The sequence below is a fragment of the Chryseobacterium sp. NG-CE01 genome (assembly GCF_055695505.1).
The window spans coordinates 4029247-4144589 of record NZ_CM146369.1; the positions used below are offsets into that span (position 1 = coordinate 4029247).

102 protein-coding genes (1 of these 102 running past the window's edge) are annotated in these 115343 nt (G+C 37.9%); 49 read left to right on the plus strand and 53 right to left on the minus strand.

Going from position 1 to position 115343, the window contains the following annotated elements; all coding sequences use genetic code 11:
* From porT to ACYT6F_RS18415, 3 genes are all read right to left on the minus strand, one after another.
* Window positions 1–682: the 5' portion of a type IX secretion/gliding motility protein PorT/SprT gene (porT, locus tag ACYT6F_RS18405; RefSeq protein WP_169229903.1), read on the minus strand. The gene continues 101 nt to the left of window position 1, outside the view; the window shows 682 of its 783 coding nt (coding positions 1–682); it begins with the start codon at window positions 680–682; its stop codon lies off the left edge, out of view.
* Window positions 683–685: 3 nt separating this feature from the next.
* Window positions 686–1348, minus strand: a complete 663-nt coding sequence (gene ubiE / locus ACYT6F_RS18410; RefSeq protein WP_472601143.1) for a bifunctional demethylmenaquinone methyltransferase/2-methoxy-6-polyprenyl-1,4-benzoquinol methylase UbiE — start codon at window positions 1346–1348, stop codon at window positions 686–688.
* Between the two features lie 72 nt (window positions 1349–1420).
* Window positions 1421–1990: a hypothetical protein gene (locus ACYT6F_RS18415; protein WP_472599064.1), complete on the minus strand. Its 570-nt coding sequence runs from the start codon at window positions 1988–1990 to the stop codon at window positions 1421–1423.
* A 101-nt stretch (window positions 1991–2091) separates the two neighbouring features.
* Here ACYT6F_RS18415 and ACYT6F_RS18420 point away from each other — a divergent pair, with 101 nt between their 5' ends.
* The 3 genes from ACYT6F_RS18420 to ACYT6F_RS18430 all read left to right on the plus strand — a co-directional run bounded on the left by ACYT6F_RS18420 (window position 2092) and on the right by ACYT6F_RS18430 (window position 5291).
* A complete protein-coding gene (locus ACYT6F_RS18420; RefSeq protein ID WP_472599065.1) occupies window positions 2092–3159 on the plus strand; it encodes a 3-oxoacyl-ACP synthase III family protein in 1068 nt (355 codons plus the stop codon).
* A 66-nt stretch (window positions 3160–3225) separates the two neighbouring features.
* A complete protein-coding gene (locus tag ACYT6F_RS18425) occupies window positions 3226–4431 on the plus strand; it encodes a metallophosphoesterase (RefSeq protein WP_472599066.1) in 1206 nt (401 codons plus the stop codon).
* A 29-nt stretch (window positions 4432–4460) separates the two neighbouring features.
* Complete coding sequence (locus tag ACYT6F_RS18430; protein WP_472599067.1) at window positions 4461–5291, plus strand: class I SAM-dependent methyltransferase; 831 nt, start codon at window positions 4461–4463, stop codon at window positions 5289–5291.
* A gap of 3 nt (window positions 5292–5294) precedes the next feature.
* Here the strand turns inward: ACYT6F_RS18430 and ACYT6F_RS18435 are convergent, their stop codons facing one another.
* Window positions 5295–6047: a polysaccharide deacetylase family protein gene (locus ACYT6F_RS18435; protein WP_472599068.1), complete on the minus strand. Its 753-nt coding sequence runs from the start codon at window positions 6045–6047 to the stop codon at window positions 5295–5297.
* Between the two features lie 80 nt (window positions 6048–6127).
* A complete protein-coding gene (locus ACYT6F_RS18440; protein ID WP_472599069.1) occupies window positions 6128–7096 on the minus strand; it encodes an NAD-dependent epimerase/dehydratase family protein in 969 nt (322 codons plus the stop codon).
* 89 nt (window positions 7097–7185) lie between these two features.
* Here ACYT6F_RS18440 and ggt point away from each other — a divergent pair, with 89 nt between their 5' ends.
* Together ggt and ACYT6F_RS18450 are read left to right on the plus strand one after the other, a co-directional pair.
* Window positions 7186–8871: a gamma-glutamyltransferase gene (ggt, locus tag ACYT6F_RS18445; protein WP_472599070.1), complete on the plus strand. Its 1686-nt coding sequence runs from the start codon at window positions 7186–7188 to the stop codon at window positions 8869–8871.
* Window positions 8872–9015: 144 nt separating this feature from the next.
* Window positions 9016–10296, plus strand: a complete 1281-nt coding sequence (locus tag ACYT6F_RS18450; protein ID WP_472599071.1) for a dicarboxylate/amino acid:cation symporter — start codon at window positions 9016–9018, stop codon at window positions 10294–10296.
* Window positions 10297–10483: 187 nt separating this feature from the next.
* Here ACYT6F_RS18450 and ACYT6F_RS18455 read toward each other — a convergent pair whose 3' ends face one another.
* From ACYT6F_RS18455 to gyrB, 6 genes are all read right to left on the minus strand, one after another.
* Window positions 10484–11335: a diacylglycerol/lipid kinase family protein gene (locus ACYT6F_RS18455; RefSeq protein ID WP_472599072.1), complete on the minus strand. Its 852-nt coding sequence runs from the start codon at window positions 11333–11335 to the stop codon at window positions 10484–10486.
* A 44-nt stretch (window positions 11336–11379) separates the two neighbouring features.
* Window positions 11380–12195, minus strand: coding sequence for a DUF3298 domain-containing protein (locus tag ACYT6F_RS18460; RefSeq protein WP_472599073.1), 816 nt, complete (start codon window positions 12193–12195; stop codon window positions 11380–11382).
* 26 nt (window positions 12196–12221) lie between these two features.
* Complete coding sequence (locus tag ACYT6F_RS18465) at window positions 12222–13049, minus strand: RsiV family protein (protein ID WP_472599074.1); 828 nt, start codon at window positions 13047–13049, stop codon at window positions 12222–12224.
* 79 nt (window positions 13050–13128) lie between these two features.
* Window positions 13129–15060: a transglutaminase-like domain-containing protein gene (locus ACYT6F_RS18470; RefSeq protein WP_472599075.1), complete on the minus strand. Its 1932-nt coding sequence runs from the start codon at window positions 15058–15060 to the stop codon at window positions 13129–13131.
* A gap of 1 nt (window position 15061) precedes the next feature.
* Window positions 15062–16954 (minus strand): DUF3857 domain-containing protein, encoded by a 1893-nt coding sequence (locus tag ACYT6F_RS18475; RefSeq protein WP_472599076.1) that lies wholly within the window; start codon window positions 16952–16954, stop codon window positions 15062–15064.
* Between the two features lie 134 nt (window positions 16955–17088).
* Window positions 17089–19023, minus strand: a complete 1935-nt coding sequence (gyrB, locus tag ACYT6F_RS18480; RefSeq protein WP_472599077.1) for a DNA topoisomerase (ATP-hydrolyzing) subunit B — start codon at window positions 19021–19023, stop codon at window positions 17089–17091.
* Between the two features lie 231 nt (window positions 19024–19254).
* On the opposite strand from gyrB, the gene ACYT6F_RS18485 reads away from it, so the two are divergent.
* From ACYT6F_RS18485 to ACYT6F_RS18495, 3 genes are read left to right on the plus strand one after another with little or no spacing between them, the layout of a single operon-like run.
* Entirely contained in the window at window positions 19255–20598 is a 1344-nt protein-coding gene (locus ACYT6F_RS18485; RefSeq protein ID WP_472599078.1) for a cytochrome ubiquinol oxidase subunit I, read from the plus strand.
* On the plus strand, window positions 20595–21599 hold the full coding sequence (locus tag ACYT6F_RS18490) for a cytochrome d ubiquinol oxidase subunit II (RefSeq protein ID WP_472599079.1): 1005 nt from the start codon (window positions 20595–20597) through the stop codon (window positions 21597–21599). The genes ACYT6F_RS18485 and ACYT6F_RS18490 overlap by 4 nt, the downstream gene beginning before the upstream one ends.
* A gap of 18 nt (window positions 21600–21617) precedes the next feature.
* A complete protein-coding gene (locus tag ACYT6F_RS18495; RefSeq protein WP_472599080.1) occupies window positions 21618–22121 on the plus strand; it encodes a ClbS/DfsB family four-helix bundle protein in 504 nt (167 codons plus the stop codon).
* Between the two features lie 53 nt (window positions 22122–22174).
* Here the strand turns inward: ACYT6F_RS18495 and ACYT6F_RS18500 are convergent, their stop codons facing one another.
* The 5 genes from ACYT6F_RS18500 to ACYT6F_RS18520 all read right to left on the minus strand — a co-directional run bounded on the left by ACYT6F_RS18500 (window position 22175) and on the right by ACYT6F_RS18520 (window position 26145).
* Window positions 22175–22993, minus strand: a complete 819-nt coding sequence (locus tag ACYT6F_RS18500; protein ID WP_472599081.1) for an OmpA family protein — start codon at window positions 22991–22993, stop codon at window positions 22175–22177.
* Between the two features lie 114 nt (window positions 22994–23107).
* Window positions 23108–23665 (minus strand): hypothetical protein, encoded by a 558-nt coding sequence (locus ACYT6F_RS18505; RefSeq protein WP_472599082.1) that lies wholly within the window; start codon window positions 23663–23665, stop codon window positions 23108–23110.
* A 9-nt stretch (window positions 23666–23674) separates the two neighbouring features.
* On the minus strand, window positions 23675–25375 hold the full coding sequence (gene lysS / locus ACYT6F_RS18510) for a lysine--tRNA ligase (protein ID WP_263603628.1): 1701 nt from the start codon (window positions 25373–25375) through the stop codon (window positions 23675–23677).
* 162 nt (window positions 25376–25537) lie between these two features.
* Window positions 25538–25915: a c-type cytochrome gene (locus ACYT6F_RS18515; RefSeq protein WP_472599083.1), complete on the minus strand. Its 378-nt coding sequence runs from the start codon at window positions 25913–25915 to the stop codon at window positions 25538–25540.
* Window positions 25915–26145, minus strand: a complete 231-nt coding sequence (locus ACYT6F_RS18520; protein ID WP_169229170.1) for a hypothetical protein — start codon at window positions 26143–26145, stop codon at window positions 25915–25917. Before ACYT6F_RS18520 ends, ACYT6F_RS18515 begins: the two co-directional genes overlap by 1 nt.
* Window positions 26146–26526: 381 nt before the next feature.
* On the opposite strand from ACYT6F_RS18520, the gene ACYT6F_RS18525 reads away from it, so the two are divergent.
* The 10 genes from ACYT6F_RS18525 (at window position 26527) to lipB (ending at window position 34904) form a co-directional block, all read left to right on the plus strand.
* Window positions 26527–27948, plus strand: coding sequence for an anthranilate synthase component I family protein (locus tag ACYT6F_RS18525; protein ID WP_472599084.1), 1422 nt, complete (start codon window positions 26527–26529; stop codon window positions 27946–27948).
* Between the two features lie 90 nt (window positions 27949–28038).
* Window positions 28039–28392, plus strand: coding sequence for a four helix bundle protein (locus tag ACYT6F_RS18530; RefSeq protein ID WP_472599085.1), 354 nt, complete (start codon window positions 28039–28041; stop codon window positions 28390–28392).
* A 1-nt stretch (window position 28393) separates the two neighbouring features.
* Window positions 28394–29005, plus strand: coding sequence for an anthranilate synthase component II (locus ACYT6F_RS18535; protein ID WP_472599086.1), 612 nt, complete (start codon window positions 28394–28396; stop codon window positions 29003–29005).
* A 21-nt stretch (window positions 29006–29026) separates the two neighbouring features.
* On the plus strand, window positions 29027–30013 hold the full coding sequence (gene trpD, locus ACYT6F_RS18540) for an anthranilate phosphoribosyltransferase (RefSeq protein ID WP_472599087.1): 987 nt from the start codon (window positions 29027–29029) through the stop codon (window positions 30011–30013).
* A gap of 6 nt (window positions 30014–30019) precedes the next feature.
* Entirely contained in the window at window positions 30020–30799 is a 780-nt protein-coding gene (trpC, locus tag ACYT6F_RS18545; RefSeq protein WP_472599088.1) for an indole-3-glycerol phosphate synthase TrpC, read from the plus strand.
* 10 nt (window positions 30800–30809) lie between these two features.
* Window positions 30810–31505: a phosphoribosylanthranilate isomerase gene (locus tag ACYT6F_RS18550; RefSeq protein WP_472599089.1), complete on the plus strand. Its 696-nt coding sequence runs from the start codon at window positions 30810–30812 to the stop codon at window positions 31503–31505.
* A gap of 56 nt (window positions 31506–31561) precedes the next feature.
* Complete coding sequence (gene tnpA / locus ACYT6F_RS18555) at window positions 31562–32014, plus strand: IS200/IS605 family transposase (RefSeq protein ID WP_472599090.1); 453 nt, start codon at window positions 31562–31564, stop codon at window positions 32012–32014.
* 51 nt (window positions 32015–32065) lie between these two features.
* A complete protein-coding gene (trpB, locus tag ACYT6F_RS18560; protein WP_472599091.1) occupies window positions 32066–33244 on the plus strand; it encodes a tryptophan synthase subunit beta in 1179 nt (392 codons plus the stop codon).
* Between the two features lie 164 nt (window positions 33245–33408).
* The gene (trpA, locus tag ACYT6F_RS18565) at window positions 33409–34143 is read left to right on the plus strand and encodes a tryptophan synthase subunit alpha (protein ID WP_472599092.1); all 735 of its coding nucleotides are present in this window, start codon (window positions 33409–33411) and stop codon (window positions 34141–34143) included.
* Window positions 34144–34175: 32 nt separating this feature from the next.
* A complete protein-coding gene (lipB, locus tag ACYT6F_RS18570) occupies window positions 34176–34904 on the plus strand; it encodes a lipoyl(octanoyl) transferase LipB (RefSeq protein WP_472599093.1) in 729 nt (242 codons plus the stop codon).
* 191 nt (window positions 34905–35095) lie between these two features.
* Here the strand turns inward: lipB and ACYT6F_RS18575 are convergent, their stop codons facing one another.
* Window positions 35096–35848, minus strand: coding sequence for an SDR family oxidoreductase (locus ACYT6F_RS18575; protein WP_472599094.1), 753 nt, complete (start codon window positions 35846–35848; stop codon window positions 35096–35098).
* 191 nt (window positions 35849–36039) lie between these two features.
* Here ACYT6F_RS18575 and ACYT6F_RS18580 point away from each other — a divergent pair, with 191 nt between their 5' ends.
* The 5 genes from ACYT6F_RS18580 to ACYT6F_RS18600 all read left to right on the plus strand — a co-directional run bounded on the left by ACYT6F_RS18580 (window position 36040) and on the right by ACYT6F_RS18600 (window position 43249).
* Window positions 36040–36672 carry an NAD(P)H-dependent oxidoreductase gene (locus tag ACYT6F_RS18580; protein ID WP_472599095.1) on the plus strand — a complete coding sequence of 211 codons (633 nt, stop codon included), beginning with the start codon at window positions 36040–36042 and terminating at the stop codon, window positions 36670–36672.
* Window positions 36673–36694: 22 nt separating this feature from the next.
* The gene (locus tag ACYT6F_RS18585) at window positions 36695–37129 is read left to right on the plus strand and encodes a MarR family winged helix-turn-helix transcriptional regulator (protein ID WP_472599096.1); all 435 of its coding nucleotides are present in this window, start codon (window positions 36695–36697) and stop codon (window positions 37127–37129) included.
* On the plus strand, window positions 37130–37552 hold the full coding sequence (locus tag ACYT6F_RS18590; protein ID WP_472599097.1) for an organic hydroperoxide resistance protein: 423 nt from the start codon (window positions 37130–37132) through the stop codon (window positions 37550–37552).
* Window positions 37553–37877: 325 nt separating this feature from the next.
* Window positions 37878–42500, plus strand: coding sequence for an FG-GAP-like repeat-containing protein (locus ACYT6F_RS18595; RefSeq protein ID WP_472599098.1), 4623 nt, complete (start codon window positions 37878–37880; stop codon window positions 42498–42500).
* A gap of 113 nt (window positions 42501–42613) precedes the next feature.
* Window positions 42614–43249 carry a hypothetical protein gene (locus ACYT6F_RS18600; RefSeq protein ID WP_472599099.1) on the plus strand — a complete coding sequence of 212 codons (636 nt, stop codon included), beginning with the start codon at window positions 42614–42616 and terminating at the stop codon, window positions 43247–43249.
* An 8-nt stretch (window positions 43250–43257) separates the two neighbouring features.
* On the opposite strand, the gene def is transcribed toward ACYT6F_RS18600, so the two are convergent.
* The 9 genes from def to ACYT6F_RS18645 form a co-directional block, all read right to left on the minus strand.
* Complete coding sequence (gene def / locus ACYT6F_RS18605) at window positions 43258–43887, minus strand: peptide deformylase (protein WP_472599100.1); 630 nt, start codon at window positions 43885–43887, stop codon at window positions 43258–43260.
* Window positions 43888–44160: 273 nt separating this feature from the next.
* Window positions 44161–45033 (minus strand): ChaN family lipoprotein, encoded by an 873-nt coding sequence (locus ACYT6F_RS18610; RefSeq protein WP_472599101.1) that lies wholly within the window; start codon window positions 45031–45033, stop codon window positions 44161–44163.
* 464 nt (window positions 45034–45497) lie between these two features.
* The gene (locus tag ACYT6F_RS18615) at window positions 45498–46526 is read right to left on the minus strand and encodes a hemin-degrading factor (RefSeq protein ID WP_472599102.1); all 1029 of its coding nucleotides are present in this window, start codon (window positions 46524–46526) and stop codon (window positions 45498–45500) included.
* A gap of 4 nt (window positions 46527–46530) precedes the next feature.
* Window positions 46531–47181 carry a class I SAM-dependent methyltransferase gene (locus tag ACYT6F_RS18620; protein ID WP_472599103.1) on the minus strand — a complete coding sequence of 217 codons (651 nt, stop codon included), beginning with the start codon at window positions 47179–47181 and terminating at the stop codon, window positions 46531–46533.
* A 1-nt stretch (window position 47182) separates the two neighbouring features.
* The gene (locus ACYT6F_RS18625; RefSeq protein WP_472599104.1) at window positions 47183–47953 is read right to left on the minus strand and encodes a heme ABC transporter ATP-binding protein; all 771 of its coding nucleotides are present in this window, start codon (window positions 47951–47953) and stop codon (window positions 47183–47185) included.
* Window positions 47950–48993 carry a FecCD family ABC transporter permease gene (locus ACYT6F_RS18630; protein ID WP_472599105.1) on the minus strand — a complete coding sequence of 348 codons (1044 nt, stop codon included), beginning with the start codon at window positions 48991–48993 and terminating at the stop codon, window positions 47950–47952. Before ACYT6F_RS18630 ends, ACYT6F_RS18625 begins: the two co-directional genes overlap by 4 nt.
* Entirely contained in the window at window positions 48977–49852 is an 876-nt protein-coding gene (locus ACYT6F_RS18635; RefSeq protein ID WP_472599106.1) for a heme/hemin ABC transporter substrate-binding protein, read from the minus strand. Before ACYT6F_RS18635 ends, ACYT6F_RS18630 begins: the two co-directional genes overlap by 17 nt.
* Before the next feature lie 123 nt (window positions 49853–49975).
* Window positions 49976–51103, minus strand: coding sequence for an HmuY family protein (locus ACYT6F_RS18640; protein ID WP_472599107.1), 1128 nt, complete (start codon window positions 51101–51103; stop codon window positions 49976–49978).
* 11 nt (window positions 51104–51114) lie between these two features.
* Window positions 51115–53250: a TonB-dependent receptor plug domain-containing protein gene (locus tag ACYT6F_RS18645; protein ID WP_472599108.1), complete on the minus strand. Its 2136-nt coding sequence runs from the start codon at window positions 53248–53250 to the stop codon at window positions 51115–51117.
* Window positions 53251–53346: 96 nt separating this feature from the next.
* Between ACYT6F_RS18645 and ACYT6F_RS18650 the strand changes: the two genes are divergently transcribed.
* Window positions 53347–54165 (plus strand): choice-of-anchor J domain-containing protein, encoded by an 819-nt coding sequence (locus ACYT6F_RS18650; protein WP_472599109.1) that lies wholly within the window; start codon window positions 53347–53349, stop codon window positions 54163–54165.
* Between the two features lie 210 nt (window positions 54166–54375).
* Window positions 54376–55683, plus strand: a complete 1308-nt coding sequence (locus ACYT6F_RS18655) for a T9SS type A sorting domain-containing protein (protein ID WP_472599110.1) — start codon at window positions 54376–54378, stop codon at window positions 55681–55683.
* 142 nt (window positions 55684–55825) lie between these two features.
* On the opposite strand, the gene ACYT6F_RS18660 is transcribed toward ACYT6F_RS18655, so the two are convergent.
* The 6 genes from ACYT6F_RS18660 to ACYT6F_RS18685 all read right to left on the minus strand — a co-directional run bounded on the left by ACYT6F_RS18660 (window position 55826) and on the right by ACYT6F_RS18685 (window position 60638).
* On the minus strand, window positions 55826–56116 hold the full coding sequence (locus tag ACYT6F_RS18660) for a putative quinol monooxygenase (protein WP_169229856.1): 291 nt from the start codon (window positions 56114–56116) through the stop codon (window positions 55826–55828).
* 90 nt (window positions 56117–56206) lie between these two features.
* Entirely contained in the window at window positions 56207–57091 is an 885-nt protein-coding gene (locus tag ACYT6F_RS18665) for a sulfite exporter TauE/SafE family protein (protein ID WP_472599111.1), read from the minus strand.
* A 38-nt stretch (window positions 57092–57129) separates the two neighbouring features.
* On the minus strand, window positions 57130–58371 hold the full coding sequence (locus ACYT6F_RS18670; RefSeq protein WP_472599112.1) for a sulfate adenylyltransferase subunit 1: 1242 nt from the start codon (window positions 58369–58371) through the stop codon (window positions 57130–57132).
* A gap of 150 nt (window positions 58372–58521) precedes the next feature.
* Complete coding sequence (cysD, locus tag ACYT6F_RS18675) at window positions 58522–59430, minus strand: sulfate adenylyltransferase subunit CysD (protein WP_472599113.1); 909 nt, start codon at window positions 59428–59430, stop codon at window positions 58522–58524.
* Window positions 59431–59449: 19 nt separating this feature from the next.
* The gene (locus ACYT6F_RS18680; RefSeq protein ID WP_472599114.1) at window positions 59450–60142 is read right to left on the minus strand and encodes a phosphoadenylyl-sulfate reductase; all 693 of its coding nucleotides are present in this window, start codon (window positions 60140–60142) and stop codon (window positions 59450–59452) included.
* An 88-nt stretch (window positions 60143–60230) separates the two neighbouring features.
* A complete protein-coding gene (locus tag ACYT6F_RS18685) occupies window positions 60231–60638 on the minus strand; it encodes an RrF2 family transcriptional regulator (protein ID WP_169229851.1) in 408 nt (135 codons plus the stop codon).
* Window positions 60639–60821: 183 nt separating this feature from the next.
* Between ACYT6F_RS18685 and ACYT6F_RS18690 the strand changes: the two genes are divergently transcribed.
* From ACYT6F_RS18690 to ACYT6F_RS18710, 5 genes are all read left to right on the plus strand, one after another.
* Complete coding sequence (locus ACYT6F_RS18690; protein WP_472599115.1) at window positions 60822–61229, plus strand: VOC family protein; 408 nt, start codon at window positions 60822–60824, stop codon at window positions 61227–61229.
* A gap of 105 nt (window positions 61230–61334) precedes the next feature.
* Entirely contained in the window at window positions 61335–61763 is a 429-nt protein-coding gene (locus ACYT6F_RS18695; protein WP_472599116.1) for a DUF4268 domain-containing protein, read from the plus strand.
* A gap of 71 nt (window positions 61764–61834) precedes the next feature.
* Complete coding sequence (locus ACYT6F_RS18700) at window positions 61835–62407, plus strand: Crp/Fnr family transcriptional regulator (RefSeq protein ID WP_472599117.1); 573 nt, start codon at window positions 61835–61837, stop codon at window positions 62405–62407.
* A 458-nt stretch (window positions 62408–62865) separates the two neighbouring features.
* Entirely contained in the window at window positions 62866–63603 is a 738-nt protein-coding gene (locus ACYT6F_RS18705; protein ID WP_472599118.1) for an SDR family oxidoreductase, read from the plus strand.
* Between the two features lie 190 nt (window positions 63604–63793).
* Window positions 63794–64633, plus strand: a complete 840-nt coding sequence (locus ACYT6F_RS18710; protein WP_472599119.1) for an SDR family NAD(P)-dependent oxidoreductase — start codon at window positions 63794–63796, stop codon at window positions 64631–64633.
* A 62-nt stretch (window positions 64634–64695) separates the two neighbouring features.
* Here the strand turns inward: ACYT6F_RS18710 and ACYT6F_RS18715 are convergent, their stop codons facing one another.
* Window positions 64696–65907 (minus strand): DUF763 domain-containing protein, encoded by a 1212-nt coding sequence (locus ACYT6F_RS18715; protein ID WP_472599120.1) that lies wholly within the window; start codon window positions 65905–65907, stop codon window positions 64696–64698.
* A gap of 261 nt (window positions 65908–66168) precedes the next feature.
* Complete coding sequence (gene tpx, locus ACYT6F_RS18720) at window positions 66169–66669, minus strand: thiol peroxidase (protein ID WP_472599121.1); 501 nt, start codon at window positions 66667–66669, stop codon at window positions 66169–66171.
* 145 nt (window positions 66670–66814) lie between these two features.
* On the opposite strand from tpx, the gene ACYT6F_RS18725 reads away from it, so the two are divergent.
* The 3 genes from ACYT6F_RS18725 to ACYT6F_RS18735 all read left to right on the plus strand — a co-directional run bounded on the left by ACYT6F_RS18725 (window position 66815) and on the right by ACYT6F_RS18735 (window position 70711).
* Window positions 66815–67267 carry a T9SS type A sorting domain-containing protein gene (locus ACYT6F_RS18725; RefSeq protein WP_472599122.1) on the plus strand — a complete coding sequence of 151 codons (453 nt, stop codon included), beginning with the start codon at window positions 66815–66817 and terminating at the stop codon, window positions 67265–67267.
* A gap of 13 nt (window positions 67268–67280) precedes the next feature.
* Entirely contained in the window at window positions 67281–68396 is a 1116-nt protein-coding gene (locus ACYT6F_RS18730; RefSeq protein WP_472599123.1) for a cadherin repeat domain-containing protein, read from the plus strand.
* A gap of 95 nt (window positions 68397–68491) precedes the next feature.
* Window positions 68492–70711: an NADP-dependent isocitrate dehydrogenase gene (locus tag ACYT6F_RS18735; protein ID WP_472599124.1), complete on the plus strand. Its 2220-nt coding sequence runs from the start codon at window positions 68492–68494 to the stop codon at window positions 70709–70711.
* Window positions 70712–70984: 273 nt separating this feature from the next.
* On the opposite strand, the gene ACYT6F_RS18740 is transcribed toward ACYT6F_RS18735, so the two are convergent.
* The 3 genes from ACYT6F_RS18740 to ACYT6F_RS18750 all read right to left on the minus strand — a co-directional run bounded on the left by ACYT6F_RS18740 (window position 70985) and on the right by ACYT6F_RS18750 (window position 74218).
* Window positions 70985–72175: an MFS transporter gene (locus ACYT6F_RS18740; RefSeq protein ID WP_472599125.1), complete on the minus strand. Its 1191-nt coding sequence runs from the start codon at window positions 72173–72175 to the stop codon at window positions 70985–70987.
* 59 nt (window positions 72176–72234) lie between these two features.
* Window positions 72235–73236, minus strand: a complete 1002-nt coding sequence (locus tag ACYT6F_RS18745) for an aldo/keto reductase (RefSeq protein WP_472599126.1) — start codon at window positions 73234–73236, stop codon at window positions 72235–72237.
* Between the two features lie 88 nt (window positions 73237–73324).
* Window positions 73325–74218 (minus strand): helix-turn-helix domain-containing protein, encoded by an 894-nt coding sequence (locus ACYT6F_RS18750; protein WP_472599127.1) that lies wholly within the window; start codon window positions 74216–74218, stop codon window positions 73325–73327.
* A gap of 269 nt (window positions 74219–74487) precedes the next feature.
* On the opposite strand from ACYT6F_RS18750, the gene ACYT6F_RS18755 reads away from it, so the two are divergent.
* The 7 genes from ACYT6F_RS18755 (at window position 74488) to ACYT6F_RS18785 (ending at window position 81470) form a co-directional block, all read left to right on the plus strand.
* Window positions 74488–75720, plus strand: a complete 1233-nt coding sequence (locus tag ACYT6F_RS18755) for an alpha/beta fold hydrolase (RefSeq protein WP_472599128.1) — start codon at window positions 74488–74490, stop codon at window positions 75718–75720.
* 40 nt (window positions 75721–75760) lie between these two features.
* Entirely contained in the window at window positions 75761–77917 is a 2157-nt protein-coding gene (locus ACYT6F_RS18760) for a lantibiotic dehydratase family protein (protein WP_472599129.1), read from the plus strand.
* A gap of 13 nt (window positions 77918–77930) precedes the next feature.
* Window positions 77931–78824 (plus strand): thiopeptide-type bacteriocin biosynthesis protein, encoded by an 894-nt coding sequence (locus ACYT6F_RS18765; protein WP_472599130.1) that lies wholly within the window; start codon window positions 77931–77933, stop codon window positions 78822–78824.
* Between the two features lie 27 nt (window positions 78825–78851).
* Window positions 78852–79061: a class I lanthipeptide gene (locus ACYT6F_RS18770; protein ID WP_472599131.1), complete on the plus strand. Its 210-nt coding sequence runs from the start codon at window positions 78852–78854 to the stop codon at window positions 79059–79061.
* A gap of 154 nt (window positions 79062–79215) precedes the next feature.
* Window positions 79216–80385 carry a lanthionine synthetase LanC family protein gene (locus tag ACYT6F_RS18775; RefSeq protein ID WP_472599132.1) on the plus strand — a complete coding sequence of 390 codons (1170 nt, stop codon included), beginning with the start codon at window positions 79216–79218 and terminating at the stop codon, window positions 80383–80385.
* A gap of 268 nt (window positions 80386–80653) precedes the next feature.
* Window positions 80654–80884, plus strand: coding sequence for a hypothetical protein (locus tag ACYT6F_RS18780; RefSeq protein WP_472599133.1), 231 nt, complete (start codon window positions 80654–80656; stop codon window positions 80882–80884).
* A 298-nt stretch (window positions 80885–81182) separates the two neighbouring features.
* A complete protein-coding gene (locus ACYT6F_RS18785) occupies window positions 81183–81470 on the plus strand; it encodes a GNAT family N-acetyltransferase (RefSeq protein WP_472599134.1) in 288 nt (95 codons plus the stop codon).
* On the opposite strand, the gene ACYT6F_RS18790 is transcribed toward ACYT6F_RS18785, so the two are convergent.
* On the minus strand, window positions 81471–82571 hold the full coding sequence (locus ACYT6F_RS18790) for an MBL fold metallo-hydrolase (protein WP_472599135.1): 1101 nt from the start codon (window positions 82569–82571) through the stop codon (window positions 81471–81473). It abuts the gene before it with no gap.
* A gap of 133 nt (window positions 82572–82704) precedes the next feature.
* Here ACYT6F_RS18790 and ACYT6F_RS18795 point away from each other — a divergent pair, with 133 nt between their 5' ends.
* Window positions 82705–84240, plus strand: coding sequence for a S41 family peptidase (locus ACYT6F_RS18795; RefSeq protein WP_472599136.1), 1536 nt, complete (start codon window positions 82705–82707; stop codon window positions 84238–84240).
* 12 nt (window positions 84241–84252) lie between these two features.
* Window positions 84253–84816, plus strand: coding sequence for a YdcF family protein (locus ACYT6F_RS18800; protein WP_472599137.1), 564 nt, complete (start codon window positions 84253–84255; stop codon window positions 84814–84816).
* A gap of 31 nt (window positions 84817–84847) precedes the next feature.
* On the opposite strand, the gene ACYT6F_RS18805 is transcribed toward ACYT6F_RS18800, so the two are convergent.
* The gene (locus ACYT6F_RS18805) at window positions 84848–85444 is read right to left on the minus strand and encodes a hypothetical protein (protein WP_472599138.1); all 597 of its coding nucleotides are present in this window, start codon (window positions 85442–85444) and stop codon (window positions 84848–84850) included.
* A gap of 10 nt (window positions 85445–85454) precedes the next feature.
* Window positions 85455–85961 carry an RNA polymerase sigma factor gene (locus ACYT6F_RS18810; RefSeq protein WP_472599139.1) on the minus strand — a complete coding sequence of 169 codons (507 nt, stop codon included), beginning with the start codon at window positions 85959–85961 and terminating at the stop codon, window positions 85455–85457.
* A gap of 264 nt (window positions 85962–86225) precedes the next feature.
* Between ACYT6F_RS18810 and ACYT6F_RS18815 the strand changes: the two genes are divergently transcribed.
* Complete coding sequence (locus ACYT6F_RS18815) at window positions 86226–87056, plus strand: alpha/beta fold hydrolase (RefSeq protein WP_472599140.1); 831 nt, start codon at window positions 86226–86228, stop codon at window positions 87054–87056.
* Between the two features lie 525 nt (window positions 87057–87581).
* Here the strand turns inward: ACYT6F_RS18815 and ACYT6F_RS18820 are convergent.
* The 3 genes from ACYT6F_RS18820 to ACYT6F_RS18830 all read right to left on the minus strand — a co-directional run bounded on the left by ACYT6F_RS18820 (window position 87582) and on the right by ACYT6F_RS18830 (window position 92713).
* Entirely contained in the window at window positions 87582–89210 is a 1629-nt protein-coding gene (locus ACYT6F_RS18820) for an NADP-dependent glyceraldehyde-3-phosphate dehydrogenase (RefSeq protein WP_472599141.1), read from the minus strand.
* Between the two features lie 2078 nt (window positions 89211–91288).
* Window positions 91289–91882 carry a TonB-dependent receptor plug domain-containing protein gene (locus ACYT6F_RS18825; protein ID WP_472599142.1) on the minus strand — a complete coding sequence of 198 codons (594 nt, stop codon included), beginning with the start codon at window positions 91880–91882 and terminating at the stop codon, window positions 91289–91291.
* Between the two features lie 120 nt (window positions 91883–92002).
* Window positions 92003–92713 carry a DUF6261 family protein gene (locus tag ACYT6F_RS18830; RefSeq protein ID WP_472599143.1) on the minus strand — a complete coding sequence of 237 codons (711 nt, stop codon included), beginning with the start codon at window positions 92711–92713 and terminating at the stop codon, window positions 92003–92005.
* 106 nt (window positions 92714–92819) lie between these two features.
* Here ACYT6F_RS18830 and ACYT6F_RS18835 point away from each other — a divergent pair, with 106 nt between their 5' ends.
* The 5 genes from ACYT6F_RS18835 to ACYT6F_RS18855 all read left to right on the plus strand — a co-directional run bounded on the left by ACYT6F_RS18835 (window position 92820) and on the right by ACYT6F_RS18855 (window position 96300).
* The gene (locus ACYT6F_RS18835) at window positions 92820–93020 is read left to right on the plus strand and encodes a hypothetical protein (RefSeq protein ID WP_472599144.1); all 201 of its coding nucleotides are present in this window, start codon (window positions 92820–92822) and stop codon (window positions 93018–93020) included.
* A gap of 122 nt (window positions 93021–93142) precedes the next feature.
* Window positions 93143–93721 carry a toll/interleukin-1 receptor domain-containing protein gene (locus tag ACYT6F_RS18840; protein WP_472599145.1) on the plus strand — a complete coding sequence of 193 codons (579 nt, stop codon included), beginning with the start codon at window positions 93143–93145 and terminating at the stop codon, window positions 93719–93721.
* An 86-nt stretch (window positions 93722–93807) separates the two neighbouring features.
* The gene (locus ACYT6F_RS18845) at window positions 93808–94173 is read left to right on the plus strand and encodes a TIR domain-containing protein (protein ID WP_472599146.1); all 366 of its coding nucleotides are present in this window, start codon (window positions 93808–93810) and stop codon (window positions 94171–94173) included.
* Between the two features lie 2 nt (window positions 94174–94175).
* Complete coding sequence (locus tag ACYT6F_RS18850) at window positions 94176–95150, plus strand: caspase family protein (protein WP_472599147.1); 975 nt, start codon at window positions 94176–94178, stop codon at window positions 95148–95150.
* A 10-nt stretch (window positions 95151–95160) separates the two neighbouring features.
* On the plus strand, window positions 95161–96300 hold the full coding sequence (locus ACYT6F_RS18855; protein ID WP_472599148.1) for a DUF4062 domain-containing protein: 1140 nt from the start codon (window positions 95161–95163) through the stop codon (window positions 96298–96300).
* A gap of 635 nt (window positions 96301–96935) precedes the next feature.
* On the opposite strand, the gene ACYT6F_RS18860 is transcribed toward ACYT6F_RS18855, so the two are convergent.
* The 6 genes from ACYT6F_RS18860 to ACYT6F_RS18885 form a co-directional block, all read right to left on the minus strand.
* On the minus strand, window positions 96936–97913 hold the full coding sequence (locus tag ACYT6F_RS18860; RefSeq protein ID WP_472597785.1) for an IS110 family RNA-guided transposase: 978 nt from the start codon (window positions 97911–97913) through the stop codon (window positions 96936–96938).
* Between the two features lie 349 nt (window positions 97914–98262).
* Window positions 98263–100248, minus strand: a complete 1986-nt coding sequence (locus ACYT6F_RS18865; protein WP_472599149.1) for a urocanate hydratase — start codon at window positions 100246–100248, stop codon at window positions 98263–98265.
* Window positions 100249–101089: 841 nt separating this feature from the next.
* On the minus strand, window positions 101090–105289 hold the full coding sequence (locus ACYT6F_RS18870; protein WP_472599150.1) for a T9SS type B sorting domain-containing protein: 4200 nt from the start codon (window positions 105287–105289) through the stop codon (window positions 101090–101092).
* A gap of 201 nt (window positions 105290–105490) precedes the next feature.
* Complete coding sequence (locus tag ACYT6F_RS18875; protein WP_472599151.1) at window positions 105491–105781, minus strand: hypothetical protein; 291 nt, start codon at window positions 105779–105781, stop codon at window positions 105491–105493.
* A 157-nt stretch (window positions 105782–105938) separates the two neighbouring features.
* Window positions 105939–106931 carry a 2-hydroxyacid dehydrogenase gene (locus tag ACYT6F_RS18880; protein WP_472599152.1) on the minus strand — a complete coding sequence of 331 codons (993 nt, stop codon included), beginning with the start codon at window positions 106929–106931 and terminating at the stop codon, window positions 105939–105941.
* 117 nt (window positions 106932–107048) lie between these two features.
* On the minus strand, window positions 107049–107702 hold the full coding sequence (locus tag ACYT6F_RS18885) for a protein-L-isoaspartate(D-aspartate) O-methyltransferase (protein WP_472599153.1): 654 nt from the start codon (window positions 107700–107702) through the stop codon (window positions 107049–107051).
* 127 nt (window positions 107703–107829) lie between these two features.
* On the opposite strand from ACYT6F_RS18885, the gene ACYT6F_RS18890 reads away from it, so the two are divergent.
* Window positions 107830–108792 (plus strand): Gfo/Idh/MocA family protein, encoded by a 963-nt coding sequence (locus tag ACYT6F_RS18890; protein WP_472599154.1) that lies wholly within the window; start codon window positions 107830–107832, stop codon window positions 108790–108792.
* 58 nt (window positions 108793–108850) lie between these two features.
* Here ACYT6F_RS18890 and ACYT6F_RS18895 read toward each other — a convergent pair whose 3' ends face one another.
* The 4 genes from ACYT6F_RS18895 to ACYT6F_RS18910 all read right to left on the minus strand — a co-directional run bounded on the left by ACYT6F_RS18895 (window position 108851) and on the right by ACYT6F_RS18910 (window position 115248).
* Complete coding sequence (locus tag ACYT6F_RS18895) at window positions 108851–109843, minus strand: alpha/beta fold hydrolase (protein ID WP_472599155.1); 993 nt, start codon at window positions 109841–109843, stop codon at window positions 108851–108853.
* Between the two features lie 83 nt (window positions 109844–109926).
* Complete coding sequence (locus ACYT6F_RS18900) at window positions 109927–110898, minus strand: EamA family transporter (protein ID WP_472599156.1); 972 nt, start codon at window positions 110896–110898, stop codon at window positions 109927–109929.
* A 127-nt stretch (window positions 110899–111025) separates the two neighbouring features.
* Entirely contained in the window at window positions 111026–113623 is a 2598-nt protein-coding gene (locus tag ACYT6F_RS18905) for a T9SS-dependent M36 family metallopeptidase (protein WP_472599157.1), read from the minus strand.
* Between the two features lie 287 nt (window positions 113624–113910).
* Window positions 113911–115248: an IS1182 family transposase gene (locus tag ACYT6F_RS18910; RefSeq protein ID WP_472597713.1), complete on the minus strand. Its 1338-nt coding sequence runs from the start codon at window positions 115246–115248 to the stop codon at window positions 113911–113913.
* Window positions 115249–115343: the final 95 nt, after the last annotated feature.

Genomic DNA, 115343 nt, shown 5'->3' on the forward strand with positions numbered 1-115343 from the left:
TATTCATGATGAACGTTCCTCTGATGGCAGGAGTCAGCTTAAATTTATTAAAGTAAAACTGAATTCCCATTTCTGCAGACCATGCAAAGTTGTGCGTGGTAGATCTGAATACCTGCTGAAGATTATCATCAGTAGAGTCTGAATTCGACTGAAGGTTAACAATATAGTTCACCCCTGCTGCTACGTACGGTCTTGAGTTATACCATCTCTGTCCGTGGAATTCCAGCAATACGGGAACATCAACCAATGTGGTTTTGATTTCTCTCACTCTGTCTTTTTCCGTTAAAGGGATCGGGATGAAAGGATCGTTTGTCAAAGTACCTGCCGCATACTGGTCATTAGACTGCGTATTGAAAGTTAATTGTCTCTGACCAAATTGTAACCCCGGTTCTAATCTTACATCCAGATAGTCGTTCAGTCTCCATTTTGCGATCAATCCGGCACCGAAACTGTAGCTTTCTTTAGATGTAACAAGATTTTGATTATTACTTGAGCCATATCTTGGATTCAGAACGATACGGTAGTCTAGTCTGTTACCATTCAGATAAAAACCCCAGCTGAATTTCTGCTCATCAAAGTCTTCCAACTTATCCATTCTGTTACGGGTTCTGAATTGCGCGTTTGCTAACAACGCAACATTTACTGAGGCTAAAACCAGTGCTTTTAATAAAAATTTATTCATAGGTTACTTTGTTGCTTTATAAATTGTGGCTATACCTAAACTTAGTTTTTTATATTCAACTTTTTTAAATCCTGTATCTAAAAGAATTTGTCTCATCTTCTCCCCGAAAGGAAAAGCATTTACAGAATCCGGAAGGTATGTGTATGCCCTATTATCCTTGGAAACCAGTCTGCCGATAGCAGGTAATATATTTTTGAAATAAAACATATACAATGGCGCCATGAAACCCTCAACCTTTGAAAACTCCAGTATATAAACACTCTTGTTATCTTTAACAACTCTTCTCAACTCTGCCAAACCTTTGGTAAGGTTTTCAAAATTCCTCACTCCAAATGCAACGGAAACCGCATCAAATCTATTGTCCTCGAAAGGTAAATTTTCTGCATCCCCTTTTTGCATGGAAATTTTGCCGTCTAATTTAAGTTTTTTTATTTTAATAACGCCAACATTTAACATTTGTTGCGATAAATCTAATCCGATCACTTTTGTGCCTATCCCTTTTTCAATGGCAATGGCAAGATCTCCCGTTCCGGTGGCCACATCCAGTACTTCCTGCGGGTTATCGTTTCTCATCCATTTCACCAGCGTATTTCTCCACAGGACATCTATTTTCATAGACAGCACATGATTGAGAAGATCATACTTCGGTGCAATATTGTCGAACATATCTTCTACCTGACTCTTCTTGGTTGCATCAGAGTTGTAGGGCGTAACTTTGGTAATATCTTTTGTCAAAACTTAAAACTTGTAATATTCGTTATAATAATTAAGGTAATCCTGCTTTCTGAAGATCTTTGATCTCGACTCTACCTTCTGGACGTTTTTGATCACTTTATCATAATCTTCGTCTACATTGTAATAAAAATCATCGGTAAATAGTTTGTTGAAGTGTTTTGCTCCCCCAAAATATGTTTTCCCGTCGATTACAGTCTTATCAAGCGCCAAAAGTAGTGAATCTTTTTTAAGATTGTAGCCGTAATATTGTTCGTGGATATAATAATCCTGATGTGCAATATTAATCAGCCCTCTTACTTTATTGACTTCAAAAGCAGAATCGAAGAGCATTTTTTTATTCTGGTCAAAAACTTTAATTGAATTTTTGCCGGTATTCAGATCTACATGCACAGTCTGGCCGCCTGCAATAGTACCTTCGGAACCGTTGTTTATTTTATAATAAAAAGTATTGGGCGTGGGATTATCCACCACGTAATAATTCTTTTTGGCCAGAAAGAGAAAGTAAATCCCAAAGGCAAAGATAAATGCCGCAATTGCAATAAGTAAGCCTTTTAAGGATGCATTATTTTTCATAGGATTGTAAAGTACAATTTTTGCAAATTTAATAATATTTTTAATTCTCTGTTATTAATATTAATTATTAACTTTGCGTCTTTAAAAAATCATTTAAAAGAATGCCGAATACGATCATAATTGGTTCTGGATCTTACCTTCCCAGCAGAATTATCGGGAGAGACTATTTCTTAGGTTCAGAATTTTATACAGAAGACGGGGTAAAGATTGACAAGCCTGCTGAAGAAACGATTGCAAAGTTTGTAGAAATTACAGAGATAGAAAACAGAAGATTCATAGAAGAAGATCTTTCCAATTCTAAAATCGGCTACGAAGCTGCCAAAATAGCGATTGCAGATGCAAAAATAGACCAGGAAGAGCTTGATTATATCATTTATGCGAGCAATTTCGGCGAAGTTACCGCGCACGGATATGCAGACTTCATGCCTACTATGGCTGCAAGAGTGAAGAATAAACTCGGAATTAAAAATAGAAAGTGCGTAACGTATGATATGCTTTTCGGTTGTCCGGGCTGGGTAGAGGCTATGATTCTGGCAGATAATCTGATTAAAGCTAAAGTCGCCAAAACCGTTCTTGTAATCGGCGCAGAAACACTGAGCAGAGTAACGGATCCTCATGACCGAAACAGGATGATTTTTGCCGACGGTGCAGGTGCTGTAGTGGTAAAAGCCACTGATGAAGAAAATGTAGGCATTATTGCCCACAATACCATTTGTGATAACGGCCCCGAACTGGATTATTTAGCAAATGGGCCATCCATCAATAAAGAATCTGACCAGACACGCATTTTCGTAAGAATGCAGGGAAGAAAAATATATGAGTATGCGTTGAAAAACGTACCTGCTGCGATAAAAGAAACTATTGAAGACGCAGGTCTTTCTATTGAAGACATCAATAAGATTTTGATTCACCAGGCTAATGCCAAGATGGATTATGCCATGATCGAAAGGCTACACAAATTGTACAATGTGAAAGATTACGATCACTCCATATCGCCAATGACGATTCAGGAATTCGGAAATTCTTCAGTAGCGACCATCCCTACCATGTTTGATTTAATAATTAAAGGAAAAATGGAGGGCCAATCGTTTAAAGAAAAAGGCAATATTGTAATGACTTCGGTAGGCGCCGGAATGAACATCAATGCTATCGTGTACAGATTTCCTTAATATTATTTAATTTAAAATACAAAAAGCACAGGGAAATTATTCTTTGTGCTTTTTTTTAAACAGATTATGCAAAGAAACTTTTTTATTATTGCAGTCATCTTCCTTTTGCTGGAAGCATACATTTACCAGGCCATCAGAACCCTTACGGATAACTCCTGGATCAGGATCGGCTATTGGGTTATTACCCTTGCGGTGTACGGTTTTTTCGCATACGAAATCTCCAATTTCAGCAGAGCCGACAGAAGCATGATGAGAGCGCAGATCATGATATCCGTATTCCTGATCTTTATTCTTCCTAAAATTTTTGTTGTTTTATTTCTCCTTATTGATGATATCATCAGAACCGGAGGCTACCTGATCGGATTAGCGGGATCTTCAGAAAATTTCTTTCCTGAAAGAAGAAAATTTTTAAGCATTGTAGGACTGGGACTCGGAGGTGTGCTTTCGGCTCTTTTCATTGATGGAATTACCTTTGGAAAGTATCGTCATAAGGTAAGAAGAGTAAGAATCAATTTTGCCAATCTGCCAAAAAGCTTCAAAGGGTATAAAATTGTACAGATCTCGGATGTTCACAGCGGAAGTTTTGCAGATCCTTCCAAATTGGAACATGCCATCAACCTTATCAACGAACAAAACCCAGACCTTGTATTATTCACAGGAGATATGGTGAATAATGTGGCGGAAGAATTTAAGCCATTTATCCCGCTCTTTTCAAAGATAAAAGCGAAAGATGGCAAATTTGCCGTTCTTGGTAATCATGACTATGGAGATTATGTTAAATGGTCATCAATGGATGAAAAGAAACAAAACCTGAGTACTCTGATCGAGTATGAAAGACAGGCCGGTTTTGATATGCTTAGAAATGAGCACCGTATTATTGAGAAAAACGGCGAGCAACTATATATTCTTGGCGTTGAAAACTGGGGATTGAAGCCCTTTCCACAATTCGGGAGAATTGATGACGCGTTAAAAGGAGTACCGGAAACCGCTACAAAAATCCTGATGAGCCATGACCCTACCCATTTCGATTACGTTGTAAAAAAACATCCCGGAAACATCCACCTGACACTTTCCGGACATACACACGGAATGCAGTTCGGACTTGATCTTAAAAATGTTAAATGGTCTCCGGTTCAGTATAAATATCCGAAATGGGCAGATCTGTATGAAAGTGAAGGCAAAATGCTATATGTAAACAGAGGCTTTGGAGTACTGGCTTACCCTGGAAGAGTGGGCGTTTTACCGGAGATTACGCTTTTTGAACTTGCGTAACTTCAATTTTTTTACGAATAAAATTTTCAATGAAGGATACAGGAGAAAGACATATCATCAATCATCAATTCAGCAATAAATCTGAATTATATCTTCATCTAATGCACATTGCCACCTATGAATATGCCAAAAAACTCGTAAAAGGCAAAAAAGTACTGGATTACGGATGTGGTTCGGGATATGGTTCACACATGCTTTCTGAGTCTGCCGCAAGTGTAACAGGTGTTGACATCAGCCAGGAAGCGGTTGATTTTGCAAACAATGAATACAAAGCCCCAAATCTGAATTTTAAAACGATTGCGGAATTAGGAAATGAGAAATTTGATGTCATTACTTCTTTCCAGGTTATTGAACATGTGCCCGACGATAAAAAATACGCGTCTGCAATTAGACAGCTTTTAAATCCGGGCGGAATTGTACTGATATCAACGCCAGATAAAAAACACAGACTTTTTAACTATATCCAGCAACCCTGGAATATTTTTCACCTGAAAGAATATACTCCGGAAAGTCTGGAAAGACTTCTTAAAAAGTATTTTACAGAGGTTAAAATTTTAAAAATAGGTTCAGATTCAGATTTAATTTTAGAAGAAATAAAAAGAACAAAAAAACAGCGAATAGCAGTTCTGCCATCCACTTTATCAATCTATCCTTACTCATTGAGAGTTTTCCTTTTAAATGTTCAGAAAAAGATATTTGAGCTTTTAAGAAAAATCAGGACCGGAAATAAAAATATACTTCAGTCAGAGAACAATACTTCAGTTAATTTTGCATCGCAGTATTCCCATGAAGATATTGTGTTTAAAAAAGAAATGCAATATTCTACAGACCTTCTGGCAATTTGTAAAAACGGCGAATAGAACTTAAAAAATATAATCTTTCATACGGGAAGTAGCCATTTCTTTCTCGTTGATCCAGGTAAGGAGGGCATCTAATTTGTCCTCCATCTTTTTGCCGGAATTCAGCCTTCTGTAAAAAGGAACATCAAAATGATACTTTTTGAAATCGGTAAACTGCCAGGAATTTAAATATATCAGGACAAACTCATCGTTCTTCAATGTTTCAAAAACCATATTCTGGTAATATTTCATCGGCAGAACCTGGAATACAAAATCATTATAAGGCAGTTGACTGTAAGGGGAAATACTTTCAGGAACAATGCTCAATCCGTCCTGTTCAATAATTTCCGTATCTCTTTTTAGTCGTTTGAAAGGAAAGAGAATGTTCGCATTATCAATATTTGAAATATAACTGAATTCCATCAATTTCAGACTTTGATAAGAGATTTTATTGTCCTTCTGCCGGAATCCTTTTATCTGTTTTTCTAAAAATTCTTCAGTTATTCTTTTTGAATTTTCTATTTCTTCAGGATCAGAATTCTTATTGTAAAAAGCAATTTCATGCCCTTGAGATGAAATTGCTTTTAATAAGTTCTGTAATTTTTCTGCTAAAGAAACTTCAACAAAAAAACTTGCTTTTATATCATGAATATTTAAAATTCTTAAAATAGCTTTTGTATTATTTTCTGAAATTTTCAGTCTTTCATCATCGGAAACTTCAGCACCATTTTTGCATTTAGCTTCAATGTTCACGATGTTAAAAGTCAATAATATCATATTAAGTAATTTTTAGATAAAATTTTTAAATATTTAAAAATCAGATGTTAAATTACATCTTAATTAAAGTAAAACTTTACTTATTGATTTTTATTAAGTTTCACTTTCAGATTCTTAATCATGTCTTTCGTCATTTCAGAAATTCCGTATTCATACGATAATCCCCAATCTTTTTTGGCTACAGAATCATCAATCGAGGCTGGCCAGGAATCTGCAATCTGCTGTCTGAAATCCGGCTTATAATCAATTTCAAATTCCGGTATTTCTTTCCTGATTTCTTCAGCAAGTTCTTTCGGCGTAAAAGACATTCCTCCGAGATTATACGAAGATCGTACGCTAAGATTTTCTTTCGGAGCTTCCATAAGCTTAAGCGTTGCATTGATGGCATCATCCATATAAAGCATCGGCATCCCTGTATTTTCAGAAATGAAACTTGTATATTTTCCTTCTTCTATAGCTTCGTAAAAAATCTCAACAGCATAATCTGTTGTTCCGCCACCTGCCGGAGTCTTCCAGGAAATTAATCCGGGATAGCGGATACTTCTTACATCTACCCCATGTTTGTCGAAATAATACTCGCACCATTTTTCTCCTGCCATTTTAGATATTCCGTACACGGTAGTAGGATTTAATACTACGTCCTGCCCTACATTTTCCTTTGGAATTCCTTTTCCGAAAACAGCAATTGAACTTGGCCAGAAAATCTTCTGAATAAGGCCTTCTTTTGCCATTTCACAGAAATGAAGAAGAGGTTCAAGATTCAGCTTCCAGGCGAAAATCGGCTGCTTTTCCGAAGTACCGGATAATAAGGAAGCCAGATGATACACCGTTGTGATTTCATAATCTTTAATGATCTGTCTTACCAACTGTGTATTTGTAACGTCCATTCTTTCATAATATCCTGCAGAAGTAATGCCTTTCTGCCATCTGTCGAGACCGGAAGCAACAACGTTTTCGGCTCCATGAATTTCAACAAGCCTGTTTGTAAGTTCGGTACCGATTTGTCCTAAGGCACCCGTAATAAGTATTCTTTCCGTGTGGGATTCCATTTTTATTTTTATTAGTTGATACAAGCAAAAGTAAATATTTTAAAGCCTATCTTAAAACAAAATCGTAAATTGGATTACAAAATTTGTAAATGAAAAAGATTATTGTTTTACTCATCCTATTTACTTCCACAGTATCAGCACAATATACTGATATCAACATTGTAAAAGAGGTAAAGGTAAAAAATAAAGGCATTGTTGTTTCGGCACATCCGCTTGCAAGCGAGGCAGGTGCTACAATATTGAGAATGGGAGGTAATGCTTACGATGCAGTTGTTGCCACACAGTATGCGCTTGCCGTAGTATATCCGCAGGCCGGAAATATCGGCGGCGGCGGCTTTTTGGTAGGAGTAAAAAATACCGGTGAAAAATTTACGCTGGACTACCGTGAAACAGCACCTTTAAAGGCTACTCACGATATGTATCTTGATAAAAAAGGAAAGGCAGATACTGATCTTTCACAAAACGGAAGACTTGCCGTGGGAGTTCCCGGAAGTGTGGCCGGTTTTTTTGCAACGCTGAAGCATTGCAGGCTGCCGATGGAACAGCTGATTCAGCCGGCGATCGATTTAGCTGAAAAAGGATTCGCCATTACACGGCAGGAAGCAGACCTTTTAAACAACAATAAAGCAAACTTCGAGCGCCACAATAAAACAAATATTGTTTTTGTGAAAAATACTCCCTGGAAAACAGGCGACCTTCTCATCCAAAAAGAGCTTGCAGAAACTTTAAAAAGGATTCAAAAATCAGGACAAAAAGGATTTTATGAGGGTAAAACCGCAGAACTTCTTGTTGCCGAAATGAAAAAGGGAACCGGAATTATTACTTCTGAAGACCTGAAAAACTATAAAGTTGCTGAAAGGAAAGCCTTGGACTTCGATTATAAAGGAAATCAGATTGTTTCGATGCCTTTACCTTCAAGCGGTGGTATCCTTCTGGCACAAATGCTTAAAATGGCGGCTTACGAAAACCTTGAAAAATACCAGCAGAATTCGGTAAAAGCCGTTCAGGTTATGGTGGAAGCTGAAAGAAGAGCGTATGCCGACCGTGCTGAGTACATGGGAGATCCCGGATTTATTCAGGATAAAACTTCATACCTTATTTCCGACGAATATTTAAAAAACAGATGGAAAAGCTTTAATTTTAACAAAGCCACTCCCAGCGCAGAAGTCGGAAAAATCATAAAACAACCTAAAGAATCTACAGAAACTACCCATATTTCGGTTATTGATAAGGATGGAAATGCCGCTGCCGTTACCACAACATTGAATGGCCTATACGGAAGTAAAGTTGTTGTATCAGGAGCCGGATTCTTCTTAAATAATGAAATGGATGATTTCTCCATTAAACCAGGTGTTCCAAACATGTTTGGAGCCGTGGGTGGAGAGGCTAATTCTATTCAGCCCAATAAAAGAATGCTCTCTTCAATGACTCCGACTATTGTTCTGAAAAACGGAAAACCGTATATGGTTGTAGGAACACCGGGAGGAACGACAATTCCTACTTCTGTTTATCAGTCGATTGTAAATGTGGTGGATTTTAAACTGAATGCCAACATGTCTGTGAATGCTCCGAAATTCCATCATCAATGGCTTCCGGAAACGGTTGCCTTTGAAAAGAATTTTCCTGAAACCACTATAACGGATATGGAAAAGCTGGGCTATAAAGCCGAAAAATGGGGACAAATCGGAAGAACAGAAATGATCCTGATTGACGAAGAAGGTACCATTCATGCTGTGGCAGATGGCAGAGGTGATGATTCGGTAGCGGTGGAATAATATTTAAAATACTTATATTCTTCTTCTTTAAGAATTTAGACGATCTAGTTTCGGCGGAGCTTTCAGCTCCGCCGAAACTTTTACTGACATTTGTCATAGTAAACAATAATTTTTTCATAATTTTCGCGCTTCAAAACAATTTCATTGAAAGCAAAAAAACTTTATCCGCAGCTTTATTTTCAGGTGGTAATCGCCATTATTGCCGGAATTCTTTTAGGAAGATTTTATCCTGAACTCGGGGAAAAGATGAAACCTCTGGGTGACGGATTCATCAAACTGGTGAAAATGATTATCGCTCCGGTAATTTTTATTACCCTCACTTTAGGAATTGCGCACATGACAGATCTGAAGAAAGTAGGAAGAATTGCTGTTAAAGCCATGATTTACTTTTTAACCTTTTCGACACTGGCTTTGATTATCGGACTTGTAGTCGGAAACATTTTGCAACCCGGACACGGACTGAATATAGATCCTGCTACCCTTTCGGGAGACGTGTCACAGTATCAGCAGAAAGCGCACGAAACTACCCTCACCGGGTTTATTATGAATATTATTCCGGAAACGCTCTTCAGTCCGCTGGTGGGAGAAAATATCCTTCAGGTTCTTCTTGTTGCTATCCTGATGGGAGTTGCCCTTGTTTTAACAAAAGAAAAAAGCAGGAAAGTTACCGAATTCCTGCAGGATCTTTCTACACCGGTTTTCAAAATTGTGCATATGCTGATGAAGCTTGCACCTATCGGAGCATTTGGGGCAATGGCCTTTACGATCGGGAAATATGGTCTTCACTCTGTTTTAAATTTAATATTCCTGGTGGGAACGTTTTACATTACTTCTGCCTTATTTGTGGTGTTGGTTTTAGGAGCAGTAGCATGGTACAACGGATTCAATATCTTTAAACTGATGTATTACCTTAAAGAAGAGCTGCTGTTGGTTCTGGGAACCAGTTCGTCAGAATCTGCACTTCCGGGAATCATGGAAAAACTGGAAAAAGCAGGATGTTCGAGAGCGATTGTAGGTTTAGTCGTTCCGACAGGATATTCTTTCAATCTGGACGGTACCAATATTTACATGACACTGGCTTCACTGTTTATCGCGCAGGCTTTGAATATTCATCTCCCGATCGAAAAACAGATCATGCTGCTGTTAGTGGCCATGCTTAGTTCAAAAGGTGCCGCAGGAGTTACCGGGGCCGGTTTTGTAACATTAGCAGCCACGCTTGCTGTGGTTCCTGAAATTCCTATTGCAGGAATGACACTGATTTTGGGAATTGATAAATTTATGAGCGAATGCCGAGCTTTAACGAATGTGATCGGAAATTCCGTAGCAACGGTAGTGGTTGCCAACTGGGAAAAGCAATTGGATAAAAGTCAGCTGCAATATGTATTGGATCATCCCGGTAACGTAGAGGAAAAGCTGGAAGTTTAATCTTGAAGTGGATCTAATCCTTCTATAAACGACAGTTTTAGCCTCAATTGAGCGGCATGTCTGAGCTCTTTTCGGTTTTTGGCGGCGGCAAAGCCGCCGCCAAAAACCGAAAAAGCGAGTAGCGAAAGCGAGAAACAGCTCCTAAAAATTAATAGAAAATAATTCTTCTTTGTAGGAATAGCCGTATTTAAATCAGAATATTCAAACTTGAAGGCTGAACTTTTACGTGAATGGGTGATTTTATTTTATTGAATTCACCGTCAATATGCCAGTTTTTGGTATTAACCTTAAATTGTATTTCTGAAACAGGGAGGTAAGTGATATAATTATCGTCTTTCAGCTTTTTGGTAAACATTCTAAATGCAAAAAGCGGCGAATAGGTGATCGGGAATTTTTTTACGAGAACCATATCGACCAGTCCGTCACTTTTACTTGCATGTGGTGCGATATACGCATTATTCCCGAACTGGCGGGTATTGGCAATATTGACCATCAAATATTTGCCATTGTACTCCTTGTATTTTTCATCTAAAAATTTCACCTTTTTCGGTTTGTAGCTGAAAAATGTTTTAAGGGAAACTTTAATATAGTTTTTAAAACCGCGGGTGGTTTTTTCAAATTCCTTCACCACTTTGCCGTCAAAACCTGTTCCCGAGACATTAATGGACAATCTCCCGTTTATGGTAAAAGTATCAATCTTTCTGGATTTTTTTGCCCGCAGCTTTTCGAGAAGTTCATCGAGGTTTTTGCTGAAATTGTTTTCGTTGGAAAATCCATTGCCGGAACCCGCCGGAAAAATAGCCAGTATTTTTTCTGTATTAATGAGATTACGGGCTACCGTTGAAATTGTTCCGTCTCCCCCGATGGCCACGAAAACATCAACTTCTGTATAATGTGCATGTATAAAATCATCGGTTCCCAGAATAGATTCTGAAATATAATACAAAGGATCTTTCACCTTGGCATGCAGTTCATTGAGAAACGGCTGATAGTTTCTTTTGGCTGAAAAAGGGTTGATGATAAAGGCTACTTTTTCCATTGATGCAAAATTAAAAAATGCTTTCAGATTAGAAAGCATTAAATTCAGTTAATTTTCATTCGACGGGCAAAATCAGGTTTTATATATCCGCTCAAATCTTCCCATGAGATGGAGAGAATAATATCTCCTATATCATAATTGCGGCTGATCTCATTCATATTATAATGAAAATAAAGGTTGGAATCATCAAAGTAAAAATTTCTGGTGACGGGAAAGGTAACGGCAGAAAGAACCTTATACGCTTCCCTGTCGTAGGTTTTGATCTGCTGCATCATGGTGGTTTTCTCGAGGCTAAGTTTTAAAATTCTACTGATAGTTTCTTCCGACAATACTAATACATCAGATAATTCAAGCTTTTTTTGGTTTTTAAAATCGAAAACTTTCTCTACATAATGATACTGTACTCTATGCTCGGCTTCAAACTGGCTGGTATAATACTGAACCGAAACGTAGTTATTCCTGTTCATCCGCACATTCATCTGAGAAATATAAGACCATTGCTGCTGCTGTTTTACTTGTGAGAGCCCGCCGGAACTTTTCATCCTGTCATAAACAGACTGTTTTTCTTTTTTAAGATAAGCCTGAAGGCCGTTTCTGGAAAAATCGGATATTTCTTTATTTTGGTAAATTTCTTTCAGAAGCTTTTTATTATTAAGATTGGGAAACCATAAAAGCTTAGAAGAATAACGCAATACTACAGAATCTGAAATTTTGACAGTATCTTCTTCAATTACAGAATCTATACTGATCCTGCCGAAACTTTTATTGTCGGTATTTTTCTTTTCATTCCCAAACTCTTTGCAGGCAAAGATGCTTGTAAGAAAAATGAAAGCATATATAAGATACGTTTTTTTCATCATTTGTGTGTATTAATTGGTCGCAACTTTTAATAGCTGATGCCCATTCTTCTTTCAAATTCAGGATTAATGGTACCTTTCAGCTCTTTCCATGAAACAGGAATGGTGATGTCTCCTGCTGCAAATGCGGCAATCTCGTAAGGACTGTAATGGAAATACAGGTTTTTTTCATCAAAATAGAAATTTTCAGTTGCAGGGATGACATCTACCAAAAGCATCTCCGAATTATTCACTGCTCCGGTATTGTCTGTGGTTCCGCTGTTTATTTTATTAATATTCTTCAGCAGCATTGCTTCAATTTTAGCCTTAGGCATTGTGGTAATATCTTTCAGCTGAAGTTTTTTATTATTTTTCAGGTCAAAAACTCTTTCTGAAAATCCGTAATTATCATGGGCTCCTCCTTCATAAGAACCCCAGACATATTGAATATGGATATAGTCGTTGATTCTTGATTTAAGGTTCATTCCTGTATCTGAGTACCATTCCTGGGAAAAGTTCATATCGGAAATCCAGTCTTTGGAATCCTTTTTCATGGTATTGAAGTACTCATTTTTATTTTTTTCAATCGCTGCCCGGAGTCCGCTTTTAGAAAAGTCACTGATGTTTTTTTCTTCAAAATAAATGCTGTCAAGAAGCGTCCTGTCTTTAATATTTGGGAATACCAGCATGGCAGATGAATATTTAACTTTCAGGGAATCGCTAAGCTGTAATGAATCATTCACTTTTACAGAATCTACCGTGAATGTATTCGCCTGAACAGTATCATTTGTAACAGTATCGGTACTGCTGTTTTCGGTTTTTTTGCAGGAAACGATCATGAGTGTTGATAGAGCCAGAGCAGCCACAATATTTTTCATAATTCTGATTTTCTATACAAATGCAAAAACCATTCAAAAAATGAATGGTTTCTAAACTTATTTAAAAATTGTATGGTTTTTATTTTTTCACAAGGCTGATTACTTGGTTTTCCTGCTTGGACGCAACCCCCCAAATCTGCTTGAATGCAGGATAGTATTCTTTCGGATAGTTCGGGCTCAGAACTTTTGTGGTGGAAATCACTTCCAAAGTATTGCCTTTTTGCTCTGCGATATAGCTATACTCAATTTCTTTATCTTCGGTAACAATCTTTTTATTTTTCGGCATTTCTTCAATCGCATATCCTTCCGGAATCTGAAGAACGATCTTTTTCACTCTTGTAAAAGGTGTTATAAAATCAATCATGTACTTTCTTTCTTCCGTCTGATCAAATTCATTGGAATTTTTGTTCAGGAAAAGCATCGGATTGATGATGATCTTTTTGCCGACTTTATCAATAAGGTTTTCAGACGAAAATTTCATAGTGCTTTCAAAATCGCCGTTATCAATAACTTTTGAATCGATATCGGTAAAGTCTATGGAGAAATTTTCTTTGTATTGTTTTTTGTATTTATCAGCATTATCGTCATAGTTTTCTTTGGCAAACATGGCATATGTCCCGGTATCCCTGTCAGAATAGTTTCCTGAAATGCTTCCGTCATCATTAATTTTTGCGGTAGCTGTAAGATAGGTAAAGCTTGTTTTTGCATTGCTCATCGTAAGTTGCTGAACTTTTTCTTTAGAAATAAGAATCCCAAACTGATTCCAGTCTCTCGGTGGAAGCTGGTCTATTGAAGACTGTTTTACTGTGGCATCATACAGATGGAAGCCGTCCTTCGTCTGGATTGCAGCAATCACAAAATTCATATTGGAAACATTGGGAGAAGCAAGATTAATCAATCCGTTACTAATGGTAGAAATAGCCAGCGGATCTGCCTTTATACCTGCCTCACGCAGCAACATTACAAGGAAAAGATTAATTTCTGCAGCATTTCCTGTTTTTGTTTCCAGCATTTTTTTAATTCCGTCTTCCGTATAAATACCTGCGTCTTTGTTCCATGTAAAAGTATTTTTTACATAATTGAAAATAGCATTTGCCTTATCGAGTTCATTGGAAATTCCTGCAATATTTGCGGGCATGTTTTCTTTAGCAAGCTTTGTTTTCTTCAATTCCCCGCCAAAATCCTCTCTTTCATACATACGGTCTTTTATCTGCTCCCACGATGATGAATACAGCTTTAGCTCCCTAAAATTTGTAGAGTGCAGTTCTGCACCAATTTTTGTTCTGTAATTTCTGTCGTTATTTACAAATTTTTCTGTTTTGAATGCCTTTACATTCTCATATCCAAATCTGTAAGTTCTGTAAGTGGCACCATACATCATCCTTTCGTCCACTTCTTTATATTGTGGCACCAGAGATCCTGTATAATTAATATTGTAAGCTATATTCACAGGACTGTCCAGGATATATTCCGTATAAAGAGAAGGAGTGTCCGTTTCAATCAAGATCTCGGGAATAAAATAAAGAAAAGGTGAGGTAACCTCATACTGATACTCTATGACAGAGCCGTTTTTCACATTAGGAAAAGCAAATTTGTTAATAGATATGTACTTGCTTTCCTTACTTTTATACTTCGAACTTTTATCAACCTTCGTGGCAACTGCGGTGCCGTTTTCAAGGTTGTAAGTATATGCTTTCATTTTATTAAGCAGTTCCTGATCGCTACCGTTCTGATAAAGAGGTATTTCAAGATTCAGCCAGTCTTCAGCTTTATCCTTATCATAAATTTTTACCCTGTAGTACGTATTTTTAACGAGATATCCGGTCGTGTTATCTACACTGAACCGTAATGATTTATAGAGAATTTCCGCAGGAGCATTTTCGTCCAACGTTGATTTTTGTTTTGATAAATCCGCATCATTAAATTTGGGTGGATCGAAAAATTTGTGTTTTTGAGCCTCCACAAAAATGAACTGCATTGAGCAAAAGGCGATGAATACTATTTTCTTCATGTTAAATCTTAGATATTAAAACTTTTGAGTTATCGATATTAATAGTTTTTTTCCTGAAATTGATGTAATCGTTATATTTTTCTTTTGGGTAAATACCTTTATTGATTCTGATGGATCTGTTGACTTTTAAAGATTCTCCATTCTTTACAAAACTTAGTTTATAGGTTCCGAATTCTGAATTCAGCACCACATTTTCCGGTACCTCTTCTATTTTATATTGCTGGGGAATGATGAAGCTGACTTCATACTCATCTTCAAATGACTGTCTCAGTTCGAAAGGCAATTCCCTGTTATCCTCATTTTTATAAATATTATTGGAGTAAATGGGAACGGCTCTGAAAATGATACTGCTACCCGCATTTTTAGAATAATTGTTAGCTTTGAAATCCAGATCGTATTTTGCAACGGCATTATCTTTATCATTCAGGAAATTTTTCATTTCAATTTTTTCGAAATGCAAAACATCAAGCATATTTTTTACCGCTTCTGCTCGCTCTTTGGGAGACATGGTGGCCAGAACCAGATTATTATCATACTGAATACCCGTATAAGAAAAGCTGCCTTCTCCCAGAATACTGTTGTCTTCATTGATTTTGATTTTAAGCTGCTGTTTTTCCTTGCTTTTATCAGCAGGATAGGAAGGTGTGTCCATCACCTCAATTCCATCTTTTTTTACAATGAGAACATTTCTGTCAGTTGTGGTATATCCCAAATGATTAAAGGCAATCTGTTGCGAAGTATTCTCAAGCCAGATATTTCCTTTTTCTGTAGGAACCATTAATATGATATGATTTCCACCCATTTTCGGAAAATCTTTATCAAATGATACAGGTGAAGAACCTGAATTGATCTTGCAATAATAAGAAGGAATACCCGCTTCATCCAGCATGGTTTTCATATAGGTGGATAATCCTTTGCAGTCGCCGTATCCTTTTTTCTGTACTTCATCCGGAAGCATCGGCTGCCATCCGCCAATACCCAGTGCTACAAAAATATATCTCGTTTTGCTCTGCATATACTGATAGATCTTCTTCACTTTGTCTTCTGTTGTTCCCTGTAAATGCAATGAAGCCACTTCAGCTTTTATAGCAGGTGTTGATACGAATACGGGTTCCAGGATATTTTTATAGTACCAGCTTCCGAAATCCTTCCAGTCATTAAGTGTTCCTTGCTTCCCTTCAAGATTAAATTTCGTTAAGGCAAAGCTTACTTTAGGTAAGATTTTCACAGGCTGAGGCAATAAAAATACGTCATCTATTGCAGGAACGTTCATATAAGTATACACCTTTTCACCGGCATTTTCACTTTCGATTACTGAAGTGTAATTATAAGCTGACGGATAAATTTTTGTTCTCAGGTCAATGCCGGATTTATTAATGAATTTCATCTGGGCTTCTTCTAACGAAACCTTGGTAGATCTGAAAGGGGTAAAATCTGGTAAGAAGACCGTGTTTTCATCACTGATCTGGTAAGAAAATTCGACAGTGTAGGGATATTGTGTCGGTGTATATGATAACACCATTACTCTGTTATCCGAATAAAATGTTCCCTGATCATTATTGGCAAAATCTCCAAAATCAGATTTTGAAAAAGACTTTATTTTTTTTCCGGATTCATCGTAGATATTAACTTTAACATCTGAGATGCTGTTTCCCTTTTCGTACGGAATATACGCGCGGGCATCTGAATCTCCGTCCCTATTAAGAACTGTCGTTACAGTATAATACTGATATTTTATATCGTCGATCTTATTGATCTGAATAGTAGTAAAATCTTTTCTGATAACCGCATCAGCATTTTTTTTCAGATTCTCCGGAATTGCAGAAACAGGAAAACTCTGTGTATAATATAAAGATGCTGCAGAAAGCGCTACGGTACAAAGTATTTTAATCATGGTTATTAAAATTTAGCAAAAATAGGAAAATCCAGGCAAGTGTTAAAAATAATTTTTATGCATACTGGATTTAAAATTTAAAAGGAAAAAAGACCCCATTGCTGAGGTCTTTTATTATGTTAAATGCTATTTTATTATGCGTCAATTTTTGCATATTTAGCATTCTTTTCAATAAATTCTCTTCTTGGAGGAACCTCATCCCCCATCAGCATAGAGAAAACACTGTCTGCTTCTACAGCGTTATCAATAGTTACCTGCTTCAGGATTCTGTGTTCCGGATTAAGCGTTGTTTCCCAAAGCTGTTCCGGATTCATTTCACCAAGACCTTTGTAACGCTGTACTTCTACCCCTTTTCCGTCCGGAGACATCTCAAGTGTAAATTCTTCACGTTCTTTTTCGTTGTAGGCGTACACTTTTTTGTTTCCTTTTTTCAATAAATATAAGGGTGGCTGAGCAATATAAATATACCCGTTCTCAATCAGTTCTTTCATATACCTGAAGAAGAATGTAAGAATCAGGGTAGAAATATGGGATCCATCGATATCGGCATCGGTCATGATTACGATTTTATGGTATCTTAGCTTCGCCATATTCAACGCTTTGCTGTCTTCTTCCGTACCAACAGAAACGCCAAGAGCGGTATAAATATTTTTTATTTCTTCGTTGTCATATACCTTATGAAGCATTGACTTTTCAACATTCAGAATTTTACCCCTTAACGGAAGAATAGCCTGGAAAAACCTGTCTCTACCTTGCTTTGCTGTTCCACCCGCGGAATCTCCCTCTACAAGGAATATTTCAGATTCTGCAGGATCTTTTGAAGAACAGTCAGACAGTTTCCCCGGAAGTCCGGACCCTCCCATCGGAGATTTTCTCTGAACCATCTCACGGGCTTTCTTAGCAGCCTGTCTTGCTTTTGCAGCTAAAACTACTTTTTGAACGATCTGCTTGGCTTCAGTTGGGTTCTCTTCAAGGAAATTACTTAACATTTCCCCTACAATCTTATCTACTGCTCCTGAGACTTCGGAGTTACCTAGTTTTGTTTTGGTCTGCCCTTCAAACTGAGGCTCCATCACTTTTACGGAAATTACAGCCGTTAATCCTTCACGGAAGTCATCACCCGTAACCTCTACTTTTTCTTTTTGTGGAATACCCAGATCATCGGCATATTTTTTAAGAGTTCTCGTTAAAGCACGTCTGAAACCTGCCAGGTGAGTTCCCCCTTCATGAGTATTGATATTATTAACGTAAGAGTGAAGGTTTTCCGTAAATGAGGTATTGTAGCGCATTGCTACTTCTACCGGGATATCATCTCTTTCGCCTTCCATGAAAATCACATTTTCCATGATAGACTCACGGTTTCCGTCGATATAGGCCACAAATTCCTTCAATCCTCCCTCAGAATGAAAGACTTCTGATCTGAAAGATCCGTCATCCATTTTTTCTCTTTCATCCGTTAAAGTAATGGTAATTCCTTTATTAAGGTAAGAAAGCTCTCTTAAACGGCTCGCTAATGTATCATAATTATAAACCAGTTCCGTAAAGATGCTGTCATCCGGCTGGAAGAACTGCTTGGTTCCTCTCTGGTCACTGTGCCCGATTTCCTCAACACCGGTCTGTGCTTTTCCTCTCGAGTAAATCTGCTGATAAACGTTTCCGTCTCTGTAAACGGTGGTTACCATTTCATTGGAAAGTGCATTCACACACGATACCCCAACTCCGTGAAGACCTCCTGAAACCTTGTAAGAATCTTTATCGAACTTACCTCCGGCCCCGATTTTTGTCATTACAACCTCAAGAGCAGATTTTTGTTCTTTTTCATGGAAGTCTACGGGAATACCTCTACCATTATCACTTACTTCAATTCCGTTTCCTTCTTTGATTGCAACGAAGATCGTATCGCAGTATCCTGCCAAAGCCTCGTCAATAGAATTATCCACTACTTCATAAACCAAATGATGCAGGCCTCTTACTCCTACATCACCAATGTACATTGAAGGGCGCATACGAACGTGTTCCATCCCTTCCAATGCCTGAATACTACTAGCTGTATATTGTTTCTGACTCATATAAAATATTAAAAATCCTGCTAAATGCAAAGACCCACAAATATCGTGATTTTTTTCGAGTTATGAAAGTTAAAATGAATCAAAACGGACACATTTTTCCACACAAATCTGATATAATTTACAGGTAAAAAATACAAAGTTAAAATCTTCAATTTTAATAAGAACTGTTGTAAATCATATGAAATATAGGCAATTTATCCTTACATTTATTTGCTTAAAAAGTTGATGTTTATGGACGATTTCCTTGCAGCCCGTGCCCAAATGGCAATGTCCCTCGGTTTTCATATTATTTTTTCCTGTGTAGGAATGGTTATGCCTTTCCTGATGGCATTTGCCCACTGGAAATATTTAAAAACAAATAACGAAATCTACAAAGGTCTTACCAAAGCATGGAGCAAAGGTGTTGCCATACTTTTTGCGACCGGAGCCGTTTCCGGAACAATGCTTTCTTTTGAGCTTGGTCTTCTCTGGCCACAGTTTATGAAACATGCGGGACCCATATTTGGGATGCCTTTTTCTCTCGAAGGAACAGCATTTTTTATAGAAGCCATTGCCATAGGTTTTTTTCTTTACGGCTGGGACAGGTTTAATAAATGGTTTCACTGGTTCTGTGGCTTTCTGGTAGGGATAAGCGGTTTAGCATCCGGAATTTTGGTCGTTGCAGCCAATGCATGGATGAATTCGCCCGCCGGATTTGATTATGTCAACGGACAGTATCTGAATATAGACCCCATTAAAGCAATGTTTAATGATGCCTGGTTTCCACAGGCACTGCATATGACGGTTGCCGCATTTTGTGCTACAGGATTTGCAGTCGCAGGTCTCCACGCTTACATGATCTTGCGGAAAAAGAATGTTGAATTTCACACCAAAGCCTTTAAAATTGCTGCAGGATTTGCACTGATAGGAGCATTTGGAGCGCCTCTGAGCGGCGATATTGCTGCAAAATCCGTAGCGGAGAGACAGCCTATCAAATTAGCTGCAATGGAAGCGCATTTTGAAACAGAAAAAGGTGCTGCTTTTGTGATTGGCGGAATTCCGGATGAGGAAAAAGCAGAAATAAAATATGCTATAAAAATCCCTAAAGTTTTAAGCTTTCTGGTTAGCAATGACTTTAATACCGAGGTTAAAGGACTGAAAGATTTCCCGAGAGATGAATGGCCGCCTGTAGCTATAGTGCACTTTGCCTTTCAGATCATGATTTTCTTCGGAGTAATAATGATTATTATAGGAATGGTTTATCTGTTTGCAATATTCTTTAAAAAAGAATGGCTGGAGCGGAAATGGCTGCTGAAAACCTTTTTGGTTGCTACGCCCTTCGGATATATCGCTCTGGAAGCGGGATGGACAGTGACAGAAGTGGGCCGACAGCCCTGGATCATCTACGGAATCATGAGAACCGTTGATGCCGTTACGCCGATGCCGGGGATTCAATATTCATTTTATTTCTTTACCGCTGTTTTTGTTTCGCTGTCTTTTGTCATTATTTTTCTGTTGACAAGGCAGATCAAAATGGTCCCAAAACTTTACGACCCTACCGATCCTCAGTTTAACGCTAAACAAAAAAAATTATGATATACGTCGTTATAGGTTTTCTCTGGCTGTCAATCTGTCTTTACGTAATTTTGGGTGGAGCGGATTTCGGAGCAGGAATTGTAGAGCTTTTTACGAGAAAAAAAAACCGTCCGAAAACGGAAGTTATCATGTATGAATCGATCGCTCCGGTATGGGAAGCCAATCACATGTGGCTAATTATTGCAATCGTTATTCTTTTTGTCGGTTTTCCTGAAATTTATACCACCCTGTCAACATACCTCCACATTCCTTTGGTTTTAATGCTTATCGGGATCATTGCGAGGGGAACGGCGTTTACATTCAGGCATTACGATGCTGTAAAAGATGAGTGGCAGGGATTATATACCCAGATTTTTTACTTCTCAAGTTTATTAACACCTTTTTTCCTGGGATTAATTGCTGCTGCAACTATTTCGCATTCTATTAATCCTGACGCCAAAGGTTTTTTAGAACTGTATATCTTCAGTTGGCTGAACTGGTTTGGGGTTGCTGTAGGACTGTTTACGGTTTCCATCTGTGCATATCTGGCTTCTATTTTTGCCTTACGTGAAACTGTTGACCGTCTGGAACTTAATTTAATGATTAAAAAATCAAAGCAAACGATGATTTTTGTTATCATTACAGGAGCACTGGTTTTTCTGACGGCTTACCTCTCCGACATTCCTCTGATCACGTGGGTGTTTTCAAAGCCACTGGGAATCATGGCAACAGCTTTTGCAACGGTTTGTCTATTATTGATTCTGAGAGCGATGAGTACACGCAAACTTCTTCCTGTAAGAGCACTGGCGGGTTTCCAGGTCATTATGATCTTAGTTGCTGCAACGTACCAGCATAATCCCAATATTATTCTTTTCGGAAACGGACAGCATCTGTCATTGCTGGAGCATGTTGCGGCACCGAAAACCATTTCCGCTTTGGGTTGGGCGCTGATTTTAGGGTCTATTTTTATTTTACCGTTTTTATTTTACCTGATGGCTTCGTTCAGCAAATTGAGGAGATAAATCTGCATTCGTAACTTTATGTCAGGCTATACAAATAAAAAAGAACTTACAGATGCAATACGAAAATCGTTTGTTTCGTATGATCAGGAATTTGATGTTATAGATGAATCTGAAAAAGATCTGCTGAAAACCGGCATCGACAAAACTCCTTCACAAAATCTCTCTTATCAGATCGGATGGACAAGTTTGCTTTTAAGCTGGGAATCTGATGAATTGAAAGGACTTGAAGTAAAAACGCCAACCCCTGAATACAAATGGAATAATCTTAAGGAACTTCACAATTCTTTTTATAAATCATATGGTCCATATAGTCTAAAAGAACAGCGCGAAATATTATCTGAAAAGGTAATTGAAATTTTAACGTGGATAGAAAACCTTGATGAAAATACACTATTTCTTCCTGAACAACGAAAATGGGCTACGACACCAGCCAAGTGGCCCTTATATAAATGGATTCATATTAATACCGTAGCGCCTTTTAAAAACTTCAGGACTCAAATCCGAAAATGGAAAAAGATATAGACTACAATATTTAATGGATTTCGGGCGGAAGCTTCGCTTCCGCCCGAAATCTATCATTTTTTACGCACTACAATTTCAACCCGCCTGTTTTTGATCATATCCTCTTCGGTTCGTTCGGGATAAGCAACGGGATTAAGGTGTCCCATTCCGGTAACCTTTATCCTCTCTGGCTGTACTCCCTGCTTCTCCAGAAACTGCCTGATGGCATCCGCTCTTGTAAAGGACAGGTTGAAAGTTTTCAGATCGAGATCTTCGCCGTCAAAATTGTCATAATCGCAGCATATATGTCCCTGAAGCTCCACTTCAAGAGAAGCGTTATTTTTCAGCACATCAGCCAGCTGAATCAGAACTTTATTTCCTTTTGGAAACCAAACATGGCGCCCTCCGATAAAATTGACATTCGGTAAAGAATAAGTCTCTCCAACTTTCATATCAGCAACCTTCCTGCTGAAAAAGCTTTCAAATGTTCTGCCTGATTTTATTTCGCCCGCCCTCAGCACCTGATCAATAAAAATATCGACTCTCCTGTTTTTACGGCGCAATTCTTCGGTACTGTTGTCATTGATCTGCTTTTCTTTTCCCAACCCAACAACGCTTTCCAGAGCAATCGTATTTCCGATTCTTGCCTGAAGATATTTATTCACTGCATTAGCTCTACTTTCAGATAGCTTTTTATTGTACTCCGAACTTCCGGAAATATCACAGTTTCCAAAAATCCTGAATTTCAGATTGCTTTTCAGGTTTACCAGACTATCTAATTTTCTTCGGGATTCTTTCGTGAGTGTATAACTGTCATAATCGAAATAGACAGAAGTGAGCATCTGTGAATGGATGCTTATACAACAGAAAACCAGCAATACGAGAGTTTTCATCTGATAGTTTTTAATGGAAACGGAGAATTAATAAAAATAGTCTGTCTATTCTTTTAAAAAATTATGGGGAAGCGCGAACTACCCCATAAATTAAATTATAAACTTTTTATATTATTAAGATCCTTCAAATTCTTTTAATATTTCTATCATTGCGTCTTCCCCACCTTTCAATTCTTTAATTTTATTTATTAGTTCAGGTTTAGATTCTGTAATTCTTAATAAAATTTTCTCATTATTTTCAAATAAGCCGACTTTAATAGGTTCCCTTTTAGAATCTAAAAACAAATAATAAATTGCAGTATAATGCATTTGAGGGATAAATTGCTTATACAATTTAATATTTCCATCATATAAAAGCTGCATTAAACGATTTCTGGAAATTTCTTTATGATAAATCTTTTTTTTACCATCTAAGTCTGAAAAAGATAGTTCTTTAATATCTTGGGGCTGAACTGTATATAATTTTTTACCATTATCATCAACAACTTTTACTTTACGAAAAAAGCTGTCTTCGTCGATATTTACTCGTGATGATTCTTTAATCATTGGTATATCAACTTTTACTCTTAAAGAGTCATTATTTTCTTTGACAATTAAAACATCTGTTAAATGTCTTTGGCTAAAAGTAAAAATGTAAAAAAAACAAAAAAAGAATGCCGTACTAGTTTTCATAAATGAGTTTTATGCTAACTTTATCAACAAAACCTCATCAATCTTTTCAACTTTCACCAGATTATTCTTTGTCAGAGTTTTTGAAGCTTTATCCCATTTTTTACCGGAAAGCTGGCTTCTTTCTTTCACTTCTGCCAAAGTAAACGGTTCTTCCTGGGAATTTAAAATTTCAAGAATCACTTTTTCGTCTTCACCTAATTCTATTTGCGGAACTGCTTTTTCAGGTCTCATCTGCGGGAAGAACAATACTTCCTGAATGGATGCATTATTCGTTAAGAACATGATCAGACGGTCCATTCCGATTCCTAAACCTGATGTTGGCGGCATTCCGTATTCCAGGGCTCTTAAGAAATCTTCGTCGATAAACTGACCTGCTTCATCATCCCCTTTTTCAGACAATTTTAACTGATCCTCAAAACGTTCTCTCTGATCGATCGGGTCATTCAGCTCCGAGTAAGCATTCGCTATTTCTTTTCCGCAAACCATCAGCTCAAAACGTTCCGTAAGACCTTCTTTGCTTCTGTGTTTCTTCGTCAAAGGAGACATTTCGATAGGATAATCGGTAATGAAAGTTGGCTGAATGAAGTTTCCTTCGCATTTCTCCCCGAAAATTTCATCAATAATTTTTCCTTTACCCATTGTTTCGTTCACCTCAATTCCGATAGACTTTGCGAAATCAAACAATTCCTGCTCTGTTTTCCCTGTAATATCAAAACCTGTGAATTTCAGGATTGCATCCGTCATTGAAATTCTTTGGTAAGGCGCTTTAAAATCTACTTCATATTCACCAAATGTAGCCTTTGTCGTACCATTTACCTGAATAGCACAGAATTCCAGTAATTTTTCCGTGAAATCCATCATCCAGTTGTAATCTTTATAAGCTACATAGATTTCCATGGCTGTAAACTCAGGATTGTGAGTTCTGTCCATTCCTTCGTTTCTGAAGTTTTTGGAGAATTCGTATACCCCGTCGAAACCGCCCACGATCAATCTTTTCAGGTATAATTCGTTGGCAATTCTTAAATATAATGGAATGTCTAAAGCATTATGATGTGTAATGAAAGGTCTTGCAGCTGCTCCTCCCGGAATAGACTGTAAGATCGGAGTTTCCACCTCAAAATATCCGGCATCATTAAAGAATGTCCTCATCGCATTAAACAATTTGGTTCTTTTCACGAAAACTTCCTTTATCTGAGGATTTACCGTTAAATCTACATAACGCTGTCTGTATCTTAGTTCCGGATCATTGAATGCATCATGCACCACTCCGTTTTCATCAGTTTTTGCCTGAGGGAGCGGTCTAAGTGATTTTGTAAGAAGGGTAAAGTTTTTTACCAAAACCGTTTTTTCGCCAACCTGCGTTGTGAAAAGTTCTCCTTCAACCCCGATAATATCTCCAATATCTAAAAGATGTTTGTACACCTCATTGTATAAAGTTTTGTCTTCACCGGTACAGATTTCATCCCTGTTGAAATAAACCTGGATTCTGCCCGTAGAATCCTGCAATTCAGCGAAAGATGCCTTTCCCTGAATTCTTCTTGACATTAATCTTCCTGCAATCTTAACCTGTTTATTATCAGCGAAATCCTGTTTTATAGATTCTGTTGTATCTGTAATTACATATTCATCTGCCGGGAATGCGTTGATCCCCATTTCAACAAGCTTGTTCAGCTTTTCTCTTCTGATAATTTCCTGTTCTGATAATTGCATTATTTCTATATTTCAATAACGCGCAAAGATAAGGGTTTTTGTCCTTAAAATTCAAAATTTTGTCTCATTTCGGAGTAAATTGGGTAAGATTATTGCTAAATAAGGATAAAAAAAAGCTGTCTCCCGTAATGAGAAACAGCTTTATTATTTTTCAGGATGAAATTATTTTTTCTTTAATGTTAAAATATATTCCACCATTTTTTTTGCCTCTTCTTTTGATACCTGAGGATGAGGTGACATCGGCACACTGCCCCAGACTCCACTGCCGCCTTCTATAATTTTGGAAGCAAGCAGTTCAATATCTTTTTCAGAATATTTACCTGCAATTTCCTGGTAAGAAGGTCCTATCATTCTTTCATTAACCGCATGACATCCGGAACAGTCCAGACTTTCGATCATCTGTTCTCCGGAAAGACTGCTTTTTGCAGATCCCGCATCAACCCTTTTTTCCGGAGATGCTGTATCAACCGGTACATTTTCTTTTTTGGAACAGGAAATCAGGCATAAGCCAATGATCCCCGTAAGAAAAAGTTTTTTCATTATTTCGTAAGCGTATCAGCTTTTGCGTCTTTGGCAGGAACTGACATCGCAGCATTCACATCAGCTTCCGGTGTATCTCTTGTGGTTGCGCTGGAATCCTGCTGTACTGCAGTTGGGGCGTCCGGCTCAGGCAACATTGTGTTGCTGTCTTGTAAGTCATGATTTGGCTTTTTAGAACAGTTAGCCACTAATAAACCTCCGATAAATGCGATTGCTAATACTTTTTTCATTTTCTATAAAATTATTAAGCAAAAATATAAAAAATAAAGTTTTAAACTCATGATAATTATCCGATTTAAAAATATTTCTGAGAAATAAATTACTTCTTTAAGACTTTATGCAGCAGGTTTGTCATCATTAGAATGATAATGGATGGGAATTAATTTTTCCGGATTTTATTTTTTGTATTGAAAAAAATATTTACATTTGTGGCATGTTTAATATCAACAACAATAAAAATTGGTGGTGGCTTTCAAACTCTTCGTCGGGTCTGAAGTTATTGTCGTGTTGGTGATTCTTGTACAGCGATTATAATTTAAAATTATATAATAAAGACTTTGACGTATTCCGTTGAAGTCTTTTTTTTGTTTAAATCATTTAAAGAAACTGCAATGTTCAGTAAAAAAATAAAAATAAAAACCGTTTCCAGAAAAAGTCTCGGAGATCTTCAGACTCCGATGAATATTTACCTGCAAGTGCGTGACAAATTCAGGGATACCATTCTGCTGGAAAGTTCGGACTCTAAAAATATCGAAAATAATTTTTCGTTTATTGCCATTAATGCCATCGCCGGTATTGAAGTTAAAAACATCCATGAATATGAGGTTAAACTTCCAGGACGACAGCCCATAAAATGTGATTTAGATAAAGATATTGCCGGTATTTTTAACGAATTTTCAAATGTGTTTGAATGTGAAAAAACACATGATCCAATTGCAGAAACCGCTCAAAGTCTTTTCGGATATACCAGTTTTGAAGCCGTACAGTTCTTTGAAAAACTTGAATTTAAGCCACAGAGTCCGGAAGTAGAAATTCCTCTTATGCGCTACCGGCTCTACCAATATGTGATTGCCATTAACCATTATAATGATGAAATGCACCTTATTGAAAATCAAATTGAAGGAATAAGATCTGACATATACACACTGGAAAGCTTTATTAAAAACAAAAACCCCGCAATTTATCCTTTTGAAAAAAACGGAGAAGAAACCTCTAATATTACGGATGAAGAATATATTGACCTGGTAAAAAAGGCACAGAAACATTGTATGAGAGGCGATGTATTCCAGCTGGTTCTGAGCAGAAGATTTGAGCAGAAATTCAAAGGTGACGAGTTCAATGTGTATCGCGCTTTGAGAAATATCAATCCTTCACCCTATTTATTTTTCTTTGATTACGGAAACTATAAATTATTCGGTTCCAGTCCTGAAAGCCAATTGATTATTAAAGATAACAAAGCGATTATCCATCCTATTGCGGGAACTTTCAAAAGAACCGGCGACTTTGAAACCGATTTGCAATCGGCTGAATCTTTAAAAAAAGATCCTAAGGAAAATGCAGAACATACCATGCTCGTTGACCTGGCGAGAAATGATCTCGGAAAGCTGGGAAAAAATGTGACCGTAACAAAGCTCAAGGAAATACAGTTATTTTCACATGTTATTCATATGGTAAGTGAAGTTACAGCAGATTTACCCCAAGATACAAAGCCTTTTGAAATGATGGCGGCAACCTTTCCACAGGGAACTTTAAGCGGAGCCCCAAAACATAAAGCTTTGCAGCTTATCAATACCTACGAAAAAAATTCCCGTGGCTATTACGGCGGGTGCATCGGTTTTTTTGGCTTAAACGGAAGCTGCAACCAGGCCATCATGATCCGTACCTTTTTAAGTAAAAACAATACGTTGTATTATCAGGCAGGCGCAGGACTGGTCGCGAAATCAAGTCCTGAAAGTGAACTGCAGGAAGTGAATAACAAGCTTAACGCATTGAAAAAAGCGGTGGAAAAAGCAGAGAAGCTATTTAATGGTTGATCGTTGTTGGTTATCAGTTGATGCTAATGACTTACTTCATGATAGTGATAAAAATAAATAAATAAATAAATAAATAAATAAATACAAATTATGGAATACACAAATCTTGATGTTTGGATTGAATCAAGAAAACTTACTAATCTTGTTTATAATGCAACAAAAAAATACCCAAAAGAAGAAATTTTCGGACTTCAAAATCAAATCAGAAGATCTGCAATTTCTGTTCCCTCAAATATCGCAGAAGGTTGCGGAAGAAATACAAACAAAGAAACAATACATTTTCTATTTATCGCAAGAGGTTCATTATATGAATTGGAGACACAGCTGTATTTATCTTCCGACCAAAATTATATAAATGCCAAAGAGTTTACTGAAATTTTAAATCAAATAATTATCTGTAAAGAGTTATTAAATGGGTTTATTGCCTATTACAAAAAAAAATAAAATGAAACAAAATATTCCAACAACCAACAACCAACAACCAACAACTAAAGTTCTTGTCTTCGATAACTACGATAGCTTCACCTACAATCTTGTCCAGATGATCGAGAGAATACTGCATACAAAAGTGGATGTTGTAAAAAATGATGAAATTTCATTGGCTGAAATCAATAAATATAGTAAAATAGTTCTTTCACCCGGACCCGGAATTCCTGAAGAAGCCGGAATTTTACTGGAATTAATTAAAGAATATGCTCCCACAAAAAGTATTCTTGGAGTTTGTCTCGGTCAGCAGGCTATTGCAGAAGCGTTTGGAGGAAGCCTTATTAACCTTTCGGAAATTTTCCACGGCGTTGCAACATCCGCAGAAATTATAAAACAGGAGACGAAAATTTTCAAAGATCTCAACAGCGGAATGGAAGTGGGAAGATACCACAGCTGGGTGGTAAACCCTGAAGGATTTCCGGAAGAGCTTGAAATAACAGCAGTAGACAAAGACGGGATGATCATGGCGCTGCAGCACAAAGCCTATGACGTTCATGGCGTACAGTTTCATCCTGAAAGCATTCTCACACCGGAAGGAGAAGCTATTATCAGAAACTTTCTTCTGAATTAATCATGTATAAATTAAAAATCAATGAAAGAGATCCTCGAATACCTTTTCAATCATCATACTTTGTCAAAATCACAGGCGAAGGCGATGATGATTGAAATTGCACAGAATAAATTTAATTCCCAGGAAGTGACTGCATTTATTACTGTTTTCCTGATGCGCAATATCACGTTGAATGAACTGGAGGGCTTCCGTGAAGCTCTTCTGCAAATGGCTGTTCCGGTAGAAATTAATGCAGATGATGCGATTGACATTGTGGGAACAGGTGGTGACGGGAAAAACACCATAAACATTTCTACATTAGCGAGCTTTGTTGTCGCTGGTGCCGGACAAAAAGTAATAAAACACGGAAATTACGGTGCCTCCACACTTACAGGTTCTTCAAATGTTCTGGAAGAAGCAGGATATGTTTTTAAAAAAACTTCAGAAGAATTACAGGAAGACCTGGATAAAGCCAATATTTGTTTTCTTCACGCACCTTACTTTCACCCTGCCCTTCAGTCTGTCGGAGCCTTGAGAAAAGCTCTCGGACTGAGAACATTTTTTAATCTTCTGGGTCCGTTGGTGAATCCTGCCAAGCCTCAATTCTCCGTAATCGGCGTTTACAATCTTGAAATTGCAAGAATTTATCAGTATCTGCTGCAAAAAGACAACCGTGAATTTATTCTCGTTCACGGAATGGACGGTTACGATGAAATCAGCCTTACCCACGATAGTAAAATCATTACCAAAGAAGGTGAGAAAATATTTTCAACTCTTGATCTTGGTTTTGAACCTGTACCCTCCGAAAGCATTCAGGCAGGAGCAACCATACAGGAAACAGCGGAAATATTTAAAAACATTTTACAAGGAAAAGGAACATCAAAGCAAAATGCAGTGGTTTTGGCTAACGCGGCTGTCGCGCTTTTTCATACAAAGAAATTCGGAAATTATGAGGAATGTCTCGTTCTTGCCAAAGAAAGTCTTTACAGTAAGAAAGCTCTGAACAGCTTCGAAATGTTATTAAAATAATTTTTTATGAATATACTTGATCAAATCGTTCAGAGAAAAAAGGAGGAAATTGAGTTTGCAAAGTCGAAAATTTCTGTTCAGCAGCTTAAAGATTCAGCATTCTTTAAGAGAAAAACCTATTCTTTAAAGAAAACTATCAAAACCAAAAGCGGAATTATCGCTGAATTCAAAAGGCAGTCGCCGTCAAAAGGTATTATAAATAATAGTGTTTCTCCACTGGAGGTCACTTCAGCATATGAAAAATCCGGAGCCAGCGCAATTTCGGTATTAACAGATCAGGATTTTTTCGGAGGAAGTTTTGATGATATCATTCAAATACGGCAACAGATCAGCATTCCTATTTTAAGAAAAGATTTTATGGTGGATGAATATCAGTTTTATGAAGCTAAAAATATGGGAGCTGATGTCATTTTGCTGATTGCTGCCTGCCTTTCGGTTTCTCAGGTTGAAGAATTCACAGATCTCGCTCATCAGCTCGGCTTGGAGGTACTGCTTGAAATTCATACCGAAGAAGAATTAAAACATTACAACAAAAATATTGACCTGGTTGGAATCAACAACCGGAATTTAAAAGATTTCCGTGTTGATTTGGAACATTCTGTCCGCTTGAAAAACCTGCTTCCAAAAGAGACCCTTTCCGTTGCCGAAAGCGGAATTTACAGCATTGAAGATTTCATGTATTTGAAAGAAAAAGGGTTTGACGGTTTTCTCATGGGAGAATACTTTATGAAAGATGAAAATCCGGGAAATAAGTTCAGAGAATTTGTTTTGAATGTAACAGTTTAAAAATTTAACAATGATGCAGCGGCAAAAACTACTACCCGGAAATGATCTGTTGAAACTGAAAGTCTGCGGTTTAACACAACTGGAACAAATTGATGAGTTGACTGCAATGAAAACGGATTTTCTTGGTTTTATTTTTTATGAAAAATCACCGAGATATATTTTAAATCATTTGAATCTAGAACAAATTGGAGAAATCAAACACCGGGGAAAAGTCGGGGTTTTTGTCAATGAAAGTTTAGAAAGAATAGCGGAAACCGCAGAAAAAGCAAAATTAAATTTCATACAGCTCCACGGCGATGAAAGCAAAGATTTCATGATCGAATTAAGAAAAAAAATACATCCGGAAACCGGAATTATTAAAGTCATAAGAATGGGAAATCAGAACTCAGATGCGTTACAGCAAATTATCCATGAAAACCAATCAGCAGATTATCTTCTTTTTGATACCGACTCTACTGCATTTGGCGGAACCGGAACAACTTTCGACTGGAACATTTTGAATTCCATTGAAATCTCATTTCCCTATTTTCTAAGCGGCGGCATTTCATCAGAGAATATTGAAAAAATAAAGTTCTTAAAACAAAAACCCTTTGCCATCGATATCAATTCACGCTTTGAAACAAAACCCGGTGTCAAAGATTTGGAAAAAATAAGAAAATTAAACAAATATATCCACAAATCCGAGTCCCAAAGGGACGACCTATAACAGAATCGGATGCAAGTCCGATTTAAATTAAATCAATCCAATTAAAACACAAACAGATGTCACAATCATTAGTAAAAAATTATGTTCACATTGTTTTCAGCACAAAACATCGTGAAGATTTCATCGATGAAAAAATAGAAAAAGAATTATTTTCATACATCGCGCTCATTTGTAAAAATTTAGAAAGTACAGCACTGCAAATTGGAGGAACAGATAACCATATTCATATTCTTTGTGTCTTGTCAAAGAAAATTGCATTAATGAAATTAGTACAGGAAATTAAAGCAAATTCATCAAGATGGATAAAAATAAAAGGTAAAAAATATGAGAATTTTTTCTGGCAGGACGGTTATGGAGCGTTTTCGGTAGCAGAAGAAAATGTATTTGTTATAAGAAATTATATCAGAAACCAAAGACAGCATCATCAAAAAATCCATTACAAAGATGAGCTGATAGACATTCTCGAAAAACACAGAATACAACATGATGAAAAATATTTATGGGATTAGAAATTAGATAAAACCATCCCAAAAATTGACTTTAATAAATAAAACCAGAATATGAATTATAAAAATCCCGATAAACACGGATACTACGGCGAATTTGGAGGAGCATTTATCCCCGAGATGCTCTATCCCAATGTAGAAGAATTACAAAAAAGCTATCTTGAGATTATAGAATCTGAAGATTTTCAGCAGGAATACCGGAATTTACTGAAAAACTATGTCGGAAGGGCTACCCCGCTCTATCACGCAGAAAATCTAAGCAAAAAGTACCAGACTCAGATCTATTTAAAAAGAGAAGACCTCAACCATACCGGAGCCCACAAAATCAACAATGCGATCGGCCAGGTTTTATTGGCAAAACGACTCGGAAAAAACAGGATTATTGCAGAAACCGGGGCAGGTCAACATGGAGTAGCTACTGCAACAGCATGTGCTTTATTAGGTCTTGAATGTATTGTTTACATGGGGGAAATCGACATTCAACGACAGGCACCGAACGTTGCCAGAATGAAAATGCTTGGCGCAGAAGTCATTCCCGCAACTTCAGGTTCCAAAACATTAAAAGACGCGGTGAATGAAGCACTGCGAGACTGGATCAACAATCCTTCTACCACACATTATGTTATCGGAAGCGTAGTGGGACCGCATCCTTTTCCCGATCTCGTAGCCAGATTTCAGAGCATTATTTCAAAAGAAATCAAAGAGCAGCTTTTCGAACAGTCGGGTTGCGAAAATCCTGATTACGTCATTGCCTGTGTTGGCGGCGGAAGCAATGCTGCAGGAGCTTTTTACCATTTTGTTGATGAAAAAGAGGTAAAATTAATCGCTGCGGAAGCCGGAGGCTTCGGAGTAGATTCGGGAAAATCTGCTGCCACAACTTTTTTGGGAACGTTAGGTATTCTTCATGGAAGCAAAAGTCTGGTGATGCAGACAGTTGACGGACAGGTCATTGAACCCCACTCCATTTCCGCCGGTCTGGATTATCCGGGAATCGGGCCTTTTCACGCCAACCTATTTAAAGAAAACCGGGCAGAATTTTTCAGTATTAATGATGAGGAAGCCTTGCAGTCGGCATTTCAGCTTACCAGGATCGAAGGTATTATTCCGGCTCTGGAAAGTGCTCATGCCTTGGCCGTTTTAGATAAAAGAAGGTTCAAAAAGGATGATCTTGTCGTGATCTGCCTCAGCGGCCGCGGAGATAAAGATATGGAAACCTATCTGAAACTTGTATAAAAATAAATCGTATTACGTTTTTATCAACCCGTAAAAGAAGCAAATGATTAAAGAAAACATAATCAAAGATTTTACACTTTTGAAAGCTGTTGGTTTTGATTAATATTTACAAATATCTTTTGTGTCTTTTGCGGTTAAAACAACAACATTAAAAAAGGTTTAAAATGAAAAAACTAAACATATACTTCACCGCAGGAATTCCTCACCTGGAAGACACTGCAGATATCATAAAGCTTATCCAGGATTCCGGTGCCGATATGATCGAAATCGGAATGCCTTATTCTGATCCCGTTGCTGATGGACCTGTTATTCAGAAAGCACACGAGTTGGCACTGAAAAACGGAATGACCATCGACAAGCTTTTCTCACAATTAAAATCCATTAAAAATGAAATAAAAATTCCTTTGATTTTAATGGGTTATATCAATCCCGTTCTTAGTTTCGGATTTGAAAAATTCTGTAAAGAATGTTCCGAAAGCGGTGTTTCAGGGCTCATTATTCCGGACCTGCCTCCCATTGAATTTGAAAAAAATTATCAGCACATTATTAAAAAATATAACCTGAACTTTACTTTTCTCATCACTCCGGAAACATCAAATGAAAGAATTCTGTATCTGGATTCTTTAAGTTCGGGGTTTCTGTACGCCGTAAGCTCATCATCTACCACAGGAAATCAAAATGCAGATTTAAAAAATGAAGGCTATTTTTCAAGAATTTCCTCTTTACAGCTGAAAAACCCGGTGATGATCGGCTTCGGAATTAAAACGAAAGAAGATTTTGAAAATGTGACCCAAAAAGCCGACGGCGGAATCATAGGAACTGCCTTTGTCGATATTCTACTCAATAATAGAGACTGGAAGAATAAGGCCATAGATTTCATCCATTCTGTGAAAGCGTAAAAATCACTAAATTTGTGTCATCAAAAAATAAAATGAATACACATCAGAATAAAGTTGTAGAATTCGAAGACCTGGGAACCAGAGATTACCAGTCAGCGTGGGATTATCAGGAGTCTCTGATGAAAAACATCATTGATCTTAAAATCAAAAACCGAGATCTGCCTGCAGAAAAGCACATAACAACACCCAACCACTTCCTTCTAGTAGAACATCCGCATGTTTATACCTTAGGAAAAAGCGGACATGAAGAAAATATGCTCGCCGGAATCGATAAATTAAAGGAAATCGATGCGACTTTTGTAAAAGTAAACCGCGGCGGTGACATTACCTACCACGGATACGGACAGATTGTGGGCTATCCAATTTTAGATCTTGAGAACTTTTTCACCGATATTCATAAATATATGCGAAATCTGGAGGAAGTGATCATCAGAACCATTGCAGAATACGGACTGAAAGGCGAACGCTCCGAAGGAGAAACCGGAGTCTGGCTGGATGTAGGAAAACCTTACGCCAGGAAAATCTGCGCGATGGGCGTGAAAGCTTCAAGATGGGTTACACTACACGGTTTTGCACTAAATGTAAACACCGATATGCGCTATTTCGAATACATCATCCCGTGCGGCATTAAAGACAAGCAGGTAACTTCCTTAAAAAGAGAATTGGAAAGAGAACTGACATCCGAAGAAATAGAAGATCTCAAAGAAAAAATCAGAAAGTATTTTACGGAGGTTTTTGAAGCGGAATTAGTATATGCATGATGAAGCCATACGGCGAAAGTAAAACCAATTGGTGTTTAACAGTGATTTTGGAATTTCTTCCGATTATGATCATAAGAACATCAACTGGCAATTTTCAAAAAAGTCAGAAGAAATACTTAAATAATACAATAATTGTCATTCCGGAAACTTAATGAAATTCTCCGGAATGACAGTCTTAAACTGATATTAAATTATCTGATTACCGAAACTCCCGCATCAATTCTTAATTCAGTACCGTGAATATAAGAAGCATCCTCTGAAGCCAGAAACAGTACTGCATTCGCAATTTCGTCCGGCTCTCCTTGTCTTTTAAACGGTATAGAAGAAATAATATGCGTCACAGCTTCCTTAATTTGCTCCGGATTTAAACCCGTATTATCAAAAATATTTGTCCTGATATGCCCCGGACTGATTCCGTTTACACGGATTCCTTTTTCTGAAAGTTCCGCGGCGAAAGTTTTAATGAATGACTGAACCGCAGATTTTGCAGCAGAATACACCGAAAAGTCAGGCATCCCGACTTCCGTCACAAAAGAAGTATTGAAAATAACTGAGCTTCCTTTTCTCATCAGCGGCAATATCTGCTGGACCGTAAAAAAATTTCCTTTCACCAACATATTAAATAATTCGTCAAAATGGCTTTCATCAACATTTTCGATCGATGCGAATTTCCCGTAGCCTGCATTGGCAAACACCAAATGGATGTTGTCTGTCATTTTTTCCACCTGATTTCTGAGATTCATGACATCTTCCATATTTGCAGCATCCGAAACGATTCCCGAAGCATTACTTCCTAATTGCTCCAGTGCAGTATTCACTCCCTCCTCACTTCTGCCGGTAATAATTACTTTTCCGCCATAATGAATAAACTTTTGGGCTGTCGCAAATCCCATCCCTTTTGTACCTCCTGTGATCAGGGCAAATTTGTCATTAAATTTTTTCATGATATTTATATTAAATCTTTGCAAAGATTAAAATACCGTGACACCAAAAAAATCCGATTCATGCGGAGTTTACAAGATATTTCAAATGACTTTTTGCATACTTTTTAAATAAACCATGAAATTAAATTGTACACAATTTAATTTGGCAACATTTTTGCATAGAATAGTTTTAAATAAAAATAATTAGCAAAATGTCATTAATAGAAGATTTAAACTGGAGACATGCTGTAAAGGCATACGATCCTTCAAAAAAAGTTTCAGAGGAAGATTTAAATAAAATCTTAGAAGCGGCAAGGCTTGCTCCCACTTCATCGGGTTTACAGCCATTCCGTGTTATTGTTGTTGAAAATCAGGAATTAAAAGAGAAAATGGTTCAGGGAGCCTTAAATCCAGAAGTGATGAGAGATTCTTCCCACGTACTTGTTTTCGCTGCCTGGGACAGCTACTCTGATGAGAAAATCGATAAAGTATATGATTATCATACTGATGTGAGAGATCTGCCTAAAGGCCGTTTTTCAAGCTACACTGATAAACTTAAAGAAATATACGGGGCGCAAACTCCTGAACAGCATTTCGCTCATACGGCAAGACAAACTTATATTGCTCTTGGACTTGCCATGGCTCAGGCTGCAGAACTGAAAATCGACAGCACCCCGGCAGAAGGTTTCAGCAATGAAGTGGTGGATGAAATTTTAGGCCTGAAAGAGTTGGGATTAAAAAGCGTAAGTTTGTTGTATCTGGGATACAGGGACGAAAAAAACGACTGGCTTTCCCACATGAAAAAAGTGAGAATTCCGATGGAGGAATTTATCATTAAAAAATAATCAACATCTTAATTTTCAAGTCATGGAACAACAGGAATCTTTAAAACTGCAAAACCAACTTTGCTTTCCGCTGTATGTAATCGCAAAAGAGATCACCGGCCTTTACCGTCCGTTTCTTGATGAGCTGGATATTACCTACCCTCAGTATCTTGTAATGATGGTATTATGGGAAAATGACGGTCTTTCTGTAAACCACATCGGCGAAAAGCTGTATCTCGACAGCGGGACACTGACGCCCTTACTGAAAAGGCTGGAAACGAAAGATTTCATCCAGAGGAAAAGAAAAAAAGAAGATGAAAGGGTGGTCGAAGTATTCATTACGGAAACGGGGAAAGCTTTAAAAGCAAAAGCCTGTGAAATTCCGGAAAAAATATATAAAAAAATAGATGTATCCGAGCAGGACTGGATTGATCTTAAAACAAGCGTATTAAAAATATTAAATAAAATAGAAAAATAAATGAAAACCTTATATACAACAAAAGTAACAGCAACAGGAGGAAGAAACGGGCATGTAAAAAGCGACAACGCAGTCCTTGACCTTGACGTTAAAATGCCGAAAGCTCTCGGAGGAGCCAATGATGATTTTGCCAATCCGGAAATGCTTTTCGCAGCAGGATATTCAGCGTGTTTTGACAGTGCCCTGAATAGAGTGATCTCTCTATCGAAAACCCAGACAGGAGAAACAACCGTAACAGCGGAAGTAAGCATCGGACAGATTGAAAACGGAGGCTTTGGACTGGCTGTACAACTCGATGTCAATATTCCAGGTGTTTCCCTGGAAGAAGCACAGTCTTTAACAGAAAAAGCGCATCAGATCTGTCCTTACTCCAACGCAACAAGAAATAATATAGAAGTAAAACTTTCGGTAACGAATAATTAAAGTGTAAATCTAATACCTTGTGTTTTTGATATCGTAATGTTGCCAATCAAAAATACACTACAAAAGCAGATATAATAATTATAGAGCATCACCGCTAAGATATAATTGTTTTATCTGCTTTTTGTTTTTTAAAGCTAATATTACTATTTCACTAATCTCCTCCTCCAGTATTTCTTATTCAGCTTTTAAATTCCAAAAAATAAAACAAATTCCTTATTTTGGAATTCCTCTCAGCAGCAACATAACTTAACTGTTTAATTAACAACACTTTACACAAAAAGCATATTTATTGATTATTGATGGATACCTAAAATAATTAACAAGTATGAAAAATTTATTCTTTTTATTTATTCTTTTTTTAGGGATAAATAACCTCTACGCAACGGGAGAACCCTCAACCTACTTTCAGATTTATGTTCCTCCGAATAATGATGCAGTACAGAGAAATGTCTGCCTGATAGTGACCGCCATCTATGATGATACCGAGTTTAATATTATTGATGACGGCGCAGACGGAGATACGGACGACTCTAAGTCCGGTATCCTAAAAGCAGGACAAAGCTATGTTCTGTATATTAAGGATAACGGAATTAATGACGATGCCAGATATGCTTCCGGCGGCGTTTTAAAATGGGACGGCGATTATTTTATTGTAAAATCAAACAAACTGGTGTATGCTTCACAAAGCACGAACAGCGATTGGCAGCACGACTGGGTTCCAAGTGTTGATAAAAGCTCTATCGGACAAAAATTTATTGTGTATGCTCCCATGATAACCTCTTCCAACAGAGATATTAATGTATTTGCCTATCAGAATAACACGGTAATTGATTTTTATAAAATTTCAACCCAGCCCAAGACCAATACCGGATTTACCGATGTTAATGCAGAGAATGCAGTAAAAGTCTTTTCCAAAACAATCAATGTAGGCCAGGATCTGATTTATAGCTCTACAGAAGGAAGAGATGTGATGATTTCCGGAGAAACCTATATGCTTATTGCCAACAAACCCGTAACCATGCAGTATGGAGCATTATTCGGGAATGAGCGGGACGGAGGAGGATATGTGCCCACATCTAATGGGAGTTCTTCCGGTGAGCTGATGTATTTCGCGGTTCCTTATCAGGCAGCTGGCGAGCAGGAAATCAGGATTGTAAGCTGGGACAATGCCAATGCAGTGAAACTGGACCGTTTTGTGAACGGAAATTGGGTAACTGTAAAGAATTTCACGCTTGACCGGTTAACTGCGGGAGACTGGGTAGGAAAAACCAATGGCAATGTCTCTTATCCTACCGTTTTCAGAATTACTTGCTCGGCAGGAAAGAGAGTGTCTGTTTTTGAAGGAAACTGGTTTGAAACTGGCTCTCCGGGAACCTCCGATATGGCAACAATGGTTTCCTCCGAAAGCGGAACAACGGCAGGAAAAAGCTTCTTAACATATATTGCTCCCCCCGGAAATGAAACCAATGTAACCAATCCTTTAACGGGCATAAAGTACGGTGATTCTTTCTCACATCTGTATTTGTTTTCAAAAACAGGAGCTACCGTTACGGTAAAAGATGCATTGACTAACGGAACAAAGTTTAGTAAAACATTTACCATTGCTCCTGAAAAGTATGCCGACTGCACCATCAGCCTAAATGAATGGAAAGCATTTTATAATGGAACAGGAACGGCTTCCGGACCAGAAAGACCATATCTGGTAGTAACCAGTAATAATGACATTGCAGTTATGAATAGTAATTTTAATGATAACTGGATGTGTTATACGGGAAGCTCTTTAGGACATTCTTTTACCCAGACAAGCAGCGTAAGCGATGACACGCTTATTCCTACCGAGCAGGCAACGGTAATTTCTCAGGTTAAAACAGGCGGAGAAGTAACCTCGCCTTCTGTTGAAGTTATCGTACAGGAAGGGCTGAAGGTCGTGGAATCTAAAATAGTGAACCCCAACCAATCTCAAACACCGGGTGTCATTACAGAACTTAATGATAAAACAAAGGTGGAATACAACAACTTACCGACCTTACAGCCTAATTCTACCTATCAGATTGAAACTAAAGTTGTAGCAACTGTAGGAGCCAACAACGGGGAATTGGTAGGATCGACTTTAAACTCCACCGTTGAAACAGTTATAACAGGAAAAGTTAACGGAGAAACACAGCAATCTACGATCGCTAATTCTGTATCCGTACAGACAACCAATACTTCCAAACTCATATTTTCCCGCCTGGAAAGCCCGCTTTTTGATTCTTTTACAACCAACTCCTGGACCATAAGCTGGGTGGATATAAATAATGACGGGTACGATGACCTGTATGTTACGGATATGGGACTTACCGCTCCTAATTTGATATTTATGAATAATAAAACCGGAGGCTTTACTGCAGGACAGATTTTACCTGAAGACGGTGTTTCCATGAGCAGTACATGGGCAGATGTAGATAATGACGGAGATGAAGACTTGTTGGTTCTTAATAATACAAGAAATCCCAATCGTTTTTACAGAAATGACAACGGTACATTAGTGGCAGACAATACCAAATCTTTTACGCAGGATGTTTCTTATTATCACGGCGGCGCCTTTGCAGATTATGACAATGATAACAAAGCAGATGTTTTTATGTGTAACTATTTTCCTACAAAATACAACGAACTGCACAGAAACACCAATACCGGAAATTTTGTAAAAGAGCTTACAGATGCTATTCCGCTGGAAGCAAACTCGTCTCTCGGACCAACATGGGCAGATTACGACCAGGATGGATTGATGGATTTATTTGTACCGAATGGTATTGGCAACAAAAATTCTTTGTTTCATAACGACGGAAACGGTACCTTCTCTAAGAAAAATAATATCGTTAATCAGGAAGGCGGAAAATCCGTTGGAAGCTGCTGGGGAGATATTGATAATGATGGAGATCTGGATTTATTTGTGACCAACTCCAACAGCACGACCAATTTCTTATATAAAAATTTAGGAAACGGAAATTTCCAAAAAATAACCAATTCTATTGTCAACCAGGGAGGAAGTTCTCATGGATGCAGTTTTGCGGATATTGATAACGACGGAGATTTAGACCTGTTTGTTACCAATGACAGAATAAGAAAATTCCTCTATTTTAATGATGGAAACGGAAATTTTACGGAAAACAGAGATGAGGCGATTACGTATAATTTCGGACTTTCTTTTGGACATTCCTGGAGCGATTACGATCATGACGGAGATCTGGATCTTGCAGTTGCGACACATTCTAACCAGAAAAACCATATTTTCATCAATAATGGAAACACCAATAAGTGGATAGAAATTAACCTGAAAGCTACAGAAAGTAACGGGTCTGCAATCGGAACAAAAATATTTGTAGAAACAGGCAGCAGAACGCAGATGAGAGAAGTAAACAGCCAAAGCGGTTTTGGAGGACAAAGCAGCTATACACAGCACTTTGGATTGGGCAACGCAGCAACCATCAGCACCATTACCATTAAATGGGCGAGTGGAATTATTCAGAAACTGACTAATATTTCTGCTAACCAGATACTGGAAATCGTAGAGCCTCAACAGACAAAAGTAACCGGAATCGTTTACTTTGACAGCAATAACGATGGGGTGAAGCAGGACAACGAGCCTACCGTTTCAAGAGCTGCTATTAAGGTTCTGCCTACCAATGCCAAAGTATATTCCAGTGATACCGGAACATTCAGTTTTTATACTACACAGAATGATGTAGAGCTGAAAATTTTAGAAGAGAACGGATTAAGTGCAGGCTCAAAATTATTTGATCTGACGAATTATCAGCCTTCCCAAAAAATATACATTGCAGCCAACTCAACATGCGCCACAACAGATTTAAAAATAAATATGGGAGGAACTGCTATCCGTAAAGGATATACCAATAATCAGTTCAGAATTGTGGTGAGTAATCAATCCCGAAATATATCCAGTTCAAGCGTTTTAAACTTTACCATACCTTCTTCTGTAAGTATTATCAGTCCGTCTTTACCTATAGCACAGCAGGAAAGTTTTGTTGCAAATTCAAAAAACTATACACGATATTCCTGGAGCGTGGGATCGTTAAATCCTTTCAATAATAAAACAATAAGTTTTATGACCGGTACGGACGCATCGGTATTAATTGGTGACGAATTAGATTTTAAAGGAGAAGTCGTAAACTCATCTACAGACTGTAACATAGATGATAACGTTTTGACGCAAAAGTACAGCGTATACGGAGCTATAGATCCTAATGATATCCTGGTTTCTCCGAAGGGCTATGGAAAAGAAGGCTATATACTTCCCGATCAGCTGCTTACTTATACCGTCAGATTTGAAAACGTAGGAAATTTTGCCACTCAAAATGTATCAATTATCGATACAATTCCTCAGGAATTAGATATCAATACCTTTAAACTGGTATCTTCAAGTCACGATAACGTTTCTACGGAAATTGTAGATAACAAGATTACCTTTACTCTCGAAAATGTATTTTTACCACCTACTTCAGTAGATTCAGACAGGTCTCAGGGCTATGTAACTTTCTCAATTCTTCCTAAAAAAGGGTTAAAAGAAGACACGAAAATCAAAAACAGCGCATTCATTGCATTTGATGATGAGAATCTTTTGAAAACCAATACGGTAGTGAATACCATTCAGTCTAAAGAACAGGAACAGGAAATGACAGTGGTTTATCTTTACCCAAATCCTGTGAATGATGTAGCATCCATAAGACTTGAACACAGAAAAGGCATGGAATATACAAGAAAGAAAATCATAAAAGCTGAGGTTATCGATGTTAATGGCGTGCTCATTTTAGAAAAGAATTTCAGTCCTTCAGAAGAAGTGAAAATTGATCTGCCATTAGAAATTAAAGGATATTATCTTCTGAAAGTTACAGACTCAGACAATAAAGCATACACAAAAAAAATGATCGTTAAATTCAAAGAATAATTTTGTCCGTGATTAATATTGTTGGAGGCCGCCATTTGGGCGGCCTTCTTTTCGTAAAACTGTGCTTCGAACTAAAATAATTCATACTTTTGGGGTTTATAAAACTTAATTTCATGAAACTACTTTTCAGCCTTGTTTTCATTTTTACTGCAGTATTCTCTTACGGACAAGATTACAATTTTGCAACACAATTTGCCGACGGAAAAGTTATTCTTAAAGATTCGTCAGAAATGAGCGGACAGATCAAATGGTATCCCAGCCAGAATGATAAGCTGAGATTCAGAAAAGATGAAAATGAAAATCCGGTAAAATATACTCCCGATGATCTTATAAGTTTTTCTTCAGGAAATATGAAATTTGTGCCTCTGCACAATTTTCAGGGATATGCGGATAATTATGCACTTATCGGTACTCCCACGAAAATCGAAAATACATTCGGAGAGGTCATTTCAGAAGGAAAATTTAATATTTATCTCACCTCAATCAGGGGATATAATGCGATAACAAGAACACCACAGGACTACATGAATTTTGTGTTTCAGGACTCTTCAGATCCAGAAAAAAAACTATATGCCTATCCGTATGTCATCAGGATGAAAGATAAAAAATATGAAAAGGCAAAAGAAAATCTTTACCTGCTTTTCAAAGATTATCCTGAAATTATTGAAAAGATAAGAGCTTTTAAAAAAGAAAATAATTTTCTGGAAATTATTGATATGATTGGTAATATCAATACACAGAAGAATTAATCCAAAGATTATCTTGTCATAGAGTCTGCCCTTTTGAAAGCCTCCACTTTCTGGTACGAATTATTCTTTTCTTTCTCCTTTTTATCAGAAATTAAAATTCCGAAAAGATGGTCGATCTCATGCTGGAAAATAACGGCGGTAAATCCTTCCACCATCTCAGAATATTTTTGCCCTTGTAAGTCAACATATTCCAGCTGGATCACCTTGCTTCTGTAAAACTGGTCCCTGAAATCAGGAATCGAGAGATCACCTTCCGGACCGAGATTCTGCAGCTCAGATTTCCAGACAATGACCGGATTGATGAAGTACTCCAACGGTTCACCGGGTTTATCAAAACGCTGTACCCAGATCACTTTTCGGTTGATTCCCACTTGCGGTGCCGCGATTCCTACTCCATCGTCCGTTGACAGCAGGGATTCTTTCATTCTTTTAACTAAAACTGCGGTATTTCTATCCAATGGATCAATTTCCGTAGAGAGACTTAATAAAGTTTTATGCTGATGTTCATCGGTAGTCTGGTAAATCGGCAATGCAGTATTGGTATCTCCCTGATTAATTATAAAAATCTCATCAGAAGTAAGTTTCTGTGCGTTCAAAAGACTCATTAAAAGGACGAAAAGAAATGATATTTTTTTCATATTAACGGAATATCAGACAAAAATAAAAGATGTTTTAAATTTTTCAAAACCGATTCGTATTATTTAAGGTCTTAGTCGCTTTTTGGTATATCTTTGACCATAGATCTTAAAGATTCCCACAGATGATTGTGAATAATTTTATTGATTTTTTTAAGTTTTATTTAAATTCTAAAATTAAAGACTCAATTAAAATCTGCGTAATCCGTGTAATCACCGGGAGTTTTAATTTTCCACAATACCACCTTGGGTTCTTTTAACTTTTCCCCGGTTCTTTTAAAACGTTTTCGTCATATCCGCAGGAAGCATCAAATTAAAATCAGTCGGAATGTACTCTTTTTCCGGAACTTTCAGCTCAGGATCTTCGGATTCAAAAACCGATATGACCGCCATTTTCAGGTTGGGATTCTTTTGTCTGATGTACCAATAAATCCCGCCAAACTCTTTGCTGTGGTAATTTCCGTTGTAATGGACAAATATTTTTCCGGGCTTAACATTTTTAAGGACAGACTCCGCCATCGTCGCATCTTTGATCGCCTGTGCGGAAATAAAATTCATCACTTTCATTTCCTCAGCATGGTCGCCCATCATCTTTTTCATTTCCTGATAACCCGGAGTTTCCAGTGTTACCTTTATCGGAAGCTGCGCCATATAAGTTTTGTCTTTTGCCGGTAAGCTGTTCAGAGATTCCAGTCCCTCTTTTGAAGTCTGGGAAGCATATCTTCTGGGAACATTGCTGGCAATGAAAGGCAGTTTTTGGGCTTTGGCGAAATCTACCAAAGGTTTATAATCTGTTGAAAAATTATTCCACAACCTTGCGGAATCCTTGAGCGTTTTCGCATCAAACGTCCCGTTAAGATATTTGTTGAGCTGTTCCTGATTGTCTCTTTCAAACATTTCCGCACCCAGAATCAGCTGTCCGTTTTTCTTTTGGTAAAGCGCCTCGGTAACTTTCAGCTGGAGCCAATGGTTAATAGAATTATTATGATTTTCACCAAAGAAAACAACATCGTAATCGGCGAGTTCCTTCACCAGCTGTTCGGTATTGATTTCTTTTCCTTTTTTATTATAGAACTGATAAGCCTTAAAATTCTGGGCGTTCAATGAACAGAAAAAAGCAAATAATAGTATTGAGAAAATATTTTTCATTTTTACTTAATCAGATTATTTAATTTAACGCAAAGATCGTAAAGTTTTACTCTAAAATACACCTGACAGCAATGATTTGTACAGTAAAAACAGTGCAGGTGAATAATTGATATATAAACTTCAGTAAGATTATGCTGAATATGTTTCAATCGCTTATTATCAATACCTGACATAGAAAAATCATTCATTATGCATTAAAGAGTATACTTAAAGTATTTCAAATGATACTTTATATATCACAGATGATACTTTATGCATTAAGGATTATACTTAAAGCATCATAAATAATACTTTATACATTAAAAATGATACTTCATGCGTTAAATACTATACTTTAAGTATATAAAAATGAGTTTAAAGCATTTCAGACTATGCTTTATACCTCACAAAAGATATATTTGTTTTACTAATTAACAAGAAGCCGTCCTGCAAAAGCAAAAACGGCCTCTATTGAACTAACGATTTTATTTTTCCAGGTCAGCGACAAGGTTTTTCCACTCCTGCAGTTCTGGGATTCCCGGCTTTCTTTTTCCGAAAAACTGTACGATGAAGTCTCCTTCTTTGTTGAACACCTCAATAGCGGTAACCTCTCCGTCTTCCGTAGGTTTCTTCACGATCCATGCTTCAGCGATCTTAGTCACATCAAGATGAAGGTTAAAATCCGGATCCATCACATTGAACCACTGCTGATGCCAAAGTGTTTTTTTAACATTTCCAGTATGAATCTGGATGATTCCTCTGTTTCCGACAAAAATCATAATCGGCAGCTGCTTTTCTGAAGCATCTTCCAAAACATTGACCACTTTCGAGCTGTCGATTTTTTTGGTGAAGCCTTCCGGAGCCAGTCTTAACGCCTGCGTTCTGCTCACCCCGAATTTTCTGGTCATCATGAAGAAATCGTGCGTATCTTTCAGGTCTGTCCATGCTTTTCGGAAACCTTCCACATCGATTTCGGAATCCGGTTTCTCTTCTGCTTTAGGCAAAACAGCTCCACATTCTATGATTGAAGGCTGCTCATCTGCTTTAAATTTTTCCACTATTGCATCAAAAGCAGCTTCAATGCTGTCTTTGGTTAAATAGATTTTATGTAATGCCAGTCCGTCTTTTCCAAAGAACTGCAGGCTTTTTTTATCACCTTCCACCACTGCAAAAGCGAACTTCCAGTGGTTAAGAAAAATTCTGAGGTCGATATCTTCCCCCACGAAAAGCTGTGCATGAGGACTGCTGAAATCACCATTCAGGTAAGTTCCTTTTCTTTCATGAACACATTCGTCATTGCGGGTAAGCGCCATTACTTTCCCTAATTGCTCAGCATCCGTCAGAATATCTTTAAATTCCGGCTTTAAAACCGTTACGCCTTCCCCTACATTCGTAGCCAGCAGCTCTGCTTCGCTTACGCCCAGTTCTGCCGCTGCGTTGCGGATTCTCAAATGTGGATTATCTGCTTTAAGAGCTTCCCATTTTTCTTTAAGATCGTGTACTAATGTGCTCATTATTTTATTTTTTAATGGTTAAAATTGTATAATTTCTTGTTATTGTTTCTTCTGATGTTTTGCTTTTGATCTGCTCTTCCCGCTCTGAAATTTTCATTCTTTTAAAATGGCTCCCGGAAACAGTTTCTTCCATTTCGCTAGTGCTGTACAATTTGAAATCAAACTGTGTGAAAGGCAGTTTTTCCATGAAATCCCGCTGTCCGAAAGTAAGTACAAACATTCCGCTGTCTTTCAGAACCCGATAAATCTCATTTAAATATTCAACAGGCTGCTCCCAGAAATACACGGTGTTTACCGTAAATATCTTGTCGAAAGTTTTATCCTGAAATGGTAATTTCTTTCCCTCATACAAAACAAAATTCGCCTGATCTCCAAAATGTTTATTCAGTCTTTTTGCTTCCTTGTGCATGGTTTCGGAAATATCAATCCCGGTATATTTTATATTTGTTGCTTTGTTCAGAATGCTTTTCACATGGTCAGCATTTCCGTGCCCGATTTCAAGGATGTGTTCATCATCTTCTATTAAAAGCGTCTGAATGCTTTCCAGTGTCATTCCGATATTGGTGGCATTCATCATTTCGCCGATTTCAATTCCCTTCTCTCCCTGCGGATTGGCAAGGTTTTGTGCTAATATTTTTAAATCTTCTTTTTCCATATTATCCAAAAATAATCATTGGCCTGCCCGTAATCGGATGATCACAGATCGTGCAGGGAAAATTGTAGGCTTCACTGATGTTTTCAGCGGTAAAAACTTCTGCCGGTGTTCCACAGGCCTTCACACGTCCTGATTTCATTAGTAAGATTTTATCCGCATATTGCGCCGCCAGATTCAGATCATGGAGTACAACAATGGCTGAATTCGTTTTTCCCGTAAATTTTTTGATGATTTCCAATGCTTTGTACTGATGTTTTACGTCCAGATTATTCAGAGGCTCATCAAGAAAAAGAACCTTGTGGGCAATTTCATTCTGAAGTTGCGCCATGACCCTGGATAAGTGCACTCTTTGTTTTTCACCTCCTGATAACGTATTGTATTCTCTTTCTTTTAAATGGAAAATATCGGTTTCGTACATCATCGTATTCATGGCTTCATAATCTTCCTTGGCCGGCTGTGCATCGAAATACGGGTAGCGGCCCATCATCACAACATCTTTCACCTCAAGCGGAATATCATTGCTGTTGTGCTGGGAAAATTTGGCTTTGTGTTTTGAAAGCTCGTTGACCTTCCAGTCGCTGATGTTTTTATCTTTAAATAAAACCTGTTGTTTCGATTTTACTTCATTTGCCAGAATACTCAACAAACTTGATTTTCCGGCTCCGTTCGGACCTACGATGGCCAAAAATTCTCCATATCCGAGATGTACATCCACCGAATCCAGAATATGAAATTCTTTATGTCTGTAACTGATCTGATGTGCCTTTATCATGACAGTGATTTTTTGAATTTAACCAAAATGGCAATGAATATGGGACCTCCCATTAATGCCGTTAAAATCCCGACAGGAAGTTCCGAAGGTTCAACAATGCTCCTGCTGAATGTATCTGCCGTCAACAGTAAAATACTTCCGCAGATTGCTGATAAAGGCAGGATGAAGGCATAATCTGATTTAAATAAAAGCCTTAAAATATACGGTACAATAAGCCCGACAAACCCAATTGTTCCCGAAAATGCCACACAGCTTCCGATCATTAATGCCGTAATAATGATAATCTGTTTTTTGAGGACCTCCACATTGATTCCCAGATGCTGCGCATCTTTCTCACCCAGCATCATGGCGTTTAATGCTTTGCCTTTAGGCAACAGAATGAGGTAGGAAATGATCAGAACAATTCCCAAAATGATATTTTTCGTCCAGGTCGCAGCAGCTAAGCTTCCTAAATTCCAAAATGTTAAATCTCTTAACTGCTCGTCTTTAGAAATATAAATCAGGAATCCGGTGATGGAAAATCCGATGGCTGTAATGGCAACTCCCGACAACAGCATCATGACCACATTGGTTTTTCCTCCGCTTGTTGAGATTTTATACACCAACAGCATTGATAGCAATGACCCGACAAAAGCGGCAATACCCACCAGCGAAAATTGTACAGCTTCAGGAAGATACTGTCTGAAATGCCCTCCTAAAACAATCGTAATTGCTGCAAGTAATGTTGCTCCTGATGTCAGTCCGATTAAATCTCCTGTTGCCAGCGGATTTTTAAACAGTCCCTGGAGGCTCGTTCCGGAAACGGCAAGCATACTTCCGATGAGTATCGCCATAATAATTCTGGCTGCTCTTACGTCCCAGACCACATATTTATCACTTAAAGACAAGGTTGGATCATTTTTTATGACTTTTCCCAACACTTCAAAAGCAGATTTTCCGGCAAAGTCATAAACCCCGGTATTAAGTGACCATACTGCTATGATGAGAAGCAGTATGGCACTTATGGTAATGTAAACGTATAATTTACTTTGTGTTTTCAACGAGAAGTTTGTTTAATTGTACAGCAGCCTCACCCAGTCTTGGCCCGAAACCGGAAACCAGTCCGCCATCCATTGCGATGATTTTTTTATTTTTCCCGGCATTGGTTTGGGCAACACCCGGCATTTTAAGCGCTCCTTCGTTTCCTCCGGCACCCTGCAGTCCGCTGGTGAAGAAGAATAAAACATCAGGATTTGCTTTTACAACAGCTTCCGGTGTTAAAGGTTTAAAATCTTCAAAGTCATTAACCGCATTTTCACCTCCTGCAATTTCAATTAAAGAAGCCATTGGTGTATTTTTTCCTGAAACCATCAGCATATTTCCTCTGGCGTAGATGAATAATACTTTCGGCTTTTTAGCGATAGGCTGAATCTGCTTCAAATCCGCATCAATTTTGTCGTTGAGCTTTTGATAATCTGTATTTCCGATGGCTTTTGCAACATTTGCAATCAATTTTTTGGTTCCGTCTACGGTAAATTCCTGTTTAAAAATTTCAGTTTTAATTCCTGAAGATTTGATTTTACCCATCAGTTCAGGATTAATGTCTTTATCTGAAGCTAAAATCAATGTCGGAGATACGGCCATGATCGGCTCGATGGTCATGGATCGTACGTGCCCTAAATCTTTCGCTGTCGCTTTAAGAGATTCCGGATACGTGCTGGTAACATCTGTTCCCACGATTTCTTTTTCGTGGCCTAACGCTGCTACAATTTCTGTGATCCCACCGTTTAGTGTTACAATTTTATTGCTTGATTTCGGTGTTTCGGTTTTTGTTTCAGTCTGAGTTTCTGTAGCTGCGTTTTCTTTTTTGCAGGAATACACTGCCATCAGCACAGAAGCTGCAAGGATGAATTTTTTCATAGATATACTTATTATTTGTTTATTTTATTTGATAACACAACGTCCGCAAAGGATTTAATTGTGAATATTCCATTCGCACAGGCGGTGTATTAAGCTAATTACACTGATATTAAATCATTTAATTTACAAAGGTTTATATTCGAAAGAAGGGAAACCTCTTTCGTCTTTAACTCCCTGATCGTCCGTATTTGCCTTGGTAAGTCTGGTAAATCTCAACTTGAAATAATACCCGTTGGGATCTTTAAGAATATAAAAACGGTCCCCGTAAACTTCCAGACCATTGGTGCCTACAGGATTTCTCCAGTTGGACCCGATTACACGCTGATCATCGTAGATGAATTTGGATGGATCAATATCAGAAGTTTTAAAATTATTATACGCTTCCACTCCTGAAGTTCCTGCAGGAACAATTACCTCATAAGCGCCTGTTCCGCCAATATTATTGATCGTTACAAAGTCGGCATAAATATAGCTTCCTGCTCCGGAAATGGTGTTGGTGAATACCGTGAAACAAAGGTCCCACTTTTTCTTTTCGGGTTGAATGGATACTTCGTTTTTATTTTTTAAACTGATAAAATTATAGTTATAGAGAGCATTTTTGGCTACCGTTATTTCAAAATAATTATTGCCATCAATATCTGCTGATTTTACTTTATAGCCTTCCCCAGACCGTAAAATCTGTACTTTTTTCCAGCCTCGGCTGTCGCCTCCCGTAGCTACAGAACCAACGGGTACCGAACCATTGTAGATTTCTTTACCCATATTGACAAGATAAACCGCATTCTCAGAATCATTGGCTTTAATTTCTTCAATAGCAGTATATCCGGAAGGAAAATTCCCTTTAACATCATCGATAAAAACCTCGTTGGCAGGATTGAAATTGGCTACCTGAACCTGATTTTTCAAGGTGGAAACGGTAGCTTCCGTTACCTGACTGAAATCTGTAACATTAGGGATTTTAGCTGCAGCCATCATGATGGAAGAATTCAACACCACTTTAAATTCCGGTCCTGAATACAGGGCGAGATCCCAATCGGTTCTTCTGGTCAGTTTTTGTAAAGGTCCTTTCGTTATCGGATCTGTTTCGCTGAGATCGATCCACACCTGATTGGGCTGTGTTGCCCCGCCTACCCTTGGATCTGCAATAGCTCCTTCTATTTTGGCTACCGATACAGGATCTTCATTATCATTAATACAGGATTGAGATATAAAGGAAGCTCCTACAAGCAAACAATAGAATATTTTTTTCATTTTTAATGTATTTAAAAATTATAATTTAACCTCATGAAATAACTTCGTCCATAGAACAGATTCTGCAGTCCGGAAGAGGCGTTGTGGGTATCTCCCGACTGAATCGTATTCCTTACATTTGTCACGTCGAAGATGTTTTTAATTCCCGCACTTATTTCAAAATGATTATTAAAGAAAGGCTGGCTTACCGTGAAATTCAACATACTGAAATCCCCGATTTCCCCTAAAATATATTGCCCCGGATCTCCCGGATCGTTTTCTTTTCCCTGATAGGTGTAGCGACGCTGAGTTCCGGTGTATTTATAATACAGTGCAAACAAAGTTTTTGACAACGGCAAAGTGTAGTTGGCGGCAAGATTTGCCTCCGCATAATAATTATAATCATCAGGTGAAGTGATGTTTCCCGTATTTAAAACCTGTGAAACACCCATAACCGAAACTCCTGCATTTAAAGAAAGATCTCCTTTTCTTACATTAATTCCCCCTCCGAATAAGATTGATCTGTAATCGTCTACATTCAGAAAAGTGATCTGTAGAGGGCTGTTGTTGATGATCACATCTTGTATTCTGTTTTGCACGTCCAGGTACATTCCCGACAGGCTGAAATTAAATTTCCAGTTGCTGGAGTTGGTTGAAGCATAATCCCAGAAAACGGAAGCAGAATAACCGGTTTCAGGTTTTAAATTTTCATTTCCTCTGATGTCGTGATTGTTATCTACTACAAAAGTGTATAATTCATCATAGGTTGGAAAGCGGTTGGCAGAACCGAAAACGGCACGGATATCCGAATTTTCAGAGGTTGTAAATCTTAGTGTTCCTGAATAGTTATATTGCGAACTGAACCTGTCACTCAAGGTCAATCTAACTCCAGGACGGAATGAAAACCAATCGTTGACCTTCCATTCGGCTGATAAGAAATTAGCATAATTAAAGATCGCACGTTCAATACTTTTTCCGTTATTATTGCTTTCAAAAGTGGTGGCATCGGCAAACCCTTTAGTTCTGTCCAGTTCGTATCCAAGCTGAAAATTAATTTTTTCATTATCTAAAAAATTACTGAACATTCCTCTTGAGTACAGTACATTAGATTTATAAAAAGTAATTTCAGGATCTCTTGCAATTTCCTGTCTGTTGGGAACATCATACGTGTAAAGCTGTGATTTTCTTTCCTGGCTTTGAAAAGAGAAGTCTCCGTTGTAATTTATTCTTCCCAGTTTTGTCTGAATATTAAACTGATGAATCCATCGGTTGGTGTGATAATCTTTGTCGTTTGCGGTATATGTTCTGTTTCCTCCACCCAATGGAAGATCCGTAACTAAAGGATTATAGTAGTTGATTTCTTCCGTAAGAAAGTTCAGCTTGTAAAAAAAGCTTGTGTTGTTTTTGCTGTAACGGATGGTTCCGTTTGCCGTAATCTGATCTTTCGGCTGCCAGTCATACCCTCGTTTTCCGTCGTTGTTTTCGCTGAAATATTTATATCCGTTCAGAGAACCTCTATAACCCTGGAAATCATTATGATTGATGTCTGCGGAAACTGACCAATAGTCGTTAAACCTATAACCAAGATTCAGTGACTGGATATGGCGTCCGTTTCCTTTTTTGAACCAGTCGTAGTCATTTCGTACTGTTTCTTCCTGTATGGATGCCAGCGCGGTAAACTTTTTACTATAATTTTTTTTCGTAATGATATTGATAACTCCGGCTACCGCATTATTTCCGTATTCCACGCCCATTGAACCTTTTACTACCTCAATTCTTTCAATATTGTTGACATTGATTTTAGTAAGGTCAACAAGATTTCCCATTCCTTCATCACTCACCACAGGAATATTATCAATAAGAATCTTAGTGTATTCACCACTGAGCCCCATGATGTTGGCCGTTGAATTTCCTGAGCTTTTGCCGGGTTCTATTAAAATATTAAGATTCTGATTCAGCACTTCGGCAACGTTGGTTACCGCCATATTTTTGATCTGCTGCGCATCAATTACTTCAACTTTGTAAATCGATTTGTCAATTGACTGCTGCATGAATTGTCCGGTAATGACAACCTCATCGATTGTTTTCTGCTTTAAAGAATCTTTTTCCTGTGCATTCACCCATAAAATAACGGATAAGGATAGTATGGAAAGCACTTTCTTTTTCATAGAGAGAAAAATTTTTGACAAATATATAATTTTATTTAGAACAGTTAAAAATAATTATTATAATTTTGTGGAATAATTCTAAATAAAAATAACGTTATGAAACTAAAACTACTTTTAGGAACTTTACTCTTTACAGCAATGGCTGCACAGGCGCAGGTAGCAACACTTAATGAAAACTTTGACGGCTTTACCGCGGGAAACACTACTTTCCCACAAGGTGGCTGGTCGGCCATAACGGCTTCTCCAACACAGGAATTTCCACCGGTATCTCCCAGAATGATCGTTGCTATAGACAATAATAATTCAGCCAATAAGTTCGTACAGTCTTATGCCGGAAACAACGGTTCTGCACCCTCTTACCTTATTTCACCGCAGATTATAGCTCCTGCAGGCGACAAAACATTATCATTCCAGACTACGTTAGTTTCCCCGTCGCCTGGTCCGGGAACGATACAGATCGGACTGGCTTCAAATCCTGCAGATATGTCTACATTTGTTGCCGTGGGAAATCCAATCACCGTATCAACAATCGGAGCTGTTCAGAATATCAGCCTTACCATCCCGGCTTCTACATCTCAGTATATTGTATTCCGGTTTACTCCTTCGGCAACGCACGTGGCAGTACAGATTGATAATGTTGTATATAACACCGCTTCCAATCTTGCTGTTTCCGATCAGATCAAATCTCAGGAATCTGTAAAATTTGCAGTGAATGCAGAAAATACCGCGTTACAGTTTATCACGAAAAAAGATCCGAAAAACATCAGTATTTATTCTGCATCAGGCCAAAAAGTAGCAGCAGGAAAATTAGCAGGCAGATCTTTCGATATCAGCACATTGCAAAAAGGAGTATACTATATCATCATTGAAACTGCAGAAGGTTCTGCAGTAAAATCGAAGTTTATAAAGAAATAAGATTAATTAGACAGCTTTACAGCGGGAGACTGATTTATGATTTCATAGATCGGTCTTTTTTTTTAGAGTACGCTGAAGCTCATTATTTCCTTTAAATAATTAAAATTTAAATTTTAAAACACGACAAAAATCATATTTTATTTAGAACAATTAAAAATAATTTATCTAGTTTTGTAGAATAATTCTAAATAATAATTTACATCTGATATTATGAAAACAAAACTACTTTTCGCTTCAATGCTTGCTTTAGGAGTTCAGCAGACTGCTCTTTCACAGGTTGATGCCAATGGATATACGACAGTAAATATGTCTATGGGTGCCAGTTACCAGAACCGTGTATTTTTCGATCTTAGTTCCAATACTATACAATCTCAGCCTGCCAATACCTGGGATATCGCATTTTTCAGAAATTCGAGCATGAATTTCGGGACGAGAATCAATGATGCACAAAATATAGAAGTCTATCAGGCTTCCGCTAATCCGAACGACTGGAATTCCATTACCACGAACGTTGTTTCTTCATACGGATCACCGCTATATAACCTTGACAATACAACATCTATCCAGGAAGGTGCCTTCGAACAGGGAACAGCTGCTTACGGCTGGGGTGAATATAATCCGGGAAATCATCATATTGAAGGAAAAGTAATTTTTATCCTGAAATATGTTTTGAGCAATACCTATTACAAATTCATGATTGATGATTATTTCGGAGGGTATACTTTTAAATATGCCAAATGGAATGCCGCCACTTCCTCGTGGGATACCACCGTTTCAAAAACCATAGCCAACGGAACCGATGATGCGTATTTTAACTATTTCTCTTTTGCAACCGGAGATAAAGTAACTAATCTGGAGCCTCCAAAAGCCAACTGGGACCTTATGTTTACAAGATACTGGACCGATTATCCGTACACCGACCCGAATACAGGCCAGCCTGCTACTACGAAGTACAGAATGTCGGGTGTGATACAGAACAGCAATATCACGGTAGCCAAAGTACAGCCCGAGACTCAGGCAACTACAGCTTCTACTCTTCCTGTAGTTTCTTCATTTTCAAACAATATTACAACCATCGGTCATTCCTGGAAACCGACGGTAGGTGTTTACAGTGACGTAGTGTATTACATCAAACAGGGATCTGACTATTACAGAATGTATTTCGTTTCAAACGAAGGTTCACAGACCGGAAATATGTATTTTAAGTATAAAAATATTACATCATTTTTAGGAACAGCCGATGCTGCCGGTAAAAAAGCTTCTTTCGGAATTTATCCTAACCCGACAACGGCAGATAAACAGGTCACTGTTTTATTTGATGTTAAAGAAAAGCTCAGCAGCAAAGGGAATGTGGAAGTGTATGATCTGTCAGGCAAAAAAGTACATTTTGCTGAACTTACCAACCAGACGGGCTTTTATAAGCAGGATCTGAATCTTTCGCACCTTTCTTCAGGAAATTACCTTGTAAAAATAACGTTCGGCGGACAGACGGAAACGAAAAAGCTGATCGTGAAATAGGCAATTGTGAATGGTGAAAGGTCAATTCAAAATTCAAAATTGCTCATTCACAATTCACTTCAAATAATACTTTCTATTTTTTCTAATAAAAGGCTGCTCGCATTCGTGAACAGCCTTTTAGATTTTAATAAGGTTATCTTATTTAAAGTGTTTTAAACCCTTTATACACTACGGTAGAGCTTTCCAGCATTTTGGATACTTCTTTTCTGAAGTTCAGCAGATGATCCTGCCCGCTGTGACGGTTCAGATGATCTTCGGTTTCCCATAATTCTACCATAAAGAATGTTCCTTTATTGTCTTTATCTTCAATAAGATCATATTTCAGACAGCCTTCTTCTTTTCTGGTTTCTTTTACCAAAGTCTGAAAAAGCTCAACAGCTTCCATTAAATAGTTTTCATTAAACTTAAAAACGGCAACGACGTGTATGTTCATAGTATTTTTTTAATGCTGTAAAAGTAAAATATTTTCAAAACCAAAAATATTTTTTATTGCTTTAATTTTCCACACATTAAGTGATTTTTATTAAAAAACAGATTTATAGATGGTTATGGAACTCATAATGATCACCAGCAGTCCAATGACGATAAACATGCTCTTCACAGGGAGTTTAGCCGTAAGCATTGCAGAAAAAGGCGCGGTAAAGATTCCGCCGATCAAAAGTCCGAAAATGATGTTCAAATGCTGAATTCCCAGGGTAAAAATAAAGGTAATGGCTGCGGTAAGGGTTAAGATAAACTTGGCAACCGTAGAACTTCCCACTGCAAATCTTGGGGTAAAGGAATTTTTAATTAATGTTCCGGTCACCAAAGGCCCCCATCCTCCTCCGGCAAATGAATCGATAAATCCTCCGGCAAGGCCCAGTCTGGTAAGATTGGTTTTCTTTTTCAGTTTTTTATCCTGCTTATTTTTAAAGGCATTGGATAAAATCTGAATTCCCAGATACAGCGTATAAAAGGAAATAATGGTTTTCGTGATTTTTGAATAATACTCTCCCAGATATGTCAGAGAAACAGCTCCGATCACGGCTCCGATCACGGCCGGAACCGCAAGCCTTTTCACCAGCGTTTTACTTACATTTTTAAGCCTGATATGGCTTATGCTTCCTGCCGCAGTGGTAAAACTTTCGGCGGAATGAATGCTCGCACTTACCGCATGTGGCGGAATACCCAGAAACAACAGTGTGGTGGTACAGATGACACCGTAACCCATTCCCATTGATCCGGCTACAATTTCCGCTAAAACGCCCACCAGCAGCATCCAGTAAAAAATATAGTTATCTTTAGCAAGGACCGTAAAAAGTTCGTCCAGATACCCGAGCTGATACATGGAAAAAACGGTAACAGACAATACTGCGGCTGTTATAAAAAATACATTGAGCCTAACCTGAACTTTTCTTGAGATGATCATTACCGTTTACTTTTAGTTGTTAAAACAATAATTATTACTTACAGGATCATGACAGCACCTACTGTCGAATTGCCGGTTTCGTCGATCAGGATGGCATTTCCTGTGTTACGGCTTTCATTAAAGCTGTCGAATACAAGTGGAGAAGCCGTCTTCAATCTGACTTTTACCACTTCATTCAGCCTGATATTTTCCGTAACCGGAATTTTTTCTAATGTATTGACGTCAATTTTATATTCGATTTCTTTTATCAGCGCTTTCAGAAGCTTGCTTTTATGCTGAATAAAATATTTACTGCCTTCAGTCAGTTCTTTTTTATCCAACCAGCAGACAACCGCTTCAATTTCATTTTCCATTTTTGGAAGACTGTCCTGTTTAACGAGGAAGTCACCGCGGCTGATATCAATATCATCTTCAATATGAATAACGGCAGGCTGTCCGGCAAAAACAGCATCCGTTTCCTTACCTCCTGTTTCAATAGACGATATTTTTGTATTGATATTTTGCGGAAGCACCGTAATTTCATCCCCTTTTTTGTAAACGCCGGAAATCACTTCTCCGGCATAACCTCTGTAATCGTGAAGCTCATCAGTCTGAGGCCGGATTACATATTGTACCTGGAATCTCGGGCTTTCAAACTCGTTGTTGTTATTGACCTCAACTGTTTCCAGAAAATCAAGCAGTGAAGGACCATCGTACCAGCTCATATTTTCTGACCGGGAAACAATATTATCACCGTGAAATGCCGAAATCGGGAAATAGCTGATATTTTCCAGTCCCAGTTTTGCTGCAACTTCACCATACTGAATTTTAATATCATTAAAAATTTCCTGTGAGTAGTCAACGAGATCCATTTTATTAATGGCTACCACTACATGTTTCATCTTCAGTAATGAAGCGATGATGGAATGTCTTTTCGTCTGCTCGATAACTCCCTGTCTTGCATCAATAAGAATGACGATCAGCTGTGAGTTTGAGGCTCCCGTAATCATATTTCTTGTATACTGAATATGTCCGGGTGCATCAGCAATAATAAATTTTCTTTTAGGTGTCGAAAAATATCGGTAGGCAACATCAATGGTAATTCCCTGCTCTCTTTCAGCCCGTAATCCGTCGGTTAAAATGGCAAGGTCTATTCCGTTTTCGTTTTTGTTTTTTGATTGTTTTTCCAGTGCTTCCAACTGGTCGACCAATATATTTTTACTGTCATAAAGAAGTCTTCCGATAAGGGTACTTTTACCGTCATCCACACTTCCTGCAGTGATAAATCTTAATATGTCCACGTTTAGTTTATTAATAATGATAATAGGTAATAAGTAATTTCTGAGCTCATCAAAATTATATTACCTATCTTCATGTTAGAAATTATATTAAATTTAAAAACAAATTTTAAGCACAATTGGCATTGCTTATTACCAATTGCTCTTTGCTTATTAAAAATATCCGCCCTTTTTTCGGTCTTCCATAGCCGCTTCCGTTACTTTATCGTCGATTCTGGTTTCGCCGCGTTCTGAAATTCTGGAAGCTGTGATTTCGTTCACAACCTCATCCAGCGTTTCCGCATGGCTTTCTACGGCTGCTGTACAGGTCATATCACCTACCGTTCTGTAACGGACTTTTTTATTTAGGATCGTATCATGCTCATCAATCTGAATAAAATCTGAAACGGCAATCAGCTGGCCTTCATATTCTATAACATCTCGGTCATGCGCAAAATAAATCGATGGAAGCTGAATATTTTCTTTTTTGATATAGTTCCAGACATCAAGTTCCGTCCAGTTGGAAATCGGGAAAACCCTTACATTTTCACCTTTGCTGATTCTTCCGTTATAAATATTCCAGAGTTCGGGACGCTGTAATTTTGGGTCCCATTGCCCGAATTCATCCCGAACGGAGAAGAAACGTTCTTTTGCTCTTGCCTTTTCTTCGTCTCTTCTGGCTCCGCCGATACATGCATCAAACCCGAATTCTTCAATCGTATCGAGTAAAGTATGCGTCTGCAGCCAGTTTCTTGAGGCAAATTTTCCTTTAGGCTCCGCTAATTTTTTAGCTTTAATGGTATCTTCCACACTTCGTACGATCAGTTCTGCACCGATTGTTTCTGCAAGATAATCCCTGAACTGCAATGCCTCCGGAAAGTTGTGGCCGGTATCAATATGTACCAAAGGAAAAGGGATTTTCATGGGTGCAAAAGCTTTTATTGCCAGATGTACCAATGTGATGGAATCTTTTCCGCCGCTGAAAAGCAAAGCCGGCTTTTCAAACTGTGCGGCGATTTCCCGCATAATGTAAATACTTTCAGCCTCCAGCTGCTCCAGATAGTCTAGTTTATATGTGTTCATTTTGAAAGTAATATTTGAATTAATGCGTGTGAAGACCGCATTCTTTTTGTGAATTTTCCCACCACCAGCGTCCTGCACGCGGATTCTCGCCTTCAACAACAGCTCTTGTACATGGCTGACAGCCAACACTGATGAATCCTTTTTTATGCAAAGACAGTTCCTGAACCTTATTCTGCTGCAGATAAACAAGAACCTGCTGGTAATTCCAGTCGATTAGCGGATTATACTTGTAAAGCCTCCGTTCTTCGTCCCATTCGATAATAGGCATATTTGCACGGTTTTCAGATTGTTCAGAACGCAATCCTGTGATCCAGATGTCTGCATTTTCAAGGGCGCGGTTTAAAGGTTTAACCTTTCTGATGAAACAACATTCTTTCCTGTTTTCTACAGAATGGTAAAACGCATTAATGCCTTTTTCATTGACGTATTTTTCAACATCCGAAGGTTCCGGGAAATAGACTTCCGTTTTGGTTGCATAGCGGGCGTTGTTTTGTGAAAGCAGTTCGTAGTGTTCGTAAAAAAGCCTGCCTGTATCTAATGTAAAAACCTTTATCGGCAGCTTATTTTTGAAAATGATGTCGGTAATGACCTGGTCTTCCTGACCAAGTGATGTTGAAAAAACAGCTGTTTCCGGAAAACGTGAAGAAATAAATTTCAATCCTTCTTCTGGCGGAAGCTGTCTGAGTGTTTCTGCATCTTCTTTTGAAACCATAATTTATTCATTTGAAGTAATGCAAATATCCAATAAAATTATTATCCCACCAAAAAAGTAGACTAATAATTCAAAAAAAAGGACCGGGTCAGTCGACCAGATCCATTAAAGTTTTTCTTTCCAGAATATTCAGCGAGGCATCCCTTACTTCAATCAGTACGTCGTGCAGCCCGCAATGATCTTCGGTACAGTCTTCACAATTTTCATAAAAGTTCAGGCTTACACAAGGAAGCAGCGCTATGGGTCCGTTTACGAGACGGATAATTTTGGCCAGCTTAACGTTTTCAGGATTTTCTTTAAAAAAATATCCTCCACCTTTACCTTTTTTACTATCGAGAATCCCCGCTTTTTTAAGTTCGAGCAGGATATTTTCCAAAAACTTCAAAGGGATCTTCTTATGATCGGCAATTTCGGAAATAAGAATCGGCCCGTCGTTCCTCTTTTCTACAAGATACGACAGCGCCTTAAACGCGTATTGAGATTTTTTAGACAGCATTACTACAAAAATAAGAAAATTGTTTTAAATCCATCAATATCCTGAAAAGTTGAAAGATCAGGATATGAATACGTTGCAATATACAGAAACTACCAATATAATTTTATTTGAATTAATTCAAAGACTGCTGACAGACAGCTGTCATCCGATCGGCTAATTTTGTGCTATAATTAAACATAAAAAATGAATCTATTATCAATACGCATCATTACTGCAGACATAGAAAGGTTAATAAAATTTTACGAACACATCACAGGATTTTCTCTGATACAATACACGCCGGATTTCGCTGAGTTCAGAACGGCAACAGCAACTTTAGCCATCGGAAGTACAAAAACATTACAGTTCTTTGGCGGTGATGATATAGCACAACCGGAACAAAACCGCAGCATCATTATTGAATTTAAGGTAGATGATGTTGATAAAGAGTATGAAAGATTATCTGCCTATCTTCAGGGAAGCATCGTACAGAAGCCGACAGTAATGCCCTGGGGAAATAAATCACTTTTATTTCGTGATCCTGACGGAAATCTTGTCAATTTCTTCACCCCCGTTACTCCTGAAGCAGCATTAAGATCAGAAGGAAAATAATATTGGATATGAACTGACAGAGACCCGTCAGGAAAATTAAGTTTTTCGGCGGGCTTTCTTTTTTCTTCTTATTCCATTCCGGTCAAAAATTCCTACTTTTGTTATATGTTCAGCAAACAGGAAGCACAACAGCTAAAAAAAGAATTTTGGACGGCCTTTGGAAAATCTTTCCCGAGAAAATGGATTTTATACGATACCAAGATCAAGGATATGTCTTTCAAGTTTTATGCGGATAATAAAAAAGCAGAAGTATCTCTGGATATCGAAATGAAAGATGAAGTTTTCAGAGATGCCTATTACAATAAAATCTGGTCGCTTGAGGATATTCTGAAAGATTTTATCGGCGATTTTCATAAGGAAGAATCTTATACGCTGGAAAACGGGAAAGTCATCAGCAGGATCTGGGTTGAAAAACATGGCGTTTCCATTTTCAATAAAAATACATGGCAGGAAACTTTTCAGTTTTTCGTTGATAAAATGGATGGTTTTGAAAGGTTCTATTATGAATATGAAGATTTTATAAAAGACGTTTAACTCTATAACCACCGATCTTTTATTTGCCAAATGGCAAATGCCAGAATAATTTCTTTCCTTACCTTGCATTCATGAAAGAACTATTTGACTTTATCCTCAGATTCGGGAATCTCAACCAGCAGCAGATGGATTTTATTGCAGCAAAAGCAACAGAGATCAGTCTGCCCAAAGAAGAATATTTTTCCGAAGCCGGTAAAGTAGCCAAACAGGTGGGATTTGTTGTTGACGGAATCCTGCGCGTATGCTACTACAACAATAAAAGCGAGGAGATCACCAAATATTTTATTGAAGAAAACAACCTTGTCGTAGATCTTGAAAGCTTTGATAACCAGATTTGTTCAAGCTCTTATGTTCAGGCCGTTACAGACTGCAAGCTTGTTGTTTTCGAAAGAAAGGACTGGCAGGAATTATTGCAGACTATTGTCGGTTTTGATGCCATCGTTCATAAAATCATTTCCCGAGCTTTAATCCAGAAAGTGGAACGAAGGAGCCCGCTTGTGACCGAAGATGCTACAACACGTTATCTCAAATTCCTGGAAATTTATCCTACGGCAGTCAACAGAATTCCGCTTTCTTATGTAGCTTCTTATCTTGGCGTGACACAGTCTTCTTTAAGCAGGATCAGGAAGAATATAAGGCTGTAAATTGAATTTTGTGAGATGTATAAAGTTGTTGATGTCACTGTCAATAAATTACTTCACAGCCTTTGAAAATTCATCCACTCCTGTAAACTAAATCGCATTTAAATACAAATACCCCTGTTGGCACTTTATGTATGCTGATGGTAAGAATAAACAAAACTGTTTTAATTCAATATCAATTGATTTTCAATTAAAACAACCCTATTTATTATTGATGTATGCTGATGGTAAGTACAAACAATACTGTTTTAATTCAATGTCAATTGATTTTAAATACAAACAACGCTGTTTGGATTTCATGTAAAGTTTGCGGCTGATCTTTTATTTCCGGTATTTACCTTCCTTAAACCGGAACTTAATAAAATACGACAACCATAATTTCTCATAACTTCTCTTTTTGCCAAATGGCAAATGTCACCCTGTTTTATTGTCGGACTTTTACATCAGTTAAAATATAAAAAATGAAAACAGTATTAATTACAGGAGCCAACAGAAGCATTGGTCTTGAAACCGCAAAACAACTTTCAGAAAAGGGATTATTCGTGTATTTAGGAAGCCGTAATCTTGCAAAAGGGGAAGAAACTGTAAAAGGATTGACAGAGCAGGGATTTCAGAATATCAAAGCAATTGAAATCGACGTTACCAATCCTGAATCAATAGCCAAAGCAAGGAACGTGGTTGAAAACGAACAGGGAAAACTGGATATCCTCATCAATAATGCCGGAATTCTGGGCGTAAATCCCCAGACCGCTTCCGAGACTTCGGTGAATGATATCCGCGAAGTTTTTGACACCAATTTCTTTGGAGTAATCAATGTTACCCAGGCATTTTTAGATTTGCTTAAAAAATCAGACAGTCCGCGAATCAGCAACATCACTTCAGGATTAGGTTCTCTTACTTTGCATAGCGACCCGGCATGGAAATATTATCACGTAAAAACAGCAGCTTACGGCCCTTCAAAGTCAGCCTTGAATGCGTATACCATAACGCTTGCGTACGAACTGAGAGAACTGCCGTTTAAAGTGAATGTAATTGATCCCGGATATACGGCAACCGATTTCAATGGCCATAGCGGCCCAGGCTCCGTAGAAAGTGCGGCATCATTCATCGTAAAAAATACTTTAACGGATGAAAACGGACCGACCGGACAGTATTTCAGTAATGATATTGAGGATGAAAGCGGAATCAGCCCGTGGTAGTTTTTTAACACTTATATTAAAGAGAGACTTAACGTTTCTCTTTTTTTATTAAGCTAATTCCTGCATCCTGCTTGGCAAGAAATTCGGATCATTCACGATTTGGTTACATCATTCGAGGATTCGGCTACTTTTAAAACGGTGCTTCTTACCACCTTTGTACCATCATTTAAAACAATAAAAATATTAAAAAATGGAAGCAAAAAAAGTATGGTTCGTGACAGGAGCGTCTAAAGGTCTTGGGTTCGAACTGGTAAAAAAATTATTATCTGATGGATTTAAAGTGGCTGCAACAAGCCGCACGGTAGAATCTTTAACGGATGCCTTCGGAGAAGTTTCCGAAAATTTCCTCCCGTTGAGTATGAATATTACGGATAATAATGATGTAAAATCTGCTCTGGATAAAACAGTAGAACATTTTGGAAATGTTGATGTGATTATTAACAATGCAGGATACGGACAATTGGGAACGCTGGAAGAATTGAGCGATGCCGAAGCAAGGGCCAATTTCGATGTTAACGTATTCGGAACTTTGAATGTAATCAGGAATGCAATGCCTTATCTCAGAGCGCAGAAATCAGGAAATATTTTCAATATTTCATCTGTTGGAGGCTATTACGGCGGTTTTCCGGGCTGGGGAGTTTACTGTTCCACAAAATTTGCAGTAGCCGGATTTACGGAGGCTTTGGCCGAAGAAGCGAGGGATTTCGGAATTCACGCAACGGTTGTTTATCCTGCTTATTTCCGTACGGATTTCCTTACAAAAGATTCGGTAAAAACACCTGAAAATTCTATTGAAGCCTATGAAGCGGCAAGAAACTCGGAGAAAGCACATTTGGATGAGATCAACGGAAACCAGCCGAATGATCCGGTAAAAGCAGCTGATGTTCTGATACAGATCAGTAAAGAGGAAAATCCGCCGGTACATCTGCTGTTGGGGGTAGGTGCTCCGGAATTTCTTAACAATAAAATCGCAGCGATTACAAAAGATGCGAAAGACTGGGAAGATTTAACTTTATCTACAGGGATCTAAAATCAGAATTCCATAATTGAAACAAAAGCTTTATACCCAAAGGTATAAGGCTTTTTTAGTTATCAGAACAAAGAAAGCTGGATCGGTTTCGAAGGAGAGGGCTTCTGAGCGTCACCAAAAACAGTTTTCCCGCCAAAACGCCATGAGTTTTGTCTTTCTTCTTCAATCACCTCCTGGATATCAAAATCAGGAGTAAAATTCTGTTCGGTTTTTACAACAATATCGTGAAGCTTGTTTAATGTTTTCAGTTTATCGGAATTTCCAAGCTTTGATTTTTCAATTCCTTTTCTGATGATACTGATGCTTTCGTCATAGACTTTAGTGGGAACCGGGAAAGGATGACCATCTTTTCCGCCGTGGGCGAAAGAAAATCTGGCAGGATCCGTAAACCTTGACGGCGCCCCGTGAATCACTTCACTTACCAACGCCAGCGACTGCATGGTTCTTGGCCCTACCCCTTCCAGCATGAGCAGGTCTTCAAAATTCTGAGGCTGCTGTTCGCGGGTCACATACAACAATGCTCCGAGACGTTTCAAATCAACATCGGAAGCCTGTACATCGTGGTGTGCCGGAAGAATCAGCCTTGCAAAATCACTCATAATTTCTGCAGAATCGGTATGGGAAATTTCCAAGATACCTTTCCTGTTTTGGGAAGCATCCGAATCGGTAAGATTTAAAATTTTACCTCTTGAAACCCCGTTGATTCCCGTATGTGGTTCTTTTACAAAAGATTTTATATTTTCAGAATGCCAGTGATAGCGTCTCGCCGTACTGTCGGATTCATGCATTCCCTGCTGTACGACACTCCAGTTTCCGTTGTCTGCCAGGATAAAATTATGCAGGTATAGCTGATATCCATCCTGAATTGCCGTATTATCGACTTTTGCCGAAAGCTTGCTGGCTCTTACGAGTTCGTTTCCGTTTAATCCTGTTTTGTCGGCAATCCTGATGAGTTCCGAAGGTGTTTCTCTTGAAAATTTTCCCTTTCCGCCGCAGATATACAATCCGAGAGTCTGGGAATTCGGGTTGATGGAACGTTTCAGTGCTCCCATAACCGAAGTGGTAATTCCGGAAGAGTGCCAGTCCATGCCCATCACGGCACCAAAGCTCTGAAACCAGAAAGGATCTGCGAGTCGTCTCAATACCTCATCTTTTCCATAATCTGCGAGAATGACCTCAATAATGGATAGGCCAAGCACAGACATACGTTCATACAACCACGGCGGCACTTTGCCATAGTGAAGCGGTAAATCTGCTGTTCCGGAACGTTTCATGATGTAAAGGTAGGGCTATTAGAATTAAATTTTGATGATTGAGGTCAGTATTTTAAGCACAAATATTTTTCACGAATATTCAGTAATTAAATTTATAAATTTTGGCTAAAGCCAATTGAATTGCTATTTGATTAAACGGGCTAAAGCCCGTTCCTATTGATAGAGGTTTGTGTTATCTGTGAAAAATATTCGTGACATTCGTGTTTAATTAAAAAAGCCCTGCGGAAGTCCACAAGGCAATTATTAAATATAATCTTTTAATTATTTCAATGCAGCTAAAGCGGCTTCGTAGTTTGGTTCGTCGGCGATTTCCGAAACCTGTTCTGTATACACTACTTTATTGTCGGCATCAGTAACGATTACAGCACGGCTCAGAAGTCCTTTCATCGGAGAATCCGTGATGGTTACTTCATAATCATCCCCAAAGCTGCTTCTGAAGTCTGAAAGGGTTTCTACATTGTTCAGACCTTCGGCAGCACAGAATCTTCCTAAAGCAAAAGGTAAATCTCTGGAAACGTTGATAACAACAGTATCTTCCAGTGCAGAAGCCTCTTCATTGAATTTTCTTGCTGATGATGCACATGTAGGCGTATCAATGCTCGGGAAGATGTTGAATACCTTTTTCTTTCCCTCGAAGTTTTCAAGTGTTTTCACCTGTAACCCTGAATCTACCAGTGCAAAATCCCTGATGGTGGAGCCTACTTCCGGTAATTTCCCGATCGTGTGCACTTCATTTCCTTTTAAAGTAATTGTTGTTGACATAATTCTTTTTTTAGTTCATCAAATTTAATTAAAAAAGGGAAATTCCCTCATCGAATATTGATTAAAAATAATTAATAAAATGACATACCTATAAAAGTATTTTATAACGGAAAATTTATATATTCGCATCCTTAAATTATTGACCATGAAACAAAAAATTACTCTATTTTTATTGGGAGTTCCTTTTTTTGGTTTTGCCCAGTCTGCAATTGGTAATATAAACTCCGGAGCCGTTTCTGCGGATAATTTCACACATTCGGTGGGAGAAATTTATGTAATACCTACAGATCCCGACAAATCAAATTCCGGCACATTAGGAATGCTTTACCAGTCTGTCTTACAGGTTTTGGGCATTTCAGAACTTGAAAAAGACAATGTAAAAATCTATCCTAATCCTACAGCTGATTTTATTTATGTTAAGCTGAATTCAAAATCGAAAATTGAAGGAGCAGAAATTTATGACCTTTCAGGAAAGCTTGTTTTCAAAACAAAATTAGACTCTGAACAGCTGGATCTAAGACAGCTTCAACAAGGCGTTTATATGATTGTTTTCTTAAACTCGGATATTAAACCTATTAAAATTCTCAAAAAACAATAAAAACTATTTGAACATGAAAAAACTTTACGCAACTCTGGGATTATTCTTAGCAACATTATTAAGCGCGCAGGTGCCGCAGGCATTCAGCTATCAGACAATTGCTTTCAATGCTTCCGGTGCTCCTATTTCCAACGGAAATGTTTCTTTAAGAATAAGTATTTTAGAAAACTCTGCTACAGGTACAGTTATATATACTGAAACCCATAATAAAACGACTAATGCCAAAGGTCTGGTAAACCTAAACATTGGACAGGGTACTGCTACAACAGGGAATTTCGGAGGCATCAACTGGGGAACTAATACAAAATTTGTAAAAGTGGAAATGGATCCTGCCGGCGGGAACAATTATACTAATGTAGGGGTAAATCAATTAATGAGCGTGCCTTATGCACAGGTAAGTAAAACAGTTGTGACCGGAGCGGGACAAGGAATTACGCTTACGTCTCCGAACGGAACAAGCTATGCGTTAGGAGTGAATGATTCCGGTGTCCTGACTTTGCCTACAAATTCCAACTTGCCAGGTAATAATATACCGTCGAATTTATATATGTATGGATCTTATAATTCTTACAATCCGTCTACCGCTGAATTACTTAAAGGTAACGGAATGCCAAAATTCGGATATAAGTATATTCAGGCAAATACGCAGATAAAATTCTTGGCTTCCCCCGGAAACGGAGCGCAGACTTACGGATCTGATTCATTTGGATCAATTATTGCCAACGGAAGCAGCTATAATATCACATCAAACGGATTTTATCAGATATATGTAGGTTTTAATACTTCCACAAGTATTGGAGCTAATTTTGAGAATTTTGTTCCTAAAGTTCAGTTTACTTCCACAAATGGAACTCCGCCTACAACTAATGTATCTTACAATACAACAAGCGGGAAATTTACAATATATGTATATGGAGTTACGAATAACAATGGTAATTCTTTTTATATTCAATTGGCTCCAAATGGTATCTTACCAGAAGATTTAGGTGACAATTTAAATGATGGATCTTTTGATATAAGCGGATCTCCTATTAATTTTCCAAATCTTACATCTACTCCTAAAAACTTCAAAATTGAATTCAGCCTTAATTTTGATGCAACCGGAACGTACACAATCACTCAAATATGATTAAAGAGGCATTTGCCTCTTTTTTTATGCAGATAAAACAATCATAATTACTAAATTTGTGAGTCTTAAAAAATCAAATAATAAATAACAGTATAATGTCAGACAAATCAAAAATCTATTACACCCTTACAGATGAGGCTCCGATGTTGGCTACACACTCGTTTTTACCGATTGTAAAAGCTTTCACAAAATCAGCAAACATTGAGATTGCAGTACCGGATATTTCTTTGGCAGGAAGAATTTTAGCAAACTTCCCGGAATTTCTGAAAGACGATCAGAAAATCGGTGATGCATTGGCTGAACTGGGTCAATTGGCTACACAACCTGACGCTAATATTATCAAATTACCTAATATATCTGCTTCGGCACCTCAGCTTGATGCAGCAATCGCTGAACTGCAGGCTAAAGGTTTTGCAGTTCCTGACTATCCGGCGGAACCAAAAAATGATGAGGAAAAAGCAATTAAAGCTAAATATGCAAAAGTGCTCGGAAGTGCTGTAAATCCTGTATTAAGGGAGGGAAATTCTGACAGACGTGCTCCTAAAGCTGTTAAAAACTATGCCAAGGCAAATCCTCACAGAATGGGCGACTGGGCTTCTGACAGCAAAACAGATGTTGCGCACATGGAAAGCGGAGATTTCTATGGGACGGAAACTTCAACTACCCTTGAAAACGCTACAAAATACAGAATCGTATTTAAAGGAAATGACGGTTCTGAAACTCAATTAAAAGATTTTGCCAATCTTCAGGCAGGAGAAGTTATTGATTCATCGGTAATGAATTTAAATGCTTTGAAAGCTTTTGTAGAAAAGGCAATTCAGGAAGCTAAAGACAGAAACGTATTGTTATCGGCACATTTGAAGGCGACGATGATGAAGATTTCCGATCCAATCATTTTCGGGGCTATTGTAGAAACTTTCTTTAAAGAAGTTTTCACTAAATATGCTGAGACTTTCAAATCTTTAGACATTAATCCTAACAATGGTCTTGCAGATCTTTTTGATAAAATCAAAGGAAACGAGCAGGAAGCCAATATTAAAGGAGACATCGAAGCTGCTTTGGTAAACGGGCCAAGAGTGGCAATGGTAAATTCAGACAAAGGAATTACCAATTTCCACGTTCCTTCTGATATCATCGTTGATGCTTCTATGGCTGCTCTGGTAAGAGGAGGCGGAAAAATGTGGAACAAAGACGGAAAAGAAGAAGATACGGTTTGTATTATTCCGGACCGTTCGTATGCAGGATTCTATCAGTCTGTTATTGATGATATGAAAGCGCACGGAAAATTAGACCCAACGACAATGGGTTCTGTTCCGAATGTTGGGTTGATGGCTCAAAAAGCTGAAGAATACGGTTCTCACGACAAAACATTCCAGGCTTCTGCTGAAGGAACAATTGAAGTTGAGGACGAAAACGGAAATGTTCTTCTTTCTCAAAAAGTAGAAAAAGGTGATATTTTCAGAATGTGCCAGACGAAAGATGCGCCAATCCAGGATTGGGTGAAATTAGCCGTAAACAGAGCAAGATTATCTGATACGCCTGCTATTTTCTGGCTGGATAAAGGAAGGGCACACGACAGGGAAATCATCAAAAAAGTTGAAAAATATTTAGCGGATCATGATACCAACGGTCTTGACATCAGAATTATGGATGTAAAAGATGCGATGACAGAAACTTTAAAGAGAGCAAGAGAAGGAAAAGATACAATTTCTGTTTCAGGAAATGTATTGAGAGATTATCTTACTGACCTCTTCCCTATTCTTGAGCTTGGAACTTCTGCAAAAATGCTTTCTATCGTTCCATTGATGAATGGTGGTGGTTTATTTGAAACAGGAGCCGGAGGTTCTGCTCCTAAGCACGTTGAACAGTTCGTTGAAGAAGGTTATTTACGATGGGATTCTTTAGGGGAATTCCTTGCATTACAGGCTTCTCTGGAACATTTGGCACAAACTCAGGGAAATACAAAATCCCAGGTTTTGGCAGATGCATTGGATGAAGCAAATGCCAAATTCCTAGCGACTGATAAATCTCCTGCAAGAAAAGTAGGACAAATTGATAACAGAGGTTCTCATTTCTATCTTGCGATGTATTGGGCTGAAGCATTGGCTAACCAGACTGCTGATGCGGAACTGGCTGCACAGTTTGCTCCGATTGCGGAGGCGATGAAAGAGAACGAAGAAGTAATCAATGCTGAATTGATTGGTGCTCAGGGTAAACCTCAGGATATCGGAGGATACTACAAAACGGACACGTACAAAACGTATGATTCAATGAGACCAAGCACAGTTTTAAATGAAATCATTGACGGAATTTAATTTCCAGGTTTTGATATAAATGAAAGCTCCTTTTTTAAGGGAGCTTTTTTGTTGGTTTAAAAATAACTTAACTATCTTATCGTACACAAAAGGTTCCATTTGATTGTCATTGACCACGCCCGATTTTGATTTGACAAACGAATAAACTGCATCACCCGGATATTAAGTTTTGGCTAAAGCCATTTTGATTGTAATTTAACGTAAAAACGGGCTTCCTTAAACAAGCTTAGGATGACATTGACCATTCCTATTGATGCAAAAAATCTTTAACAATTAAGCATGTGCCTTTCTTAATTTAATCATGCTTAAAATAAACAATCCTAAAATTCCCAGCACGAAATATCCTTCTGCAACCTCAAGCTGAATCTGAGGTTTTATCACTGCAACAATTCCGTAGCTGATGGCCGAGGTGATGATAAAAGCAACACCACCGGTAAGACCGCCTGCAATACCCGCAGAATTTGGAAATCTCCCGATACAGTAAGAGAAATAATTGTTAAATATAAATCCTGCCGTAACATGTATCAAAAATGCAAAGGCAACCAGACTGTAAATATTGTTGGAGAAATAGGATGCAACAAACATTAAAATAATTAAAAATAACTGGATAAAATTGGCATTTCGTATTTTGGGTAAAAAAGCTTTATTGATGAGTGCTTTTCCCAAAAACCCTCCGGCCATCCAGGCAAATCCCAGAATCAGCGATACATAACCTGCCACCACTTCAGAATAGCCCATTTTATGCTCGATAATAAATGAACCGCACAGATTAAAGAACATAATCATTGAATAGCTCAGTCCGCACATAATCATCCCGTAAAAGAAATCTTTTGCTTTGAACATCGTATTATATTCTTTAATAAGAAATTGCAGATGGAAAGGATTTCTTTTCTTCAATGTTTCGCCTGAAAAAATAAATTCCAGAATTAACAACAGTAAGCTGTAGCCTGCCAATACATAAAAGTTCGACTGCCATCCGAAATTTTTCTGTAAATATCCTCCGATAAAAGGCGCAATGATAGGACCTACCGACCAGACAATTGTCATGATGCTGAGGTAATGTTTACGCTGCTCTCCTTCGTAGACATCTACAAAAAATGCCCTTTTGGCCACTACGGCAAACCCCGAAAGTATTCCCTGCAAAACACGCATGGCGTAAATCACAAAAATATTGTGAGTGGTTGCTGTAATTAAAAAAGATGCGACAAACAAACTAAGCGAAAGCATTGTAATTCTATACCTACCGAATGAATCTACAATACTTCCTGCAAAAAACTGCGTCAGACCGTAACTGATTAAAAATATGGAAAGCGTCAGTTGAATATTGCTTTCAGGCTGCTGAAGCTCTGTTGCCATACTTGGCATAGACGGCAGATAAATGTCTGTTGCAAGACCCGACATCGGAATGACAGCAAATGCCAGAATCGTCGCAATAAACTTATTTTTTTCTTTAAGTGTAACCATTTTTATAAACTCGTAAAATCCAGATTCTGTCTTATATTGAAATCTGAAAGGAAAACATTTTAGTTATTGACCAGTCTCAGGGCACCTTCGCTATATCGTGCGCCGACGTTTGGATATTTTTTTAAAATCGAATCAATTGTTTCCAGATCAGCAACAGAAAGTTCAATATTTGATGCTGCGATATTCTCTTCTAAATATGGGATGCGCTTTGTTCCCGGTATAGGAATAATGTCTTCTCCCTGATTCAGCACCCATGCTAATGCCAGCTGAGTACCTTTAACGCCTTTAGATTGAGCAAATTCATTGATTTCTTTCGCAAGATTTTTATTATTTTCAAGAAACTCATCCTGATATCGAGGCAGGGATTTTCTAAAATCATCATCACCGAAATGCCGGGCTTCAGTAATATTTGAAAAAAACCCTCTTGCCAGCGGAGAATATGGCACCAAAGTAATTCCCAGTTCCCTGAGCGTTGGAAGAATTTCTTTTTCGATGCCTCTTGTCAGCAGAGAATATTCTGATTGCAGCGCAGTAATCGGATGGATTTTATCTGCTTTTTTAATAGATTCTGCAGAAGCTTCCGATAATCCTAAGTAACGCACTTTACCGGTCTTTACAAGATCCGCCATCGCTCCTACGGTTTCTTCAACAGGTATATTAGGGTCGACCCTGTGTGCATAATACAAATCGATTTCATCAATTTTCAACCGTTGAAGACTCAGATCCACAGCTTTTTTAATCCACTCCGGTGAGCCGTCAAAATACGTTCCCGGAGATCCGCTGTGTCCCGCCGTTTCATTTTTAAAACGAAATCCGAATTTGGTAGCAATAAAAATTTTATCGCGGTTCGGCACCAAAACTTTCGAAATAAGTCTCTCGTTATCGCCATTGGCGTACATATCTGCGGTATCCCAGAAGTTTATTCCCGAATCAAGTGCTTTATGAAGCGTGCTGATGCTCTGTTGCTCATCTGCAGGTCCATAAGCAAAGCTCATTCCCATACATCCCAATCCAATGGCAGACAGCTGCTCTCCTGTGTTTCCTAATGTTCTAAATTTCATGATAGCTTGTGATTTAAAATTTACAGTACAAAATTATAGCAGCCGGACTTTCTATTCAATATACAATTCAAACGAAGAATTATAAAATTCAAACAACTGCAATTCTTACTGCATTGGGTGACATTCCGGTTTGTTTTTTAAAGTAATTGGTAAAATAAGCCGGTTCTTCAAAACCCAAACCATACGCAATTTCTGAAATATTCCAGTCCGTATGCTTCAGCAATGCATTGGCTTCCTGAATAATCCTCGCCGCAATCTGCTGACTGGTGGTTTTTCCTGTGATCTCTTTTACGGAACGGTTTAAAGAATTAACATGAATAGATAAGCTTTCTGCATAATCAACTGGACTTTTTAATTTTAAAAACCTTTCAGGACTGTCAATAGGAAACTGTCTTTCCAGCAGCTCCATGAATAAAGAAGCTACCCTCTGTGAAGCGTTTTGGTACGGCTCGAAATTTTCTGCGGGGTGTATCTTCATGGTTTCATGAATCAGAAGATGAAGATAGGCCCGGAGCATGTCATATTTATGAAGATAATCCGATTGAATCTCGGCCATCATTTTGATGAAGATATCCGCAACGGTCTTCTGCTGTTCCTCATTAATAAAGAAAACGGGAGTTCCGCCTATTTTGAAAAGCTGTGAATCCTGAAGATTTCCCAAACGGTTCCCGTCATGCACAAAATGATCGGTAAAAAGACAGAAATATCCCTTCTGGTCTTTATCTTCTGCTTCCCAGGAATAAGGAATTAAAGGATTAGAAAACAGTAATGCCGGACGGTCTACATAAATCCATTTATCAGCATAATGGAGCTTTCCTTTGCCTATGATCAATGAAATCTTATAATAATCCCTTCTGCTATATGGTGTTATCAAAGAACAGTTTTCGCGCGAAAATACATTGAAGTGGCCTACTCCGGGTGTTTTAATACACTGCAGTCCTATCCGTTTGTAAAAACCTTTTATTGTTTCGTTAGATTCCATGGAGCAAAATTATAAAATTCAAACAATTCATAAGCACCATAAGGAAAAAAACTTTCGATTGAAATAAATTAATTCATTCATACCATATCAAAACAAGGCGACCTATAATGCATACAAAAAGCAGATTATTTTAAAAGTGTTAAAATTCACGAATTAAAGAATTAAAATGCACTGATATCATTTTTTTTTGTAATTTGCTTCAATTAAAACACCAAAAAGTGAAATTATTAACCAGGTTAACGATATATTTATTTTTTTTAATACCGATAATGATATTAGCAAACAATGAGGCATCAATTGTATACCAGGTGATCGATGTGAAAAACTACCAGGGGAAAAAATTCACCTATTCTTCAAAAGCATTTATTGAACGATCCAACAGTAATACCGGAGCTGTACTTGCCGCTTTTAATCTAAAGGACGGCAAGATGATTGGCAAACCCATTTTTGATCTTCAGCAAATGTCAGATTCTTACAAAGACGGGCAGTGGTTTGACTACATTATCTCCGGAACCGTTGATAAAAATGCAGAATTCCTGGCTATAGGCTTTTATTTTTCCGGGAAGGGGAAATTTTACTTCAGCAATATTGAGCTCAGCATAAAAAGCGGTAAGATTTCAGAGTCTATTTATCATTCTGACTTCAGCACGGGAAATTTAGGCAACTGGTATTTCAGCGAACAAAATCTACCTGCAAAAATAAGCGTATCACAAAACGAAAGATATAAAGGAGATCCTTCATTTCTCATTGATAACAGTAACGCCAACCAGGAATACATCCTTGGAGACAACCCTGCTGCCGGAAAATATGAAAATATCAATGGTGTGAAATTATATTACGAATCTTACGGAACCGGCCCCGATCTTATTTTACTCCACGGAAATAACGAATCTATGTTTTCCTTTGAAAAACAGGTAAAAGAATTTGCCAGATATTTTCATGTAATAGCCATAGATACGCGCTGCCAGGGAAAATCTTCATGTAACGAAGATGTTCTTTCTTACGAGCTCTTCGCCAAAGACGTCGATCTGCTCATGGAAAAACTGGAGATAAAAAATGCCCGCATCCTCGGATGGAGCGACGGCGCAAATACCGGTTTGATAATGGCCGAGCAATATCCGTCAAGAGTTTCGAAACTGGCACTGATGTCCGCCATTTTATATAACAATGATGAATCTGTCGATAAAAAGATAAATGATATTCTGTTGAAAAGAATGTCGGATTTCAGAAAACAGAATATCGGAAAGGAGAATATAGAATATAAATTAACCAATTTACTGATTACAGAACCTCATCTTACCGTCAAGGATCTTCATAAGATTACAATTCCGGTACTTGTGATGACTGCTGAAAACGACTTCATTAAATTATCTCACACTGAACTCATTGCAAAAAACATTAATCACTCAACTTTAAAAGTATTTAAAAACGCAGGGCATGAAGCTCCGAAAGAAGTCCCGGAAGAATTTAATAAAACTGTCATTGAGTTCTTAAAAAAATAACAATTCAATTTAAACAATAACCAATTTAATCAGGAAAGACATGCCTAGTTATAAAGCATTTGACAAATTTTTAATCCGAACACCGCTGTTACCTTTCAATCAGAACCCAATTGAGTTAAACTATCAGGATGCCCTTTTCAGGGAAGGGATCTACATCGCTTCGAGAACTTTATATGAAGAAATGTTAAAATATGAAAACAATAGTTTGAAAAATGAAAAAGAACGGAAAAGAATTGAAAGTACCTTAAAAAAATATAAAATGCGTATGCAGACCCGGACTACGCCTTTCGGTCTTTTTTCTGGTGTTTCTGTTTGTGAAGCGACACCTGAAGATTCTGAAATTGTTTTCGGAAACAGCATCAGCAGAAAGGCAAGGCTGGATATGGCTGTAGTCTGCAGCATCGTAGAGTTTTTGGAAAAGGATCCTCTTATCAGCAATGAAATTTTTTATTATCCAAATGACAGTATTTACAACATCGACAGCAAGCTGAGATATCTTGAAAATAAGCTCGATAAAAACAGGTATATTCTTGAAGTTTCGTCTGTTGATAAATCGTACTATCTCCATAAAATTCTACTGAAAAGCAAAAAGGGAATTTCTAAAAAAGCCATTGTGGAATATATTGCTTCATTGGACGAAAATCTGTCTGTAGAAGAGGTTTACGATTTTGTAACGGAATGCATCGAATCCCGTCTGCTTATAAGTGAGCTGACCCCTTCTCTCACACAGTCTGATAATATTCTTGCGATTCTCGAAATTCTTAAAGCCAGATTAAACCCGGGTCATACAATCATTACTATCCTTGATGCTATTTGTAAGGAGATTAAAACAATAAACTCCAGCGATACCGAAATGAATGTAATTCCCATGTATGAATCCGTTATTGAAAATCTTAAAAAATTTGATATTGAATTTGATTTTAATAAGATTTTCCAGGTGGATACCTTCGTTCATTACGACCGGGCAAAACTCAGCAAAAAGGTTATTAATGAAGTGATGGAGGCCGTTAATTTCTGCATCAGCATCAGCCCTTCTGCTCATCCTCATGTAAACATTACCGAGTTCAAAACAAAGTTCTATGAAAGATATGAAGACCGCGAAGTAGACCTTATTAAGGTTATGGATAACGACATCGGAATAGGGTACCCTTCAAAACACGACGATTACACCAATAGCTTAATAAAAGGGCTCTATATTCCTACCCAGAATAACCAGCAAAATTTCAAGGTTTGGAATACAAAATATGAAGGAGTTCTCCTCAATAAAATTTTGGATTCGGTTCGCAACGGAACAAATGAAGTTGTTCTGAAAAAAGATGACTTTGATAAAAATGAAGATAATTTCCTACACACTACAGCATCATGTTTCTTTGAAATTCTGGATGATGATTTGATTTTCCTAAGCTTCTTCGGGGATAATTCCGGGGCAAAAATGATGTCCAGATTTTCCCATCTTCACCAAGATATTGGTCACCTTGTAAAAAACATCTCTCTTTACGAAGAGCAGGTAAATGCCAATACGCTAAATGCAGAGCTGTACTATCTTCCAAATCCCAGAACAGGTAATGTAATGATAAGACCTCAGGACATGAGAAAGTATGAAATAACCTGTCTCAGCAAATCTTCCAAAGAAGAAGAGTTTCAAATTCCAATATCCGATCTTACCATCAGCATAAGAAATAACAGAATTGTTATAAAATCTAAAAAGCTTAACAAAGAAATAAAAATATATCATACGAATGCCTACAATTATTCTCTTGCAGATCTTCCGATATTTAAATTCCTAGGAGATCTTCAGTATCAGGACAAGCTGATGACGGCATTTCAGCTACCAGATTTCGAACTGGATCATGTGCCTCGGATCCGGTATAAGAATGTTATTATTTCTCTCGCCAAATGGAATATTAATGTCCAGAAATTCAAAAAAGAAAATCCAGATCTAACGCAGGATAATGTATTGACAAAATTTAAAAAATATTATCACCTTCCTGATGAAATTGTGCAGGCATACGGAGACAATGAACTCTACATCAATCTTCTTCAGGAAGATTACGCCCCGATACTCTGGGACCTTATAGACAAGACTAACTTTTTTATGGTAAAAGAATTTATCTTCAAAGACAACTGCGCCGCCGTAAAGGACCTGAAAGATAATGTTTACAGAAACCAATTCAATTTATCTTTATATAAAAGCTAAAAACATGACCTCAATGCAAACAAACTTTCCACCGGGATCACCCTGGATATACTACAAACTTTATATAAGCTCTTCTCATGCCGATCAGTTTCTGGTAAATAAATTATTTCCATTTGTAAAAAAGTTACTTTCAAAAAAGGCTATAAATAAGTTCTTCTTTATTCGGTACAATGATCCGGGGTTTCACCTGAGAATAAGATTTCATGTTTCTGATATGGCAGTAAGCCAGCAGATAAGCGAATTTTTCTATAAAAGTACCGAAAAGCTTATTGCAAACGATATTGTTTGGAAATATGAAATCTCCACCTATACAAGAGAAATGGAAAGATACAATCCATACCTCATTGATGATGTAGAAACCCTTTTCCAGGCCGATAGCATGAATTGCCTTTCTATTCTAAAAGAGATTTTGGAGTTTCCTGACGAAGAAGCCCGATGGAAGATTGCTATGAAAAACATAGATTATTATCTCAATAAATTTCTTGATAATCAATTGGAAATTAAAGAAGGAGTCATCACCCAAATGAGTGAATCCTTTAAATCCGAATTTGGCTTCAATGAATTCAATTCCAAACAGTTGAACAGCATTTACCGAGACAACAGGAAAGCAATAGATCAAATCATAACGGAAAATGATGAAAATCTTACAGCTGTATTTTATAATTCGATAAAAAAGCAGGATAAAATATTCACCGCAACTGCCGAAAAACTGCTCCAAAAGTGTCATGAGAATAATGTTTCCATTCATGTGTATTTGTCCAGTTACATTCACATGATGATGAACAGAATTTTCCCTTCAAAAAACAGGCTTTTTGAGCTAATGCTCTATTTTTTACTGTCAAAGCATTACAAAGGCATGATTTCTCAGCAGAAATACCTTACTACAGATAAACAAAAGCAAGCATAAAACGTTGAACTTTTTAATTTTTTAATTATGAAAAAAAAACTCACACTAAACAAGAAAAACATCTCAACACTAACCCCTGAAAACATGAAAAACGTACAGGGAGGAAAAGAACAGTTTTTAAGTATTTTCAACTGCAATTCGAAAGTGAAATGTATAGATCCGGTAACTACTACACAACCAGAGATTACTTTCCAATACTGTCCGGGGCCTACAACAATTTCTTATACCTGTCCATAAGAAGTCTTATTAATTTTAAAGATCATCCTGTGGATAATTTTCAATATCAGAAAGATACTTTCTGTCATTCTGAATGTTGTCCACAGGTATTAAAACGGAATAAAACTATTTATAACTACTGCCAGATCACGATTTAGCAGGTCTTACCGAAATAATGATGCAGCAAACTATAACTGAAAAATTTAAACAGATTCATCAAATTATTGAATCCTCAGAATCAAAATACGATTGCCTTTTGCATGGCAACTCAGCCATTTCGTACTATTATTCCGTACTTTATAAAACACTCGGAAAAGAAGAATATAAAGACAAAGCCATCGAAATCCTTTCTGATATTTTCGACAGGATGAATAACAATGAAGCTGTACTTGTAGGAAATGCTTATGGCAGCGGTCTCGCTAGCTTTACTTATCTTGTCAATGCACTCAATCCTGTTTTAGATCTGGAATTTGATATTGAAGAAGAATTTCAGGAGATTGATTTACATCTTTATCAAAGTGCAATGGATGATATTTTAAAGAATAAAATCGATTGTCTGCATGGAGCATTCGGGATTATTTATTATTTTATCTCCAGAGGAAGCAGCCGGCACTTAGACGATTTAATTTTGGCTATTTGCCAAAAAGCACAGTCCTCAAATGAGGGAATATGGTTTGAAAATTTTGTTGAAAGTAAAGAAAAAGATTCACAAGTTGCCAACCTGAGTCTCTCACATGGTTTAACAGGAATGTTATTGATTCTTTTTGAAAGTATAGAAGTTACCCAGCACAAAAAAATCGTTGAAGACACCATTAAAAAAGGTGTTGAATTCCTGCTGCACAATAGCACCTATACTCTTCCGAACGAAAGCTTGGGCGGTGCTTTTTATTCCGTAGTGAATTTTAAAGAAGATAAAAAAGAGATTTACCCCCGGCTAGCTTGGTGTTACGGAGACCTGGGACCTCTTATATTAATCTATAAAACTGCAGAATATTTTAAAGAAACTCGCTGGAAAGCCTTTGCAGATGAAGCAGGTAAAGCTACCACCAGAAAAAGAACGCCGGAAGATTCTATGATCACCGATCCTTACTTTTGCCACGGAACTTCGGGTGTAGTAATGATGTATAAAAAGCTACATCAATACAGCCCTCTCCCTGAATATAAGGAAGCGCAGCTTTTTTGGCTTGACAAAACCTTCGAATATCTAGACAACCCAGGTTTCAATGATCAATTCATAGAAAAAAAACACAGTATTATTGACGGGATCATTGGGATCAACCTTACTTTACTCTCCAGTGACCGTACCGAAGATGATGAATGGATGCAATTATTTTTTATATCCTAGATTATATTATACAGGCCATATTAAATCCAAAAAAAGTGACAAAAAAAATATAATTAAATCATTTTTATATGAAATATTATTATTAATTTTATTTCATTAATGCATTGATATCATTAAACTGATAACACTAACATAAATCTAAAAAAAGTGAAAAAATATTTTAATTAAATCATTATTATATGAAATATTTTAATTATTTTTATAAAGTCAAACAAAAACAATAATTAACATTTTAAAAGTTATTACTATGAAAAACAAAAAACTTTCATTGAACAAAAAGAGCATTACAAAACTTACAAACGAAGACATGCAGAACATCCAGGGAGGAAAAGAGATGTTTACAAGCATCTTTAACTGCAGTAAAACAGGATGGACTTGTGCCGATACTTGTACTGCAACTGCAACTACAAATCTTACAAACACTTGTCCTATTACAAGTAGTGGTCCGCAGGTACCGTCTCCTTCTCCAACTCCAACTCCGCCTACAATGGAACTTTAATTAATGAAATTGACTTAATTTCAAAAAAAGCTGCTACATTTCATGTAGCAGTTTTTTTATATATCTGAAATGAGCATACATTCTGTAATCATTTCCGACTTTGTAAAATACTTATGAAACTTTTCAGGATTTACTCATAATAGATCCTAAGATAAAAATAACCGTCACCGTAAGAAGCATAAAAATGGTATGATTTGATAATGATAATTTCTCGTAGATTTTACATATCGTTTTTAATTTGTAATTTTAAATGAAGAAATTCTCATATCATTTCATTAACACCGAAAATCTCAATACTATGGAAAATATAAAATTTGAAGTATCTCCGTATCAGGATGAGTTGCAGATGATAATAGAAGGGAAAAAATCCGGCTATATGTCTATCGAGGTTGATGGCAGACTGCTGATCGTTTATTACACTAAGCTTAATGAAGATTTTGAAGGCCAGGGCTATGCCAAAATGCTGCTGGACGAGCTGGTGCGGTACGCAGAAGAAAAAGATCTTCTTATAGACCCCGAATGTGATTTTGTACGGCGACAGTTTGAAAATCATCCTTCACGCTACAAAAACATCTGGCACGCATAGCTATTCGGTTTCCCACCATTTGTCAAAATGATGCTCGGCTATATTAAGATCTACGGGCTGCCCGATCATGGGCGTTAAAACTGAAAGATTTTTAGTTTCAGCAAGACTCGTGACTTTTTTCAGGGGTTCATTCCATGCGTGGAGCGCAAGGGCAAACTTTGACGAATGTACCGGAATGATATTTTTGGCCTGCACATCAATACTTGCCTGAATCACATCATCCGGCAATGCATGAATATATTTCCAGGCCTCATTGTACTGGCCGTTTTCGATAATAGCATAATCAAACGGACCGTATTTCTCCCCGATTTCTTTAAAATGAGTGTCATAGCCGCTGTCACCGCCGAGAAACAATCTTTTCGTAGGAGTGATCAAAACATAGGAAGTCCATAAGGTGACATTTCTTTTTACCTTCCTGCCTGAAAAATGTCTGGCTGGGGTAAATATAATTTTGATATTATTTTGCAGGTCAACTGCAGTTCCCCAATCCTCCTCAATAAGCTGTTCAGGTGTATATCCCCACCGCTCCAGATGTGCTCCGACTCCCAAAGGCAGAATAACCTTACCCACTCTGTTTCGGATCGACTTTACAGTCGGATAATCAAGGTGGTCATAATGATCGTGGGTGATGACAAGATAATCAATGGAAGGAATATCTTCAGGTTTAAAAATATCTGCTCCCGAAAATGCCTTATTAAAAAACTTAAACGGGGAACCGTATGAACTCAGCACCGGATCGATAAGAAATGAAACGCCGTCTGTCTGAATATAATATGATGAATGCCCGAGCCAGATAAAAACATCCTGGTCTTTAGGAAGATTTTTAAGGTTGGTATGTATCGATGGAATTCCGGCCACAGGTTTTAGATGGGGATTCTTTTTATTAAACAGAAAATTAGACATCACTTTCGGCATGGAATAACCTTCTGCCAGCGCCGGAGTTTTAGAAATATTCTGGAACTGCTTATTGCTATAATGTTTGGAACGCTGTATTTTGAGCAGTCGCTCTCCCCTTGCTTCCGAGCCGAAGACCTCCTGTCCGGTAATGATAAAATACAGTAAAACAAGTAAAACAGCCAGGCTGATGAAGATGTAGATCATTTTTCAGATAAATGTTAATGAGTGATAATATTCAATATGACGGTTGGTCAGGATAAAACCTTTAATTTTACATGAAAATATTACGCCTTTTTTCGCAACGTAATGACGAAAACTTTAATTTTGAACTAAAAAAGTGCAGAAAAATTATTTCCTACTGTTTTTTCTTCTGTTAATCACGGCCTGCGGATCGGTGCGGAAACATAACGAACGGCAGAAAATCTGTATTCCGCCGGAAAAACTGAAGCAAGATGTGGATTTTGCTTATTCAAAGATTAAAGAGATGCACCCTCATCTTTTCTGGTATATTTCAAAGCATGAGCTTGACCGTAAATTTGACAGTATCAAAAATACCATTGATAAGCCCATTACACCGCTTCAGTTTTATTTTAAGCTCCAGCCGGTGGTTTCCGACATTCGTGAAGGGCATCTTTCACTGAGAATTCCTTCCAAAAGGATTACAAAAAAAGAAATCAAATCCCTGGAGAATAAAAAAGGAATGTTCAGCCGCTTCGATTACTACATTCAGGATAACCGCCTTTTTATTATCGGAAATAAAGATTCTGTTGAAAATATTAAGCCCGGAACAGAGATTCTTTCCATTGATCATATACCTGTTTCTTATTATATTAAAAGATACAGGAAGCTCATCAGTACCGACGGATTCAACACCACTTTTAAACCGTATTTCCTCAAAGACCTCTTTTTCAGTTATTACGTGGCAGAAAAAGGCTTTCAAAATCAGGCCCGCATTGAAACCGTTTATAAAGGAAAAAAGAAAATCTATCAGCTGACCCGGGAATCCAAATCCGGGGAGGATCTTAAAAAAGAAAAAGAAAACAAGAAAAGAACCGACGAGAAAAAGATTAATGATTATGTAGCTTTAAGTGACTCATACAACAGAAACTTCAGGTTTCTGGATAAGGACAGCACCACTGCCTACATTCAGGTAAAAAGTTTTTCGGGGGTTTATTCAGCCCGGTTTTACAAAAACGCATTTGAAAAGATTAAAGATGCACATTCATCCTATCTTATTCTTGATATAAGAAATAATTACGGAGGCTCGCTGGAAGAGATTCATAAACTGTATTCCTATCTGTCTCCGGATCCGTATATTCTGATTAAGCCTTCTGAGGTAAATTCCGCAACAACACCTTTAAAGACCAATTACTTCCGCAAGAGCAATGTCTTGGAGTATACATTGAAAACCCTTACCTATCCTGCTTTTTTCTTTGCGCAGACTTTCAGCACTTACAAAAAAGACGGAAAGGTGTACTATAAAATAAAAGCGGATAAACGGTCAAAACCCGATAAGAATGCTTTCAGAGGTAAAATATTCGTATTGATTAACGGAGCGAGTTTTTCAGCGTCATCGATTCTTACCTCCAAGCTTAAAAATGATAAAAGAGCAACCCTTGTCGGTGAGGAGACAGGAGGCGCCAATGACGGGACGGTAGCCGGATTTTATTCGTACCAGACACTTCCCAATTCCAGGATTGATCTTCCCATCGGACTTGTTTTTGTACAGCCGGATATTACCCCTACAAATACCAAAAAAGGCGTGGTTCCCGATATCACGATTAAAGAAACAATGGACGATATAATCCATAAAAAAGACCCACAGCTCAATTGGATTCTCAATGAAATTAAAAAAGAAAAAACTGCGAAATAACATATTAAACCAGTGGTCAAAAACATATTAAAAGTAATTAAAATACTGGTCTTTACGGTTGCTGTCTGGTTTTTAGGACACACAGTATTTATCATTTCTGACGGACTTTCTGACAATGGTAAAAAAGCAGATCTTGCCGTTATACTGGGAAGCAAGGTCAATGAAGACGGCACTTTGTCCAAACGGCTCGAAATGCGGCTCAAAACCGGGGTACAATTATTTAAAGCCGGACGTGTAAAGCGAATTCTGGTAAGCGGCGGACTGGGAAAAGAAGGTTTTTATGAAGGCGATAAAATGAAAGAGTTTCTTATTAACCAGGGCATTCCCGATTCACTAATAGTTGTTGACAATCTCGGAAACAATACCAGAGCGAGTGTCGAAAATACTTTAGCACTAAGAAAACAGATTCCTTTCAACAGCCTTACTGTTGTTTCACAATATTTCCATGTCACCAGAACCAAAAAGCTGTTCCGGGATAAAGGCTTTGAAAATGTAAGGAGTGTAAGTCCTGAATATTTTGAATGGAGAGATGTATACTCTATTATAAGAGAATTTCCGGCATATTATACACAATAAAAGGTTTCGGCGGGCTTTCAGCCCGCCGAAACTATCGTTTAAGCTCATTTACAAGATTCTCAATCTGGATGATGTATTTTCCGTACAACCTCTTAAACCACCATTTTCCGATTACAAAAAGCAAAGGCATTACAATTACAATACTGCCGATAAGAATGCTTGCAATTTTCGTATCTGACAAAGGTACCGGCCGTGGAATAAATTCGAGAACAATAATAATCTCACATACCAGAAACGGAACAAAAGAAAGATAAAAAGAGAGATAATACTGCTTATTCAGCTGGAATTGGTGCAGCAAGTCTTTCAGGCTGTCGTAGGTTTTCATCATGGGACTGCTCATATTTTTATACAGTTTAAAAAACTGACTGTAAAAAAAGAAAGTTACAAAAACCATCGAAGCGATCAGTATGGTAATATAAAATTTAAATTTAAACGGACCGGGAGATAAAGCAATTACACCGAAAGCAAAAACAAAAATCCCTACCGTAGACCAGAATTCCATGCGCATATTGCGGCGGATCTTTTCCAGCGGAAGATTGATTTTATTCTTCTGTTCCATACTTATTTCCGGGGTTTCTTCAAAAGAATCGTCCTGATTCCAGGCATTTTTTAATTCATCTATATTCATGACAGTTGATTTAATGGTATGATGTATTGGAGTTTAAAATATCTTTAAGTTTATTTTTGGCGCGGTTCATTTTCACCCGTACATTTCCTTCCGAAATTCCCATCTGTTCTGCAATTTCTCTTCCGGAAAAATCTTCTAGGTAATAGAAAATAAAAGCTTTGTCAATAGGATTCAGCTGGTTGATGGCTTTGTACATTTCATTCAGCTTTTCTTCTTTATCATTACTAAATTCTTCATGGGCAATCTTGTATTCGGTGTAAGAGCCGTTACTGATGAAGCTTCTTTTTTTCTCATTTTTAAGAAAGATAATGGCTGTATTTAACGCAATACGGTAAAGCCAGGTAGAAAATTCACTCTGACCTTTGAAACCGGGATACGCCTTCCAGACCTGGTAGGTAATTTCCTGGAAAAGATCATCACGGTCGTCTTTATCGTCCATGTACATTTTAGAAATCTTGAAAATGATTCCTTTATGTTTTTCCATTTTATCTAAAAAATCCTGTTCTGTTGAGACCATAATTTCTAACGCTCTGTGAGGTTAGTAACAACCTTTTAAAAATGTTACAGCGAATGTCAGCTTTTTTTTAATAATAAATTAATTTTTACAACAATATACTCATCCAGCTGATCAATAAGTTCCCGATACATCTTCTGCCCTTCACTGCAAAAAACCTGAGCCGGCAGGCATTCAACGGATATTGCATGACAATGATTACATAAACTGAATGGTGTTTATGGCTTAATATTTGTGACTTCTGTGGTACACCAAAAAAATATCAATATGCCTTTTATTACAAAACAGGACGATCAAAACGTCGAACTTTACTATGAAGATTTAGGATCCGGACAACCCATTATTTTAATTCACGGATGGCCGTTAAGCGGAAAATCGTGGGAAATGCAGATTCCTGTCCTGCTGGATCTCGGCTACCGGGTTATTACCTATGACCGAAAAGGATTCGGGAAATCATCGCCAAGCCTTAACGGTTACGATTATGACGGACTTGCGCAGGATCTTCATGAAATCATCACGCAGCTTGATCTTAAAAATGTGATCCTTTTCGGGTTCTCAATGGGTGGTGGCGAAGTAGTGCGTTACCTCACCAATTACGGAACCGAAAACATCGATAAAGTTGCGTTAATTTCATCCATTATTCCTTTGGTAAAACAGAAAGATGACAATCCCGACGGTGTTCCTCAGGAAAAGCTTGATGAAATTATGAACGCTCTGAAAACAGACCGCATCACCTTCCTGGAATCCTTCCATAAAGATTTTTACAATGTAGGACTGCTTTCAAAAGCAGTCAGCCAGAAGCAGCTCGATTACGACTGGGCTATTGCATCATTCGCCAATCCCATCGCTACCATAAAATGTGCGGAAAGCTGGGCCAACACCGATTTCCGTCCCGAATTGAAAAACGTAACGGTAAAAACACTTATCGTACACGGAGATTCCGATAATATCGTTCCGATTGACACTGCCGGAAAACAGGCCGCCAATGGAATTCTTAACAACGATTTCATGATCATAGAAGGCGCACCGCACGGTCTCAACGTGACCCACGCCGAAGAACTCAACGTGATCATCAGCAGATTTCTTACCTCGCAATAACAATTCTCTTCAATATATGTTTTGATTTCATCAATCAAAAATCCGCAGCACCTTTGTTGCTGCGGATTTATTTTATGATGTAAATTACACGATCTTTAGCATGATCATCAGTGCAAATCCGAGAAATCTGTGGTTAAAAAAGATTCTTCACGCCACTCCGCTCTGTTCAGAATGAGAGAAAATCAACACATTCAACAACACAATAAAAATTCCCCTCCTTTGGAAATCGAGGAACGAGATTCGCCGATTCTATTTATAAATAATTATAAATAAAAAGCACAGAGGCACTGGTGGCGGAAATTCAAAGAATTTACGACGGGGTGGTTTAAACGCTCTTCACAATTATTCACCATACGATTAAAACAAGCATTCATTGCTTCAACAAATTTTCTTTTGTCATTATAATGAAGGAAAATCTCCTCATGATAACGCACAATCATCCGTGCAAATCCGCGAAATCTGTGGTTAAAAAAGATTCTTCACACCATCCGTTCTATTCAAAATGACAAAGCCCATCACTTAATATTAAAAAATATAATCCGTGCTCAGGAAATTAGAATCATGATCCCGTACGATCGTATTCAGAAGATTCTTATTCGATTCCGTTACTTTCGCGGCAACCAGAGAACGAATCGAGAATGAACGCAACGCATCAAAAACCGAAAGCGTACCTTCCGCGCTGTCTTTTCTTCCCGTAAAAGGAAAAACATCCGGGCCACGCTGAGCCTGACAGTTAATATTCACACGGCTTACAAGATTAACGAAAGGATCAATCAGTTTCGACACTTCCAATGGATCTTCACTGAAAATGCTCACCTGCATTCCGTGGTCTGCATTCACCTGGTACTCGATCGGTTCGTCGATACTCTCGAAAGGAACCACCGGAATCACCGGCCCGAACTGCTCCTCATGATAAAGCTTCATATCACTGTTTACGGGATAAACCACCGCCGGGAAGAAGAAAGAAGCCTCATTAAAACCGCCATTTTCATTAAGAACTTTAGCGCCTTTTGACTTCGCATCATCAATACATTCTTTCAGGTAAGGCGGCTTATTGACTTCAGGAAGCGGGGTTATTTTAACATCCTTCTCCCACGGAAGACCCGGTTTCATCGCCGCAACAGCAGCCGTCAGCTTTTGGGTAAATTCTTCCGCCACATCTTTCTGTACGAAAATTAACTTAAGCGCCGTACAACGCTGTCCGTTAAAAGAAAGCGATCCCAGGATACACTCATTCACCGCAACGTCAAGGTTGGCATTTTTGGTAACAATCGCTGCATTCTTCGCATCAAGACTTAAAATAGCACGTAAACGATTAACCTTCGGATGAAGCTTTTTCAGACCATTCGCCACCTTACTGGAACCTATGAAAGCCAGCACATTCACCTTTCCGCTTTCCATAATCGGGGTGATAATTTCAGAACCCTTTCCGTATAATGTATTGACCGTGCCTTTCGGGAAAGCTTCCTTAAAAGCATTCAGCAAAGGATAATGTGCCAGAACACCATGCTTGGGAAGTTTAAACAGAATCGTATTTCCCATAATCAGGGCGGGAATAAGCGTCGTAAATATTTCATTTAAAGGATAATTGAAAGGTCCCATGCTGAGAACAACTCCCAAAGGCGCTCTTCTGATCTGTGCGATGGTACCCTCTGCCTGCTGGAAACGGGACGACTCGCGGTCAAGATCCTTTAACGCATCAATAGTCTGGTTGATATAATCTACCGTCCTGTCAAACTCTTTGGTAGAATCCGCCAGTGTTTTTCCGATTTCCCACATCAGCAGCCTGATGATCACGTCCCGCTGCTGAATCATCAGGTACACGAACTTCTGCATACATTTGATTCTTCCTTCCACCGACATCGTCGGCCACTCTCCCAGTCCGTTATCATAAGCTTTTACGCAGGCCTCCAGCACTTCCATTGCTTCCTTCGGGCCGATATTGGGAACACTTCCCAGAAGCTTCCGCTGCGGACCGTTTTCTGTGGGAATACATACCGGTGAATAGATTTCCTGTACGTCTCCGCTCCAGGCTACCAGCTCACCATTGAGAAGATATTCACGCTGGTGGATTTCGGGAACTTTATACTCTTCGGGAATTTCGCTGTAGGGTTTGAATATTTCGTGAAATAAAGGGGTGCTTGATGATTCCATAGATCTTTTTATTGTATTACTGTTTAATGTTATTTATTTGAATAGAATAAAGGTAGACCTAAAAATTGATTTTAAAAAGAGTGAATTAATAGATTTGCTCTATTTGAAATAAAATTAACATACCATTGCTGATGCTTTTACTTTGCACATTCAAAATCACAAGTCCCGATTGTCATCCTGTAAAGAATCCACTGTCATTCTGACGAAGGAAGAATCTCATCCGCCAGGATAAACACACAATCATCCGTGCAAATCTGAGAAATCTGTGGTTAAAAAGATACTTCACACCGCTTCGCTCTGTTCAGCATGACAAAACAATATACCACCAACACAATAAAAATTCCCCTCCCATGGAGGGGTGTCGAAAATTTGAAAAAATTTTTGACGGGGTGGTTTAAAAACGTCCATCACTACAATCCATCAAAACACCAAACAAGTATTCATTGTTAAAAAAAAACACCATCCCTGTTTGTCATCCTATAAGGAACCTACTGTCATTCTGACGAAGGAAGAATCTCATCCGCCAAAATAACACACAATCATCCGTGTAAATCTGAGAAATCTGTGGTTAAAAAGATTCATCACGCCGCTGCGCTCTGTTCAGAATGACAACAACACTTCAAAACAACCATTTATTGTTTCAACAATATTCCCTACTTCTCATCCTGTAAAGAACCTACTGTCATTCTGACGAAGGAAGAATCTCATCCGCCAGAATAAACACACAATCATCCGTGTAAATCTGAGAAATCTGCGGTTAAAAAGACTCTTCACGCCGCTCCGCTCTATTCAGAATGACAACAACACTTTAAAACAATCATTTATTGTTTCAACAATATTTCCTACTTCTCATCCTGCAAAGAATCCACTGTCATTCTGACGAAGGAAGAATCTCATCCGCCAGAATAAACACACAATCATCCGTGCAAATCTGAGAAATCTGCGGTTAAAAAAGATTCTTCACGCCGCTCCGCTCTGTTCAGAATGACAACAACACTTTAAAACAATCATTTATTGTTTCAACAATATTTCCTACTTCTCATCCTGCAAAGAATCCACTGTCATTCTGACGAAGGAAGAATCTCACCCGCCAGGATAAACACACAATCATCCGTGCAAATCTGAGAAATCTGTGGTTAAAAAGATACTTCACGCCGCTCCGCTCTGTTCAGCATGACAAAACAATATACCACCAACATAAAAATTCCCCTCCTTTGGAGGGGTGTCGAAAATTTGAAAAAATTTTTGACGGGGTGGTTAAAAACGTCCATCACTACAATCCATCAAAACACCAAACAAGTATCATTGTTAAAAAAAAACACCATCCCTGTTTGTCATCCTGTAAGGAACCTACTGTCATTCTGACGAAGGAAGAATCTCATCCGCCAGAATAAACACATAATCATCCGTGTAAATCTGAGAAATCTGCGGTTAAAAAGATTCTTCACGCCGCTCCGCTCTATTCAGAATGACAGAGCTAATATATCTACCAACATAAAAATTCCCCTCCCTTGGAGGAGTGGCAAAAATTTGAAAAAATTTTTAACGGGATGATTAAAAACGTCCATCACTATAATCCATCAAAACACAAGACAAACATTCATTGTTTTTAAACTATCATCTCTATTGTCATCCTGTAAAGGATCTAAACAATGCAACACACGCACAACAAATTATTGTCCAGATGCTTCCAGCATGACAAACTAAACGGAAATAAAGTAAGATTCTTCACGGCGCTGCGCTCTGTTCAGAATGACAGAGCTAATATATCTACCAACATAAAAATTCCCCTCCTTTGGAGGGGTGGCAAAAATTTGAAAAAATTTTGACGGGGTGGTTTCGAAACGTCCATCACTACAATCCACCAAAACACAAGACAAACATTCATTGTTTTTAAACTATCATCTCTATTGTCATCCTGTAAAGGATCTAAACAATGCAACACACGCACAACAAATTATTGTCCAGATGCTTCCAGCATGACAAACTAAACGGAAATAAAGTAAGATTCTTCACGGCGCTCCGCTATGTCCAGAATGACAACAACACTTCAAAACAATCATTCATTGTTTTCAAGATCACCGTTTTACCTTCATCGTCACTACGATGGCACCGTATTTCGCTTTCCTTCCATAAGCGGCAATCGCAGCCTCTCCCCTCAACACCCGTACACTTTCAATATGCTGTGAATCAATTTTTCTGAATCTCTTCTCACTCATTACCTTTCCATCAACCACATAAAGAGGAGCATTGGTTCTGATGCTTACCGCTTGCAGTCCTCCTACCACCATACTCCTGTGTTTAACAGAATCCTTTACGACCACCGACTCTACATTTCCTTTCGTTGTGTCTTCCGGTCTACTGTCTTTCTTAGGCTCGCATTGCTGGGCTTTAACAGCGGTAAACCCTCCGGCGGTCAGGATAAAGCCTACCGCAAACTTTGCCAACAGCGTGTTGATATAGGAAAACTGCAGGTCGCGGTTCAGCTGTGACGTTGTAAAACGGCCGCAGACATTTTCAGTATTTTGCGAAAGGGTTTCCATAATTTCCTCATCGGGAAGGGCGGTAAAATCCTGTACGGTTTTTACGCATACGGAGCAGAATCTTCCCTGTTCAGCCGGGGACATCTCCTCCCAGTTCTCATGACATGGGGTCGGTATCGTTAGTTTCATAGCATACTTTTCTTATAAAGATGCAGTGCCCGCTGAAAAGGTTGGAAATGATAACATTTATTTCCCATAATCTTTCCGTACCATCATAAAAAAACCCAGCGCAGTGCTGAGTTGATGAAGCTATTCGCTTTTAGGCCGGTCGTCGTCTTTGTCTTTTCCGGATGAAGAATTTTTGGCCGCTTTTACCAGTTCGTTCACATCGTTGTAGAAAAGCTCCCATCCGGACACTTCCTTCATGGCCGTCAGGAGATTGAAATACGATTTCAGGTGTTTCTCAAGAACCTTTCGGATAGCCGATGCGCTGGACATCTGCCGGAGGTCTGCATTGGCCTCCGCCTGATTGGCAAAGATCAGTTCAAAAGCTTCATGTTTCGCTTTCATCTCGTTAAATGCTGCATCCAGGGAAAGTGCGGTAATTTTCTGTTTATTTTCAGGAAGCTCCAGTTCCTCGATCAGCTTTTTCATCTGGGCAGTCTGGGACGAATAGCTCAGCCGGTCAAGATCCAGCCCGAACTGCTTAAATACCTGGTACAGATCTTCGGCCAGCTTATAATTGACCGCCGTGGAAAGCTTTCGGTAACCGTTCAGAAATGCCTTGAGGCTGGTGTAAGCAACGTCGCGCTGCTGATCGGCACTGGCAACATCTGTTCCTTTTCCGCTGTAGATCTGCTTGGTATAGACCTCATCATAGGCTGCATAAGAAGTCTGTATCGATGATACGAGAGGATGGTTGGAAATTACAGGATATTTTCCTGATTGCGCATTCGAAATAATTCGCTGGGCAAGAGTAGCCAGATTTTTGGTACTCAGCCTCACTAATGAGATTTTCATACTTAAAATGTGTTTTTATTGTTAATTATTTATGAATTGAGACTGACAAATATAAAAAATTCTGCATTTAATCAAAAACATTTTGCGCAAAACAAAATGCAGTTGCATGAAGTTTCCCACAACTTGCAGGAGACTTCATGCAATTGCAGGAGGTTACAAACAACCTTGTTTTAAACAAAATGCAAACGCAGGAGGTTTCCCGCAACTTGCAGGAGACTTCATGCAGTTGAAGGAGGTTTGTTTCAGGGTTGTTTTTAAATTACGTAGAAATACGGAATGGAATGTAGTGGCGGTTTTATATTTTTAGCGCGTATTTTCTTGGTTTAAATTCATAAATATCAGATTACGGAAAACCGTAACTATTTAGTTTGTAATCTTTATATATTTGAAAATTATAATCTTTTTCAATTAAACACATAATAATAAATTATGCCATTTTATAATATTGATGATTTAAAGGAAATTAGTGAAAGTAAGCTATTTTCAGAAACACAGAGGACTATAAACGAATCTCAAAAAAACTTAACCTTTGATATTTTTCTTTCCCATTGTTTTTTAGACAGGGAAGTAGTTAAGGGGTTATTCTTAGATTTAAGTTCTCAGGGATACAAAGTTTATGTGGATTGGATAATTGATCCACATCTAGATAGGTCTAACGTTACCAAAGAATCCGCGGAGTTAATACGAAGCAGGATGAAAAGCTCAAGGAGTTTAATTTTAGCAATCTCAGCAAATGCAACAACTAGTAAATGGATGCTTTGGGAATTAGGCTTTGTAGATGGTAACACAAATAAATGTGCAATATTACCAGTTTATGAATCGAGATCTAATATCCCAAATACCTACATTGGTTATGAATATTTAAAATTATATCCATACGTAAAAAAGGTGAATAATACTTTTGGGCTTCCTAAAATTTGGGTTGCCGAAAGCCCTTTTAAATATGTAGTTTTTGATGATTATCTTAATAATAACCTAAAACCTTATAATAGAGATATTGCAATCTAAAAAAAATAATTAAAATATAGCAAACCTTAAAAATGAATTTCTATATTTTTAACAATCAAATAATTATAAACTATTAAACAGTAAACATGAAAAAAACTATTTTTATAGCTTTTGCTATTGAAGACGAGCGTCAACGGGATTTCCTGAAAGGTCAATCCTTACTTACAAAATCCCCATTTGAGTATATCGATATGTCAGTAAAAGAAGCATATCTTGAAGATTGGAAAATAAAAGTTCGCACAAGAATACGCCGATCCGATGGAGTAATAGTTCTTGTTAGCAAGAATTCCCTAAACTCCACTGGTCAAGAATGGGAAATTAAATGCGCAAAGGAGGAAGGAAAAAAAATACTTGCAATTTGGGCATATTCTAATGATGCTACAACTCTAAGTAGTGTATCTACTAAAATATGGTCATGGGAAAATATTAAGAATTTTATAAATGAGCTTTAGTTATGAAAATAGCACTAATTGTTGGAGTAAATCATTATCCATATGGAGGAAATTTATATGGATGCGTAAATGATGCATATAATGTTAAGAATATCTTGGATAGAAACTATGATGGATCAATTAATTTTGATTGCAAATTAATTACATCTTCAAATGATGCAGAAGCTTTAGAAAGAGGTGAGCTAAAAGATGCTGTAACAAAACTATTTTCTACAAAGGCAGAGGTTGCCTTATTCTACTTTGCTGGACATGGACATATAGAAGCAACAGGAGGATATTTGTTAGGAAGTGATGCAAAAAGAGGAGATGATGGCCTTCCACTCAATGAAATTTTAGTTTTAGCTAATTCGTCTCCTGCAACAAATAAAATTATTATATTGGATAGCTGTCATTCAGGAATTGCAGGAAATCCACCAACAATTCAAGATAGTGCTTTAATTGCTGAAGGTATAACTATTTTAACAGCTTCAACTTCAGATCAGTATGCGTCTGAAAAAGATGGAAGCGGAATTTTTACAACATTATTAGTCGATGCATTAAGTGGAAGTGCTTCCAATATCCTCGGAGATGTAACACCAGGTAGTGTCTATGCACATATCGACCAATCTTTAGGTGCTTGGGAACAAAGACCAATTTTTAAAACTAATGTAAGAAATTTTGTTTCGCTTAGAAAAGCAGCGCCTTCAATTGCTCTAGAGGATCTTAGAAAAATAAAGGATTATTTTCCTAAAGCAGGTTATGAATTCCCATTAGATCCAACTTTTGAACCCGAAATGAAAGGACGTGACAAAGGAATGCCTGATCCTATTGAGGATAATACTGAGATATTTAGCATCTTACAAAAATATAATAGGTTAAATCTGTTAAAACCTGTTGATGCACCTCATATGTGGAATGCTGCTATGGAGAGTAAGAGTTGTAAACTTACAGCATTAGGTGAACATTATCGTAAACTAGCTGAAAATAACAGAATTTAGACTAAGTTATATGAAACCACGAATTTTTGTAAGTTCAACATATTATGACCTTAAGCATGTTAGAGAAAGGCTAGAGCAATTTATTGATAATTATGGATTTGAATCCGTACTTTTTGAAAGTGACAAAGTTACCTATGAATTTGATAAACCTATTGATTCTTCGGCCTACAACGAGGTAACATTATGTCATATAATGATTCTTATTGTTGGTGGAAGATATGGTTCAACAGCTACTAATGGTAATATTAGTGAAGATATAAAAAAATATGAACAAGAATATATATCTATAACAAGAAGAGAATTTGAGACCGCGATTGAAAAAAACATACCTCTATTTATTTTTGTTGAAAAAAATGTTTTTTCAGAATACAAGACGTTTAAAGAGAATCAAGACTTTTTAGAAAATATTCATCAATTTGAAAATAAGAATAACCAAGATAAGGCTAAGTTTAAGTTTGCGCATGTAGATTCCCTCAATGTATTCAAATTTTTAGACACTTTAGTTACAAAACCGATTAAAACATTCGATAAAATTGAACAAATTGAAAATTATTTGCAGAGCCAGTTTGCAGGATTGTTTTACTTATATCTAGATGGGTTGCAAAAACAAAAAGAAGTTGTAAAAGTTCTTAATAGTGTAGAAGAACTAAATAACATTACACTAAGGATGAATACAATGTTGAATAGTGTGGGCGAAAAAATTCTTGGAAAAGACAATCATGAATATGAGGAGGTTATTTCTGAACAGTTTAGTATAATAACTGATTTTTTCTGTGACAGGATTTCAGATATTATAGAACCAAACATTAGCCCACAGATAGAAAATAATTATGATTTAGAAGATGAAAATCTTTCAGCAATTACAGATTTTATATATTATCATGTTCTTAATAATGAAATTCAAATTCCTCAAACAAAAACAAGAAATGAGCGCGCTAATTTTATTAGAAGTTATAACCTAAAAACAATAGAATTACTCAATGCTAAATTAGAAGAATTGCATTTACCTTTTAAAGTTGACTTTATTTCGTTATCATCTTTAAACTCGATGTTTAAAAATAAAGTTAAACCATATATTATAAATGCTAAAGATGAAGAAAATTTTAAAGAACGTTTGTCAGAAGAAGTGGATTATCTATTCAGTATATAAATTTGAATTATAGCAAGTTGTAAATATTAAATTTTGGTTACTAGAAAGATACTAATACAAACAACAAAAACCTGCCGTACAGCAGGTTTTCTTATTTTTAAACTTTGTCAAAGATCGGAACTTTGACAAAGTGGGATTATCATAGGAAAGTAGCTCAGTCAGTTCGAGTTTCCGACGCAATCGGATGTATCGGGAACGTATCACCAACTTCCCGATACGCTTTTGCAAAGCTACCCGAAGTGACGACTTTACCTGCAAAGAGATAACGGCTTCCGTCAGTTCGAGTGTCCGATGCAATCGGATGTATCGGGAACGTATCACCAACTTCCCGATACGCTTTTGCAAAGCTACTCGAAGTGACGACTTTACCTGCAAAGAGATAACGGCTTCCGTCAGTTCGAGTGTCCGATGCAATCGGATATATCGGGAACGTATCACCAACTTCTCGATACACTTTTGCAAGGCTACCCGAAGTGACGACTTTACCTGCAAAGAGATAACGGCTTCCGTCAGTTCGAGTGTCCGATGCAATCGGATGTATTGAGAACTTCACCAACTTCTCGATACGCTTTTGCAAAGCTACCCGAAGTGACGACTTTACCTGCAAAGAGATAACGGCTTCGTCAGTTCGATTTCTATGACATCTGCAAATTATTTTCATACACAGAATTATTTTTTATCAAAGCATAAACTCTGTGTATGATTTTATTTCTAATTGCATTTAAAACAGACATCTTATTCTTCCCTTCTAAAACTTTTCTTTGAAAATATAAAGCGAGATCATTCTTTAATCTTATGGAACTCAGAGCAGCTAAGTGTAAGATCTTTTTTAGTTCTTTATCAGCCATTGTAGAGACCCTGGGTTTATAATAAATTGACGAACCGGAGCGATGATCAAATGGAACAACACCAGAATAGCAAGCCATCTTCCTTGCCGATTGAATTTCTGTAAAACCATTGGTCTTAACAATGAGCATAGTAGCCAACACTTTCCCAACACCTGGAACGGTCTGGATTCTTATATATTGATCCTTCAGTTCTGTATTTGACTCAATGATCTCTACCATCTTTTTTTCAATTGTTTTAATCTGTTTATCTAAAAGTAAAATCAATTGCTTGTTAAGCTTTATAATTTCTTTATCTGCATGATTTTTAAGAAAGCTTAAATCTTTCATCTGTCTCAATAAACCTGCTCTTATTTTCACTCTGTGTCTGCGTTCCGTATTAAGTAAGCTTATTTTTTGAATATCCAAGGATTTAGGAACCCAAGGTTGTAGATCCATGTAATTTTTTTCCAAAAACGCACAGATTCTTTGACTGTCTAATTTATCGTTTTTACCTCTTAAAAGACCGATGCTTTTCTTTAAATGAAGTGGGTTTATAACAAAAACCGGTATGTTCGTACTACTTAAAACTTCGTAAAGTTCAAAATTGTATCTTCCGGTATTTTCCATGCCTACAACGGTATTTGCATCATTGGAGAAGCTTTTAAAAAACTTTTTAATCGCTTTTGAACAATTTTCAATTTGATAATGTTGTGTTTTAGAGCAACTGTTAACAAAAACATCCAGAGTTAGCTTACTAATGTCAATTCCAATAAAAACTTTTTCCATAAATTTGTTTTGATTAATAAAGAGAAACTTATCATCATCTCAACTCCTTAATAATGGGCTCCAATCCCTAATTTCTATCTGAGTTTTTGATAAGAAAGTGTTTAAGTCTCAATCGAACTATGAGTTTTTCTCTGAGTAGATATTAGTTTACTTAAACACTTTTCTCTTGTTAATAAATGTATTAATTTCTTTTTACAAATCTAAAGGAGTGTCCGATGCAATCGGATGTATCGAGAACCACTGATTGAAGACTTTTAGCTTTAACTTCTCGATACGCTTTTGCAAAGCTACCCGAAGTGACGGAATGATTGAAAATATTTTCAAATTAGCCCATTTTCAAATTGTCAAACTAAAAAAGATTCTCATCCACAAAATTAGGGAGCGTTACTTTGAGTTTCGGTTCTGCTTCCATGGCTCTTTTGATCGCGAAAACAGCCCCTTCATTTCTGGCCCAGCTTCTGCGGGAAATCCCGTTGTTAACATCCCAGAACAGCATGGATTTTAATCTTCGGTCGGCATCCTCGCTTCCGTCGAGCAGCATCCCGAAACCTCCGTTGATCACTTCACCCCATCCTACGCCGCCTCCATTGTGAATGGAAACCCACGTAGCTCCGCGGAAACTGTCGCCGATCACATTGTGGATCGCCATATCTGCGGTAAACCTTGAACCGTCATAAATATTGGAAGTCTCACGGTACGGCGAATCCGTTCCCGAAACATCGTGGTGGTCTCTTCCCAACACTACCGGTCCGATCTCCCCGTTTCTGATAGCTTTATTAAATGCTTCGGCGATTTTCATTCTTCCTTCGGCATCGGCATACAAAATTCTCGCCTGCGAACCTACGACAAGATTATTTTCCTGCGCGCCTTTGATCCACTGGATATTGTCTTTCATCTGCTGCTGGATTTCTTCCGGAGAATTCTGCTGGATTTCCTCTAACACCGCACAGGCAATGTCATCCGTTTTCTGCAGATCTTCCGGTTTTCCGCTCGTACATACCCAACGGAACGGCCCGAAACCATAATCGAAACACATCGGTCCCATAATATCCTGAACATAAGAAGGGAATTTAAATTCTCTTCCCAGCGTAGGATTATCCGCCATTACATCGGCTCCGGCCCTGGAAGCTTCGAGTAAGAAGGCATTTCCATAGTCGAAGAAGTAGGTTCCTTTGGCGGTATGTTTATTGATGGCTTCTGCGTGTCTTCTCAGCGTTTCCTGAACTTTTTCCTTGAATAATTCGGGATCTTCGGCCATCATCTTATTGGATTCTTCAAAGCTCTGCCCCGCAGGATAATAGCCTCCCGCCCACGGATTGTGAAGCGATGTCTGGTCTGAACCGATATCAATTCTTATATTTTCCTGATCAAATTTTTCCCAGACCTCAACAATATTTCCCAGGTAAGCCAGGGAAACGGTCTCCTGGGTTTCCTGCGCTTTTCTTACTCTTGTTACGAGTTCGTCAAGGTTTTCATGGATTTCGTTGACCCATTTCTGATCGTGGCGGATTTTGGTAATTTTCGGATTTACTTCCGCGCACACTGTAACACAGCCCGCGATATTTCCCGCTTTCGGCTGTGCCCCGCTCATTCCGCCCAATCCGGAGGTCACGAAGAGTCCGCCTTTCGGTTCTTTATTGATTTTTCTGAAAGCATTGAGAACGGTAATCGTTGTTCCGTGAACAATTCCCTGCGGTCCGATGTACATATAACTTCCGGCCGTCATCTGTCCGTACTGTGTAACCCCTAATGCATTGAACTTTTCCCAGTCGTCCGGTTTGGAGTAATTGGGGATCATCATTCCGTTGGTTACCACGACTCTCGGCGCATCTTTGTGCGAAGGGAATAATCCCATCGGATGCCCGGAATACATGACGAGGGTTTGCTCATCCGTCATTTCGGACAGGTATTTCATCGTTAAAAGATACTGTGCCCAGTTTGAGAAAACGGCTCCGTTTCCTCCATAGGTAATCAGCTCATGCGGATGCTGCGCCACGGCATAATCCAGGTTGTTCTGGATCATCAGCATGATTGCTTTTGCCTGCTCCGATTTCCCGGGATATTCTGAAATGGGTCTTGCCTTCATCTCATAATCCGGACGGAAACGGTACATATAAATTCTTCCGTATTTTTCGAGCTCCTCTCTGAATTCAGGCAGAAGTTCCGCATGAAACTGAGGTTCAAAATACCGCAAAGCATTCTTCAGGGCGAGTTTCTTCTCCTCTTCCCCCAAAATCTCTTTACGTTTCGGAGCATGGTTGATATTGGTTTCGTAAGGTTTCGGCTGTGGCAGTTGGCTCGGGATGCCCTGCTGTATCTGTTCCTGGAAAGTCATATTGCAGTTTAAAGTTCTATGTTTAATGTTTACAGTTGGTTGAATTCAAGGTTTTAAAGATATTCAAAATAAAAAATACGAAGCAAATTACAGATAAAGGAATTAAGAATCTATTCTCTGCATTGACAGAAAGCAAAATAAAATTAATCGTAAACATACTGAAATGTATTATAGAATAATTAAAATCAGTATTCTTTCGAATTAAAAAAATAATAAAGTAGCTCAGGAAATATACTGGATATGTAATAAGAAAAAAGGAAAAATTGTATATCGTATTTCCAAAAACAGCGTCTGCTTTATTAAAAGTTACTGCTCTATTGACTCCAAAATATCCAATTCCAAATTTTGTTGTAGGAAAATTAAAAATGATTACTATTATTATAATCGGAAGAATAAACCATAGAAACAGGTACTTTGTAAAGAGTTTTGTCATACATAAAATGTTGATGTAAATATATTGTTTAAATATGAACAGCAAAAGCGTCTAATCTCAGAGTTTTTTGTAGATGGAATCTTATGAGTGATTAATTCCCCTCCAAAGGAGGGGTGGCGAAAATTCAAAGAATTTTCGACGGTGGTTTTATATGGTGAGGTTTATTGGTTGGGCGTTATTTTTTAACCACCCCATCTTCTCTCATTGGTCGAATCCGCCAATGCCTCTTTCATTTTTATTTATAAATCGGAATCGGCGAATCTCGTTCCTCGATTTCCAAGGGAGGAGATTACTGTCCGTTAAAAATAATTCTACATAGGGAATTTTTTTGAGGGCATGAAGAGTGTTTTTCAAAAATAAAAAAACCTCACTGAACATTCAATGAGGTTTCTGTTATTTGATTAAGGTTTAATTATTATTCTTTACCAGAATCCAGCCGGTGAAGGTTCTGCCGTCAGGAAGGGTAATGACATACCAATAGCTGGAAGTTGGAATTGCGCGTCCCCTGATGGTTCCGTCCCATAAAAACTGTGTGTTGGAACTCTGCTCAAAAACCTGATACTGGTACCGGTCGTAAATTTTAACGGTTGACATTCTGTTACCGAATACCTGGAGGTTCTTCACGATCCATTGATCATTCAGCCCGTCTCCGTTTGGTGTAATGGCATTTTTAATATCCAGAACAACACCCTGTTGTTTTACGATACAGTCGCTGTTTACGTATTTTACATAGAATGTAGTGATCCCCGTCGGTAAATTGTAAAAAGTATTGCTTGACTGCCATGTTATTCCGTCTATAGAATAAAGGATGGTCTGCAGACCTGTAGCATGAACCACGGCTGTATTTCCGTTGAATTCAAGCTGCTCAATCACCGGAACATCATAATGTTTGATTTCGAAAGTATCGGTATAGGTACATCCGTTTTGGGCGGTGACTGTCAGCGTATAAGTCCCTACCACTGTAACTCCGGTAATGGTGTCTGTAGTTGAAATAACCTGTCCTGAAGGATTGGTCCAAACATAGCTGATGATCGTATATCCTTCAATGTTTACCGTATAATCTAATGAACCTTCCGGACAGAAATAAAGGGTCGGAATATCAAATATCGGTGTGGATTTCAGTGAAAGATTGATCTGAGCTACATTCGGGCATGAACCGGGAACATTTACTTTTACATATACGGTATTGAGACCCGGACCCTGAGTATAGTTAAAGCCGGACGGTGTTGCAATGGCATTCGTACCGGCGTTAAGATCAGCCAGGGAGGGATAATAGGTAAATGTAACATTTGCTCCTGTATAAATCTGGTTTTGGAACTGTGTAAGATCAACGGTTTCCGTTCCGTTATTTCCCGTGTCACAGGCCGCGATCTGGAAAGGGCCGGGGTTTTGTAAAACCACTTTATTTCCAAAGGTAAAGTTAACGGCTGCAATATCGTCACATCCCGGGATGTTCTGAACTTTCACCCATATCTGCGCAGGAAAAGGATTGGCTGAAAAATTACCCGGATTGGTGATGGCATTGGTTCCGTTCGTGGCATCCTGCTGCGTAAGATAGAAAGAGAATGAATTGGCAGGATTCGGGATATCTACCATGAGGTTGGTAAAATTCAACAGATTTACTTCGTAGCTTCCGTCTAAATTTTCATCGCAGACGGTAATGGTTGAGTTAATAGCTTTCGGCGGAAAATATGTTTTGAGCTGGATTGGCGCTACGGAATAACACCCGGTAGTCTGTGACTGAAATCTCGCCCATACCTGAACGGAGGAAACTGTTGTCGTTACGGACGGCCCGATCTGATTGGCCGGACTTCCTGCATTGGCCTGAGCTGCTGTATTGTAGTAAGTGATCGTCATTGCCGACAATGGGTAGGTATTCTGCGAAGCAACAAACAGCTGGGGAACCGCATTACTGAGCTGGAAGGTTTCATTCAGGTTAAATTCTTCGTCACAGGTCTCTAAAACGGCAGGATTCAAAACTACCGCCGGTAAAAATGTGATCTGAATATTGAGTTTTGAAACCGAAAAGCATTCGCTGTTATTAAATTTTACTTTTACATAAACTGTTGCGCTTCCTGCAGAAACAGGAAATTGTGCCGGGTTTGCGACCTGATTGGAAAATACATGGGTGGCAGGATTATAATTCAGATAATAGGTAAAAGTTACATTAGATCCTGAATAAATCTGAGGCTGCGCCTGTGTAAGATTATAATTTTCGCTGCCGTCATTATTATTGTCGCAAATAGTATTAAGGGTAATATTCACTTCAGGAGTTACTGCGGGAGTTGAGGTAAGACTCAGATTTACCGGATATATCTGCTGACAGTTGTATGATGTTATTTTTACGAAAACCTGCTGGTTTCCGTTTACCGTAATGTTGGTTATGGGATTGGTTCCCGCAATGGCATTGGCAGAAGTCTGATAAAAAAGCGTTGTCGCATTCTGGTTTCCGATAATCGCCGGAGAAAATTCAGCAAGCTGTACATTTTCAGTATTATCATTATTAAAATCACATATTGTGAAAGAAGACTGAACGATCACAGGATGTACAAGATTTACCGCTAATGGCCGCACTGTATAGCAGTCATCAGAATTTTCAAAACGGACAAAATATATCTGTGTGACGAGGTTTCCGTTTGCCGTAATCGTCTGTATGGGACTGATAGGATTTACTCCTGCATTAGCATTGGCAGCTGTCGCATAAAATTCCGTTACGGGAACTGAGGATGGAGAGACCAGCATTCCGGCTGAAAGGGTAGCAAGATTTACGGTAATATCTTCCGTACCGTTGAAACAGATGTATTCTTTTTTATCATTTGCGACAATTTTAGTGAATGTTACATTCATATTGACGGTAGCCACGGCAAAACATCCGTTCGGGATTTCTACTCTTACATAAATGGTATAGACCCCACTTTTAATGGTGTTTAAAACCGTTCCGGTTCCGTTGAGTGCTTCATTCAGGGTATTGTAAGCTTCAAATACCGCTCCGGTCTGGGTGGTAATAAGCGGACCGATAACGGCTGAATAATTGAAGGGTTCCTGGTTATCGGCATTAATATCACAAACCGTGTAAGTGAAATTCACAGGTGAGTTAATATTAACGCCTGGTGTTAACTGAAAAGTTACGGGACCTAAAATATAGGTACAGCTGCCTTCCTGAAGCCTGACCCAAAGATTCGTTGATGCCGTGATGTTTACAGTTGTAAGGGCATTGGTATTGTTCTGAGCATCAGACTGTGTAGAATGGTAGGAAATTCCGGTGGTTCCTGGTGCAAAAAGTTCTGCATTTAAGGACGTAACATTGTAACCGGATTCTGCCCCATCATTATTGGTATCACAGATTTCAACTGTATTTTTAAGTAAACTTTTAGAAACAAGATTGAGGTTAAGCACCGCAATTCTGAAGCATGAAGGCGCATTCGGGTTCTGAATTCTGACATATAAAACCGTATTGGCGGTAAGCGTATAATTATTTGGCAGAGGATTGACATTATTTTGCGCATCCTGCTGGCTGGTGTGAAAGCTGAACTGAAAACCCGCAGGGTTCTGCGTGGTTACATTTCCCTGAAAGCTGCTTAATGTTAGGTTTACAGATGTATTTCCGCAAAAATTCTGGGTATAATTTTTTGCTACGGGATAGGTAGGATCGAATGTTATCGGAAAGGCATCTGTGAGTGTAAGGTTGCTGTTTCCACAGATATTGAATTTTACATTGGCAGTATAAGTATCGTTCTGGGTAGGACAAACGGTTGTCTGGATTCCTGTTCCTACAGTTTGTCCGGCAGCATTTGTCCAGGTAACCTGAGGCTCGATCACATTTCCCAGCGGACTGAACTTCCATCCTTCCTGGAGGGCCTGCCAAACGCCTGTGTTGCGGTTTGCAGGAGATACTCCCTGTGTTCCGTCGCTGTTGAGTACGCCGATTAAAGCATTTTCAAATTTTCTGGTGGGACATGGGGTAAGCTTTTTTTCAACAAATATTTCGATGATATTGGTTGTTTCATGCAAAACGATCTGTGAGGAAGATCTCTCGGTACAGCCGGATACACGCCCTTCATAAAAATTGATAACAAATTTTCTGTAAGGTGCGGTTCCAATCGTCGAATAGTAGATTTCGGAAGCATCTCCCGCAGAAAAAACGATATCGTGATAGACTCCGAAAATTGAATTTTTCGGGAGATTGGGACTTGGATTTGTCCACTGAACATTGGGATAATTGATATTCCCCAGCTGAGCCAGGTCGAAGGTGACCATTCCGTTTGAACCTACAACAAGTGACTGAAAGTACTGATTGTAGAAGCAGAATTTGAATGGCATATCCAGTTTAGCGGCAAAAAGGTCGTCATAGTTGGCGTTAAGCGGAGTTCCCTGATTAATGGGAATCGGCGGACTGTATGTTTCCTGACTGACCTGGTAGCTAGCCGTCTGTCTGAGTACAGGATATTCTACGTGTAAAGCAATACAGCCGTTTGCATCGAGATCGTTGTTACAGGTAACATTGAAACTTTCGTTTCCTGCGGCATCTTTTACCTTCACATCAACAGGAGCCTGGGAAAATGTGAATATACTTATGGAAACTAGTAAAATTTGTAAATATTTCAGCATAATTTTATTATAATTAATCACTAACCAATGATAAATTTAATAATTAAAACTATAACATTTCCATCCGCAATCATTATTTATGTTAAATTAATATGCATAACATTTTATATTAATTTTTTTCCACCCAATTAGATTTTTAATTAAAAAATTTAAGTTTTTATCAATTCAGGCAATAAAAAAACCTTACCGGTTAAGGCAAGGTTAACGTATCAAGTCGTCATTTTGTTCTTCGTGATCGTCTTCGTTATCACTGTATCCCCAATAGCTGTTTTCTTCATCTTCCCCGATGTCATCGGTTCCGGCTTTGTCGTCAGCTCCTGGAATGTCAAGTCCTTTATCTAGGGTGTCATCATCTGTACTCTCGTTAAAGATCGGTTTTCCGTCTCCGTCTAAAGAAATATGTTCTTCCTGATTGAAAATGTCTTCGGCAGGCTGATAATCTCTCTGCTCCAGTCTTCTTTCCTGTTCCTGTTCGCTGTTTTCGGGTATCATAATATTTATATTTAGTGTAAATTGATACAAACAAAAATAATTCCAAGTTTAAACGGGCGGTTTTAATTGTGGGGCTCTATAACAAGCAAAGTGTTATGATTCTTTTATTCTGAGAAGAACTATATTAATATTTGGTTTATTAAAATTAAGAATAAAATTAATTGGTTTGATGATTTTCTGAATAAATTTCAGGATTAGCGCAAGCCGGCATTTTTTCGCCTTTTGAAACGGCAATAAGGTTTTCGGCAGCTATTTTAGCCATACCGGTTCTGGCTTCTACTGTTGCCGAGCCAATATGTGGCAGCACACAAACATTTGAAAGTTCTAAAATTGGATCATCCTTATAGATAGGTTCCGGATTGGTTACATCGAGTCCGGCTCCCCAGATTTTATGCTCTGCAAGCGCATCATAAAGATCTTTCTGATTATGAAAACCACCTCTTGCAGTATTGATGAAAATGGCATTGTCTTTCATTTTTTCAAAAACCGATGCATTGAAAAGCTCTGCCTGTTCTGGCTTAAAGTTAGCATGAATACTCAGTATATCCGATTGTGAGATCAATTCTTCGAAGGAAACATATTTTGCATGCAGTTCATTTTCAGCTTCTTCGTTCCGGTGACGGTTGTGATAGATAATATTCATGTCAAAGGCAGCTTTCGACTTTTTAGCCATTTCGTATCCGATTCTACCCAATCCGAAAATTCCCAGTGTCTTTCCGTAGAGCTCCTGTCCTAAAGCGTGAAGCGGATCAAAATCTCCCCAGTTTCCTGATTTTACTTTCTCAAAGTTATAGCTTGCCCGTCTCGCTACCGACTGCATCAGGAGAAAAGCAATATCTGAAGTCGCTTTGCTTAAGACATCCGGAGTATTTCCTACCGGAATTTTTCTGCGGTTCGCTTCCTGAATGTCAACATGATCAAAACCTACAGAATACAGAGCAATTGCTTTTATATCCGGGCATTCACTAAAGAAGTCTTTATCAAATTTAAATTCTGATCCCACACTTAAAATCATGTCATGACTCTGGCAGTATCCTATCCATTCTTCTCTTGACAAATTATCGTGATCAGGAATAAAAACTTCAAGACCTGCCTCCTCCAGCATGTGAATTCCTGTTTCCGGAATCTGCTTATTGATAAATACCTTCATTGTGTAATTGTTTTGAAATTTGAGATATTGATATTCATCAAAAAACAAACCATCAAAGAAAAAGTCCCATTAATTAATAATGAGACCTGATATTTAATTATGAATTTTAAGATGAAATTATAAATTTGTATTTCCCAACATCGGAACAAATTTGTAGGCTCCGAATTCTTCTTTTTCAAATTCCGTAGGTGAAATTTTGGTAAATCTGTATAAAACCTGCTCGTCTGTCGGTCCTAAAGGAATAACCATTTTACCGCCTACTTTCAGCTGCTTCAGCAATTCTGTAGGCAAAACGGAAGCGCCGCAGGTTACGATGATTTTATCAAAAGGAGCAAATGTAGGAAGTCCGGCAAAGCCGTCACCAAAGCTCTGGAACTTAGGATACAGTCCCATTTCGCGAAATTTTTTCTTAGAAAAATCAAAAAGGTCTTTCTGCCTTTCAACGGTATATACCAAGGCTTTCATAGCCAGTAAAACGGCAGTCTGATACCCGCATCCGGTACCGATTTCCAGTACTTTTTCGCCTTCCTTGACCTGTAAAAGTTCAGATTGTTCCGCCACTGTAGAAGGATGGGAAATAGTCTGATGGGCAAGGATAGGAAATGCCCTGTCTTCATAAGCAAAATCTTCAAAGATGCTTTCTATAAAGAGATGCCTCGGAACCTGATTCATTGCAGATAGCACATTTTCATCCGAAATTCCGATTCTGTTCCTTAGATAATCTACCAAAATCTTTCTCTTACCTTTGTGTACAAACGAGTCTTGCGCCATTTAAATTTAGTTTAGATTTTAGGTATTTTTTACAAAAATAAAAAAACATTCAGTATTTATCAACCTAAAACCTATCATCTCTCTTGCGTTCTCTAAAATTCTTATATTTACAGAAATTTAGTAACGTATGTTAAAAGCAGGTTTGGTAGGTGCCGGACATCTGGGTAAGATCCATTTAAGACTTCTGAATCAATCGGATAAATATGAATTTATAGGTTTTCATGATAAGGATATAGAAAACGGAAAAAAATTAGAAGCTGAGTTCGGATATCCCTTTTTTGAAAATTTTGATGAATTGCTGGACAAAATTGAGATGCTGGATATTGTAACCCCTACTGTTTATCATTACGATTATGCTTTACAGGCAATTGAAAAAGGTCTTCATTTTTTCATTGAAAAACCGGTAACCCAAACGCTTGAACAGGCAGAAGAGATTTTAAAACAATGCCAGGAAAAAGGAATTAAGGCACAGGTAGGCCATGTTGAAAGATATAATCCTGCCTTCATTGCCACCAAGGAATATATTAACAATCCGATGTTTATCGAAATTCACAGACTGGCTGAATTCAATCCCCGCGGAACGGATGTTTCGGTAGTGCTGGATTTAATGATACATGATCTGGATATTCTGCTCAGCATTGTAAAATCTAAAGTAAAAAATATTCACGCAAGCGGTGTCTGTGTCGTGAGCAAAACTCCGGATATTGCCAATGCAAGAATAGAGTTTGAAAACGGATGTGTTGCCAATCTTACCACGTCAAGAATTTCTATGAAAGCGATGAGGAAGAGCCGCTTTTTCCAGAAAGATGCGTATATATCCGTTGATTTTCTTGAGAAAAAGGCCGAAGTCATCCGAATGAAAGATGCTCCGGAGCATCCGACGCCATTTGATATGATTATTGAAAATGCGGAGGGTGAAAAAAACCAGATTTTATTTGAATATCCAGATATTCAGCCGAATAATGCAATTCTTGACGAGCTCAATTCTTTTGCGGATTCCATTACCGAAAATAAAAATGTGGAAGTTTCCATTGAAGACGGAACGGAAGCACTGAAAGTTGCTTTACGGATTATGGAACTTATATCCTGATTTAAGAAGAATAAAAATATTACGGCGGCCAATTCTTGGCCGCCGTAATATTTTGTCATTATTTTATAAAATTATACAGTGCATTCCAGAATTTATCGTACACTTCAATATGAGGTAAATGGCCTACATTTTCCAGTTCTACTAATTTTGAACCTTTAATTTCCTGCTGTGTTTTTTTACCCAACAGCTGGTACTGTCCCATTTTTGGCTGAAGTTCCTTTGGCGCCCTGTCTTTTCCAATAGCGGTCCGGTCTCTGGTTCCTATGATTAAAAGTGTCGGAACCTGAATATTTTTAAATTCGTAGCATACCGGCTGATTATAAATCATATCTGAAGTTAAAGCTGCGTCCCATGCTACTTTCGGGTAATCTGGATGCAGGGTCCAGCCTGCTATCAAATCCAGCCACGGCTGATATTCAGATTTCCATTTGTTATCATAATAGAATTTAAGCTGATAGTTTTTGTAAGATTCTGCCGTATTCTTTAATTCCGACTGATACGCCTGATCGATGGTCTGATAGGATGCGAATGTTTTATAATCTTCCAGTCCGATTGGATTTTCCAGAATCAGTTTTTCTACTTTTTCGGGATAAAGAAGGGTAAATCTTGTGGCTACCATTCCACCCATTGAATGCCCTAAGACAATTGTTTTATCAATATTCAGATGATCTAAAATAGCTTTTGTATTTTCGGCCAGCTGTGAAAACGAGAACTGATAGCTTTGTGGCTTCGAGGATTTTCCGAATCCGATCTGATCAGGAATGATTACCCTAAATCCTTTATCAGAAAGGTCTTTTGCAGTCTTTTCCCAATAGGCTCCGTTAAAATTTTTACCATGAAGAAGCATAATGGTTTTTCCGTTGGAGTCTTTAGGTTTCACATCCATGTACGCCATTTTCAAATCGTTATTCTGAGATTTGATATTCAGAAAGAACACCTCAAAAGGGTATTGATAATTGGTGAGCTCAGCATCAAGAGGTTTGATTTGTGAAAAAAGTGCACCGGAAACGATCAACATTACAGCAGTAAGAATATTCTTAAAATATTTCATAAAGATGTATTTTACTATTTAAAAAAACTGCCTCAAAAGAAACAGTTTATATTGTTTTATTCAGTTTTATGATTCTTCAAACATTATACCACAGCAACATGTTTTCTGGATGGAAGATTCATTAAAACAATTGCAAAAAGAATCAGTGCAATTCCGGCCCATTGTATAAAGCCAACTTTTTCATCCAACAGCACAAAAGCCATCGTGACAGAAACGGGAAGCTCCAGTGATGAAACAATACTCCCCAATCCTAATCCTGCATTTGGGAAACCGATATTAAATAAGATGGGCGGAATTATTGTTCCGAACAAGGCCAGGACAAATCCATATTTCCATAAAATTGAATATTTGAAGGCATGAATATGTTCTGTATTTTCCGTAAAGTTGAGATAAAAACCTTTTAAGGCACCGCTATGCAACGGCCCGATCTGAGCAAAGATCAGGAATAAAAAAATTACCACCGAGCCTCCGGCAAGCATGATGATGCTTTTTCTGAAAACCGGGAGATGTGTTGCCAGCTTATTTGAAGTAAACATGGTTAGAGTGTATGATGCCGCTGCCATTAATCCCCAGAAAATACCTTTGAAATCAATTTCAATTTGGGTATTGATAAGATCCGTAGCCAAAACCGTTCCTGCTAAGACGATAATTACCGAAATGATCTTCCGTATCTGTGGTATTTTTCTGGTCATAAAGCTCTCGACAACTACACTGAACCACACCGACTGCATCAGCAACACTATGGCAATGGAAACATTGATATACTGAACAGCAATGTAGTAAAACAAGCTAGTACACCCTAATGATGTACCGGCTAACAGTAAATTTCGGACTTCTCTCCGACTGGGTGATGACAGTGTTTTTGTTGAAGTGATGGTCTGGATAAAGTTCAGTATTAAAAGTCCTATTAAACCTAAAACAAATTGGGAGGTTGTGACTTCCGAGGTAGTAAAGCCGTCCTGATAAGCGAGTTTTACAAAAGTAGCGAGCATTCCGTAGATACTTGCTCCAATTCCTACAAACACTACTCCTTTCAGTACATTTTTCTTCTGCATGATTCATTTTTTAAAAGCCTGCAAAGTTACGGCTAATAAATGAAATAATCTGGTATGGTAATTATAGATAAAATATTCCGGCGCAAGCTTCGCTTGCGCCGGAATATTACTGTTGTTTTATTTTAATTTACTTTTTTACGATCAGTTTTGATGTTATATCAACACCGATTCCTTTTACTTTTACCAGATAAGTTCCGTTAATCAGCTTATCGGTAGAAATCGATTTTTTTGCATCAGGGGAAATTTTATCTTCAGAAGAAACCAGTTTCCCTGACATATCATAAATTTCAACGCTTACTTTTCCTAAAATTTTATTTGAAAAATTAATGAAGAATTCATTTTTAGCAGGATTAGGATAAATAGTAATTGTATTACTGTTTGTATTGACTTCATCGGTTGCCAAAATACAATCTCCCGGTGTCGTAAAATCTTCTACCTGATCGTTAATACTGGTTTTAGATCCTGCCGAAGCGTTTACCCCTAAACCTCTTTTGGCAAAAGTTCTCCAGATCATACATCGGTCTGCACCTTGTGTCATTGCCAATTCTGCATTAAGTATTGCATCTCTTCCATCTATAAAGGTAGGGTTACAAACCTGGAGTTTTAAAGCATTGGTAACAAGTTGCAGTACTCTTGAGCTTCCGTTGGTTGCATTGGCAGTAACATCTGATGAATAGCCATACTTTGCTACATATTGCCAGTGTAGATCCCAAAGCGTCGAAGCCCAGATAAACCCTATTGAATGTACATCCGGCACAAGCTGTCCGTTTGAGTTTGTAAATTCCATACCGTTTGTATCACCATAAGTAAAATCATTAATGGTAAAGTCCGGTGAATATCTGGCGGGTCTGATCCCTCCGCCTGTTATTGACTGACCTACCGCATAGGTTCCGATTCCTCTTGGTACGGAAGCATTGTCTCCCGGTCTATTGGTAAGCATTAAGGCAAAAAAGTCTGACCATCCTTCTCCCATCTGCTCTCTGCTAGAAGTAGAACTTAAACAGTTGGAACCCGTTCCTGTTAATCTATTTGAAATTCCGTGTCCGTACTCATGCACAACGATACCATTATCAAAACTTCCATCAGGAGTTATGCTGATTGAGGGGTCATTTTTTAATGTTACGTTTACTGCAGTATTGACAGCAAGCTGACTTTTAATATATTCTCCTTCGGTATTGGATATTAAAACAGAAGGAATAGTTATGGTAGCATCGGTACCAGACATATTCCCAACAGTATCTCCATTCGCTGAATTATTGTAAATAATTACTGCAGACGCTCCCGCATTCTGTGCATTTTTAACTTTTACAGAAAAGTTACAGTTTCCTCTTTCGATTAAGCCTATTTTTCCGGTAAGTGAGCCTGCGGAAATTGCTGTACATCCATCTAACACGGATGATAACTGAACATTAGCGGTAACTCCTGTCTGATCCAGGGGATTACCAAATGTTGCTGTTCCGGCTATTGGCTGACGGTTTACCGCTGAGGCCGGAGCATTATAGAAAAAGATTCTGTTTACAGTAGACCAGAGATACATTTGCATTCTCGGTCTGCTTCCATCAGCCGGACTGGCAAAGTTAGCGTTGTTGGTTCCGCCTCCATCCTGGGCTTCAGCCTGTACATAATCGTTTCCTGCTCCTCCCAATCCAAAATTTGTATTTTGAAAGTTTCTTGATGCGGGAGTAAAGCCGAATTGGTAAAAAATATCATGTATTCTATTGTTCAGATAAAATAAATTGGTAATAGAAGCACTTTGATTGGTAAAAGGATCATCATTAATACCAAAATAATAATCAAAATTTCTGGACGAACCGGCATCCGGAGAGAATCCTGCCAGATTGGTAGCAGCATTATCTTCGTAAGCATATACATTATTTCCTCTTGTAATGGTGTACCTCGTATTACCATCATAATGCCAACCTTCAGGAGAAGCCGAAAGAATCCAGGGGTTATTTACGACTGATCTTGAACCAAAGGTAGGAGCTTCAATAGGTAAAGGAAAAACATTATAACTGGCATTGTCAGGAGCTAAAAGAGAAAAACTGTTTTTATAAGGTTCGAATACAGGACCAATAAGATGATTGTGAGCATTGTCTTCATGATGAGAATATGCATCGTGACGGAAACTGCAAGATAAATTGATATCTGTTTTACTAATCATATTTCCATTGCCAGCATCAATAAGAATATCCCAATAGTTTGAAGCACGAGGCTGAGGAAAAGAAAAATGATAAGCCAACTTCAAAATTCCGTTATCATGAACATATACTAACCTTTGCTTTACCATCTTACCATTTTCAGGCTCCGGTTCATTGAAATCTAATATTGGAAATGATTGTATTTCCGGAAGCTGCAAGTCCTGAGAAATCTTTTGTAATGCGATGCTTTTTGTAATTGTAGGATTATATGATGATGCTGAAATATAATCTTTCAGAAAAGTGTCTGAATAATAAATAATTTTATGATCTCTTACAAGTGCTGTTCCCTCGGCATTATAAATCGGGTATCCATTATATACCTGCTGAAACTTCACAACATCTCCGTTCATTGATTTTGAGTTATCAACATTATCAATGATAAAGTTTGCGAGATCAGATTTTTTATATTCTCTGATTTTATTTTGAGAGATATAACTTTTTATTAGACTTTCATTATCTTGTCCGAAGATAAAAGAAGGCAACAATGCACAAACTGCAAACAGAACAGGTAGAGATTTTTTTATCATATACATAATTTAAGCCACGAATTTACAAACAAGCAACAACAAAAACAACAAAAAAAATAAATGACATTAATAATATTTGATATTTAATCTTAAATTAATAAAATCACATAATTATGAATTATTTTAACTAGTCCAATCGACTTAAAATTTTTAGTTAAATATCATAAAATAAAAAAAAAGAGGCTGTCTCAAAAGGCAGTCTCTTTTGTTTTTTTTATTTAGTTTTGAAGTTTATAAAAAGCGGGACATTTTCTATGTTTTATAAAAAACTACAAAAAGCAGTTGTTTTATGCTGCTTTTTGTAGTTTTTTAAGGTTATGGGCGATGGCGAGAAGACCGGTTTCAATTTCTACTTTCACCTTTCCTCGTAAGAAAAAGCGTTTAAAACTTTTATTGTGCTTGATTTGGGCGAAAACAGGTTCTACGTCGTAACATCGTTGCTTTCTTAAGGCAATTCCCCGTTTGGTATTGAGAAGCCTGAAAATCCTGTTCCTATGTTTTGCAAGTTTGGGATTTGATGCAGACTGGGTAACTTGTTTTGATTTTTGGTCTTTATTAAAGTAATTGTATTTTACATATGCTTTTACTTTTTTCTGTCTTAGAAATTCATAGTTCTCATAGCTTCCGTATCCTGCATCTGCAACAACTTCACCAGGTGGGTGTCCATAATTTTCTTCAAAGCTTTCTATATGCAAGGCCAGGGTCTGGGTATCAGTAGGATTAGGATGGAGGGTATAATGAACAATAAACTGATTCTCGGTAGAAAGCTGCAGATTATAAGCGGGTTTGAGCTGTCCGTTTCGCATATGGTCTTCCTTCATCCTCATAAAAGTAGCATCATGATCCGTTTTACTAAAGCTGTTTCTTCCGGCCAGAATCTTTTCATATGCTTCATATTTCTCCAGATTGTTACGCCAGTTTTTACGGGCATAACCAATCTTCTGGCGAACTTTTGAGGAAATCTTCTTTTTCTTTAAAACAGAATCTATGGTTTGAATGACCTTACTTACTTTTTCTTTATCAATAGATTTAAAAATAACAGGTTCGGTATCTCTAAGTTCTTCCTGAGCAATCTGCTGCGTATAATTCCATAATTCTTCCAGCTGGTGTTCTATTCTTTCCCTGCTTTTCTTCAAAGCTCTTCCCCAGACAAAAGTATAGCGGTTTGCATTGGCTTCTATCTTGGTTCCGTCTACAAAGGTTGTTTTTAAACTAACGTGTCCTTCTTTATGAAGCAGCATCACAATCTGAGTAAAAATATCCCTGATCTGACCTTTGAGTTTATCGCTCCTAAAGCGGTTAAGCGTGTTATGGTCAGGTCTCTGCATTGCTGAAAGCCACATGAAGTAGACATTTTCCTTTAATGCCTGTTCCAGTTTTCTGCTCGAATAAATATTATTGAGATATCCAAAAATCAGAACCTTCAGAAGCATTTTAGGATGATAGCTGGAACTTCCCCCTGATTTATATTCGTTAATCAGGTTGCGGATATCCAATCGGTCTATAACCTCAGAAACCAACCGTACCGGATGATTCTCTTCTATAAAATCTAATAAATTGGGCGGAAACAAAAAGTTTTGTTTGGGATTATAATCTTTAAAGATTACCTTTGATCTACTATGCATACAGCAATTTATGAAAATTGCTGCAATTAGGAAAGTCTCAGACTTTCCTTTTTTTATGATCAATAAAAAAGACTGTCTCACTTTTGAGACAGCCT

Bases quoted from the DNA above. Each gene is read 5' to 3' on its own strand.
- ubiE (WP_472601143.1), bottom strand. From the start codon at position 1,348: ATGTTCGACAATATTGCACCGAAGTATGATCTTCTCAATCATGTGCTG.
- ACYT6F_RS18415 (WP_472599064.1), bottom strand. From the start codon at position 1,990: ATGAAAAATAATGCATCCTTAAAAGGCTTACTTATTGCAATTGCGGCA.
- ACYT6F_RS18420 (WP_472599065.1), top strand. From the start codon at position 2,092: ATGCCGAATACGATCATAATTGGTTCTGGATCTTACCTTCCCAGCAGA.
- ACYT6F_RS18425 (WP_472599066.1), top strand. From the start codon at position 3,226: ATGCAAAGAAACTTTTTTATTATTGCAGTCATCTTCCTTTTGCTGGAA.
- ACYT6F_RS18430 (WP_472599067.1), top strand. From the start codon at position 4,461: ATGAAGGATACAGGAGAAAGACATATCATCAATCATCAATTCAGCAAT.
- ACYT6F_RS18435 (WP_472599068.1), bottom strand. From the start codon at position 6,047: ATGATATTATTGACTTTTAACATCGTGAACATTGAAGCTAAATGCAAA.
- ACYT6F_RS18440 (WP_472599069.1), bottom strand. From the start codon at position 7,096: ATGGAATCCCACACGGAAAGAATACTTATTACGGGTGCCTTAGGACAA.
- ggt (WP_472599070.1), top strand. From the start codon at position 7,186: ATGAAAAAGATTATTGTTTTACTCATCCTATTTACTTCCACAGTATCA.
- ACYT6F_RS18455 (WP_472599072.1), bottom strand. From the start codon at position 11,335: ATGGAAAAAGTAGCCTTTATCATCAACCCTTTTTCAGCCAAAAGAAAC.
- ACYT6F_RS18460 (WP_472599073.1), bottom strand. From the start codon at position 12,195: ATGATGAAAAAAACGTATCTTATATATGCTTTCATTTTTCTTACAAGC.
- ACYT6F_RS18465 (WP_472599074.1), bottom strand. From the start codon at position 13,049: ATGAAAAATATTGTGGCTGCTCTGGCTCTATCAACACTCATGATCGTT.
- ACYT6F_RS18470 (WP_472599075.1), bottom strand. From the start codon at position 15,060: ATGAAGAAAATAGTATTCATCGCCTTTTGCTCAATGCAGTTCATTTTT.
- ACYT6F_RS18475 (WP_472599076.1), bottom strand. From the start codon at position 16,954: ATGATTAAAATACTTTGTACCGTAGCGCTTTCTGCAGCATCTTTATAT.
- gyrB (WP_472599077.1), bottom strand. From the start codon at position 19,023: ATGAGTCAGAAACAATATACAGCTAGTAGTATTCAGGCATTGGAAGGG.
- ACYT6F_RS18485 (WP_472599078.1), top strand. From the start codon at position 19,255: ATGGACGATTTCCTTGCAGCCCGTGCCCAAATGGCAATGTCCCTCGGT.
- ACYT6F_RS18490 (WP_472599079.1), top strand. From the start codon at position 20,595: ATGATATACGTCGTTATAGGTTTTCTCTGGCTGTCAATCTGTCTTTAC.
- ACYT6F_RS18495 (WP_472599080.1), top strand. From the start codon at position 21,618: ATGTCAGGCTATACAAATAAAAAAGAACTTACAGATGCAATACGAAAA.
- ACYT6F_RS18500 (WP_472599081.1), bottom strand. From the start codon at position 22,993: ATGAAAACTCTCGTATTGCTGGTTTTCTGTTGTATAAGCATCCATTCA.
- ACYT6F_RS18505 (WP_472599082.1), bottom strand. From the start codon at position 23,665: ATGAAAACTAGTACGGCATTCTTTTTTTGTTTTTTTTACATTTTTACT.
- lysS (WP_263603628.1), bottom strand. From the start codon at position 25,375: ATGCAATTATCAGAACAGGAAATTATCAGAAGAGAAAAGCTGAACAAG.
- ACYT6F_RS18515 (WP_472599083.1), bottom strand. From the start codon at position 25,915: ATGAAAAAACTTTTTCTTACGGGGATCATTGGCTTATGCCTGATTTCC.
- ACYT6F_RS18520 (WP_169229170.1), bottom strand. From the start codon at position 26,145: ATGAAAAAAGTATTAGCAATCGCATTTATCGGAGGTTTATTAGTGGCT.
- ACYT6F_RS18525 (WP_472599084.1), top strand. From the start codon at position 26,527: ATGTTCAGTAAAAAAATAAAAATAAAAACCGTTTCCAGAAAAAGTCTC.
- ACYT6F_RS18530 (WP_472599085.1), top strand. From the start codon at position 28,039: ATGGAATACACAAATCTTGATGTTTGGATTGAATCAAGAAAACTTACT.
- ACYT6F_RS18535 (WP_472599086.1), top strand. From the start codon at position 28,394: ATGAAACAAAATATTCCAACAACCAACAACCAACAACCAACAACTAAA.
- trpD (WP_472599087.1), top strand. From the start codon at position 29,027: ATGAAAGAGATCCTCGAATACCTTTTCAATCATCATACTTTGTCAAAA.
- trpC (WP_472599088.1), top strand. From the start codon at position 30,020: ATGAATATACTTGATCAAATCGTTCAGAGAAAAAAGGAGGAAATTGAG.
- ACYT6F_RS18550 (WP_472599089.1), top strand. From the start codon at position 30,810: ATGATGCAGCGGCAAAAACTACTACCCGGAAATGATCTGTTGAAACTG.
- tnpA (WP_472599090.1), top strand. From the start codon at position 31,562: ATGTCACAATCATTAGTAAAAAATTATGTTCACATTGTTTTCAGCACA.
- trpB (WP_472599091.1), top strand. From the start codon at position 32,066: ATGAATTATAAAAATCCCGATAAACACGGATACTACGGCGAATTTGGA.
- trpA (WP_472599092.1), top strand. From the start codon at position 33,409: ATGAAAAAACTAAACATATACTTCACCGCAGGAATTCCTCACCTGGAA.
- lipB (WP_472599093.1), top strand. From the start codon at position 34,176: ATGAATACACATCAGAATAAAGTTGTAGAATTCGAAGACCTGGGAACC.
- ACYT6F_RS18575 (WP_472599094.1), bottom strand. From the start codon at position 35,848: ATGAAAAAATTTAATGACAAATTTGCCCTGATCACAGGAGGTACAAAA.
- ACYT6F_RS18580 (WP_472599095.1), top strand. From the start codon at position 36,040: ATGTCATTAATAGAAGATTTAAACTGGAGACATGCTGTAAAGGCATAC.
- ACYT6F_RS18585 (WP_472599096.1), top strand. From the start codon at position 36,695: ATGGAACAACAGGAATCTTTAAAACTGCAAAACCAACTTTGCTTTCCG.
- ACYT6F_RS18590 (WP_472599097.1), top strand. From the start codon at position 37,130: ATGAAAACCTTATATACAACAAAAGTAACAGCAACAGGAGGAAGAAAC.
- ACYT6F_RS18595 (WP_472599098.1), top strand. From the start codon at position 37,878: ATGAAAAATTTATTCTTTTTATTTATTCTTTTTTTAGGGATAAATAAC.
- ACYT6F_RS18600 (WP_472599099.1), top strand. From the start codon at position 42,614: ATGAAACTACTTTTCAGCCTTGTTTTCATTTTTACTGCAGTATTCTCT.
- def (WP_472599100.1), bottom strand. From the start codon at position 43,887: ATGAAAAAAATATCATTTCTTTTCGTCCTTTTAATGAGTCTTTTGAAC.
- ACYT6F_RS18610 (WP_472599101.1), bottom strand. From the start codon at position 45,033: ATGAAAAATATTTTCTCAATACTATTATTTGCTTTTTTCTGTTCATTG.
- ACYT6F_RS18615 (WP_472599102.1), bottom strand. From the start codon at position 46,526: ATGAGCACATTAGTACACGATCTTAAAGAAAAATGGGAAGCTCTTAAA.
- ACYT6F_RS18620 (WP_472599103.1), bottom strand. From the start codon at position 47,181: ATGGAAAAAGAAGATTTAAAAATATTAGCACAAAACCTTGCCAATCCG.
- ACYT6F_RS18625 (WP_472599104.1), bottom strand. From the start codon at position 47,953: ATGATAAAGGCACATCAGATCAGTTACAGACATAAAGAATTTCATATT.
- ACYT6F_RS18635 (WP_472599106.1), bottom strand. From the start codon at position 49,852: ATGAAAAAATTCATCCTTGCAGCTTCTGTGCTGATGGCAGTGTATTCC.
- ACYT6F_RS18640 (WP_472599107.1), bottom strand. From the start codon at position 51,103: ATGAAAAAAATATTCTATTGTTTGCTTGTAGGAGCTTCCTTTATATCT.
- ACYT6F_RS18645 (WP_472599108.1), bottom strand. From the start codon at position 53,250: ATGAAAAAGAAAGTGCTTTCCATACTATCCTTATCCGTTATTTTATGG.
- ACYT6F_RS18650 (WP_472599109.1), top strand. From the start codon at position 53,347: ATGAAACTAAAACTACTTTTAGGAACTTTACTCTTTACAGCAATGGCT.
- ACYT6F_RS18655 (WP_472599110.1), top strand. From the start codon at position 54,376: ATGAAAACAAAACTACTTTTCGCTTCAATGCTTGCTTTAGGAGTTCAG.
- ACYT6F_RS18660 (WP_169229856.1), bottom strand. From the start codon at position 56,116: ATGAACATACACGTCGTTGCCGTTTTTAAGTTTAATGAAAACTATTTA.
- ACYT6F_RS18665 (WP_472599111.1), bottom strand. From the start codon at position 57,091: ATGATCATCTCAAGAAAAGTTCAGGTTAGGCTCAATGTATTTTTTATA.
- cysD (WP_472599113.1), bottom strand. From the start codon at position 59,430: ATGAACACATATAAACTAGACTATCTGGAGCAGCTGGAGGCTGAAAGT.
- ACYT6F_RS18680 (WP_472599114.1), bottom strand. From the start codon at position 60,142: ATGGTTTCAAAAGAAGATGCAGAAACACTCAGACAGCTTCCGCCAGAA.
- ACYT6F_RS18685 (WP_169229851.1), bottom strand. From the start codon at position 60,638: ATGCTGTCTAAAAAATCTCAATACGCGTTTAAGGCGCTGTCGTATCTT.
- ACYT6F_RS18690 (WP_472599115.1), top strand. From the start codon at position 60,822: ATGAATCTATTATCAATACGCATCATTACTGCAGACATAGAAAGGTTA.
- ACYT6F_RS18695 (WP_472599116.1), top strand. From the start codon at position 61,335: ATGTTCAGCAAACAGGAAGCACAACAGCTAAAAAAAGAATTTTGGACG.
- ACYT6F_RS18700 (WP_472599117.1), top strand. From the start codon at position 61,835: ATGAAAGAACTATTTGACTTTATCCTCAGATTCGGGAATCTCAACCAG.
- ACYT6F_RS18705 (WP_472599118.1), top strand. From the start codon at position 62,866: ATGAAAACAGTATTAATTACAGGAGCCAACAGAAGCATTGGTCTTGAA.
- ACYT6F_RS18710 (WP_472599119.1), top strand. From the start codon at position 63,794: ATGGAAGCAAAAAAAGTATGGTTCGTGACAGGAGCGTCTAAAGGTCTT.
- ACYT6F_RS18715 (WP_472599120.1), bottom strand. From the start codon at position 65,907: ATGAAACGTTCCGGAACAGCAGATTTACCGCTTCACTATGGCAAAGTG.
- tpx (WP_472599121.1), bottom strand. From the start codon at position 66,669: ATGTCAACAACAATTACTTTAAAAGGAAATGAAGTGCACACGATCGGG.
- ACYT6F_RS18725 (WP_472599122.1), top strand. From the start codon at position 66,815: ATGAAACAAAAAATTACTCTATTTTTATTGGGAGTTCCTTTTTTTGGT.
- ACYT6F_RS18730 (WP_472599123.1), top strand. From the start codon at position 67,281: ATGAAAAAACTTTACGCAACTCTGGGATTATTCTTAGCAACATTATTA.
- ACYT6F_RS18735 (WP_472599124.1), top strand. From the start codon at position 68,492: ATGTCAGACAAATCAAAAATCTATTACACCCTTACAGATGAGGCTCCG.
- ACYT6F_RS18740 (WP_472599125.1), bottom strand. From the start codon at position 72,175: ATGGTTACACTTAAAGAAAAAAATAAGTTTATTGCGACGATTCTGGCA.
- ACYT6F_RS18745 (WP_472599126.1), bottom strand. From the start codon at position 73,236: ATGAAATTTAGAACATTAGGAAACACAGGAGAGCAGCTGTCTGCCATT.
- ACYT6F_RS18750 (WP_472599127.1), bottom strand. From the start codon at position 74,218: ATGGAATCTAACGAAACAATAAAAGGTTTTTACAAACGGATAGGACTG.
- ACYT6F_RS18755 (WP_472599128.1), top strand. From the start codon at position 74,488: ATGATATTAGCAAACAATGAGGCATCAATTGTATACCAGGTGATCGAT.
- ACYT6F_RS18760 (WP_472599129.1), top strand. From the start codon at position 75,761: ATGCCTAGTTATAAAGCATTTGACAAATTTTTAATCCGAACACCGCTG.
- ACYT6F_RS18765 (WP_472599130.1), top strand. From the start codon at position 77,931: ATGCAAACAAACTTTCCACCGGGATCACCCTGGATATACTACAAACTT.
- ACYT6F_RS18770 (WP_472599131.1), top strand. From the start codon at position 78,852: ATGAAAAAAAAACTCACACTAAACAAGAAAAACATCTCAACACTAACC.
- ACYT6F_RS18775 (WP_472599132.1), top strand. From the start codon at position 79,216: ATGATGCAGCAAACTATAACTGAAAAATTTAAACAGATTCATCAAATT.
- ACYT6F_RS18785 (WP_472599134.1), top strand. From the start codon at position 81,183: ATGGAAAATATAAAATTTGAAGTATCTCCGTATCAGGATGAGTTGCAG.
- ACYT6F_RS18790 (WP_472599135.1), bottom strand. From the start codon at position 82,571: ATGATCTACATCTTCATCAGCCTGGCTGTTTTACTTGTTTTACTGTAT.
- ACYT6F_RS18805 (WP_472599138.1), bottom strand. From the start codon at position 85,444: ATGAATATAGATGAATTAAAAAATGCCTGGAATCAGGACGATTCTTTT.
- ACYT6F_RS18810 (WP_472599139.1), bottom strand. From the start codon at position 85,961: ATGGTCTCAACAGAACAGGATTTTTTAGATAAAATGGAAAAACATAAA.
- ACYT6F_RS18815 (WP_472599140.1), top strand. From the start codon at position 86,226: ATGCCTTTTATTACAAAACAGGACGATCAAAACGTCGAACTTTACTAT.
- ACYT6F_RS18820 (WP_472599141.1), bottom strand. From the start codon at position 89,210: ATGGAATCATCAAGCACCCCTTTATTTCACGAAATATTCAAACCCTAC.
- ACYT6F_RS18825 (WP_472599142.1), bottom strand. From the start codon at position 91,882: ATGAAACTAACGATACCGACCCCATGTCATGAGAACTGGGAGGAGATG.
- ACYT6F_RS18830 (WP_472599143.1), bottom strand. From the start codon at position 92,713: ATGAAAATCTCATTAGTGAGGCTGAGTACCAAAAATCTGGCTACTCTT.
- ACYT6F_RS18835 (WP_472599144.1), top strand. From the start codon at position 92,820: ATGAAGTTTCCCACAACTTGCAGGAGACTTCATGCAATTGCAGGAGGT.
- ACYT6F_RS18840 (WP_472599145.1), top strand. From the start codon at position 93,143: ATGCCATTTTATAATATTGATGATTTAAAGGAAATTAGTGAAAGTAAG.
- ACYT6F_RS18845 (WP_472599146.1), top strand. From the start codon at position 93,808: ATGAAAAAAACTATTTTTATAGCTTTTGCTATTGAAGACGAGCGTCAA.
- ACYT6F_RS18850 (WP_472599147.1), top strand. From the start codon at position 94,176: ATGAAAATAGCACTAATTGTTGGAGTAAATCATTATCCATATGGAGGA.
- ACYT6F_RS18855 (WP_472599148.1), top strand. From the start codon at position 95,161: ATGAAACCACGAATTTTTGTAAGTTCAACATATTATGACCTTAAGCAT.
- ACYT6F_RS18860 (WP_472597785.1), bottom strand. From the start codon at position 97,913: ATGGAAAAAGTTTTTATTGGAATTGACATTAGTAAGCTAACTCTGGAT.
- ACYT6F_RS18865 (WP_472599149.1), bottom strand. From the start codon at position 100,248: ATGACTTTCCAGGAACAGATACAGCAGGGCATCCCGAGCCAACTGCCA.
- ACYT6F_RS18870 (WP_472599150.1), bottom strand. From the start codon at position 105,289: ATGCTGAAATATTTACAAATTTTACTAGTTTCCATAAGTATATTCACA.
- ACYT6F_RS18875 (WP_472599151.1), bottom strand. From the start codon at position 105,781: ATGATACCCGAAAACAGCGAACAGGAACAGGAAAGAAGACTGGAGCAG.
- ACYT6F_RS18880 (WP_472599152.1), bottom strand. From the start codon at position 106,931: ATGAAGGTATTTATCAATAAGCAGATTCCGGAAACAGGAATTCACATG.
- ACYT6F_RS18885 (WP_472599153.1), bottom strand. From the start codon at position 107,702: ATGGCGCAAGACTCGTTTGTACACAAAGGTAAGAGAAAGATTTTGGTA.
- ACYT6F_RS18890 (WP_472599154.1), top strand. From the start codon at position 107,830: ATGTTAAAAGCAGGTTTGGTAGGTGCCGGACATCTGGGTAAGATCCAT.
- ACYT6F_RS18895 (WP_472599155.1), bottom strand. From the start codon at position 109,843: ATGAAATATTTTAAGAATATTCTTACTGCTGTAATGTTGATCGTTTCC.
- ACYT6F_RS18900 (WP_472599156.1), bottom strand. From the start codon at position 110,898: ATGCAGAAGAAAAATGTACTGAAAGGAGTAGTGTTTGTAGGAATTGGA.
- ACYT6F_RS18905 (WP_472599157.1), bottom strand. From the start codon at position 113,623: ATGATAAAAAAATCTCTACCTGTTCTGTTTGCAGTTTGTGCATTGTTG.
- ACYT6F_RS18910 (WP_472597713.1), bottom strand. From the start codon at position 115,248: ATGCATAGTAGATCAAAGGTAATCTTTAAAGATTATAATCCCAAACAA.